This is a genomic window from Asticcacaulis sp. AC402 (assembly GCF_000495835.1).
Lineage (GTDB): Bacteria > Pseudomonadota > Alphaproteobacteria > Caulobacterales > Caulobacteraceae > Asticcacaulis.
On record NZ_AWGC01000004.1, the window covers coordinates 55790 to 170077 of the forward strand.

At 61.3% G+C, this 114288-nt stretch carries 104 protein-coding genes and 1 tRNA gene (1 of these 105 running past the window's edge); 40 read left to right on the forward strand and 65 right to left on the reverse strand.

Translation table 11 applies throughout. The features are described 5' to 3' along the window. Positions 1 to 118: 118 nt before the first annotated feature. A complete protein-coding gene (locus ABAC402_RS22725; RefSeq protein ID WP_023447937.1) occupies positions 119 to 967 on the forward strand; it encodes a hypothetical protein in 849 nt (282 codons plus the stop codon). Positions 968 to 1161: 194 nt separating this feature from the next. On the opposite strand, the gene ABAC402_RS22730 is transcribed toward ABAC402_RS22725, so the two are convergent. Beyond that, complete coding sequence (locus tag ABAC402_RS22730) at positions 1162 to 2214, reverse strand: peptidyl-prolyl cis-trans isomerase (protein ID WP_023447938.1); 1053 nt, start codon at positions 2212 to 2214, stop codon at positions 1162 to 1164. A 386-nt stretch (positions 2215 to 2600) separates the two neighbouring features. Here ABAC402_RS22730 and secA point away from each other — a divergent pair, with 386 nt between their 5' ends. The 6 genes from secA to ABAC402_RS22760 all read left to right on the forward strand — a co-directional run bounded on the left by secA (position 2601) and on the right by ABAC402_RS22760 (position 10191). After that, positions 2601 to 5492 (forward strand): preprotein translocase subunit SecA, encoded by a 2892-nt coding sequence (secA, locus tag ABAC402_RS22735; protein WP_023447939.1) that lies wholly within the window; start codon positions 2601 to 2603, stop codon positions 5490 to 5492. 210 nt (positions 5493 to 5702) lie between these two features. Then, positions 5703 to 6284, forward strand: coding sequence for a hypothetical protein (locus tag ABAC402_RS22740; protein WP_023447940.1), 582 nt, complete (start codon positions 5703 to 5705; stop codon positions 6282 to 6284). Positions 6285 to 6320: 36 nt separating this feature from the next. Beyond that, positions 6321 to 7205 (forward strand): hypothetical protein, encoded by an 885-nt coding sequence (locus ABAC402_RS22745; protein WP_155847277.1) that lies wholly within the window; start codon positions 6321 to 6323, stop codon positions 7203 to 7205. A 26-nt stretch (positions 7206 to 7231) separates the two neighbouring features. Then, complete coding sequence (locus ABAC402_RS22750) at positions 7232 to 7822, forward strand: hypothetical protein (protein ID WP_023447942.1); 591 nt, start codon at positions 7232 to 7234, stop codon at positions 7820 to 7822. A 26-nt stretch (positions 7823 to 7848) separates the two neighbouring features. Next, positions 7849 to 8442 carry a hypothetical protein gene (locus ABAC402_RS22755; RefSeq protein ID WP_023447943.1) on the forward strand — a complete coding sequence of 198 codons (594 nt, stop codon included), beginning with the start codon at positions 7849 to 7851 and terminating at the stop codon, positions 8440 to 8442. Between the two features lie 621 nt (positions 8443 to 9063). Next, positions 9064 to 10191, forward strand: a complete 1128-nt coding sequence (locus tag ABAC402_RS22760) for a succinylglutamate desuccinylase/aspartoacylase family protein (protein WP_031235074.1) — start codon at positions 9064 to 9066, stop codon at positions 10189 to 10191. A 93-nt stretch (positions 10192 to 10284) separates the two neighbouring features. On the opposite strand, the gene ABAC402_RS22765 is transcribed toward ABAC402_RS22760, so the two are convergent. From ABAC402_RS22765 to ABAC402_RS22790, 7 genes are all read right to left on the reverse strand, one after another. After that, the gene (locus ABAC402_RS22765) at positions 10285 to 10653 is read right to left on the reverse strand and encodes a hypothetical protein (protein ID WP_023447946.1); all 369 of its coding nucleotides are present in this window, start codon (positions 10651 to 10653) and stop codon (positions 10285 to 10287) included. Between the two features lie 122 nt (positions 10654 to 10775). Then, a complete protein-coding gene (locus tag ABAC402_RS39075; protein ID WP_023447947.1) occupies positions 10776 to 11924 on the reverse strand; it encodes a hypothetical protein in 1149 nt (382 codons plus the stop codon). Further along, on the reverse strand, positions 11921 to 12265 hold the full coding sequence (locus ABAC402_RS22770; protein WP_023447948.1) for a PadR family transcriptional regulator: 345 nt from the start codon (positions 12263 to 12265) through the stop codon (positions 11921 to 11923). The genes ABAC402_RS39075 and ABAC402_RS22770 overlap by 4 nt, the downstream gene beginning before the upstream one ends. A gap of 165 nt (positions 12266 to 12430) precedes the next feature. Continuing rightward, complete coding sequence (locus ABAC402_RS22775; RefSeq protein ID WP_023447949.1) at positions 12431 to 13153, reverse strand: 1-acyl-sn-glycerol-3-phosphate acyltransferase; 723 nt, start codon at positions 13151 to 13153, stop codon at positions 12431 to 12433. A gap of 77 nt (positions 13154 to 13230) precedes the next feature. After that, on the reverse strand, positions 13231 to 13893 hold the full coding sequence (locus ABAC402_RS22780) for a YdcF family protein (RefSeq protein WP_023447950.1): 663 nt from the start codon (positions 13891 to 13893) through the stop codon (positions 13231 to 13233). Next, on the reverse strand, positions 13894 to 14784 hold the full coding sequence (locus tag ABAC402_RS22785) for an ABC transporter permease (protein ID WP_023447951.1): 891 nt from the start codon (positions 14782 to 14784) through the stop codon (positions 13894 to 13896). Continuing rightward, a complete protein-coding gene (locus ABAC402_RS22790) occupies positions 14781 to 15566 on the reverse strand; it encodes a cell division ATP-binding protein FtsE (RefSeq protein ID WP_023447952.1) in 786 nt (261 codons plus the stop codon). Before ABAC402_RS22790 ends, ABAC402_RS22785 begins: the two co-directional genes overlap by 4 nt. Positions 15567 to 15775: 209 nt before the next feature. On the opposite strand from ABAC402_RS22790, the gene ABAC402_RS39080 reads away from it, so the two are divergent. Together ABAC402_RS39080 and ABAC402_RS22795 are read left to right on the forward strand one after the other, a co-directional pair. Then, positions 15776 to 16777: a zinc-ribbon domain-containing protein gene (locus tag ABAC402_RS39080; protein ID WP_023447953.1), complete on the forward strand. Its 1002-nt coding sequence runs from the start codon at positions 15776 to 15778 to the stop codon at positions 16775 to 16777. Further along, positions 16743 to 17312 carry a phosphoribosyltransferase gene (locus ABAC402_RS22795; RefSeq protein WP_031235080.1) on the forward strand — a complete coding sequence of 190 codons (570 nt, stop codon included), beginning with the start codon at positions 16743 to 16745 and terminating at the stop codon, positions 17310 to 17312. The genes ABAC402_RS39080 and ABAC402_RS22795 overlap by 35 nt, the downstream gene beginning before the upstream one ends. A 384-nt stretch (positions 17313 to 17696) precedes the next feature. Here the strand turns inward: ABAC402_RS22795 and ABAC402_RS22805 are convergent, their stop codons facing one another. From ABAC402_RS22805 to argH, 4 genes are read right to left on the reverse strand one after another with little or no spacing between them, the layout of a single operon-like run. Next, the gene (locus ABAC402_RS22805) at positions 17697 to 18230 is read right to left on the reverse strand and encodes a DUF4175 family protein (protein ID WP_023447956.1); all 534 of its coding nucleotides are present in this window, start codon (positions 18228 to 18230) and stop codon (positions 17697 to 17699) included. 31 nt (positions 18231 to 18261) lie between these two features. Further along, entirely contained in the window at positions 18262 to 19590 is a 1329-nt protein-coding gene (gene lysA / locus ABAC402_RS22810; RefSeq protein WP_023447957.1) for a diaminopimelate decarboxylase, read from the reverse strand. A 20-nt stretch (positions 19591 to 19610) separates the two neighbouring features. Beyond that, positions 19611 to 19964 (reverse strand): hypothetical protein, encoded by a 354-nt coding sequence (locus ABAC402_RS22815; RefSeq protein WP_023447958.1) that lies wholly within the window; start codon positions 19962 to 19964, stop codon positions 19611 to 19613. After that, a complete protein-coding gene (gene argH, locus ABAC402_RS22820) occupies positions 19961 to 21328 on the reverse strand; it encodes an argininosuccinate lyase (RefSeq protein ID WP_052025249.1) in 1368 nt (455 codons plus the stop codon). Before argH ends, ABAC402_RS22815 begins: the two co-directional genes overlap by 4 nt. A gap of 49 nt (positions 21329 to 21377) precedes the next feature. Here argH and ABAC402_RS0119655 point away from each other — a divergent pair, with 49 nt between their 5' ends. Next, entirely contained in the window at positions 21378 to 22142 is a 765-nt protein-coding gene (locus ABAC402_RS0119655) for a TlpA disulfide reductase family protein (RefSeq protein WP_023447960.1), read from the forward strand. A gap of 69 nt (positions 22143 to 22211) precedes the next feature. After that, a complete protein-coding gene (locus ABAC402_RS0119660; protein ID WP_023447961.1) occupies positions 22212 to 22847 on the forward strand; it encodes a Fe2+-dependent dioxygenase in 636 nt (211 codons plus the stop codon). A 107-nt stretch (positions 22848 to 22954) separates the two neighbouring features. Here ABAC402_RS0119660 and ABAC402_RS22825 read toward each other — a convergent pair whose 3' ends face one another. The 5 genes from ABAC402_RS22825 to ABAC402_RS22845 all read right to left on the reverse strand — a co-directional run bounded on the left by ABAC402_RS22825 (position 22955) and on the right by ABAC402_RS22845 (position 27270). Then, positions 22955 to 24142 carry a DUF418 domain-containing protein gene (locus ABAC402_RS22825; RefSeq protein WP_023447962.1) on the reverse strand — a complete coding sequence of 396 codons (1188 nt, stop codon included), beginning with the start codon at positions 24140 to 24142 and terminating at the stop codon, positions 22955 to 22957. Between the two features lies 1 nt (position 24143). After that, complete coding sequence (locus tag ABAC402_RS22830) at positions 24144 to 24608, reverse strand: hypothetical protein (protein ID WP_023447963.1); 465 nt, start codon at positions 24606 to 24608, stop codon at positions 24144 to 24146. After that, the gene (locus tag ABAC402_RS22835) at positions 24609 to 25484 is read right to left on the reverse strand and encodes a 3-hydroxybutyryl-CoA dehydrogenase (protein ID WP_023447964.1); all 876 of its coding nucleotides are present in this window, start codon (positions 25482 to 25484) and stop codon (positions 24609 to 24611) included. Positions 25485 to 25589: 105 nt separating this feature from the next. Next, entirely contained in the window at positions 25590 to 26522 is a 933-nt protein-coding gene (locus tag ABAC402_RS22840; RefSeq protein WP_023447965.1) for an electron transfer flavoprotein subunit alpha/FixB family protein, read from the reverse strand. Between the two features lies 1 nt (position 26523). Then, positions 26524 to 27270: an electron transfer flavoprotein subunit beta/FixA family protein gene (locus tag ABAC402_RS22845; protein WP_023447966.1), complete on the reverse strand. Its 747-nt coding sequence runs from the start codon at positions 27268 to 27270 to the stop codon at positions 26524 to 26526. 226 nt (positions 27271 to 27496) lie between these two features. Between ABAC402_RS22845 and ABAC402_RS22850 the strand changes: the two genes are divergently transcribed. Continuing rightward, complete coding sequence (locus ABAC402_RS22850; protein WP_023447967.1) at positions 27497 to 27718, forward strand: hypothetical protein; 222 nt, start codon at positions 27497 to 27499, stop codon at positions 27716 to 27718. Here ABAC402_RS22850 and ABAC402_RS22855 read toward each other — a convergent pair whose 3' ends face one another. From ABAC402_RS22855 to ABAC402_RS22865, 3 genes are all read right to left on the reverse strand, one after another. Continuing rightward, positions 27719 to 28219, reverse strand: a complete 501-nt coding sequence (locus tag ABAC402_RS22855) for a hypothetical protein (protein ID WP_155847278.1) — start codon at positions 28217 to 28219, stop codon at positions 27719 to 27721. Between the two features lie 13 nt (positions 28220 to 28232). After that, positions 28233 to 28787, reverse strand: a complete 555-nt coding sequence (locus ABAC402_RS22860) for a cob(I)yrinic acid a,c-diamide adenosyltransferase (RefSeq protein ID WP_023447969.1) — start codon at positions 28785 to 28787, stop codon at positions 28233 to 28235. 116 nt (positions 28788 to 28903) lie between these two features. Beyond that, on the reverse strand, positions 28904 to 29107 hold the full coding sequence (locus tag ABAC402_RS22865; protein ID WP_023447970.1) for a twin transmembrane helix small protein: 204 nt from the start codon (positions 29105 to 29107) through the stop codon (positions 28904 to 28906). Positions 29108 to 29412: 305 nt separating this feature from the next. On the opposite strand from ABAC402_RS22865, the gene ABAC402_RS22870 reads away from it, so the two are divergent. After that, the gene (locus ABAC402_RS22870; protein WP_023447971.1) at positions 29413 to 30042 is read left to right on the forward strand and encodes a TetR/AcrR family transcriptional regulator; all 630 of its coding nucleotides are present in this window, start codon (positions 29413 to 29415) and stop codon (positions 30040 to 30042) included. Positions 30043 to 30294: 252 nt separating this feature from the next. Here the strand turns inward: ABAC402_RS22870 and ABAC402_RS22875 are convergent, their stop codons facing one another. From ABAC402_RS22875 to ABAC402_RS22905, 7 genes are all read right to left on the reverse strand, one after another. Continuing rightward, positions 30295 to 31404, reverse strand: a complete 1110-nt coding sequence (locus ABAC402_RS22875) for an aromatic ring-hydroxylating dioxygenase subunit alpha (protein WP_023447972.1) — start codon at positions 31402 to 31404, stop codon at positions 30295 to 30297. 74 nt (positions 31405 to 31478) lie between these two features. Beyond that, the gene (gene hisC / locus ABAC402_RS22880) at positions 31479 to 32591 is read right to left on the reverse strand and encodes a histidinol-phosphate transaminase (RefSeq protein WP_040409789.1); all 1113 of its coding nucleotides are present in this window, start codon (positions 32589 to 32591) and stop codon (positions 31479 to 31481) included. A 67-nt stretch (positions 32592 to 32658) separates the two neighbouring features. Continuing rightward, complete coding sequence (locus tag ABAC402_RS22885) at positions 32659 to 33447, reverse strand: chorismate mutase (protein WP_023447974.1); 789 nt, start codon at positions 33445 to 33447, stop codon at positions 32659 to 32661. A 190-nt stretch (positions 33448 to 33637) separates the two neighbouring features. Continuing rightward, entirely contained in the window at positions 33638 to 34687 is a 1050-nt protein-coding gene (locus tag ABAC402_RS22890) for a DUF2125 domain-containing protein (RefSeq protein WP_023447975.1), read from the reverse strand. A 94-nt stretch (positions 34688 to 34781) separates the two neighbouring features. Then, positions 34782 to 35174: a hypothetical protein gene (locus ABAC402_RS22895; protein WP_023447976.1), complete on the reverse strand. Its 393-nt coding sequence runs from the start codon at positions 35172 to 35174 to the stop codon at positions 34782 to 34784. A gap of 364 nt (positions 35175 to 35538) precedes the next feature. Next, a complete protein-coding gene (locus ABAC402_RS22900) occupies positions 35539 to 38505 on the reverse strand; it encodes an ATP-dependent DNA helicase (RefSeq protein WP_023447977.1) in 2967 nt (988 codons plus the stop codon). A gap of 64 nt (positions 38506 to 38569) precedes the next feature. Then, complete coding sequence (locus ABAC402_RS22905) at positions 38570 to 42094, reverse strand: SEL1-like repeat protein (RefSeq protein WP_023447978.1); 3525 nt, start codon at positions 42092 to 42094, stop codon at positions 38570 to 38572. Positions 42095 to 42262: 168 nt separating this feature from the next. On the opposite strand from ABAC402_RS22905, the gene ABAC402_RS22910 reads away from it, so the two are divergent. Further along, entirely contained in the window at positions 42263 to 42484 is a 222-nt protein-coding gene (locus tag ABAC402_RS22910) for a hypothetical protein (protein WP_023447979.1), read from the forward strand. A gap of 33 nt (positions 42485 to 42517) precedes the next feature. Here the strand turns inward: ABAC402_RS22910 and argF are convergent, their stop codons facing one another. Beyond that, positions 42518 to 43444: an ornithine carbamoyltransferase gene (gene argF, locus ABAC402_RS22915; protein ID WP_023447980.1), complete on the reverse strand. Its 927-nt coding sequence runs from the start codon at positions 43442 to 43444 to the stop codon at positions 42518 to 42520. Between the two features lie 66 nt (positions 43445 to 43510). Beyond that, positions 43511 to 44719, reverse strand: coding sequence for an aspartate aminotransferase family protein (locus tag ABAC402_RS22920; RefSeq protein WP_023447981.1), 1209 nt, complete (start codon positions 44717 to 44719; stop codon positions 43511 to 43513). Between the two features lie 167 nt (positions 44720 to 44886). Here ABAC402_RS22920 and ABAC402_RS22925 point away from each other — a divergent pair, with 167 nt between their 5' ends. Together ABAC402_RS22925 and ABAC402_RS39620 are read left to right on the forward strand one after the other, a co-directional pair. Beyond that, positions 44887 to 45159 carry a hypothetical protein gene (locus ABAC402_RS22925; protein ID WP_023447982.1) on the forward strand — a complete coding sequence of 91 codons (273 nt, stop codon included), beginning with the start codon at positions 44887 to 44889 and terminating at the stop codon, positions 45157 to 45159. Continuing rightward, on the forward strand, positions 45159 to 45761 hold the full coding sequence (locus ABAC402_RS39620) for a hypothetical protein (RefSeq protein WP_155847280.1): 603 nt from the start codon (positions 45159 to 45161) through the stop codon (positions 45759 to 45761). The genes ABAC402_RS22925 and ABAC402_RS39620 overlap by 1 nt, the downstream gene beginning before the upstream one ends. Here ABAC402_RS39620 and ABAC402_RS22930 read toward each other — a convergent pair. The 3 genes from ABAC402_RS22930 to ABAC402_RS22940 all read right to left on the reverse strand — a co-directional run bounded on the left by ABAC402_RS22930 (position 45731) and on the right by ABAC402_RS22940 (position 47809). Further along, complete coding sequence (locus ABAC402_RS22930) at positions 45731 to 46534, reverse strand: TraB/GumN family protein (protein ID WP_162148497.1); 804 nt, start codon at positions 46532 to 46534, stop codon at positions 45731 to 45733. The genes ABAC402_RS39620 and ABAC402_RS22930 overlap by 31 nt on opposite strands. A 144-nt stretch (positions 46535 to 46678) precedes the next feature. Beyond that, positions 46679 to 47602, reverse strand: a complete 924-nt coding sequence (locus tag ABAC402_RS22935; protein WP_023447984.1) for a TraB/GumN family protein — start codon at positions 47600 to 47602, stop codon at positions 46679 to 46681. A gap of 15 nt (positions 47603 to 47617) precedes the next feature. Beyond that, positions 47618 to 47809: a helix-turn-helix transcriptional regulator gene (locus ABAC402_RS22940; protein ID WP_023447985.1), complete on the reverse strand. Its 192-nt coding sequence runs from the start codon at positions 47807 to 47809 to the stop codon at positions 47618 to 47620. Between the two features lie 339 nt (positions 47810 to 48148). Here ABAC402_RS22940 and ABAC402_RS22945 point away from each other — a divergent pair, with 339 nt between their 5' ends. From ABAC402_RS22945 to kdsA, 7 genes are all read left to right on the forward strand, one after another. Next, positions 48149 to 49294 carry a GNAT family N-acetyltransferase gene (locus ABAC402_RS22945; protein ID WP_023447986.1) on the forward strand — a complete coding sequence of 382 codons (1146 nt, stop codon included), beginning with the start codon at positions 48149 to 48151 and terminating at the stop codon, positions 49292 to 49294. Next, complete coding sequence (locus ABAC402_RS22950; RefSeq protein WP_023447987.1) at positions 49287 to 50252, forward strand: glycosyltransferase family 2 protein; 966 nt, start codon at positions 49287 to 49289, stop codon at positions 50250 to 50252. Before ABAC402_RS22945 ends, ABAC402_RS22950 begins: the two co-directional genes overlap by 8 nt. A gap of 5 nt (positions 50253 to 50257) precedes the next feature. After that, on the forward strand, positions 50258 to 51211 hold the full coding sequence (locus ABAC402_RS22955) for a hypothetical protein (RefSeq protein WP_023447988.1): 954 nt from the start codon (positions 50258 to 50260) through the stop codon (positions 51209 to 51211). 53 nt (positions 51212 to 51264) lie between these two features. Next, positions 51265 to 52362 (forward strand): hypothetical protein, encoded by a 1098-nt coding sequence (locus tag ABAC402_RS22960; RefSeq protein WP_023447989.1) that lies wholly within the window; start codon positions 51265 to 51267, stop codon positions 52360 to 52362. A 173-nt stretch (positions 52363 to 52535) separates the two neighbouring features. Further along, entirely contained in the window at positions 52536 to 53537 is a 1002-nt protein-coding gene (locus tag ABAC402_RS22965) for an SIS domain-containing protein (RefSeq protein WP_023447990.1), read from the forward strand. Next, positions 53534 to 54316, forward strand: coding sequence for a 3-deoxy-manno-octulosonate cytidylyltransferase (locus ABAC402_RS22970; protein ID WP_023447991.1), 783 nt, complete (start codon positions 53534 to 53536; stop codon positions 54314 to 54316). Before ABAC402_RS22965 ends, ABAC402_RS22970 begins: the two co-directional genes overlap by 4 nt. Before the next feature lie 99 nt (positions 54317 to 54415). Then, positions 54416 to 55261 (forward strand): 3-deoxy-8-phosphooctulonate synthase, encoded by an 846-nt coding sequence (gene kdsA / locus ABAC402_RS22975; protein ID WP_023447992.1) that lies wholly within the window; start codon positions 54416 to 54418, stop codon positions 55259 to 55261. Positions 55262 to 55346: 85 nt separating this feature from the next. Here the strand turns inward: kdsA and ABAC402_RS22980 are convergent, their stop codons facing one another. From ABAC402_RS22980 to ABAC402_RS23000, 5 genes are all read right to left on the reverse strand, one after another. Then, complete coding sequence (locus ABAC402_RS22980) at positions 55347 to 56036, reverse strand: DUF1345 domain-containing protein (RefSeq protein WP_023447993.1); 690 nt, start codon at positions 56034 to 56036, stop codon at positions 55347 to 55349. 177 nt (positions 56037 to 56213) lie between these two features. Next, complete coding sequence (locus ABAC402_RS22985) at positions 56214 to 56669, reverse strand: DUF805 domain-containing protein (RefSeq protein WP_023447994.1); 456 nt, start codon at positions 56667 to 56669, stop codon at positions 56214 to 56216. Positions 56670 to 56721: 52 nt separating this feature from the next. Continuing rightward, positions 56722 to 58317 (reverse strand): citramalate synthase, encoded by a 1596-nt coding sequence (cimA, locus tag ABAC402_RS22990; RefSeq protein WP_023447995.1) that lies wholly within the window; start codon positions 58315 to 58317, stop codon positions 56722 to 56724. 76 nt (positions 58318 to 58393) lie between these two features. Next, complete coding sequence (locus ABAC402_RS22995; protein WP_023447996.1) at positions 58394 to 58939, reverse strand: dihydrofolate reductase family protein; 546 nt, start codon at positions 58937 to 58939, stop codon at positions 58394 to 58396. 30 nt (positions 58940 to 58969) lie between these two features. After that, positions 58970 to 59043: transfer RNA gene (locus ABAC402_RS23000), tRNA-Gly, on the reverse strand. Positions 59044 to 59715: 672 nt separating this feature from the next. Here ABAC402_RS23000 and ABAC402_RS23010 point away from each other — a divergent pair. Then, on the forward strand, positions 59716 to 60243 hold the full coding sequence (locus ABAC402_RS23010; RefSeq protein ID WP_023447998.1) for a GcrA family cell cycle regulator: 528 nt from the start codon (positions 59716 to 59718) through the stop codon (positions 60241 to 60243). Positions 60244 to 60327: 84 nt separating this feature from the next. Continuing rightward, positions 60328 to 60960, forward strand: a complete 633-nt coding sequence (locus ABAC402_RS23015) for a hypothetical protein (RefSeq protein ID WP_023447999.1) — start codon at positions 60328 to 60330, stop codon at positions 60958 to 60960. Here the strand turns inward: ABAC402_RS23015 and apaG are convergent. After that, on the reverse strand, positions 60957 to 61352 hold the full coding sequence (apaG, locus tag ABAC402_RS23020) for a Co2+/Mg2+ efflux protein ApaG (protein WP_023448000.1): 396 nt from the start codon (positions 61350 to 61352) through the stop codon (positions 60957 to 60959). The two genes, ABAC402_RS23015 and apaG, sit on opposite strands and share 4 nt — an antisense overlap. A 72-nt stretch (positions 61353 to 61424) precedes the next feature. Here apaG and ABAC402_RS23025 point away from each other — a divergent pair, with 72 nt between their 5' ends. Both ABAC402_RS23025 and ABAC402_RS23030 read left to right on the forward strand, forming a co-directional pair. Continuing rightward, on the forward strand, positions 61425 to 62459 hold the full coding sequence (locus ABAC402_RS23025) for a 2'-deoxycytidine 5'-triphosphate deaminase (protein ID WP_023448001.1): 1035 nt from the start codon (positions 61425 to 61427) through the stop codon (positions 62457 to 62459). A 243-nt stretch (positions 62460 to 62702) separates the two neighbouring features. Next, complete coding sequence (locus ABAC402_RS23030) at positions 62703 to 63551, forward strand: DUF817 domain-containing protein (RefSeq protein WP_023448002.1); 849 nt, start codon at positions 62703 to 62705, stop codon at positions 63549 to 63551. Positions 63552 to 63579: 28 nt separating this feature from the next. On the opposite strand, the gene ABAC402_RS23035 is transcribed toward ABAC402_RS23030, so the two are convergent. The 4 genes from ABAC402_RS23035 to ABAC402_RS23045 form a co-directional block, all read right to left on the reverse strand. Then, positions 63580 to 64260, reverse strand: coding sequence for a hypothetical protein (locus tag ABAC402_RS23035; protein WP_023448003.1), 681 nt, complete (start codon positions 64258 to 64260; stop codon positions 63580 to 63582). Continuing rightward, positions 64261 to 64560: a transcriptional regulator gene (locus ABAC402_RS23040; protein WP_023448004.1), complete on the reverse strand. Its 300-nt coding sequence runs from the start codon at positions 64558 to 64560 to the stop codon at positions 64261 to 64263. A 1-nt stretch (position 64561) separates the two neighbouring features. Continuing rightward, the gene (locus ABAC402_RS40610; protein WP_023448005.1) at positions 64562 to 65824 is read right to left on the reverse strand and encodes a hypothetical protein; all 1263 of its coding nucleotides are present in this window, start codon (positions 65822 to 65824) and stop codon (positions 64562 to 64564) included. A gap of 72 nt (positions 65825 to 65896) precedes the next feature. Then, complete coding sequence (locus tag ABAC402_RS23045; RefSeq protein WP_023448006.1) at positions 65897 to 67120, reverse strand: acyltransferase family protein; 1224 nt, start codon at positions 67118 to 67120, stop codon at positions 65897 to 65899. 160 nt (positions 67121 to 67280) lie between these two features. Here ABAC402_RS23045 and ABAC402_RS40070 point away from each other — a divergent pair, with 160 nt between their 5' ends. Both ABAC402_RS40070 and ABAC402_RS23050 read left to right on the forward strand, forming a co-directional pair. Then, on the forward strand, positions 67281 to 67553 hold the full coding sequence (locus ABAC402_RS40070) for a hypothetical protein (RefSeq protein ID WP_023448007.1): 273 nt from the start codon (positions 67281 to 67283) through the stop codon (positions 67551 to 67553). Positions 67554 to 67563: 10 nt separating this feature from the next. After that, positions 67564 to 68418: an alpha/beta hydrolase gene (locus ABAC402_RS23050; protein ID WP_023448008.1), complete on the forward strand. Its 855-nt coding sequence runs from the start codon at positions 67564 to 67566 to the stop codon at positions 68416 to 68418. Between the two features lie 59 nt (positions 68419 to 68477). On the opposite strand, the gene ABAC402_RS23055 is transcribed toward ABAC402_RS23050, so the two are convergent. Next, on the reverse strand, positions 68478 to 71138 hold the full coding sequence (locus tag ABAC402_RS23055; protein ID WP_023448009.1) for a M1 family metallopeptidase: 2661 nt from the start codon (positions 71136 to 71138) through the stop codon (positions 68478 to 68480). Between the two features lie 433 nt (positions 71139 to 71571). Here ABAC402_RS23055 and ABAC402_RS23060 point away from each other — a divergent pair, with 433 nt between their 5' ends. Both ABAC402_RS23060 and ABAC402_RS23065 read left to right on the forward strand, forming a co-directional pair. After that, positions 71572 to 72450, forward strand: coding sequence for a DUF3034 family protein (locus ABAC402_RS23060; RefSeq protein WP_023448010.1), 879 nt, complete (start codon positions 71572 to 71574; stop codon positions 72448 to 72450). 3 nt (positions 72451 to 72453) lie between these two features. Continuing rightward, the gene (locus ABAC402_RS23065; protein WP_023448011.1) at positions 72454 to 72915 is read left to right on the forward strand and encodes a group 1 truncated hemoglobin; all 462 of its coding nucleotides are present in this window, start codon (positions 72454 to 72456) and stop codon (positions 72913 to 72915) included. Between the two features lie 332 nt (positions 72916 to 73247). Here the strand turns inward: ABAC402_RS23065 and ABAC402_RS23070 are convergent, their stop codons facing one another. The 5 genes from ABAC402_RS23070 to moaA all read right to left on the reverse strand — a co-directional run bounded on the left by ABAC402_RS23070 (position 73248) and on the right by moaA (position 79584). Beyond that, positions 73248 to 73673, reverse strand: a complete 426-nt coding sequence (locus ABAC402_RS23070) for a GxxExxY protein (protein ID WP_023448012.1) — start codon at positions 73671 to 73673, stop codon at positions 73248 to 73250. A gap of 1358 nt (positions 73674 to 75031) precedes the next feature. After that, positions 75032 to 76732, reverse strand: a complete 1701-nt coding sequence (locus ABAC402_RS23075; RefSeq protein WP_023448013.1) for a bifunctional protein-serine/threonine kinase/phosphatase — start codon at positions 76730 to 76732, stop codon at positions 75032 to 75034. Beyond that, positions 76732 to 77991, reverse strand: a complete 1260-nt coding sequence (glp, locus tag ABAC402_RS23080; protein ID WP_023448014.1) for a gephyrin-like molybdotransferase Glp — start codon at positions 77989 to 77991, stop codon at positions 76732 to 76734. The genes ABAC402_RS23075 and glp overlap by 1 nt, the downstream gene beginning before the upstream one ends. 2 nt (positions 77992 to 77993) lie before the next feature. Further along, positions 77994 to 78563: a molybdenum cofactor biosynthesis protein B gene (gene moaB / locus ABAC402_RS23085; RefSeq protein ID WP_023448015.1), complete on the reverse strand. Its 570-nt coding sequence runs from the start codon at positions 78561 to 78563 to the stop codon at positions 77994 to 77996. A 1-nt stretch (position 78564) separates the two neighbouring features. Further along, positions 78565 to 79584 (reverse strand): GTP 3',8-cyclase MoaA, encoded by a 1020-nt coding sequence (moaA, locus tag ABAC402_RS23090; protein WP_023448016.1) that lies wholly within the window; start codon positions 79582 to 79584, stop codon positions 78565 to 78567. 93 nt (positions 79585 to 79677) lie between these two features. On the opposite strand from moaA, the gene ABAC402_RS23095 reads away from it, so the two are divergent. Further along, complete coding sequence (locus ABAC402_RS23095) at positions 79678 to 81264, forward strand: carboxylesterase/lipase family protein (protein ID WP_023448017.1); 1587 nt, start codon at positions 79678 to 79680, stop codon at positions 81262 to 81264. A gap of 367 nt (positions 81265 to 81631) precedes the next feature. Further along, positions 81632 to 81781 (forward strand): hypothetical protein, encoded by a 150-nt coding sequence (locus ABAC402_RS40075; RefSeq protein ID WP_023448018.1) that lies wholly within the window; start codon positions 81632 to 81634, stop codon positions 81779 to 81781. Between the two features lie 183 nt (positions 81782 to 81964). Here the strand turns inward: ABAC402_RS40075 and ABAC402_RS23100 are convergent, their stop codons facing one another. Next, positions 81965 to 82867 (reverse strand): Hsp33 family molecular chaperone HslO, encoded by a 903-nt coding sequence (locus ABAC402_RS23100; RefSeq protein WP_023448019.1) that lies wholly within the window; start codon positions 82865 to 82867, stop codon positions 81965 to 81967. A gap of 211 nt (positions 82868 to 83078) precedes the next feature. Between ABAC402_RS23100 and serA the strand changes: the two genes are divergently transcribed. Next, the gene (serA, locus tag ABAC402_RS41070; RefSeq protein ID WP_031235091.1) at positions 83079 to 85001 is read left to right on the forward strand and encodes a phosphoglycerate dehydrogenase; all 1923 of its coding nucleotides are present in this window, start codon (positions 83079 to 83081) and stop codon (positions 84999 to 85001) included. 311 nt (positions 85002 to 85312) lie between these two features. Here serA and ABAC402_RS23110 read toward each other — a convergent pair whose 3' ends face one another. After that, complete coding sequence (locus tag ABAC402_RS23110) at positions 85313 to 85744, reverse strand: hypothetical protein (protein WP_023448021.1); 432 nt, start codon at positions 85742 to 85744, stop codon at positions 85313 to 85315. A gap of 465 nt (positions 85745 to 86209) precedes the next feature. Here ABAC402_RS23110 and ABAC402_RS23115 point away from each other — a divergent pair, with 465 nt between their 5' ends. Both ABAC402_RS23115 and ABAC402_RS23120 read left to right on the forward strand, forming a co-directional pair. Continuing rightward, on the forward strand, positions 86210 to 88000 hold the full coding sequence (locus tag ABAC402_RS23115; RefSeq protein ID WP_023448022.1) for a DEAD/DEAH box helicase: 1791 nt from the start codon (positions 86210 to 86212) through the stop codon (positions 87998 to 88000). A 153-nt stretch (positions 88001 to 88153) separates the two neighbouring features. Then, entirely contained in the window at positions 88154 to 90097 is a 1944-nt protein-coding gene (locus ABAC402_RS23120; protein WP_023448023.1) for a M1 family metallopeptidase, read from the forward strand. Between the two features lie 187 nt (positions 90098 to 90284). On the opposite strand, the gene ABAC402_RS23125 is transcribed toward ABAC402_RS23120, so the two are convergent. The 8 genes from ABAC402_RS23125 to ABAC402_RS23160 form a co-directional block, all read right to left on the reverse strand. After that, the gene (locus ABAC402_RS23125) at positions 90285 to 90764 is read right to left on the reverse strand and encodes a VOC family protein (RefSeq protein ID WP_023448024.1); all 480 of its coding nucleotides are present in this window, start codon (positions 90762 to 90764) and stop codon (positions 90285 to 90287) included. Between the two features lie 146 nt (positions 90765 to 90910). Continuing rightward, positions 90911 to 91918, reverse strand: coding sequence for a sugar kinase (locus ABAC402_RS23130; RefSeq protein WP_023448025.1), 1008 nt, complete (start codon positions 91916 to 91918; stop codon positions 90911 to 90913). Positions 91919 to 92058: 140 nt separating this feature from the next. Continuing rightward, complete coding sequence (locus tag ABAC402_RS23135; protein WP_023448026.1) at positions 92059 to 94935, reverse strand: TonB-dependent receptor; 2877 nt, start codon at positions 94933 to 94935, stop codon at positions 92059 to 92061. 370 nt (positions 94936 to 95305) lie between these two features. Then, positions 95306 to 96148: a 2-keto-4-pentenoate hydratase gene (locus tag ABAC402_RS23140; RefSeq protein ID WP_023448027.1), complete on the reverse strand. Its 843-nt coding sequence runs from the start codon at positions 96146 to 96148 to the stop codon at positions 95306 to 95308. A gap of 183 nt (positions 96149 to 96331) precedes the next feature. After that, the gene (gene kduD, locus ABAC402_RS23145) at positions 96332 to 97090 is read right to left on the reverse strand and encodes a 2-dehydro-3-deoxy-D-gluconate 5-dehydrogenase KduD (RefSeq protein ID WP_023448028.1); all 759 of its coding nucleotides are present in this window, start codon (positions 97088 to 97090) and stop codon (positions 96332 to 96334) included. 30 nt (positions 97091 to 97120) lie between these two features. Continuing rightward, the gene (gene kduI, locus ABAC402_RS23150; RefSeq protein ID WP_031235094.1) at positions 97121 to 97984 is read right to left on the reverse strand and encodes a 5-dehydro-4-deoxy-D-glucuronate isomerase; all 864 of its coding nucleotides are present in this window, start codon (positions 97982 to 97984) and stop codon (positions 97121 to 97123) included. Between the two features lie 65 nt (positions 97985 to 98049). Continuing rightward, positions 98050 to 99462: a glucuronate isomerase gene (gene uxaC / locus ABAC402_RS23155; RefSeq protein ID WP_023448030.1), complete on the reverse strand. Its 1413-nt coding sequence runs from the start codon at positions 99460 to 99462 to the stop codon at positions 98050 to 98052. A 171-nt stretch (positions 99463 to 99633) separates the two neighbouring features. Next, positions 99634 to 100794, reverse strand: coding sequence for a LacI family DNA-binding transcriptional regulator (locus tag ABAC402_RS23160; RefSeq protein WP_023448031.1), 1161 nt, complete (start codon positions 100792 to 100794; stop codon positions 99634 to 99636). A gap of 173 nt (positions 100795 to 100967) precedes the next feature. Between ABAC402_RS23160 and ABAC402_RS23165 the strand changes: the two genes are divergently transcribed. Then, a complete protein-coding gene (locus ABAC402_RS23165) occupies positions 100968 to 102524 on the forward strand; it encodes a UxaA family hydrolase (protein WP_023448032.1) in 1557 nt (518 codons plus the stop codon). Beyond that, on the forward strand, positions 102521 to 103948 hold the full coding sequence (locus tag ABAC402_RS23170; RefSeq protein WP_023448033.1) for a mannitol dehydrogenase family protein: 1428 nt from the start codon (positions 102521 to 102523) through the stop codon (positions 103946 to 103948). Before ABAC402_RS23165 ends, ABAC402_RS23170 begins: the two co-directional genes overlap by 4 nt. A 244-nt stretch (positions 103949 to 104192) precedes the next feature. Here the strand turns inward: ABAC402_RS23170 and phoB are convergent, their stop codons facing one another. From phoB to proB, 6 genes are all read right to left on the reverse strand, one after another. Then, complete coding sequence (gene phoB / locus ABAC402_RS23175) at positions 104193 to 104882, reverse strand: phosphate regulon transcriptional regulator PhoB (RefSeq protein ID WP_031235099.1); 690 nt, start codon at positions 104880 to 104882, stop codon at positions 104193 to 104195. Positions 104883 to 104884: 2 nt separating this feature from the next. Beyond that, on the reverse strand, positions 104885 to 105583 hold the full coding sequence (gene phoU / locus ABAC402_RS23180) for a phosphate signaling complex protein PhoU (protein WP_023448035.1): 699 nt from the start codon (positions 105581 to 105583) through the stop codon (positions 104885 to 104887). A gap of 397 nt (positions 105584 to 105980) precedes the next feature. Beyond that, on the reverse strand, positions 105981 to 107486 hold the full coding sequence (locus ABAC402_RS23185) for a histidine kinase dimerization/phospho-acceptor domain-containing protein (RefSeq protein WP_023448036.1): 1506 nt from the start codon (positions 107484 to 107486) through the stop codon (positions 105981 to 105983). Positions 107487 to 107669: 183 nt separating this feature from the next. Further along, positions 107670 to 108959, reverse strand: a complete 1290-nt coding sequence (locus tag ABAC402_RS23190; protein ID WP_023448037.1) for a glutamate-5-semialdehyde dehydrogenase — start codon at positions 108957 to 108959, stop codon at positions 107670 to 107672. Between the two features lie 81 nt (positions 108960 to 109040). After that, positions 109041 to 109649 (reverse strand): hypothetical protein, encoded by a 609-nt coding sequence (locus ABAC402_RS23195; RefSeq protein ID WP_023448038.1) that lies wholly within the window; start codon positions 109647 to 109649, stop codon positions 109041 to 109043. Positions 109650 to 109666: 17 nt separating this feature from the next. Then, on the reverse strand, positions 109667 to 110821 hold the full coding sequence (gene proB / locus ABAC402_RS23200; protein WP_023448039.1) for a glutamate 5-kinase: 1155 nt from the start codon (positions 110819 to 110821) through the stop codon (positions 109667 to 109669). A gap of 141 nt (positions 110822 to 110962) precedes the next feature. Here proB and thrC point away from each other — a divergent pair, with 141 nt between their 5' ends. Next, entirely contained in the window at positions 110963 to 112339 is a 1377-nt protein-coding gene (gene thrC / locus ABAC402_RS23205) for a threonine synthase (protein ID WP_023448040.1), read from the forward strand. Between the two features lie 389 nt (positions 112340 to 112728). On the opposite strand, the gene thrB is transcribed toward thrC, so the two are convergent. Further along, positions 112729 to 113694 (reverse strand): homoserine kinase, encoded by a 966-nt coding sequence (gene thrB, locus ABAC402_RS23210; RefSeq protein ID WP_023448041.1) that lies wholly within the window; start codon positions 113692 to 113694, stop codon positions 112729 to 112731. 300 nt (positions 113695 to 113994) lie between these two features. Between thrB and ABAC402_RS23215 the strand changes: the two genes are divergently transcribed. Further along, positions 113995 to 114288 carry the 5' end (the start) of a cysteine synthase A gene (locus ABAC402_RS23215; RefSeq protein WP_023448042.1) on the forward strand. Its footprint extends 711 nt past the window's final position, so only the first 294 of its 1005 coding nucleotides appear in the window; it begins with the start codon at positions 113995 to 113997; the stop codon falls past the right edge of the window.

Genomic DNA, 114288 nt, shown 5'->3' on the forward strand with positions numbered 1-114288 from the left:
GGCTCCTGGAAAACTTTGGCTGGCCTTATCAGACAGTGTCTTCTTCGCCAACGCTTTTCGGCAGCTTACCTCGCCGGGAAAAACGCGCTAGGCTACGCTACTGCTATGGGGCTGAAAAATGAAAGCAATTCTCCTGTTCGCGACCTTGGGCCTGATCGCCGCCGCACCGTGCGCCCATGCCGACGACAAGGCCAAGGACAACAGCAACCCACCGCCCGCCAAGACCGCCAAGGCTGGAAAATTGCGTCAGGCACCCGCCCAGACCCGCGACGCCAGCCCCGTTGCGACTGAAGGCGCGCCGCAAAGCCGCGGCGCGCCGGAGCGGCCCGGCGGGCGTCAAGGTACACCTGGTCCCGGCAGCCGCCAGGGCGAGGCTGGCAGTGTCCAGGTCGACAGCATCGACATTCAGGTGGGGAGCGGTAGCCCGGCTCAGGGTAGCGGCCAGGGTGGCATTATCATCAACGACTTTCAGGTCACGACGGGTGGCAATGGCGGCGTCAAGGAAACCGGCCGCACCGGCGGTGTCCACGTCGACGAGTTCGAGGTTGTCGCCGATGTGCCCGAAGACCGCAGTTCGGTGCAGGTCGATGAGGTCAAGGTTGTGGTTGAGCCCGTCAAGGGCGGCACCACCCCGTCATCGGGCGAGGACGACAGCGGCGGTGACGATATCAACGATGACAAGGGCGGCAGTTCCTACGGCGGTGACCAGGAAGAAGGTGGCCGCCGCCCGGTCAGGCTGCCGACCGACGGCCGTCCGGTTTTGAGCGGCAAGATCTTGAACACTGCCCCGGTTTCGCAGGGCGGCAACGCTGATCCCTCCAATCCGGCTGCGACTCCGGACGAAGATGGCAATGAAGGCAACGCGGGCAAGACCAAGAGCGACGCCGGTAGCGGCGCCAAACACAAAACCGGCAAGGGTCAGGTCAAAACGAGCAATCCAGCCCGGCGTCGTAGCGGGGCGAACTAGAGCGCAATCCGATACAGCGAACGCCACCGCACGGGCGCCTCGTTTTGGGATAAATTGCGCGACAAAACAAGACGCCTGAAGCGAGGTTTTGATGCCATCAAAACCTCGCTTCAGGCGCCATTCGGTTCAAAAACAGCTTGTCATACGCTGTATTGCCTTGCGGCAAAACCGGTGGAGGAAAGCTTGCTGAGGGCCTACCCGCCCCTGGCCATCCCGATCAGCTTCGACGAGCCCGGCTTGGCCTCCCCCATAGGCACCGACAGGGCCACCGGCTTGCCCTTGCCGGACGTGGCAGGTGCTGCCGACGCACTGGCCGCTTCACTGGCGGCGACCGAGTCATCGGCCGCGTGCGCGGGCGCATTCGCCGGTTCCTGGCCCGCCTGGTCGCTCAGTGCCGACTTCTCTATCAGCATCTCGACCTTGGCACCCTTGCGCAGGCTGTCCAACAAACCGGCGACCTGGTTGTAGATCAGGTAGCGCATAATGATCGGCCGCTCTTCTTCCAGGGTCGGTAACTGTTCCGGCCGGCGGTCCTCGATACGAAGAATGGCCCAGCCGCCGTCGGTCTGGACCGGTCCAACCGTATCGCCGACCTTGGCGGTCGACAGGACGCTCTTGTAGGCCTGGGGCATAATGTCGGTGGTGAAATAGCCCATGTCACCGCCGGAAAACCGTGTCGCCTGGTCAATGGAACGTTCCATGGCCATGGCCTCGAACAGCGACCCGCCCTGGACAGCCTTCATCACGTTATCTGCCTCGTCCTTGCTTTTCAGGAGGATGACGCGCGTACGGATTTCCTCGGACTGTTTCGACAGCTTAACCTGCTCGTCGTAATGTTCCTTGATCGTCTTTTCGTCGATGTCGCGGTCTATGGTGTTTTTGACCAGCATGTCGCCGAGGATACGGTCTTCCGCCGCCTGTAGCCGGCGCTGGGCAGCGACTGACTTGTCCAGCTCCTTGGCGCGGGCCGCCTTGGCCAGCAGACGCTGATCGATGACTTCTTCGAGTGTGCGCGCAAACATGTCCGAGGTTGGATCCAGCGGCTCGCCCGGGCCTATGGCGCCCTGGGCTACCGCTTCGGCACGGACATCGGAGGCCCAGACGGTTTCGCCGTCGATTTTCGCCACCGCAATATCGCCCGGCTCGGGCGGGCGCTGGGTGACGGTTGGCTTGTCGCATGCGGCCAGAGTGAGGGTTGCGGCAGCGAGCAAGGTCAAGGCAAGGCGAAAGCCGTGGCGTCCGATCATAAACTGTCCCCTAGAGCGCAATCCGATAAAGTGTGCAGCACTTTTCGGCCAAATTGCGCGCCAATAACGAAAACCTGGAGCGGGATGACGATTCTAGCCAAAGCCATCCCCCCAAAACCCCAAAAACATCCTTCCCCAAAACTTCAACAGTTTCGGTGGCCGCGTTGACATACACCATTCCGCCGCTTAAGTCAGTGCCCGTGCTTGAAAAGCGCTTTTTCCGGCTTATTTGACCCTGAACACGTTTCATTCCGGTGAATTTTCGGGTGAACATCAGGTCACATACAAGAAACTTCGCGCCGCTCGACTCAACCCTCTACATCCCACAGGCTAATTTGGCGCGCACGTGCCGGGAAAGCCTGAGATATCAAGTATCAAGGTCTACCATGCTGGCCATCGCCAAAATGCTTTTCGGCTCTTCCAACGATCGCAAGGTTCGCGGCTATATGACGCGCGTTCAAAAGATCAACGCCCTCGAGCCCAGGATGAAGGCGATGAGCGACGAACAACTGGCCCACCAGACAGTATTGTTCCGCGAACGCCTGGCACAAAAAGGTCAGGGGGGGGGCGCCTCACTCGACAGCCTGATGGACGAAGCCTTTGCCACCGTCCGCGAAGCGGCCTGGCGTTCCATAGGTCAGCGTCACTACGACGTCCAGCTGGTCGGTGGCATGATCCTGCATAAGGGCGGCATCGCCGAAATGCGCACTGGTGAAGGCAAGACCCTGGTCGCTACGGCGCCGGTCTACCTCAACGCCCTGACCGGCAAGGGCGTCCACCTGATCACGGTGAACGACTACCTGGCCAAGCGTGACGCCGAATGGATGGGTCGCGTTTACCGCTTCCTGGGTCTTTCCACCGGAGTCATCGTCCAGGGCTTATCCCAGGCCCAGCGCAAGCAGGCCTACGGTTCCGACGTCACATATGGCACCAATAATGAGTTCGGCTTCGACTACCTGCGCGACAACCTGGCCTATAGCCGCGGTGAGATGGTTCAGCGCGGCCACAACTTCGTCATCGTCGACGAGGTCGACTCCATCCTGATCGACGAAGCCCGCACGCCCCTGATTATCTCCGGCCCGACGGAAGACCGGTCGGAGCTTTACAAGATTCTCAATACGACCATTCTGGAGATGATCCAGGATCCCGACACCTACGAACTGGACGAAAAGCAACGCCAGGTACTTCTGTCGGAAGTCGGATCCGAGCGGCTCGAAGAAATGCTCGAAGCGGGCGGCCACCTTGCTGAAGACTCAGCCGGCCTTTACGACCCGATCAATATTTCGCTGGTCCACCACGCCAACCAGGCCCTGCGCGCCAACACCCTTTACACGATCAACAAGGACTATATCGTCAAGGACGGCGAAATCATCCTGATCGATGAGTTCACGGGCCGCATGATGACCGGGCGCCGTCTTTCAGAAGGCCTTCACCAGGCGATCGAAGCCAAGGAGCGGGTCGAGATTCAGCCGGAAAACCAGACCCTGGCGTCCGTCACAATCCAGAACTATTTCCGCATGTACGAAAAGCTTTCGGGCATGACCGGCACGGCGGCGACCGAAGCTCAGGAATTTGGCGACATCTACAAGATGGATGTTCTGGAAATCCCGACCAACCGCCCGATCAAACGTATCGACGACGACGACGAGGTCTACCGCAGCGAAGCGGAAAAGTTCAACGCCATCGCCGCCCAGGTCGCCTATTGTTACGTCAAGGGCCAGCCCATTCTGGTCGGCACCGCCTCGATCGAGAAGTCGGAAGGGCTGTCGAAGTTCCTCAACGACTACAGCTACCGCGTTGAGCAATCGCGGACGCTGAAACCGCAGTTCGCGAAGGCTGAAAAGAAGGAACTCCTGAAGGCCGGTGAAGACGCCTATGACATCGTGTGGAAGTCCGGCAAGGGTATACCGCACAACGTGCTGAATGCCCGCTTCCATGAACAGGAAGCCGAGATTGTCGCTGACGCCGGCGTTCCAGGTTCGGTTACCATCGCTACCAACATGGCGGGCCGTGGTACCGACATCCAGCTGGGCGGCAATGTTGACATGCGCGTCCAGAAATGGCTGTCCGAGCAGGACGCGGCCGGCGCCGAGGTCCATCAGGAGCAGCTGCTGGCCAAGCGCCGCGAGATCGAAACCCAGGTCGCGGACTTGAAAGAAAGAGCGCTGGCCGCAGGCGGCCTGTTCGTGCTGGGCACCGAACGTCACGAAAGCCGCCGCATCGACAACCAGCTTCGCGGTCGGACCGGCCGTCAGGGGGACCCTGGTCAGTCCAAGTTCTTCCTGTCTTGCGAAGACGACCTGATGCGCATCTTCGCCGGCGACCGCCTCAACGCCATGATGAAGACTTTGGGCGTCGAAGAAGGCGAAGCCATTACGCACAAGCTTCTGAATGGCGCCATCGCCACGGCCCAAAAGCGCGTGGAAGCCCGCAACTACGAAATCCGCAAAAACCTGCTGAAGTACGACGATGTCGTCAACGATCAGCGCAAGGCAGTGTTTGAGCAGCGCCAGGAGTTTATGGACTCCGACGACCTCAGCGAACTGATCAACGAGTTTCGCCAGGACACCCTCCACGACCTCGTGGAAGTCCACTTGCCGCCCAAGGCCTATGCCGAGCAATGGGACATTGCCGGCCTGAAGGAGCGCGTCATTGCTCTGACCGGCCTTGACCTGCCGCTGGAGGTATGGGCGGCAGAGGAAGGCATAGCCAACGAAGAGATCGAGGAACGGCTTCAGTCGTTTGCGGCGCGCAAGATGGAAGAGCGCCTGCAGATGCTGGGCTCTGACCAGATGAAATCGCTGGAAAAGCAGTTCCTGCTGCAGATGATCGACATGCACTGGCGAGAGCACCTGATGCACCTCGACCATCTGCGCGCCGTCATCGGCCTGCGCGGCTACGGCCAGCGCGACCCGCTGAACGAATACAAGACCGAAGCCTTCACCATGTTCGAAGCTCTTCTGGTCAATCTGCGCCAGTCGGTCACTCGCTGGCTGATGACGATGGAGATCCGCTTCCAGCCGCCCGAGCCTGAGCCGGAACCCGCCTTTTCTCAGCAGCTCGAACATGCCCGCCGCCAGTTCCAGGAAGTCCATCTTGACCCGCTGACCGGCCGCAACGAACGGGCTGCGAAGCTGAGTGACGACCTGACGCCCGACCAGCGCGAAGCCCTGCCCGTCTCGGCCCTGCCGGCCGGCTGGGAGCGTACCTCGCGCAATGGCGAATGCCCGTGCGCCTCCGGCAAGAAGTTCAAGCACTGTCATGGCGCTCTGATTTAGAACGCAATCCGCTAAAGTGTGACGTGCTTTTTCGGATTGCGCTCTAAAGTCCAACCGCTCCAGCGTAGGGAATCGGTGCCTGAAAAGGGAATCTGCGTTATCCGGCCACAGTCGTGGCGGGAATGCGTTGGATTAGCCGATTCAAGCCTTGCCACCTCGCATCCCCCGGTTTATCGTCTGTTTACTTTTGGCTTTCTGGGGATGTTCGTCATGAAGACGATCCACGTCGCTGCCGCCGCCCTTGTCTTTGCACTGAGTACTACGACCGTCCTGGCACAGGAAATCGTGGACGCGGCACCGTCCAATCGCTACGCCGTCGCAGCGGGCGATGTCGCCAGTCCTGCTCTGGCCCAGCTGAACGACGCCGCCGACTCGGCCAATGCCGCCAGGAAGGTGGATCTGTACAAGCAACTGATGGAGATGAACGGCCAGGCCCGCAACATCCGCAACGTCATCGGCAATACCAAGGCAGCGACCCGCCTGATCGTTGTCGAACGGACCGGCAGGCCGGCCCTGTCGGCCGAAGACAACGCTCGCTACGACGTCATTGCCACCTCCGTTTTGGGCCAAACCGAAGCCGCATTGATCAACGACATTGCCGTCACACAGTCGGCCGGATTCAGTGCCGACGAGATCCAGCAGCTGATCGTCGCCAATTCCTCAGTGGCAGCCGCCAAGTACAACGCCGGCAAGTTCAGCCAGAGCGAAGCCAATACCCAGCAAATCCAGTCCTATATGGTCGAGGCCGTCATCAAGATCATCAAGACCTTTCAGGAATCGATGGCCAGTTGATCTGCTTTTTTTGAGTGTTCCCCGGGGGAGTGCGTTTTGCCTGTTTCGTTTCGTTTTATTGCTGCTTCTCTCGCCCTGGCTCTGACGGCCGGGTCCGCCCAGGCACAAGCAACCCAAACAACAACCCTGACGGCCGATCAGTCCAGGCAACTCGGCGCCTACATAAGACAGATGGGTGGGAAAACGCCCAAAACGGATACCAACGCCGATACGGCCCACGCGATTGCCATTCCTGCCACGCCCGGCATGGCTGCCGGCGCTGACGTCGCGACCGCTGTCATGCCCGATACCCGCACCCTCGACAATCTTCTGGCACTGAGCGCCCCTGAGTCCGAACCGGCGGGCCTTGCCTTCGGCGTGGCCAGCGGATTCGGCATACAGCCCGCAGTGCCAGAGGTGGCCATCTGGGACCAACAGGCCGGCAGAGCCATCGTTGCCGCGTTTGAAAACCCTGGCAAGATCACCGCCGATCAGGCTGCCACCTTCGCCGCTGCGCCCGGGCTGAACCCGGCCTTCGAAGAAAGAATGGGACTGGCCCGCACCCTGTTCCGCGTTGACGGTACCGAGGACCTGATCCGCCACTTCGTGTCGACCGAGCACATGAAGCTGATCATCCAGGAAGTGGCACGCCATATCGACTTCAACAAGCTGACCGAGACTGACCGTTACCGCCTCGCGACCATCGCAGCCGTGGCGCAGACCGAACTCGAGGACAAGGTTCTCGACCTCAATGCCCGCACCCAGGCCGGCATTCTGACCGCTCCGGAACTGATGCAACTCATCGCGGCTTTCGACATCGATCCGCAGCGCAAGCTGACCCATTTGCGCCTGAACGACGATGGCAAAATCGATCGTGCCGCTGAGCTGGACCTGCGTCTGGCCCAGTACCAGATCGTCAAACAGTTTGAAACCGGCCAGTAGCGCCGCGACTGGGAAGGAATCGGCCCATGCGCGTTGCGAAGGCCTTTGCGCTTACCGTGGCCCTTTCGGGCGTGGTTCCTTTTTTCCTCGCCCATGTCACCCTAGGTATCCCGACGGCGGCAGCCCACACGGCTCAACCTGTCGCGGCCACTGATCTGGCCAAGGGCCGGCAGATCATCACCAATCTGAAGATGTTCGACTTGCTGATGTTCGGTGGCCGCAAGGGACTGATAGGTACGCCTGAGATCGCCGCCCTGCCGAAGACCGATCAGGCGGGCCTGATAGCGTTGTTCAATGCAGAGATGGAGCTGCGGCGGGCTGGTGTCATCGACGCCTTGGTCGCAGCTAATTTCGAGCGCTTAAGCGCCACCCAACTGGATCAGCTGGTCCAGTTGTCGAACATCAAATACACCCAGGACCTGGTCCTGGCCGGTGGCGACCCCAGTTTGGCCACGCCCAACGCCGCCGGCATGACCGCAGCGGAACGCGACCTGTTCTACGGACTTATTGGTCAGATATGGGTCAGCAAATTCTTCACCACGTTCGACTATTCGAGCGCCGCACCTTTCTTTACAAGCGCCGGCGAATCCGCCTTGGCGAGTTACCATGCCGAGTGACAATGCTTCAACAGGAGGGTCCATACATGACCGTTAAGAAATCCCTCAAGGTTCTGCTTGCCGCCTCTGCCTTGATGGTTGCGCCTCTGGCAGCTGTCATCGTTGCGGCGCCCGCAAGCGCCCAAACAAGCGATCTGGCCAAGCTTCAGATCACCACCCAGGTGATAGGAAATCTCAAGATCGTCGATGTTATGGCGCGCGCCGGCGCCCAGACCCTCCTGGCCGATGAAACCGTAAAGACCTTAACACAGCCGGAGCAGGACCGGCTGGTCAGCTTCTATACGGACGGACTGTACGCACAGGAGTCCGTACTCAATGAGAAGCTGGCGACCAGTTGCACCGAGGCGTTCACCATGGAAGAATTGAAGGTGCTTCTGCGTCTGTCACAGATCAACTACATCCAGCAACTCGTCGCCCAGGGCGGCGACCCCTCCCTGACCGCCGATCCAGCGACCATGACAGCGGCGGATAGGACCTTTTACGATCAGTATGCCGATAGTGACATCGTGATGCGGCTTGCCAGCAAGATCAATTTCGATGTCATCAAACCCGAGTTGGAAGCCATCACCCTGAAGGCGTTTACCGATTTTCTGGCCTGGCGGGCGCACCTGCCGGCCTGACCTTGCCTTGTTGAGCAATTGAGCGCTAAAAAGGGTGGCCGCACGCCCGAGTAACCCGCATGTTTACCGTCAGCCGCCCCGCCACCCCTGTCGAACGCGCTCTCGACGAGGCCATAGCCAATCTCCGCCGCGGTAACCCCGAAGCGGCACGGACAGCCGCCCGCCGGGCTGCCGAACTGGACCCGGCAAGGCTTGATGCCTTGTGGCTGTGGGATTGCTCTGCCAGCGAGCTGTGGGCCTTTGCCGAAGCCGAACGCGTCTTCGCCGAGGGCGCCAGGCGCACGCTTCCGGCCACACCACGTCAGGTGAGCTTTCTGGCCCAGCATGCCCGCGCCCTGGCCTCTCTGGGCCGCAATGCCAAAGCCATCGCTGTCGCGGACCGGGCCCTGGCGGCAGGTGCTTCCGATGGCGGCAACCTCAATATCCTGGGCGCTGTGTTCCAGCAGGCCGGGCAGATACCGCGCGCGCTGGAAGTGCGAAAACGCGCGGTCAATGACGAACCGGGCCTCGGCGCCTGGCGTCGCTACGGCGAGAAGCTCGATCCCCTGAAACGACGCCTGATCGTCATCGGCGCCATTGACGCAGACGCAAAAGCCCTATCATCCACCAAAAGAGAACCGCATGAAACCCTTTCTTTCCCTGCTTGCTGCCGGGCTGCTGGCTGCCACGTCCTGCCCCGCCGCCACCTTGTACACCGGCGACCGCATCGACGGCGCCCGGGTGATCGAACGCCTGGACGTTGCCGACTTGCCGGTGGGCCGGACCAAACTGTGGTTCCGCGCGCTCGATAATCCGACCGGCCAAGCCTGGTACGTCCCGGTGGTGGTGGTCAAGGGCGAGAAGCCTGGCCCGGACTTCTTGCTGACTGCCGGCATCCATGGCGACGAGCTTAACGGCATCGCCGTCATCCAGCGCCTCACCCAGGAGATTGACCCCAGGACCCTGAGCGGTGCCGTGGTGGCCATACCGGGCCTGAACACGCCAGGCCTGCTGCATTCGACGCGCACCTATACGTCCAGCCATGGTGGCGCCGGCGGCAATCTCAACCGGCTGATCCCGTCCGACCCGGAAGCGGTCGCCGGTGATACCGATGCCGCTACGCGCTTTGCTGCCCGGCTGTGGTCGCAGTTGTTCATGGGCAATGCGGATTTCGCCATCGACCTGCATACCCAGTCGCGCGGCGGCACCTATGCCGTCTATGTCTTCGCCCAGACCAAGGCAGCGCGGCACCTCGGCGATCTGCTGCGGCCTGACGTCATTAACATGGACCCCGGCATCGAAGGCGCGGTCGAGAATATGCTGAACGGTGTGGAGATTCCGGCAGTCACCTATGAGCTGGGCACCGCCGAATCGTGGGATGAGGCCTATATCGGGCGCGCCATGGCCGGGATCCGCAATGTCATGATCGATGCCGGTATGCTAACCGGCCAGGTCGCGACCGCCGGCCCGGCGCCCTTTGTCGGCAACGAGACCCGGGACGTCAGCTCGCCGCACGGCGGTTGGGCCCATTCCAAGGTCAGGCTGAACCAGGACGTCAAGGCCGGTGAGGTCATGGCGGTCATCACCAATGCTTTCGGCGACGTCACAGCGACTCTGAAGGCACCTTTCGACGCCCGGGTGATCGTCGTCCCGGTCGACCCGCGCACCGACCCGGGCGAGACGGTGATCCGGCTGCTGCGCTGGAACGACACCCTGCCCTGCAAGCTGGACGGCTGCCCGACCAGTGTCGATATGGTCAAGGATAACTGAGGGCCGCGCAGCGGAACCTTCGAAAAGATGGTCCACAGATTACACAGATTACACAGATCAAGAGGGATTAAGAAAGCATCGGCAACGCTTACTTTAATCCCTCTTGATCTGTGTAATCTGTGGACCCACTTCGCACAGAATCCGCTGCGCGGAAGGATCAGGCTTTCGCTCCGGACATGCGGGGCGGGCCATCAAAAACCACGCCTTCCTGATCCGGCCACCGAGCACCTCGTAGATGCCGACCGCATCGACCTCGCCCTTGCCGTACGGAAAGTTGCGCGTCACCCGTTGGGTATCGACCACCCGGTTGCCCATGACGGTCCGGCTGATCAGCACCGCCTTCAGATCCGGCTCCAGCAAACGCACGACGTGAAGGGCGCGGATATCGCCATAACCCTTGGCCAGAAGCGTGTGCGGATGCTGGTAAATCCCGGCGTCGAGCTCCCAGTACGATATGAACATCTCAATACCACGGACATCGTAGGCGGCCAGCTAACCGGCGACGATTTGCTCCGCACTCAACCCTTCTTCAAGTGTAATCCGCTTCTCCATGCCGCACCGAATCGCCGCTTCGCCCCAATCTGTCAAGCGGACTGACCTGTCAAGCGGCCCCGTTCGGCGTAGCCGCCGGATACGACATCCCACAGGCCACGCAGAGCGCGGAAGAAACCGCCGATCGCCGTGAAGGTGAGGATCAGGGTCACGACCGTTTCCAGCGGTACAGGGACAGGGTGCGCCACAAAGGCCAGGACCCGCTCAATGAGTTGGGCAACGCTGTTGAAACCGACGATGGGCGCAATCGAGGAAGCTGTCCCGATCCATGCGGCTATGAAGATCGCTGACACGCCAATAACGATATCGACCAGTCCCCGCAGCCGAACCCCGCCCGGATGGGTGAGCATCACCACGCCATAGGCGATCAGGGCGGCAAAATAGGCGAGGAACGGCCAGTAGAGCTCTGCCTTGAAACCCGGCCAGTCGACCTGGGTCAGCGCCCCCGGATAAAGGCTCAGGGCCGCGAAATCGATCGAAATCGACGCGAGTCCGAAGCGCAGAAGTCCGACCCACCACAGGATCAGTACCACTCCAACGACGATGATGGCGATCCCGCGCCCCGTCGTCGACTGTCCGATGGCCCGGAAGTCATCACTGAAATCGAAGCCGGCCGTGGCCGTAGCGTGTTTTGACGTCTTCATCTGTTCCATCCATTCCTGGACATCGGTCCAGTCCCAAAAAGCGAAATCGAGAAAGCGGAGATCCTGGACGCGCCAGGTGTTGAGATAGTCGAGATTGATGCCCTTGCGCTCGGCCAGCCAGGCGGCGACCGTGGCAAACCCGATCAGGGTCATGGCACCGGTGACGCCCGAACCGATCGCCGCTCCGAAGGCATCGGCGATATCGCCGCCGCTCAAGGCCTTGACGACAAAGACGATCACCGAGACGCAGACCTGGATGATGACGGCGAATCGCACGGCAAAGGCCCAGTAGGGGTAAAGCGCCGGGCCGACGCCGTATTGCGGCCCATCGCGATAGCGCGCCGCCACCACGATCGGGTGACCGAAATCGCGCAGCAACTGCTCGGTTTCGCCATCGTTCATCGGGCGGCCCAGTTCGGCCTCTTTCGCTTCGATACGTGTCAGGATTTCATCGCGCAGTTCGGCGACGATGTCTTCACGTTTAGAGCGCGGCAAAAGGCGCGATACGGCGCGCAGATAGTCTTCCAGCATGGTCATCGCCCCTGCTCCCCGGTGATTTTCTCTAATGACATATTGATGGTCCGCCATTCCTGGATCAGCCTCTGCAGCATGGCTTCACCGGCGGGCGACAGGACGTAGAACCGCTTCTTGCGTTTCTCCTCCTCGCGCCATTCGCTGTTCAGCAGCCCCTTGCTCTCCAGCCGTCGCAGCAGGGGATAGAGGGTGCTCTCCTCCATCTCGAGCCCGTCATCGGCCAGGGCCTGGCGCAAGGTATAGCCATAGCGCTCGACGCGCAGACGCGCCAGCACGGCCAGTCCCAGGGAACCGCGGCGAAGTTCCGCGCGCAGGCTTTCATACAGGTCGCCATCCTCGTCCATAGACTGTGCCTCATACACTGTATAATACATACTGTGTGATATACAGTGTATGAAATACAGGATGCAGAGTCAAGCGTTTGGTTTTGTGGGTTTCAAGGATTGGGGAGCACCTCGCCTTATCCTCAAACATTCCGCCAACCGGCAAGGCCGGCGTAGGATAAGATATCACCGCGGCGCGGTCTGCTCTGCAATCAGGATGTTCGACGCAGTTTCAAGCCGGTCCTTGACCTGGGCCATGAACTCGGCGCGTTTCAGACCCGCCGGCAGTGGAGGCAGGAATTCGAACACCACCGTGCCCGGCTTGCGATCGATGCCGTGGCCGGGCCAGAATTGACCGGAATTGGTTGCCATCAGGTGACACGGCACCTCCAGGTCGCGGTAAAGTGCCGCGACACCGGGCTTATAGATCGGGTCTTTACCAAGCTCAGACCGTGTCCCTTCGGGAAAGATCAGAATCTGGCGGCCTTCCGTCAGCCGCTCACGGCAGGCTGAGACCATACTCTTGAGAGCCTTGGCGGCTTCGTCGCGGCGCACTGGCACCATCTTGGTGCGCGCCGCAAACCAGCCCAGGAACGGCATGTACAACAGTTCCTGTTTGAGAACAAAAGCCGGCAATTTCAGCACGGTGAACGGCGCGATGGTGTCGAGCATGCTCAGGTGCTTACCAGCCAGAAGAGCAGGGCCATCGGGCATGTGTTCCAGGCCGCGGAACTCGACCCTGATCCCGACGATCCAGCGCGCTCCGAACAGGACGGTGTGTCCCCACCAGCGGACCGGCAGCATGGCATAACGCAGTGGCAGGAGCATGAAAGGCGAGCAGACGATGCCGTAGAAGGCCATCGAGCCGTAGAGCCACAGTATGAAAAGCAGGGAGCGCAGTCGAGTCATGCTTAAGGCGTACCCGCGACCGAACGAATTGGCAAGGATACCATAAGGTCAGGTCTGCTTAAGGTCACATTAGGACCTTAGCCCACACTCATGGCTGAAGCATCCGTTTCCGAACCCGGTGGCGGAATTTCCTTCTTGCCCTCGTCGCCCATCGACCGCGAAACGCTTAACACCGCATCGCGGCCAAGGATCGCCAGGTACTTGCAGTATTCCAGCACGATGAGGCGTGCGCCTTTCGGCGATTTCCACCAGTCGCGGGCATTGAGGTCGGCGGTCGGAACCGGATAGGCGACAAAGTGGGCGTCGGGCATGTCGGCCTTAAGCTCCAGAAGCGACCGCGGCATGTGATAGTCCGAGGTCACAACGATCAAGGTATCGAAGTCGTGACCGCGCGCCCATTCGGCGATTTCGCGGGCGTTCTGGACGGTGTTTTCTGCCTGATAGCCCAGGTCGACGCAACATTCATACAACCGCTTGGAGCCTTCGGTAACGTCCATCAGTTCGGGGCGCTTGACGTCACGATTGACGCCGGAAATGAACAGGCGCTCTCCCTTGCGCCGTTCCAGCAGTCGCATGCCTTCCTTGAGCCGCATGTCTGAAGCGCCCGTCAGGACAACAATGGCGTCAGCAGGCTCCTCGGGCTCGATCGCCGGAGTAGAGTCGATGACGCGGTCGGCAAAGACCAGAAGGCCCGCGCCCCACAGCAACACCACAACCAGGAATGCGATAAGACTACGCACCTACCCCTTACCTCCCAGCAACCGCAAGGTGACAATCCTCGCCGTGACGGCGGCAATAACGGCCACCACGAACGGACATGGAAGTAATACTAACAGGTCTAACCATGAAAAGGGAAGAGCCACTGCGAAGCTTTGTGAGGAACCTGTGGCTTTTATGACCGCCATCACGCCGGCAGCGATGGCCGCGCCCAGTAAACCGGACTCGAACGCCATGCGGGCAAAGCGGTACTGAAAACGTTGCGCGATAAACAGATCGCTGGCGCCGCACAGCGACAAAACCTCGACGATATTGGCCCGCGCTGTCAGCCCCGCCCGGGTGGCGAAGCCGACCACCGCCGCGGTCGCGGTAAAAATGATGAAGAAAATACCAAACGAAATCAAACGTATAGTCAAAGCGCTTTGCTCGACATCCTTCATCCACACCGAATGGTCGTCGATTGAGGCGTCGATATCGTGGGCAATCAGGGCTTCGGTCAGCGCCTTGGGCGTCGCCGGCGTCTTGGGATCGAGTCGCACGGTGACCAGGTTGGGAATCGGCAGGTCATCGAGGATGGCCTCGCCCAGCCACGGCTTGATCAGTTCCTTGGCTTTTTCCGGCTCAATGGCCGTCACCTGCCCGACTCCCTTGACCCCGGCCAGGACCTCGGCGGCCTTGGCTGCGGCGACTGAACCACTTTCGAGACCGGTCGGCCGCACCTGGACCGTCATCTCGGCCCGGATCTCGCGCGCCCAGCCGCGTGCCGCACGGTCCGACGCCATAACGATCAGCGCCGCCAGGCAGGCCAGAACGCATAGCACGCCAATGACATAATGCAGGGCGATCTCGCGCTGATCCTGGTCGGGCAGGAGGTGGCGCGCTTTCATCGACGCCAGGCGGGAAACGACGGTCATGACGGTACCGTGGCGTTGAGGTCGCGGCGGAAGATATGACCATCCTTCAGTTCCAGCACCGGCATACCCGAGGCGCGGACCAGGCTTTCGTCATGGGTGGCGATGAGCACGGTGGCGCCCAGCCGGTTCAGTTCGACAAACAGCCGCATGATGCGCAGACCCATGGCGTAGTCGATGTTACCGGTCGGCTCATCGGCCAGGATCAGGGTCGGTCGCGTGACGACGGCACGGGCAATGGCCAGGCGCTGTTTTTCTCCGCCCGACAGGACATGTGGCATGGCCTGGAGCTGGTTCTTCAGTCCGACCCAGCTGAGCAATTCGGAGACATCGTCGCGGTACTGACGGAAGGGTTGGCCGTGGACGAACAAAGGCAGGGCGGCATTATCGAAAACGTTAAGATGTTCGAGGAGACGAAATTCCTGGAAAACGATGCCCAGTTTCGAACGCAGGCGTGCGATCTGCGCGCGGTCGGAGCTGTTGACGGTCTCACCGAAAAGGGAGATCCGGCCGGCTGACGGTGGTTGCGCCAGGTAGATCATTTTCAACAGGGAGGTTTTGCCGGCGCCCGACGGCCCGGTCAAAAAGTGGAACGACCCGGCCGGAAGCTGAAACGACAAGGATTTGAGGATGTAGTTGGCGTCGGACAGGTGGGCTTCGCGGCTGCCGCCATAGCCCAGGCTGACATTGTCGAAGGCCACGACGGCGTCGTCACCGGGCAAAAAGCCCGGGACCGCGTTGGTCACCACGTTTTTCTGGCGATTTTTTTCGATAGACTGAGCCATGGTGCCACGAAGCGGTCAGGCTTGACCGGTTGTTAAGACTTTTTAGCGACATATGGTTAAGAAACTTCGTCATTTGTCGGGCGAAGACTAGTCTTATACCAAAAAGTGCCCCGCCTTCCTGTGCCCCGTATACCTGTGCCCCGTCTACCTGTGCATCATTTACGTCCTGTGCAGGATTTGGAGCGGGGCGTTCCAGATCCGTTCCGGTTATGATTCTCACCTGTCCCAACTGCGCGACGCGCTATACATTGCAGGACTCGCAACTGCCCTCCGGCGGGCGGACGGTGCGATGCGCAGCGTGCAAGTCGACCTGGCATGCCGAGCGCCAGGAAGACCCGATTGAGCTGCCGCTGCCATCGCCATCGGCACCGTCCCGTGCCGAAGACCTGCAGGACGTCAAGCCGCGCAAACTGCCCGGCCAGTATCGCGCCATGGTCGAGGACAAGAAGCGGCTGAAGGAACTGACCGCCCAGGGCATCGTCTGGGGCGTGATGGGGGCGACCGTTATCGCCTTTCTGGTCATCGGCTTCTTTTTCCGCGTTGACATCGTCCGCGCCTTCCCGCGCGTCGCCGGCGCCTATGCCATGGTCAACATCCCGGTCAATGCCTCCAATCTGAGCATAGATGAGTACACTGCCGACGCTGCCTTCAAGGACGGCCGCTTCGTGGTGACAGTCAATGCCAAGATCACCAACCTGGTCGATCGGCCGACGCGGGTGCCGCCGGTCAAGATCAAGCTGTATGACGCTACGGGTGAGCCGTTCGACACCGTTCTTATTCCCTCAGGCGGCCTGATGGTCGAACCAGAAGCGACCCGCACCCTGACTTTCGACGTCAAGGATCCGAAGAACCTGACGGCGGGCGGGTCCATACAACTCGGCTTCGATCTTGAGGCCATGAACAAGCCAAACCTGGCCCTGCGCAACGAAAGCCCGAAACAACACGATGGCGGCGATCACGGTACGACACCTGCGTCCAGGGATAAAAATCATGGCGATGCCGGGCCAAATGACGCCGGTCATGGTAAGCCTGCAAACGATTCGACTGGACACGGCCCGGAAGAGTCCTTAACCGGGGGCATCGCGCCGGACCACGGCGCGGCAGATCATGCTATGGCCGGTGACGGTCATACTCCCACGGCACCGGCTCTCCGGTCCGAACTGCCGGCCAATGCTCATGACGACCACACCCCAGAAAAGTCCGGCCACTGACGTGGCTCTCGTGCCGACCGTCCTTATTGACGAGGCAGAGGTCCAGCAGCGCGTCCAGGTCCTGGCCGACCTCCTGGTCAGCTATATTCGTCCGGACTGTGTCGGCATCTGTTTGCTGACCGGGGGTATCTGGTTCGCCGCCGACCTGACGCGGGCCCTGAACCGTTCCGGCCGCGACATCGCCTTCGACGCCCTTTGGCTGTCGTCGTATGGTGACGACCATCACAGCGGCGCCATGCTGATCCGCGCACCATTGCAGCGTCCGGTCGAGGGCCGGCAAGTGCTGATCATGGACGATGTGCTCGATACCGGTGCGTCACTGAAGATTGCCGTCGAGATCGTCCGGGAGGCCGGCGCTGCCGAGGTCCTGACAGCAGTGTTTGCGCGAAAGCCCGATCCGTTGAAGGACGGCAACCGGCGCGAGATAGATGCGGACTTCACCGCCTGGGAAGCCCCGGCGCGTTATCTGGTCGGCTATGGCCTGGACGACGGCGGCAAGTACCGTGGCCTGCCCTACGTCGGGGCGATGGATTAGGGCCTCACGATAATCTGGAAACAGGCGAAGGCAGCCCATGGTGAGCCGGCCACCCAGATTGTATAATAAACCATGCTGACCCAAAAACCGAAGGGCTGAGATGTTCGATGCTTGGACGGGAACATCGTCCAAGGGGCTATAACCCTACCTCTCCTAATGCCGCCAACAAGCTGAAAGATGGCGAACGACGTGGTTACGATGATAAAGGCCGCCAAGAAGTAGCCTAATACCAATCCATGATGACCTTGACTCATCGTGGATTGGCAAGGGCGACTGCCCGCCCGAGCTTACGCGAGGAGCCATGCGGCGCTTGAGCTGAAAAAATGCGAATACCAAGCGTCATTCTTTATGAGGCTTGGTATAAGCCGTTTTCCTCGAAATCCACTATTTCCGCGCCAGATGCATATCCGCCGAAGCTTCCAGTTGGGCGAAGGGCATAAAGCCGTGCTGTACCCGGCTCCAAGGTACCGGTCCAAGGACCAGGAAACCCAGGACCGCCGCCACCAGGGCCACAAAGCGAAGGGCAAACGGATCGGACTGGGCGATGCCGGCCTTGGCCTTGCCGACCCTCAAAGGCGGCTGGTCGACCTGATGGCGCATGGCCAGGATGCGCTCGGGCTTCAGCCCGTTGTCTACCGCCACACGCGTGTTCAACTCGGTAAAGGTCGGCATGCGGAAGTTGAAAACCGCCCGGAACGAGGCGAAGATCGCCACCAGCAAACCCAGCGACAGCATCGCAGCATGAAGCCAGCTCGGCAGGTAGAGGAACAGTCCCCACTGGGCCGCAACCGCAATCAGCGCCACCAGCAGGACATAGGGAAAGAGGGCCGGAAGCAGACGCTCCCAGATCATCACCAACCGCGTCCAGAACAGGGCGCGGTTCAAAGGTGACAAGGCTGACGGCTTGCTTACCGACATAACTCCCCCAGGGACACTCATCTTCATCAATCTATGCCAAGGCTACCCGCGGCCGCAAACCCTTAGGTTCCAACCACTGGGGCAAGGGTTCGCGCGCAATCATCTCATCATAGCTGGGGCGAGGACGCACGACGGCGAAGCGACCGTCACGCACCAACACCTCAGGGGCGAGCGGACGCGAATTATATTCGCTCCCCATGACAGCGCCATAGGCCCCTGCCGTCATGAAGGCGACCAGTTCACCCGCCCGCAGCCGGGGCAATTGCCGGTCGCGGGTAAACGTATCGCCGGTTTCGCACACCGGACCGACCACGTCATAGATCTCGGCATCGTCATTGGCCGGTTGCACCACCGGCCGGATGTCATGATAGGCGTCGTACAGAGCCGGGCGCAACAGATCGTTCATCGCTGCGTCCAGGACCAGAAACTTTTGGCCGCTGTCGCTGCGCTCATGGACATGGACGACTCGCGACACCAAAACCCCGGCATTAGCCGCGATCAGTCGGCCGGGCTCGAAGGTATAGCGAACCCCCAGATTGCCGACCGTCAGGGCCGCCATTTCGGCGAAATCGGCCGGGTTCGGCGGTGTCGGCTGGTTGAAATAGGGCACGCCCAAGCCACCACCCAGATCCAGCCGCTCGACGCTTAGGCCTTCGGCACGGAGAGCCTCGACCCAGCCCCTCATGCGCGAAAAAGCCGCCTGCATCGGCGTCAGGTCGGTGATTTGCGAACCGATATGACAGGCAATGCCGACCGGCGCCAGGTTGCGGTGCGCGGACGCCTCGGCATAGAGTTTCAGCGCCTCTTCAGCAGAAATGCCGAACTTATCCTTGGCGCCGCCGGTGGTGATCTTGGCATGGCCGCCGGCGCCGACACCTGGATTGATCCGGATGACGAAGGGGGCGATCATGTTCAGCGATGCCGCCACCCGGGCCAGGCGGTCGAGTTCGGGCCTTGATTCGACGTTCAGCTGATAGATGCCGGCCTTTAGCGCAAAGGCCATTTCGCCGTCGGTCTTGCCAACGCCAGAAAAGACGATGCGCTCGGCCGGAATGCCGGCGGCCATCGCCTTGCGGATCTCGCCCTCACTGACCGTATCGGCACCACAGCCGGCAAGCGCCAGGGTGCGCACGACGGCAAGGTTGGAATTGGCCTTCATGGCATAGGCCACCAGCGGCGCCTCTTCCTTGGGGGAGCGCAAGGCCGGCATGGTGCTCAACGCGCCGGCGAAGACAGTATAGTGCCGTTCGAGCGTCGCCGATGAGTAGACATAGACCGGGGTCCCGACCTCGCGGGCGATCTCCGTAAGGGAAACGCCTTCGCAATGCAGTTCACCGTCCTGGTAGTCGAAATGGTTCACACGAAACCCGATCGGTAAGTCTATTTGGGAGTGTTATTGTTGAAGATGGTGGCGTTGCCGAAGCCTTCGAGCGGCGCGTCCTGCACCTTCTTGTTGCCGCGGTAGGGGTCGTCCATCCTGTTGTCGTCGTCGGCTTGCGGCAGGGCGCGTTCAGTCTCGTTCGGCGCGGCGCTGTCGTCCAGCGTGGCGGTCGAGCCCCCGCCGGCGTTCTTCGACGCCGACCACGATGCCTTGGCGTCATCACCATACACGGGCGGCGCCTGTTCGAGCGTACCCAGCTTGCCGCAGGCCGACAGCAGCAGCGCTCCGCCCAGCAGGGCCATGCCCGTCAGGGCGGCCGAGGTAATTAGGCGGGTCTTGTTGACGGTCATCATAGGCGGCGATCCTTCCAACTCTGGATTTGTTTACGAACCTGATCCGGCGCCGTGCCGCCATAGGACTGGCGGGACGCGGCGGAAGCTTCAGGCGTTAAGACCTTATACACATCCTCCGTGATCCTGGCTTCCAGATTTTGCAGATCAGCGAGGTCTAGTTGCGCCAAATCCACACCCTTGTCGTCAGCCAGGCGAACGGCGGCACCGGTAATGTGGTGGGCATCGCGGAACGGGATGTCCAGGGCTCGAACCAGCCAGTCGGCCAGGTCCGTCGCCGTCGAGAAGCCGGCGCCGGCAGCTGCGCGCATCCTGGCCGTGTCAGCGTCAAGATCCAGTACCATTCCGGTCATGGCGCGAAGGCCCAGATCGAGGGCATCGAAGGCCTCAAACACGGGCGGCTTGTCCTCCTGCATATCTTTGGAATAGGCGAGCGGCAGTCCCTTCATCACCGTGGTCAGGGCGATCAGCGAACCTGTGATCCGGCCGGTCTTGGCGCGCACCAGCTCGGCGGCGTCAGGATTGCGTTTCTGTGGCATGATCGACGAACCGGTCGAGAAGGCGTCCGACAGTTTGACAAAGCCAAACATCGGCGTCGTCCAGATGACGATTTCCTCGGCCAGGCGCGACAGGTGGCCGGCGCAGATGGCGGCATGACCAAGGGCTTCAAGGGCGAAGTCGCGCGCCGATACCCCGTCCAGCGAATTGGCCATCGGCCGGTCGAAACCCAGCTCGGTGCTGGTAGCAAAGCGATCAATCGGGAACGGCGATCCGGCCAGGGCGGCGCAGCCCAGCGGGTTCTCGTTCATCCGCGTGCGCGCATCGGTAAAGCGCGAGTGGTCGCGGCTGAACATTTCGACATAGGCCATCAGGTGGTGGCCAAACGTCACCGGCTGGGCCGGCTGCAGGTGGGTAAAGCCTGGCATCAGGGCGTCGGCATATTGCTCGGCGCGTTGCAGCAGTGCCCCTTGCAGGGCCAACAGTTGATCCAGCGTCACGTCAATCTGATCGCGTACCCACAGGCGAAAATCAGTCGCCACCTGATCGTTGCGCGAACGCGCCGTATGCAGCCGCCCGGCAACCGGCCCGATCAGCTCGCGCAGGCGCGCCTCGATATTCATATGAATATCTTCGAATTCGTGGCGGAAAGGAAACACGCCCGCGTGAATCTCATCCTTTATCTTCGCCAGTCCGTCGTCGATCGTTTTGGCATCGCCAAAACTTATGATACCTTGTTTTGCCAACATGGCGGCGTGGGCGCGCGAGCCGCGCAAGTCCTGCTGCCAAAGGCGTTTGTCGACATCGATGGAAACATTGATGGCTTGCATAATTTCATCGGGTCGGGCACTAAATCGTCCGCCCCACATCTTTTGCCCCTGTTGGGGTTTGGGGGACGCGTCGTCGGTATGATCGCTCATGGATAACCCTTTGGACAGTGACGAACTGAAGACGGCGCAACCCGCGCCGCGGCCCGATCAGACTGCGCAGCCTATAGCCGAGGACGGTGGCGAACCCAAGTGGCGCGACACTGGGAAAGCACAGAAAAAGCGCCGGCCAAGCGGCCTGGTGATTGCCGTCGTGATCGCTGCTATTGTCGCTATCGGCGTTCTGGGTTTTGCCGCCTGGAAGCTGGCGCCGCAACTGTTCGGCGGTGCACCGCTGACCGGTGCTGAATCCGCGGTCAAGGCGGAAGCCGAAGGGCCTTTGGCGCCCTATGTCAAGGGTTCGATCGCGAGCATGGTCACCTTTGCGTCGCCCCAGAAGATTGACAACCTCGCTTTTCTCGACCGCAACCGCAAGACCCTGCACCTGGCCGATTTCAAGGGCCAGGTGGTGGTGCTGAACCTGTGGGCGACTTGGTGCGCACCGTGCCGCTATGAGATGCCAACCCTGGCTAACCTGCAAAAACACTATGCCGGCAAGGGTGTTGCGGTGGTGGCCCTGAGTGGCGACACGGATGACAAGTTTGCCGACGTCAAGTCCTTCATCGACGTCCAGCAGCCACTGGAGGTCTATGTCGATCCAGATCTGGTTGCCAAGACCTCGAAACTGAATGTCGCCGGCCTGCCCTCGACCCTGATCCTCAACAAGAACGGGGACATGGTTGCCCGTCTCGATGGCGAAGCTTCGTGGGATACGCCTGAGGTCATTGCCCTGCTGGACAAGCTCAACGCCGAGTAATCGCCGTTTACAACAGAGCGGGCGGGAGGCAAGGTCCGCCTCCCTTTTCGTTTTCTCTGGCGATTCTTTATGCTCTTCATTCAATCTGCCCTCGACAAGGAAGAACTCGCCGAGGTCGCGATCCGGCTGAAGGCCCTGCCGGCCGGTGCCGTCCGCCGCGGCAAGGCTGGCGAGCCGCAACACAACGATTCCAAAGCGCGTGCGGTCATGGGCTGGGTCAAGTCACTCGTCACCCGCCACCCGCTGGTCCAGGCCTATGCCCAGCCGGCGCGGTTTTCGACCTTTATCCTGACCAGACACATGGAGGGTGAACGCTTCGGCCTGCATCCGATCGATCCGCTGATGAAGGACGAGAACGGCAATCCGATGCGGACGGACCTGACCTTTACGCTCTTCCTGACACCGAAGCTGGACTATGATGGCGGAGCGCTGACGCTGGAAGCCAATGACGGCACGCGTGATATCCGTCTGGAGGCCGGAGATATGGTGATCCACAAGACCAGCCAGCTTCACCAGGTGGCGCCGGTCATACGCGGCGAGCGGTTGGCCTGTGTCGGCTGGATTCACAGCCTGACCAAGCGCGAGGACGAACGTGATATCCTTTTCGACCTGCAACGCATGCTGCTCGTGGCGACCGACCGCGACCAGGTGCTGATGCTGCGCAAGACGATCGGCAATCTGGTGCGGATGTGGGGCGAGGTCTAGAGCGCAATCCGATAAAGTGTGCAGCACTTTTCGGAAAAATTGCGCGACAAAACAAAAACTTAGAGAGGGGTTTTGATTCTACCTAAAGCATCGAACTCCAGTCCTCGTCACTTCAGGATTGGCATCCAGCGCTGATAGGTCAGACAGCGCCACACCCACTCGAACGGCCCGTATCGGAAGACCTGCAGCCACAGTATACTGAAGAGCAGTTGCCCGATCCAGATCGCCGCCACGATCGGCACCAGGCCTGAATGATTGATCGTTCCGAACAGCGGCAATTCGTAGCCAAGGATCACCGTCCCCGCGGGAGCGCGGCCGCCATAGAATAAAGCCGTCATGATCAGCGACTGCGTCAGGTAGTTGGTAAAGGCCATCCGCCCGACGCAGGCCAGGGGATACAACAGCCAGCCGCCGCGGGACCGCGCCACCAGGACCAGGACCGACGCATAGCCCAGCGAAATCACCAGCGGCAGCAAGGTCTGCACCGCCTCTTCCAGGAGCCATAACTCCGACGCCCTGTCACCGTCGGCAACGAAGGGAAAAAGCAGGCCCGCGGTCAGGACCACACTCGCAGCCCCGGCCGCGATCGCCAAAACGTACCAGACAGCCCGGCTTTCGCCCTTCAGAAAGCCGGCCTTGAACAGGCCAAGCCCGAGCATCATCAGACCCAGGGTATGGGGGCCATAGAAGATCACCACCGGAAGAACATCCTTGAGCCACTGCCAGGCATTCCCCGTCAATGAACTCCAGAAGCCGGAGCGCATCTGGTCGACAAGACCGGGGTCGCGCGGCGGCATCTCCATCGCCGACGGCATGATCTGCGCCAGGATGTTAAGGCCCAGTATGGCGCCGCTGGTGACAAGGTAGACGATGACACCCATCAGGATCAGCCAGCGCGCCGGCCGGTTGCGCCATTGCATGAAGACCAGTCCGGTCACAGCGTAGAGCAAAAGAATGTCACCGTGCCAGATGAGAGCACCATGGATCAGGCCGAAGACGAGCAGCCAGATCAGCCTTCGCTGCAGTGGGTTTTCACGACTTTCCCCGACCAGAAAAACGCTGACACCGAACAGCAGCGAAAACAGGGTTATGAATTTTTCGCGGGCAAAGCTTTCGATCGCCCAGTGGGCCAGAGCATCCGCTTCGCTCATCGGCACCGGTGACAGCGTCGGATCGACATAGACGTCGAAGGGTTGGGCGAAGGCGATGGCGTTGACGATCAGAATGCCCAGAATCGACAGGCCTCGAATGTGATCGAGCGTCGCGAACCGTTCCCCTTCGCGCCCACCCGTCATATCAGATGATCTTGCGGCTAAGGGCCAGCCCCTGCAGCGCAATGGCCGTAGGTATCGACAGGGCCAACTCGCCCAGACCTTTCAAGCCGCGATAGATGGTAAAGGCAGAGATCAACTCCTGGGTCAGCGTCGCGCCCTTGATCATGTAGTTGAGCAGAGCGGCGATGTTTCCAGCCAGGGTTATGAACAGGGCACCGCACAGCACAATTACCAGAGCATGCAAGCGCGAAGGCGGCAAGGTTATCTTCCACAGGACCAGCGACGCCACGACCCAGAAAGCTGCCAGCACCATCTGACGCTGGACCTCTCCCAGGACTTCCGCCAGGGTGCCGCCAGGCGTTTTTGTGTCGGTTACGAGCCATGCTGCGACCAGCCACAGAAGCCCATGCAGACAAAGGGCCGCCACGGCGGACAGGATCATCCACGTCCGTTCAGGTGTGCGAAACTGCAGGGCACCTGATGTCATTTAGCGCGTCGGGACCGGCTTTTCGCCGCGATAGTCGTAGAAGCCGCGGCCGACCTTGCGGCCCAGCCAGCCAGCTTCGACATATTTGACCAGCAATGGACATGGGCGGTACTTGGAATCTGACAGGCCGTCATACAGGACGTTCATCACCGCCAGAACTGTATCCAGCCCGATAAAGTCGGCCAGTTCGAGCGGCCCCATGGGATGATTGGCACCCAACTTCAGGCCGGTATCGATGGCATCGACGGTACCCACACCTTCATACAGGGTATAGATCGCCTCGTTGATCATCGGGATCAGGATGCGGTTGACGATAAAGGCCGGGAAGTCCTCTGCGACGGCCGTCGTCTTTCCCAGCGAGCGGGCAAAGTCGATAGCGATTTCATAGGTCGAACTCTCGGTGGCGATACCGCGGATGATCTCGACCAGCTTCATGACCGGGACCGGATTCATGAAGTGCAGGCCAATGAACTTGCCCGGCCGGTCGGTCGCCGCCGCCAGACGGGTGATCGAGATTGACGAGGTGTTCGACGCGAGAAAAGCCTCGGGCTTCAGGTGCTCACACACCGACTTGAAGATGGCATTCTTGACCTGCTCGTTTTCTGTCGCCGCCTCAATGACCAGATCGCAGTCCTTCAGGTCCTGAACCGAGGCCGCCGGCATCAGGCGAGACTGGGCACCTTGCGCATCCTCAGCCGTGATCGTTTCCTTTTCGACCAACCGGTTCAGTCCGCGTTCGATCCGGGCGAGGCTGGCCTTCACTGCATCCGCAGATTGATCATAGAGGAAAACGTCGTAGCCCGACTGGGCACACACCTGAGCGATACCGGCCCCCATCTGGCCTGCGCCGATAATACCGACTGTCTTGATGATCATGCCCGGGTCCTTATAGATACTGTATCTTCCATATAGCGCTGCTGGCCGGCGTAAAACAACGCGGCCCGCCATATTTTTTGCGATGTGAACGCGTTTGGGGCCGGATCAGCCCAGCGCCGTCATCAGGTCTGGCAAAACGGTCTTGTAATCACCGACCAGGCCGTAGTCGGCGACACTGAAGATCGGCGCCTCCGGGTCCTTGTTGATGGCAACGATGACCTTGGAATCCTTCATCCCGGCCAGGTGCTGGATAGCGCCCGAAATGCCGATGGCGATGTAGAGATCCGGCGCCACCACCTTGCCGGTCTGGCCGACCTGATAGTCGTTCGGGGCATAGCCGGCATCGACGGCGGCACGGGACGCACCAACGGCGGCGCCAAGACGTGCAGCCAGAGGATCGAGAACGGCTTGGAACTCCTCGGCCGAACCGAGCGCACGGCCGCCGGAGACGATGATTTTGGCGGCACCCAGTTCCGGGCGATCCGACACAACCTTCTCTTCCGAGATGTAGCGCACCTTGGACGAAGCCGCAGGCGCCGCTGTGCTTTCGATGGCCGCGTTGCCGCCGTCACCGGCTGCTTTGAAGGCCGTCGTGCGCACAGTCATGACTTTTTTGGCTTCTGCGGTCTGGACGGTTTCCAGGGCGTTGCCAGCATAGATCGGGCGGACGAAGGTGTTGGCGTCGACCACTTCGATAACGTCCGACAGCAATGAGACGTCAAGCAGAGCCGCAACGCGCGGCGCGAAGTTCTTGCCGGCCGACGAGGCCGGCACGGCGACAACGTCATAACCGGCAGCCAGGCCGGTGACCAAGGCGGAGACGGCCTCGGCCAGTTCTTGTTTCAGTTCGGCAGATTCCGCCGTGAGGACCTTGCGCACACCGGCAATTTTCGCGGCCTGGGCGGCGACGGCGGCAAGACCTTCACCATAGACAAGGACGTCGATGTCGCCACCGAGCCTTTGGGCTGCGGTGACGGTCTTGTTGGTGGTGTCGCGGAGGTGGGCGCCGTCGTGATCGGCAATGACGAGGACGGACATGTTACAGCACTCCCGCAGTCTTGAGGTTGGCAACCAGATCGGCGGCGTCGGCGACCTTGATCCCGGCCTGGCGCTTGGCCGGTTCAGTGACCTTGACCACCTTCAGGCGCGGCGTGATGTCGACGCCGTAATCGGCGATCGACTTGACGTCGAGCGGCTTCTTCTTAGCCTTCATGATGTTCGGCAGCGAGGCGTAACGCGGCTCGTTCAGGCGCAGGTCGGTGGTGATGACCGCCGGGAGCTTGACGCCGATCGTCTGCAGTCCGCCGTCGACTTCGCGGGTCACCTGGGCTTCACCGTCGGCGATGACCACCTTCGAGGCGAAGGTTGCCTGCGGCCAGTCAAGCAGGGTGGCCAACATCTGGCCGGTGGCATTGTTGTCGCCGTCGATGGCCTGCTTGCCCATGATGACGATGTCGGGTTTTTCCTGTTCGATGACGGCCTTGAGCAGCTTGGCGACGGCCAGGGGCTCGACGTCCTGATCGGTCTGGATCAGGATGCCGCGGTCGGCCCCAATGGTCAGGGCGGTGATAAGGGTGTCTCGCGCCTGGGCCGGCCCGATGGAGACGGCGACCACCTCGGTGGCGATGCCCTTTTCCTTGAGACGGGTGGCCTCTTCGACCGCGATTTCATCGAAGGGGTTCATCGACATCTTGACGTTCGCCAGGTCGACACCCGACTGGTCCGCCTTGACGCGCACCTTGACGTTGTAGTCCAGAACCCGCTTTACGGGCACCAAAAGCTTCATGGCCTTGTCACCTCTCGCCGGGCGCAGACCCTGTTTTTGTCTGCGCCATCTTTTGACGCGATCTCTACGACGTGCGCCGCCAAAGTCAATCAGTCACGCTACGGCAAGTGGCGAATTTAGAGTAAAAAAGGCTGTTTTTTCATTGCCCTCGCGGAAGGTTTGGCGCATAAATCGCCAGAATTTCTTCCCTTCCCTATAGTTTTCGCCCCGACAGCTCCTGCACGCCATGAAAAGTAAAATCCCTCACCTGAAATTCTACTTTGTCGGGCTTTTCGCTGCCGCCAGCCTGGCCGTAACGGGTTGGCAGTTGCTGTACGAGTTTCCGCGTAAAAAATGTGAGGATGCCGGAAACTGGTGGTCTTACAAATACCGCGAATGCGCCGTCCCGCTGAGCATTGTCAATATTACCGGCCGACCTGTCGCGTCCGAAGCCTCCGCGAGCCAGTAATCAGGGCGCCTTCAAGGCACACTTCATCACCCTTGGTGTTACTTGCGGTTTGGTCAGGACGCCGCGGGCGATGCTGCAGTCGACAATGTCATGGTAAAAATTGGCCTGGGTAACACCGATGGCGTTGGTCTTGTACTGAACCTGGCCATCGGCCGTGTCGGCCAGAAGCGTAACATCCAGCCCCTCCCCCGTCACCTTGATGCTCCTGGTGCTACGGTCAACGACAAAGGTCTGGCTGCCCATCGGCAGTTCGTGTCGATCATTAGCCTTGGCGGCCGACGCACTTGTTGGCAAACCGTAGTAGATGGTGGTGACGCGCAGTTTGTCGTTGGCCTCGGTCAACGCCGCCATCCCCTTGTCATCGATTTCGATGGTGATTTCATGTACCGGCAGCGGCGCACCGGACCAGGGCGTACCCGTTTGCCTGGCGGCATCCCCGTCGTCGCAGCCCGTCAGCACCACGAGCGCGATGGCAGCGACAAGGCTGATGACGGTTTTCAAGCTGTTGGCCTCTTTATTGACCCGGAACCCATAGCACATCGGCCCGCCCTTTGTCATTGGCATGCCGCGCCAGTACGAACAGCAAGTCCGACAAACGGTTTAGATACTTCAGAGCCTCCGGATTAACGGGTTCGGTACGGTTCAGGGTCACCGCATCGCGCTCCGCCCGCCGCACCACAGTACGCGCCAGGTGCAGGTGGGCGCTCAGGGCATTGCCAGCGGGCAGAATGAATGAGGTCAGCGGGTTCAGTTCATCATTGTGCCGGTCGAGCGCCGCCTCCAGAGCCGTCACCTGGGGGCTACGGATGCGAACTGGCGTCCAGGCAATGTCATCGCTGGGCGTCGCCAGGTCGGCGCCGAGATCGAACAGGTCGTTCTGCACCACGCAGAGCAGGTCGTCGAAGTCGCCGTGGCTTTGCAACCGGACCAGGCCCAGAGCGGCATTGGCTTCGTCGACGCTGCCGATGGCGGCCAGGCGCGAATCGTCCTTGGACCGGCGCGATCCGTCGGCCAGTCCGGTCTTACCGTCGTCGCCCGTCCGGGTATAGATCTTGTTCAGCTTGACCATTCAGACATCCTCTGGCGGCAAACGGCTGTCTTCCCGCTCTAAATTTTTGCTTTGCAAGCAATTTTTCCGAAAACGGGGACGCCAGTGCGGTGGCTTCCACTTTATCGGATTGCGCTCTAGCGGCCCTGCTGGACGAACCAGACGGTGATGATTAACAGGACAATGGCGATCGCCTGGAACAGTACGCGCAAGCGCATCAATTTGTTGGACCATTTGCGGCCGAAATCACCGCCTTTGAACAGACTGTAAAGGCCGAAACCCAGCACGACCACTACCGCGAACATCGCCAGAAGCGACAAAATAAGGAGAAACAGGCTCATGAGCGCTTCATCGCGCTTTTGACGGCAAATGTCGAGGGGCTTGCATGCAATCGATATTACCCCATATGAGAACATTTCCCTTATGATACAAGGTCGTTCGTCGTTTTTTTCGATCGATAAAAATAACCGCCTTTCCCGTTGAAACCGCGGAGTCGCCATACTATTAGGAAGGGCCGGACCACGGAAAATTTTCCGTAGCGTCAACTTTAGTGTGTGTAACCCGTCCAATGTACGAAGTCAGTAGCTTGCCCCAAACCTCCCGCGCTCCCTCCCCGCCCTCCTCCCTCGACTCCCAGGACACGCCGTTGCCCGTTGTCAGCCGCGCGCGTTCCAAGGAACGCAATCGCCAGAAGATTCTCGATTCCGCTATGGCGCTGTTTCGTGAACGTGGTTTCGAAGCCGCCACCCTGCGCGATATGGCCAAGGCCGCCGGCTTGTCAACCGGCGCCCTGTTCGCCAATTTCGCCGATAAGAACGAGATTTTCCTGATCGTCGTCGAGCAGGAAAACGCCCGTGTCATCACCGTCATGCGCGAAGCCTATGACGAAAACCTGGACCTTACCGCCCGGCTCCATCAGCAGTTGATGCGCGGCTACGAATATGCTCAGGTTAATGCCCGTCTGATCCTATCGGCCTTCGTGATGAAATGGAGCGCCGGCCAGACGGCTCAGACAGGGTTGAACGAAATCGCCCGCATGAGCGATATGGTGCGCTACGCCCTTCTGGATACGTTGAAAGCGGCGGTCGAGCGCAAGGAACTGCCAGCCCATGCAGCCATCGAGGCCGCGGCGGAAATCCTGGAAGACCTGTGTTTCGCCAATATGCGGCGCGCCTTCCAGCATAGCCGCGAACCGGCCACTTTCGACGTCAAGCAATTGTCGGACAGTGTCACCTTGCAGGTCAAGCTGGTGATTGCGGGCCTGCGGAACGCTTAAAGACTAACAGCGCCAGAGTCTTACCTTATACCAAGCCTCATAAAGAATGACGCTTGGTATTCGTTTTTTTCAGCTCAAGCGCCGGACCAGGCGCCCCCCATGGCTCCTCGCAAAAGCTCGGGCGCCCGAAGTACGTTCTCTGGCGCGCTTGCCAACCCACGATGAGTCAAGATTTTCGCGGGTTGACATTATACTCCCCCGCATAGTGGGGGCGTATAAGCTTTTATTGATTTTTCAAGATATTGGGACTTTCTATGACGTCCATTTGAGAGTCGTTGGCTTCACTGGGTTCACGAACGCCCGGCCTTCGCCGCGCGCCGACATCCATTCCTTCTTGAGCTGCTGATACCACTTGGCCTGGGTATCGGCGTCGTCGATCCACAACAGGCTGGGGTCGTACTTCAGCCCCTCGTTCTGCAGATTAACCATGTCACCGTCCTGCTGCAGGAAGGCCTTGGCCCCCAGCCGGAATAACGGCGAGATGAAGCGGAACAGGCCGTGGTCGCTCCAGAAAATCTGGGTAATACGGGTGGTCGTGTCATCGATCGGCGTCAGGCAGGTCAGGCCCAGCACCTGCTTTGCACCGACCTCGATATGTTCGTATCGGATACCCGGAAGGCGGAAGGTGATCTCGGTGGCCGGCGCGCCGCCCAGAATCTTGTAGGCGCGGGAATTTTTCGACGGCGCATGCCGGACCATGGCGAAACCATGCTCACGCGGCTCGAATGCCTTGATCTTGGATAGTTGCGACTTGGCCGAGCGCCACCACCATTGCTGATGGACATAGGGGCCATGAGCCGGATCCATCAGACCGACCACGGCGTGATCAATATGCGACTCGAAATCCATGGTCTCGACGATGATTGGCGTACCACCGACCACGCCCGGAAGCTCTGGCGGTTCATGGTCGGGCTCGGTCGGACGGCGGGCGTCAGCGGTAATAAAGATCCAGACAATGCCCTGCTGTTCACGGATGGCGTAGCTTCGTACCCGGACGCGATCGACATCCATCTCCTGGTCCGGCGTCAGGGACGGGACCTTGGTGCAGGTGCCTTCGGTATTGAAGGTCCAGCCATGATAGGGGCATTGCACAACACAGGACGCGCCATCGCGCACCATCTGGCCAGCCGACAGAGGCGCTGCACGGTGGGGACAAATGTCACGGATGCCGTAGACCTTGCCATCGAGATCGCGGCCCAGCAGAACCGGTTCGCCGAGAAAAACATAGCGTTGCAGCTTGCCGGGCTTGAGATCGCCGGACAGGGCGGCGAACCACCAGCAGTCTTTCAGGAACCCCTGGCCGAAAGCAATGCGTTCCGTTTTTTCGGCGCGCGAGGCGGATGTGGTGGTTTGATCAGGCATGGAATCTCAGGGGGTCGTGCGGCAATCGCAATAACATAGCGTCTAATCGCCGCCAGTGCGACCCCTTGCCTCGCCTATCGCTCTGAAACGCGCGCAAACCGGCCCAGCGCCTCCAGAAAAGCCTCGTTTTCGGCATCCTTGCCGACCGTGACGCGCAGGCACTGTGGCAAGCCGTAATTGACAACATGACGCACGATCAGCCCCTGTTCCATCAGGAATTCATTGGCACGCGCGGCTTCGGCGGCGTCGCGGAACCGGATCAATACGAAGTTGCCCGCCGAATTGCCGACCTCCAGGCCGAAGCTGCGGATCGCCTGGATCAGGCGCGGGCGCCACAACGTCACCTGGGCCCTGGACGCATCGATATGGGCCCTATCCGACAGGGCGGCGACCGCCGCAGCCTGGGCAGGCAGGTTGATGTTGAACGGCATGCGGATGCGGTCCATGGCGTCGATCAACGGCTTCGGGCAGTAGCCGAAACCGACGCGCAATCCAGCCAGGCCGTGGATCTTCGAAAAGGTCCGTGTAACCACGATATTGTCGTGGCCGCGCGCCATCTCCAGTGCCGATTCCCAGGTCGGCTCGTCGACGAATTCGGCATAGGCCTCGTCGATCACCAGAATGATGTCCGACGCCAGGCGCGACCGCAGGTCGGAGATTTCCTCCGGCGTATTCCACGTCCCGGTCGGATTGGCCGGGTTGGAGATATAGACCAGCTTTGTGCGGGCATCGACCAGTTCCAAGAGGTTATCGATATCGACGCGCAGGTCGGGTTCGGGCGCCAGGCGGACCTGCGCCTGGCAGGCCAGGGCACTGATGCGGTAGGCCAGAAAGCCGTGCTCGCCCGTGACGATGTTATCACCGGCTTCGAGATAGGTCTGGTTCAGCAGGCCAAAGACCTCGTCCGAACCGTTGCCGAAGATCAGCCGCTCGGGTTCCAGGTCGTGATAGGCGGCAACCGCTGCGCGCAGCGGGTTGGCGTGACCGTCGGGATAGCGGAACAGTTTGGACTGAGCTTCGGAAAAGGCTGCCGCGGCCATAGCCGAACAGCCGAGGGCGTTTTCGTTCGACGACAGTTTGATCGGTTCGGCGACGCCGTCGATCTTCGACTTGCCGCCAACATAGGGGGCGATATCGAGAATACCGGCTTTGGGCGCGGGGGCGTCGTAGGTCACAGGCTTGTCCATCACATCCATCTTTTCGTTACGACAGCGACTTATTGCGCCCGGCACAGATTTTCAACTCCCGGCGCCGTTAAATCCGCGGGGCGGCCCCGATGATACCGGTCAGGCTGCCCAGGGCGCCTTTCAGCCGGATATCGTCCTCCTGGACAAAACCCAACAGCGAGAACAGCTTAAGCCCCTGCGCCGAACAGACCCAGTCAGCCGCAAAGCCGCGTTCGGCCAGGTCGTCGATGATGAGATTTTCGCGCTCGGCCGAGTCGCTGACCCAGAAGGTGATGTCGTCGCCGGTCGGCTCCGGCGTGATCGCCGCGACAGCAACAGCATGTGGGCGCGTCCGAGATATCTCAGGCAAGGCGGCAATGATCCGTACCGATTTTTCCGCCAGCAGCCGCGCCCACCACGCACCACCGCGCGGGTCCAGGCTGAGTACCGAGATGTGGCATATGTCGCGCGCCGCGGCGATCGCCGCCGTCGCATCGTCGACATAGCCAAACGACGGCGCAAAACCGAAGCGCTCACGCGCCCACACCAGGACTTCGCGGCTGTGTTCCCTGGCGCTGAGGTTCAGGTGCAGGCCGCCGCGCGCCTGGCCCTGGATGCGCAGGTTTTCGGAAATCAACTCACGCCAGATGCGCACCACCACCGAGTCCGAAGCCGCCTCACGCGGCATGGCCAGCAGCTTGCGGATCAGGATGGCTTCGCGGTCGGGTCGCAGCAGGGAGACGGTATCGTTGCCGGCACCCTCGCGCGCTTTCGCTTCGCCGATGGCGCGGCCCAGGGCAGCGCGCGCATCGACCAGGCGCAAAAGTTCTGCATCCAGAGCGTCGATCTGCGCTCTTAAATCTGTCAGGGTCGTCACGGTCGCACTCGTCTTTTCAGTAGGCGCTGAAAAGGCAAGACCTTACGTCCTCACGCCGGCGTGAACAAGCCGGCTTTACGCCCATACCGCCGCCATGGTCAGTCTATCGCGCAGATTTCAAAAAAATTGCACGCAATCGTAACCAGTTACGGCAAGTTCAGGCCAGATCTAAGCCAAATCTAAGCCAAGTCTAAGGTAGAACCGGTGCATCTGAAACCTTCAGCGGCCCGATATAGGCGCCGCCGTCATGGAAATCGAGCGCGAACTTCTGGGTCCCCTGTGTGGCCAGGGTCAGGTTGAGCAGCGGCTTGGCGATGGTCATATTCTCCGGCGAGATCAGCCGCAGCGCTCCCAGGACGTCAATCGGATTGAAGGTCCCCTTCATTTCGATATTGGCCTTGCCCGTCAGATGGCCGTCAGGGTCCGCGGTGAGGCGGTCGCTGGTCAGCATAAGCTCGAGATCGCCGGCCGTCACCTGCGACGTGACACCGGTCGCCGTTCCGCCAGCCGCCGCCCATGCGCGCACCCCGCCGTTGAAGGCGGCATAGTGATTCAACCTGCCTTCGAGATGCAGGTTCATTGGTTTTTCGGGTGAAAAGTCGCCGATCAGGCTTTTTGGCTGGCCATGGGCGCCGCTCACTGTGACCAGAAAGTCGGCCGAGTCTGCCACGTCGAGCGTCGGACGAAGATAGGCATCGAACTTATCGGCTGTGGTAAAGGCGAAGGGCCGCGTCGGGTCGGACGGAGTCAATTTAACGTCGATGCCGACGATGGCGACATTGTAAATGGGCTTGAGCAGTCCTGAAACGCTGGCGCGCAGAGACCGACCGGTAACCTCGACCTTGCCATAATCGACGCCATCCAGACGGCCGCGATAGAGGGTCAGGCCCTGCGGCGCTACCATCACCCATTTGTCAAGCGCATAGGCATTGGCCTGGGCCTTAAGTTCCCTGGCACTGAAACCCTTGCCACTGGGCGCGATGACGGTGATGTTGTCAAAGGCGACATACATCTGGAAAGGATATCCGGTGACCTGACGGCGGTCGACCGTCGCCTGATAGCCCTGGGCGACCAATTGCGCCTGGTGGGCGGTAATGCGCTTGTCGACATCGTTGGCGACATAGAACCAGTAGCCAGTCCATCCCAGGGCCAGCAGGACAACGATAACGATCGGCGCGAACAAACCGATGCGGCTGCGTCTTTTGGCGGGCCGGTTCAAGCTGATGTCGTCGTGTGCCATGGCGATCTCCTGTTAACCTTTGTCATGCCAGACGCGGAGGCGCTTGGGAACCGGTGACGGCGCAAAAAAGCGATGCGGAATTACCGGACAGACATTACCTTCTATAAGGCCAGTGCTCCGGATGAGCGGCCAGAAACTCCAGAAAGCGTTGCGCCGCCGCCTTTACGCCGGGCCCGATGACACCATCGTCCATCCCCCGCTTCAGGTAGTCCGCAAACTCAGACGTCCTTATTCGGTCAAGGTCATATTGGACCAGTTCGCCAACAAGAATACGCTGGCAAAGCGTTTCGAACTTCAGGAAGAAGCTCTCTGTGTCTTCTCCAAGAAACAGGCCGTCCAACTGCACGAACGTCCACACGTTATCGAGATCATCTTCATTTAGCGGCGAATAGTGCTCGATCATCAACGCGACTACCGGGTTCACATCCGATGGCATGATTTCCAGTTTGGGCGCGTCCAACGGTCCGAGTTTAAGGTACGGAATCATGTGTCGCCTTTACCGAACGGCTGGCAAACCCGCCTTGCCATACCAGACTTATACCAAGCCTCATAAAGAATGGCGCTTGGTATTCGTTTTTTTCAGCTCAAGCGCCGGACTAGGCGCCCCCCATGGCTCCTCGCAAAAGCTCGGGCGCCCAAAGAACGTTCTCTGGCGCGCTTGCCAACCCACGATGAGTCAAGATTTTCGCGGGTTGGTATTAAAGCAAAATTCCCGAAGAAAGTCGCCCCACCACCACATCTCACGCGCTGGTGGCCTTCGGTCTGGCTCGCTCGTGCGGTCCTTCGCTTGCAGGAGCCGTACTCCGGCGACGCTCACCCCACGCGAAGAGCGCGGGGAGGTATAGGGAAAGCTATTCCGCTTCCGCCGATGCAGGTACACCGGGTTCGCCGTGCAGGAATTTCCCCACCGACTCGAGCGCTTCGGCGAGCGTACAGCGCTGCACCACCACCCCTTCCGGCAAGCTCGAAAACAACCGCGTTGGCGCCGCCGAATCCAGCATCACAAACACGCCCCGGTCATCCGCCTTGCGGATCAAACGCCCGAAGGCTTGCGCCAGCTTGGCCCGGGTCAAAGCATCGTCGTACAGCTTATTGCCGAAATGCTTGCGCCGGGCACGGTGCAGGCAATCCGGTCGCGGCCACGGAATCCGGTCGAAGGCAATCAGCCGCAGCGCCTGGCCAGGGACATCGACGCCATCGCGCACCGCATCCGTGCCCAGCAAACACGAATGGTGCTCGCTGCGGAAGACGCTGATCAGGTCCGACACGTCCAGAGGATCAACATGCTGGGCATACAGCGAAATCCCCGCCTCGCTGAGCGGCCGGTTGATCTGCTCATACACAAGTTTCAGCCGGCGAATGGCCGTGAACAGGCCCAGACCGCCGCCCTTCGACGCCTTGAACAAAGCCTCCATCGCCGCACCGACAGCGCGTGGATCTTCGCGACTCAGGTCGGTAATGACGAACAGTCTCGCCTGGCGGGCATAGTCGAAAGGCGAGGCGATCCGTGCCGTCTTTGCGCCCATCACGAGGTGATTGGCGCCGGTGCGCTGTTTGGCCAGGGCAAAGCGGTCGGTATCGCTGTCGCCCATGCCCTGGCCTACGCCGTCACTAAGGGTCGCCGAAGCGACCAGCACGCCATGGGCCGGCTTGAGGACGAACTCCGCCAGCGGCAGACTAGGGTCGACATAGTGGCGGTTCAAGGTGACATCGACCACCTTGCCGCGCAGGACCTCTGTCGAGAACCAGTCGATGGTGTGTGCCGTACCGTCGTCGTCGACGATATCGCCAGCCTCGAGCGCCAGGTGCTGCAGCAGAGAACGCCACGCCGGCAACACCAGCCGCGCCCGCCGTTCGAGCCCACGCAGGGCGCCTTCGATACGTATCCGATCGGCCTGTTCCAATTCGGCGCCCTCTCCCAGCCTATCCTCCAGGGCCCGCACAAGCGCCAGCAGCGGGGCCTCGATCCCGGCCAGGGCGCGCGCCGCCAGCTTGGCCGCCACCGCAACGCCTTCGATACAGGGATGGGCCTCGCATTCGCCACTCTGATCGGCATCGGGCGAGAATCGCGACCGCAACCGCGCCTCGCCCTGGCGGATGTCGATTTGACTATAGACCTGGACCAGCAGAGCCTCGATCGGGCCGATCGGATCCAACCCGCCGCCCGACTGGGTGCGAACACCGAGGCGTTGGGAGAAACCGTCGGCTGGCAGGACATGGGCCGCGCGGATCAGTTCCTTCATTGCCGTCTGGGCTGTCTCCTGACCGGCGATCAGGTCGCCCAACCGCGCCTCCAGGCCACGTCCGCGCCGCGATCGCCCCTCATTGCCGCGGATCCACCGCCGCAGCTCATAGGCTTCCAACCCCGACAGCCGCGTGGCAAAGGCGCTGTCGGCAGCCTCAAAAACGTGGTGGCCTTCGTCGAAGACCAGGCGCGCCAGGGCCGGCGCGTCGGCGTCGGCCGGCACATCCTCGCCGTTCATTTCCGCCTTAAGTTGCGCCCGAGCCGTGTCGCGCATGTCATAGGCCGCCTGGGCCATGACCAGGGCGTGGTTGGCGATGACCAGAGACGCCGACTTGGCCTTGCGCACCGACTTTTCAATGAAGCAGACGCGGTAGTGCGGGCAGGCGGCATAGGTGCATTCGCCACGGCGGTCGACCAGGCTGTGCGGTGTCAGGGTCTGGAACACCTGGGCCGGTGTGCCGGGCGGCAGCAGCGACGGCAACCAGGTCGGAAAATCGCCACTCAGGATATCGCCATCGCGCGAATACATCGCCCAGCGCGCCATCAGCACCGCCATGATCAGCTCCGGGGCGCTATGCAGGCCAGCCAGCCGCTCCTGGAAATTCAGCAGGCAGAGATAGTTTTCGCGCCCCTTGCGCACGACCACCTTATCGGCGCGTTCGGCGGCGCTGTCGAACAAGGCCCGCGTATCATGATGGATCTGTTTCTGCAGTGCCTTGGTATAGGTCGAAATCCACACCTGGCCCTGGGCCTTTTCCGCCCAGGCATGGGCTGGCGCCAGGTAGCCGAGGGTCTTGCCGACGCCGGTTCCGGCCTCCAGCAGCCACATATTGGGCTGATCCTTCATCCATTTTGGCGCGAAGATTTCCCGCGCCTTAAGCGCGAAGTCGAGCTGCTCCGGTCTTCGTTCATCGAGGCCGGCGCGCTGCAGGCCACGGCCGAGATGCTGGGCAACCTCCTCTTCCGACATGGCGACGGCGCGCGCCTGGCCTTCCGGCGGCTGGTCCTCCCATTCCTCCAGCAGAGACCAGATGTCGAGCGCCGGCGGCGCCACATAGTCGGCCGGCATGGAGGTATGGTCCAGTACCGCCTGGACCAGCGGCGCCCATACCCAGCCCTGGCGGTCCATCAACTTGACCCCCGACTGGGCGGCCAGGCGGAAGCCGAGCGGCGACGCCCGCAACTCTTCGCACAGATCGAGAATGACCTGGACCAGGATGCGCGCCTGATCTTCAGGTGTTTCGGGTTCGATGTGACCACAGGCCAGGGCCAGGCCCGCCGCCGACGGGGCGCAGAACTGGGCCGGGCGGATAAAGGCGTATAGCTCCAACACGTCGAAATGGCGGGCTTCGCGTGACTGGCGGTTGCCGAACAGGCGGGTGCGCACCAGCGGCGCATTGGCGATGATCAGAGCTTCGCGGCCCCACAGTTCGCGCAGCTCCGGCAGGGCAATCACCCGGCCGCCTTCCGGGCCAACGACGAAGGCGCGCGCCGGCGTCAGCCCCAGGGCATGGGACGGAGTCAGGTCACGCCATGGCGGCGCGGCAACGGGATCGGATGGCAGGTCACTCACTGTGTTAACCTACGCCATGGCGTCTGCCACGACAACGGCTTTCCGATGAGGCTAGCTCTGGGGGCTAGCTCTGGGGGCCAGCGCTGGCCGGGAGAGGCGGAGCGTCGTCGGTAATCGGCGTGAAGCTGGCTATCGCCGTCTCTGCGCGTTGCAACTGGGATTCGCTCAGTTGCGCCCGCAAGCGGTCAGCAGCGGTGCGCGCCTCCGCCGCATTGCGCGGATTGCTGTCATCCCGCGCTGCCAGGGCATACCACTTGTAGGACTCGGTGGGATTCAGGGCAACACCGACGCCATTTTCATGCAAAATGCCGAGATTGAACTGGCTGTCCGGCTGGCCGCGCAACGCTGCCTGGCGGAACCACATGGCCGCCGTGCTGCGGTCCTGGGCCCCGCCCTCACCGTTATAATACTGCAGACCCAGAGAATACATGGCCTCGCTGATTCCGCCTTCGGCGGCACGGCGCATCCACTTGCGCTTCTCAGCCTTGTCCGGTTTGACGAAGCCAGCATATTCCTTCTCGCCGCCATAGATCTGGCCCAGGCGATATTGCGCCGGGGCGTAGCCCTGGCCGGCGACCTCTTTCAAAACCTCAACAGCACCGGGTTTGCGGGCTTCGACTTGCTGAATGGCCAGATCGTAGCGTGTCGCCAGGTTCCGCTGGTTCTGGGTATCCTCAGCTTCGGTCTCAGGTGTCAGGACGGCCGCGACAATGGGCGTATCCTCGACATTCTTGTCCTGCGGGCTATCCTGGTCGACCTGCTCCCACACCAAGGCCGTTCCGCCGATGCCACCGGCGACCAGCAGTACGGCGCCGATCGCGACTGATGACGCCTTGAAGGCCTTCATCAGCGTGCTCTCGCCACCCGTCTTGGGCTTTGGGGCACGCGATTGCGCTGCGCTGATCCGCGAGGCGCCGGCACGCAGACCGCCCAACGGCTTATCGTCGGCTTCAATGCTGGCGCGAACGGCAGCCCGGGCCGCCGCCAGGGCGTCGCGAGTCGACACCGATACAGCGGCATCGTCGTCGTCATGGTCGAATGCCGAGGCCTGAACCTGAGGCGTCTGAACCTGATGCGCCTGAACCTTAGACGTCTGGGCGGCATAGGACTGCCCACGTGGCGCCGTCTTGCGAGCGGTATCGATGTCGGCAAAGGGATCGTGGTCGTCCCCTTCGGTCAAAGGATCGCCGCTCGGGCGGACTTCGACCGGATGCGCATCCAGCGCCTGCGCGCGCAGGGCGGCCTGCGGCGGCTGGTTGCGCTGGCGCAGGGGCGAATTCATGAGTTCGGCGCTGAAGTCCTCTTCATCACCGTCTTCGAACGGATCGAACTCCGGCGTAAAGTCCGTCACCGAGCTGAGCAGCCGGCCGGTGAGGTCCACCTTGTCTTCGCTGATCGCTGCCCGGACGGACCCAAGCCCCGAGGTCCGAGCCGAATCCAGCTTTTCGTCCTCGAAACCGCCGGAAAACTGGGCGAACGGCCTGGTTTCGATGTCGACCGCCGGGGCGGCCACCGGGCTCACTGCGGGAGCAGGCGCGGCGAAAGGACTGGTAGAGAAAGGACTGGCCGGGAAAGGACTGGGTAGGTCTTCACGCGCCGGAGTCGGCGCTGGCTTGGCGACGGCCTCATTGAGCAGGGTTTGCTTCTGGACATGGGCCAGCTTCTGGTCGATGCGGCCGCGCGCCTCTTCCAGCAGCTTGGCCGTGCGTTCTTCACTCTGGCGGATACGCTCGGCCAGGTCGTTGCGCGACAGGTCGCGCTGCTGCTCGAACTCCTGGCCGATGCCCGTCAGCACCTGGGTGGTCCGGCGCTCGGTGTCCTGGAGCTTGGCAGTCAGCCGTTCGGAAATACGGGCAATCTCTCCACCCAGGCGTTCCAAAGCCTGGGCGTGACTGGATTCGGTGCGGGAGGCGCGAGTCTCGACGGTTTCAGCAACGCGCGTCACCTCGGCACCAAGACGGGTCAGGCCCGAGGAATTGGCTTCCTCGACGCTCTTGACGCGGCGGTCAAAAGTTCCGGCCATGCGGACGATTTCCTGGCCCATACGCTCCAGCGCAGCGGCCTGGCGGCGTTCGACCTGTTCCAAACGGGCTTCGAACCGGCCGACGGCCGCCTCGATGCCGTCCTTGCCCGCCGTGTTGAGGACGCCCAGCAGTTCCTGACGGTTTTCCTCGACGCGGCGCGACAGTTCGGAGGCCAGTTGGGTCAGCGAGCGGGCGGCTTCCGGATCGGAAACATCGCCGCGTTCTTCGGCACGCGACAGCCGGCCTTCGAGATTGCGGAAAGCGTTCTCCAGCGTCTTGATGGCACCGGAGGTCTGGGCCTCAGCGGCTTCCAGCCGTTCGGCCATACGCGAGACAACCTTGTCGATCGCGCCCTGGGCGGCGCGTTCGGGGTCGCGGGTCTCCATCTGGGCCAGGCGGTGCGACAGGGTGACCATGTCGGTGCGGATGTCCTTGACCGTCTCGCGGGTCCGAACGTCGCCTTCATAGAGCTGGTTCGCGAGCTTGCCCAGCGCACCCTCAACGGCCTTGACCGTCTCAATGGTCTGGTTGCTTTTCAGCCCGGCCTCGATCCTGGCCATCCGTTCGCGCTCTTCGCGGACATGGCCAGAGAGACCCTCCAACCGCTCGGCCTGGGCGCCGATCAGGCGCTCGGCCTGGCCGAGACGTTCAGCGAACAGGTCATGGTCCTGCTCCGTGCGGCGGCGGTCTTCTTCCAGGCGCAGACGGTCTTCCTCGATCCGGCGGCGATCTTCCTCGCTGCGGCGACGATCTTCTTCACTACGACGCGCCAACTGTTCGAATGAGGACAGCACCTCCTGCGACTGCTCATCCAGGCGGCCGTGCAGTTCTTCACGCGTCTGACTGGTGACCGCTTCAAGGGCCGCTTCAGAGCGTTCGAGTCGGCCCAGCAAGGACTCGACCGCGTTCGACACGCTGCGCACAGCACTGGCCGAACGGGTTTCGGACGATTCGATGCGCGAACCCAGACCTTCCAGAGCGCGGGCGACGCGGCCGAGATCGTCGGATGCGGCAGCGTAGTTCTGATCTTCGTAAGGGTCGGCGCGCGGACGATCGGTAAAGATCGAGTTGCGGCGCAGGTCGCGTGACGACAGAGGTGGGGCGCTTTGGGGTGGCGCGCTTTGGAGTGGGGCGGCTTTAGGTTGGGCAGATTGGTATCGGGGCGCCGCCGAATAGGACCCGGGACGCGCCTCTGGTCGCGATTCGGGCCGCAACTCGGGGCGTTTCATCCGAGGCGCTTCGTCGGCATAAACGGCTTCGCGATAGACATGAGCCGGGCGGCGGCTGCGCGGCGCAAACCGCGCCTCTTCCTCGTAATCGTCGTCGGCCTCTTCCTCGTCATAGGCGGCTTCGGGAATCCGGCGCTGGAGGGGGCGGGCCGCTGGAGCGGGACGTTCGTGACGCTCACGTTCCTGACTGATCAGGGCACCGACATCCTCGCCCTGGAGGATCATCTGGTTGAGCCACTCCCCAAGCGTCATGCCGGATCGGCGCGCCAAGTCCTTGGCGACTTCTCGCGCCTTGGCGTCGATGCCTTTAACACTCCAAGGTGCGTTCGCGCTCATGCGACTCCCCAATTTCGTCCAGTACGCGAGCGTAGACCGCATAATCTGGGGTGTAAACCCATTGATAACCACAACATATGGCGTCCGGTCAGGTTTCTGTGGACACAATGTCCTGGCCGCCTGCCGTCCGCCCCTTGCCTGAAGCGCTGTTTCCAGTCATGAGACGCCATGGACATGGACCCAGCCCTTAACGTGATTCTCCTGATTGCGGGAGTATTGTTCACTGTTCTTGCGGGCTGGCTTGGCGCCCGGCCGCCCGACCTGCGCCGGCCCGGCCCGCGCATGGTGCCGTGGCGCTTCGTGATGCTGCTTTCGGCTGCCTTTACCGCGGTGATGTTCTCGATTCTGATGCACCACTACGGCCTGGGCCAACCGCCCCGGCAGTATTAATTTATACCTTCCCACACGTGGGGAGGTATAAGGTTATTGAGCGCCAAAGCACCAGGCGAGGATAGCTTTTTGCGCATGTATCCGGTTTTCGGCCTCATCCCAGATCAGCGATTGCGGGCCATCGATGACGTCGTCACTGACCTCTTCGCCCCGGTGGGCTGGCAGGCAGTGAAGGAACACGGCATCGGGCTTGGCCAGCTTCATCAGGGCGGTATCGACCTGATAGGCGTGAAACGCCATCAAGCGCTCGTCGTGATCGAGATCACCCATCGAAACCCAGGTATCGGCCAGCACCACATCGGCGCCGTCAACAGCGGCACGGGGGTCGGACGCGACCGTGACCCGGGCGCCGTGCTGGGCGGCAAACGCCATGGCGTCCATCGACGGCTTATAGCCTTCGGGACAGGCAATGCGCAGCTCGAAGTCAAAGCGCGCCGCTGCATGGATAAGACTGTTGCAGACATTGTTACCGTCGCTGACCCAGGCCAGGACCTTGCCAGCAATGGGACCTCGATGTTCTTCGATGGTCTGGATATCGGCGAGAATCTGGCACGGGTGCGACAGGTTGGTCAGGCCGTTGATCACCGGGATCGCCGACACCGCCGCCAGGCGCAGGACGTCGTCATGGCGGTTGGCGCGGATCATGATGGCATCGACCATGCGCGAGAGCACCTTCGACGTATCCTCAATCGGCTCGCCGCGGCCCAGTTGCATGTCCGACGCAGTCGAAATGATGGCGCTGCCGCCCAGCTGGCGGATGGCAGCATCAAACGAGAAACGCGTCCGCGTTGAGTTCTTCTCGAAAATCATGGCCAGAACGCGATCCCTGGCCGGGGCGTCGGCGTCGACGCGGCCCTGGGTCCAACCCTTGCGGGCGGCCTTGCGGCGGTGGGCGTCGTCGACGATGGCGCGCAGGGCGGCAGCGTCGAGGTCGCAAATATCGAGAAAATGGCGGGTCATGAGACGTCTCCCCTACTCCCGTCACCTGGACAGGAGGCGGAGGGGCAACGACCCCTCCGTCAGATTTCAGGCCTGTTCGTTTTGCTTGGCGGCGGCGCGCGCGCCCTCGAACGTCTTTTCCAACAAACCGATAGCCTCCCGGCACTCGTCCTCGGTGACATTCAGCGGCGGCAGCAAGCGCACGCAGTTGTCCGAGCCGCCGGCGATAAGGAGGCCGTTGTCGCGGGCCCGGGTCATGATCTCGCGGTTATTCGGCTTGAGCTTGATGCCGATCAGCAGGCCGCGGCCGCGGATCTCGTCGATCATGTCGGGCCAGGTCTGTTTCAGGCCTTCCAGCTGCTGCCTGAGATAGCCGGACTGCTTACGGACATTGTCGAGCAGGTCAGGACTGGAAACTTCGCCAAAGGCAGCAAGACCGACGGCCATGGCCAGCGGATTGCCGCCAAAGGTCGAGCCGTGGGCGCCGACGGTCATGCCGGAGGCCGCGTCCTCGGTGGCAAGGCAGGCACCGATGGGAAACCCGCCGCCCAGCGCCTTGGCGATGCACATCACGTCGGGAATGACGCCGGAATACTCATGGGCCCACAGCTTGCCTGAACGGCCCATGCCGCACTGGATCTCGTCGAAGATCAGCAGCAGGCCGTTGGCGTCACACAGGTCCCGCAGCAGTATCAGTTCTGCGTCGGTAAGGGCGCGCGCCCCGCCTTCGCCCTGGACCGGCTCGACGAGGATGGCGGCCGCGGTCGGGGCTTCTGCGGCAGCGCGGATGGCGTCGTGGTCGTCCAGCGGCAGATGGACGAAGCCCGGCAGGCGCGGACCGAAGCCCTTCAGGTAGGTTTCGTTGCCGGCAGCAGTGACGGCGGCATAGGTGCGGCCGTGGAAGGCGCCTTCGAAGCCGATGATGTCGATGCGCTCTTCGTTGCCGCGCGCGGCATGGTACTTACGCACCAGCTTGAGCGCGCACTCGACGGCTTCGGTGCCGGAATTGGTGAAGAACACACGGTCGGCAAACGAGGCAGCGCAGAGCTTGCCGGCCAGTTCGACCTGCTCCGGGATGGTGAAGATGTTCGACACGTGCCACAGCTTTTGCGTCTGTTTGCGCACGGCCTCGACCAGGACCGGGGCCGCGTGGCCCAGCCCGTTGGTGGCGATACCCTGGACGAAATCGAGCCATGAGCGGCCGTGTCGGTCATACAGTCGGACGCCCTCGCCGCGCTCCACCTCGATGGGGGCACGGGCATAGACACCAAACAAATGATCGTTGGACGCGGTCATGGACTCCTCCAAAAGATAAAATCCCCTCCGCGGGTCGCGAAGAGGATATGGTTCCAGGCACGAACTTGCCCGGCTGATTATCACATGGAAATCAGGCGTGCGTTTTGTAGACATATGCCAGAAATGTCAATATTATTCCGGGTGTCGGAACGGGACGGGGTAAACCAATGGACGCGCCATCGACACCGGTTATCGAAGTTGTTCCAGGCGTGGGATTTCGGGTCATGACCAATGGGGTCAGCGCGACCGGCGCCACGCTGACCGATGCCATGCAGGCCTTGTCTGCGGCGATTGCGGGGCGCTACGAGACTGAAAAGGGTGATGAGACGGCGGCGACACGCGACGCCACACGTCAGACCGACCTGGTCAACAATGACCGCTTCATCCAGGGCAATGTCCTGCAGAACCAGATCTTGCTGGGTGTGGCGCTGGGGCTTTGATGCCGACCAAACGTCCACCCGAAAGGACATTACTTCCGGTGCTTACGGAAGACCATCCGCTGATGCCCATCGTCCAGGGCCTTTGTCCCGGATCCTTATTTCAGTGGATCGCGGACACGCCCGGCCAATGTGAATCCTATTTGGGCTTTCTCGTCGATGACAGGTATGTCCTTTACTTCGAACTGCCGTATCGCGGGCCCAGAATTCCGCAGGAGGTCGAAATCTTCACTTGGCGAGCCTTTCGTGGCGAGATAGGCCAAGGTTATAAAGGCAGACACCAACTCGACCCGGCGATCGCTGCCGCACGGGATTGGCTGCGCTCACGGCACCTCCCGACAGGGAGCCAAGGCTTCAAGGCGTCCGCGAGGTTTGCGCTCCGCTACCGACAGGATGAAATACCGTTCGCACCGACGACCGCAGTTGCCAGTCCGGGTGAGTACCGGCTGCTTACTCACAGACGCCTGTTTGGCTTTCATGTGGTCAAATGTGCACTGTCCGAGCACTCGAAAAAGGTTTTCAACCCGCGCCACAAAGCGAATTCTGGATCGCCGGCACGCCACATCAAAACCGGCTACCGCACGTCCATCCGCGTCACGTCATAGCCACGCTGACGTAGTTGGGCGACGATACCTTCCGGACCGACCATATGAGAGGCACCCAGCGTCACAAACGACGTCCCCGGCTCATTCATCATGCCCTCGATCCTTGGCAGCCAAGCCTTGTGGCGGTCGCTCAGCAGCCAGCGATAGATATCCGGATCGGACTTGGCCAGCGCCATAACATGCTGCGTCATCGCCTTCTGGTCGCCGCGACGCCAGGCCTCCAGCGAGACATTGACTCCGTCGTCCGAAAAGCCCGTGCCAGCCTTGCCGCGCGGCGAACGGTCGGCCTCGAAGCCACCCACGGACTTGTCCAGTAGCCTGGCGCGACGAAACAGCGAGACATCGGCGCCCGCGGTCAGCCGGCTGTCATTCACCGGCGGCAGCCGATCGAGATTGCGCGTCTCGAACCAGACCTGGTCGGCGCTGTCGAAGGCAACGAATAAGCGCTGGTCGGCCCAGACTGTGCCCGGTGGCAGCAGATGCACGCTGCCGAACAGATAGACCGTGGCATCGCCCTTTTTGGCCACCCACAGCAGCGGCGCGCCCATAGGCCCGGCCCGCGCTTCGGCCACATCCGGATCCTGGCCGGCCGTGACGTTCAGCACCACACCCGGCGCCTCACGTGACCGGTTCAACCACAGACCCCCAGCCACCGTGGTAACAACGACGCAAGCCGCCGCCGCCGACAAAAGGCTTACGTCGAGCGCCCAGCTCAACTGGCCGGTCTTTTCCACCGGCGCCTGGCATTCCCGAAAGTTGATGAGCTTGGTCATCACGACCCCTTGCTTGACAGGACGAATGTCCATGTCCTGCAAGTCGCAGGCCGCGTTTTTACCCCTTGTTAAGGATCATTTTGAAACAGGGTTAGCCAAAGATTAAGGCTGGTCTGCTCCCAAAGTACTACTCTGCTACGTCACTCAGGAACCCGTTTTGATGGGCTTTGCCGAGATGCCAGCCTGGTCAAGCAGGGCAATCACGCTATCATCGCCAATCAGGTGGGCGGTACCAACGGCAATGAACACGGTCCCCTCGCCGTCCAGAATAGCTTTGATCCTGGGCACCCAGCTGCGGTTGCGCTGGACGATCATTCGCTCATACCCGTCCCGGTCTTCGTCGGCGATTCTGGTGACCAGGGGCTTTTCCATTGCCTCGATATCACCGGCCAGCCAGGCGCTGATCAGGGGATCGATAATCTCCGGCGTTTTGTCGATCTCTGACAGGGTCATCCGCAGCGTCTTGAGGTCTTCGTCGGGTGTATCGGGCGCCAGGATATCCATCTGTTCCTCGATGGTTTCCAGCCCGTGAATGGTCTTTGCGGCCGCGCGCGCCTCCCTCAGCAGGGTCAGGTCGATGCCGTGCTCCGGATTCAGGCCCATTGCCTTGAACTGGCACTGCACCAGAAAAAGGCCGACCGCCCATTTACGCATGATCGACAGCTGCTGGGTACTGGCGCCGCAGGCCTGCAGGCGCCGGCCCAGATCAGAGGCTTCATCGGCCGTCAGCCTTTCGGTCAGCTTGCCGGCCGGATCGAACATGTATTTCATGGCGACCGCCTGAAGCTTGGCGGTATCGTCCATGTCGGCGATTTCCAGCCACAGATCCGTGCTCTGGTCGAAGCGTTCCTGAATCGCTGGTGTCATCCAGGTCACACCTTCGCGCATGGCGTGGATGGTGCCGAAGACATAGAGGGTCGAGTCTTCGTCACGGATAACCCACATCGGCGGCCTGGGCGACGCCAGAGCTGCCTGCCCCGCGGGGATCTTCGGCGCCTCGGCCCAGACCGGAGCGGCAAACCCGACAAATATGGCCGCAAAGGCCGCCAGTATCGTTGTCTTCACCATAACTCCCCCCAAAACTCATTCCGGCGTGAAGATATCTTCTATCCGCATGTCGAACAGACGGGCAAGCTGAAACGCCAGAGGCAGGGACGGATCATACTTGCCGGTTTCAATGGCGTTGACGGTCTGGCGCGAAACGCCCAGCTGGCCGGCAAGGTCGGCCTGGGACCAGTTGCGTTCGGCGCGCAGAACCTTGAGACGGTTGTTCATCTTTTTCCCTGTTCGGCGAGAACAAGACCGGTCTGGGCGGCGAAGCGTTTCCGGGTCACCGCGAATTCATCGGTCGACGCCGTCTTCAGCCGCCAAGTAGCCAGGGAAATTGTTTCATTGTGAAAACCCCTTTGACATGCAGCTTCCAGGGAAACCTATCACATCCCCAAAAATTGTCAAGTAACCTTGTCATAATGACGTGTATGCTTGTCATGTAATCCATAAGTTAATGCCGGTTAAATACGTTTCAAAACCTTATATTTACTAGGTTTGCGGTAGTTTCCGGCATGGGGCTTGCAGGTGCCGTCGGGACCGTAAGTTTTTGTTCCGAAGGCGATCATGCTCACCTGTACACTTTACGAGGCCAACGACCTGCCGCAGCGCGAAATCGCCTATTGGCGTGACCTGGCCGCCGCAACGCCCGACTTCGCCTCCCCCCTGCTGTCGCCTGACTTCGTCCGCACCGTCGCCCAGGTTCGCGACGACGTCCATGTCTGCGTTTATCGCCGCAATGGCCATACCATCGGCTTTCTGCCGCACCACCGCCGCCCGGGCCGCTTCGCGCGCCCCGTCGGTGCGCCCTTTTCCGACTACAGCGCGGTGATCACGGCGCATGAGCCCGGCTTCACGATCGAACAGGCGCTGCAACTGGCCGGCATTGACCGCATGCACGTCTCCGGCATCGTTGATCCCTACGGTGTTTTCGGCCAGGAGGTAATGCGAAGCGCCACGCCCGATGACGCCTATGCCCTGGACCTGCGCGGCGACGCCCCCGGCAATAATGTCGTCAAGAAGCTGGCCAAGAACATCAGCCGCCTGCGCCGTCAGTTGACCGAAGCGGTCGGTGAGCCGCACTTTATCATTGGCGACGACAACCCGCACCACTTCGAGGCCATGCTGGAACTGAAGCGCACCCAGGTCCGCCACAACGGCATGCACGATTTCCTGGCCGCACCCTGGGTCCAGCGCCTGATGCGCAACCTGTTCGAAGCCCCCAAGGACGGCCTGCACGGCTGCCTGGTTACCCTTGTGGCCGGCGATGTACCGCTGATGTATCAGTTCGGACCGCGCATTGGCGAAAACGCCCACCCGTGGGTATCGAGCTTCGATCCGGCGTTTGGCGCCTATTCGCCCGGCCAGATATTCCTTAACGACTGCCGCATGCCTTTGAAAGACGCCGGCATCAATTGGTACGACCTGTCGACCGGCCAGCAGCACTACAAGCCCGCCTTCTGCAACCACCACAGCGTCGTCCACAACGCCATGGTGTTCAGCTCATCGCCGGCCGGCCGCTTCAAACAAGGTTTCCTGAAGGCTGGCCGCCGCCTCCAGCGCGCCATTCGTCCGGTCGATCACCTCCTGAACCGGATCGACCGCCGCATGGACGTGATCGCCAGTCTGGAACTGGACACGGTCGCCCGCCTGCGCGGCTTCACCCACGCCGTCGTCACGTCCCCCAAACGCAAGGGTTCCTCCGATGCCTGATACGCGCCCGCCTGTTGCCTTGAAATCCGTCAGCGTCATCATTCCGACCTTCCGCCGCCCGGAAGGCCTGGACCGCGCCATGGCGTCCATCACGGCCCAGACCGGCCTTTCCGGAACCGCGCTTGACCTCATCGTCTGTGACAACAGCCCCGAAGGTTCGGCTCGCCCCCAGGTCGAGGCCTTCGCCCTGACCGCGACCTTCCCGGTGCTGTTCGTCCATGAACCGAAAACCGGCGTCGCCAATGCCCGTAACTCGGCGGTGGCCACCACCCAGGCCGACTTCATCGCCTTTCTGGACGACGACGAAGAAGCGCCGGCCGACTGGCTATGGCGCATGCTGGCTAACCAGACTCACTTCAAGGCCGATGTCGTCTTCGGCCCCGTCACTGCACGCATCCCTGACGATGTGGCGCAATACCGGCCCTATTTCGAAGCCTTCTTTTCACGCTTCGGGCCAGAAGAGTCGGGCGTGCTTCCCCACTATTACGGTTGCGGCAATTCGCTGATCCGCCGCGCCGTCCTGCCGAAAGACGAACTGCCCTTCGCCACCAGCCAGAACGAGATGGGCGGCGAGGACGACATCCTGTTCACGGCGCTCAAAGCCCAGGGCAAGGTCATGAGTTGGGCCGCCGATGCTCCCGTATGGGAAGATGTCCCCCCCAAACGCGCCACCCTGGACTACACGCTGAAACGCGGCTTCGCCTATGGTCAGGGGCCATCCCATTCGACCGGTGTCAACGGCAAGTACCTGAAATGCGCGGCATGGATGATGCAGGGCCTGATCCAGGCGGCGGTGTTTGGTGTCATGGCGGGCGCGGCCTTCGCCACGAAATCCCCCAAGGCCGCCTACCTGATCGACAAGGCGGCGCGGGGCTTAGGGAAAACCCTGTGGTTCCCGCCCTTCAAGATGAAATTCTACGGCCAGGCACTGCTGAAGCCGGCTAAACGCAAAGGATAAGACGCATGACCCTCCTGCACTGGAATGACGACAAGACCCGCAAATTCGGCAAGGAAAACCTGCTGTTCAACCACGACCTCGCCAACAGCGAGCTATTCACGGAAGAAGCGCTCATCGCGTTGATCGACCGCTACCCGCGCGAAAGCCTGGAAGTCTTCACCATGGGCTATGACCCGACAGTCTTCGGCGAATGGTATCTGGGGCGCAGCGACAATATGGACGGCCGCGCCCTGATGGAAGGCGTCAAGGCCGGGCGCTTTTGGCTGAACCTGCGCCGCGTCAACCACGCCGACACCGCCGTTAAGCTCCTGTGCGATCGCATCTTCGCCGAGGTCAAGGACCAGACCGGCCAGACCAACCTGAAAACCGACTTAGGCCTGCTGATCTCGTCGCCCAACGCCCACGTCGTCTACCACCTCGACATCCCGATGGTCATGCTGTGGCAGATCCGCGGCGTGAAGAAGGTCTATCTCTATCCGGTCGATGCCGGCTTCTTCACTGACGCCCAGATCGAAGGCATCGCGTTGCGCGAGTCCGATGAGAACCTGCCCTACGCCACCGAGTTCGATGCCAAGGCGATGATCCATGACTTAAAGCCTGGCGAGATGCTGACCTGGGCCCAGAATGCGCCGCATCGCATCGTCAATGGCGACATGGTCAATGTGTCGCTATCGATCGAGTTCATGACGCCCAAGTCGCTGTGGCACGCCAATGTGCTGTACGCCAACGGGCTTCTGCGGCGCTGGTTCGGCCTGAACCCGTCGGTGGCGAAATCACCCAAAATACTGGAGCCGTTCAAGATCGTGCTGGCGCGTATCGCCAAGGCCTTTGGCGGCTTCAAGGGCAACAAGACGCCTTTGGTCGAGCGTTTCTCGCTGGACCCGGCCCGCCCGGGCGAGATCGTCTACGACGACGGCGTGAAGCCGTTTGTCGCGCCGGAGACCAAAAAGGCGGCGTGATTTTGACAAGCCGTCAAGGAACGGGCAGGATCGGGCATCCCGAGGGGGGAGCCATGTCCGATCCATCCAACTATCCGCGTAGCTATGAGTACCGAGCCGGCACCAAGGTTGCCTGGCTCATTGGCGGCATCCTCTTCCTCCTCGCCCTCTGTGCAGGCGTTTATTTTGCCGGGCGGCTGAATGAGGCTTCGATCTTGCCTACGGTCTTTACCGCAGTCGTTGCTGCGCCTTTCGCCGGATTGGCTCTGGCTTGCCTGGTGTCAGCCTTTAACGGCCGTCTGGTTCTATTTGCTGACCGGTTAGAATTTCGCAGCTATTTCAAAACCCGCCATCTGGGCTTCGAAGATATCGAACGCACTCAGAACGCTCAGAATTTGTTTGGCGTCTTTGTCATCGTTCTGGTTACACGCGCTGGCAAAAGGTTTACCATCAGTGACTTCGGCCGCATGGATGACATATTTAAAGACTTTATCGACCGCTTTCCGAATAAGGAAGAGGTCGCCGAGTTAGAAGCGGAGTCGGCTCATTATGATGCCGTCGTAACTAACCAAGCTTTCGGTGGGACGGCCGAAGAGCGTGCGGCAAACTTCAATCGCAATGCCATCAGGGTCAATCGCATCGGCTGGCTCTGTCTAGGGATCGGCTTTTGGGCAATCTTCTACCCGCGTCCATACCTGCTGTGCGTTGCTCTGACCATGTCTATTCCGCCGGCAGCGATAGCGGTCGCTGTTCTGGCGCCTGGGCGCTGGACAGTCCATGAAAATTTTCCGGGAAGACTTAACCTAGGCGCGTTGGCGCTGATACCAATTCTAGCTCTCGTTATAAGGGCTTTATCCGGGGTTCAGCAGGTCGACTGGACAGCCCCGCTGGCCACGGTCGCCATACTGACCTTGGCCATCTTTCTGCTAATTTTGAAGGTCGAAGGCGGGCTTAAACCCACGAAGGTCTGGGCGCCCCTGCTTATGACCTGCCTTTACGCCTGGGCCGCTACGCTGCTGTTGAACCAGATGCTCGATGCGGCCGATCCAAGCGTGGTGCCTCTGGAAGTCGTCGGAAAACGCGTCTTGGATGGCGACCATTACCTGAACCTGTCACCTTGGGCAGGACGCACGCGGGAGGACGACTACGAGGTCGTCCGCCAAATTGTATGACAGGGTCAATGTCAAAGATACGGCCTGTGTAAAGGTCTATCCAGGCCGTTTCGGTTGGGAATACTACGATGTGATTGTCTGTCCGGCGCCGGCGCGCTGATGGGCCCAATACGGTCATTGTTCCATAAGAACAAGCTTGCTAAGAGGGGCGCGCTTCCCATATGCGAGCCAGAATGTCCGACACCGCGCCCGTTTCCGATATCCCATCCTTCGACATTAATGGCCAGACCGCTGTCCTGGCCACCGGTGCGCGCGTCCTGCGCACCGAAGGCGAGGCGCTGCTGCTGTTCGCGGGGTCTCTGGATGAGAACTTCGTCCGCGCTGTCGAACTGATCCACGCCTGCACCGGCCGGGTCATCCTGTCCGGCATGGGCAAGTCCGGCCATATCGCGCGCAAGATCGCGGCCACCCTGGCCTCCACCGGCACACCGTCCTTCTTCGTTCATCCCGCCGAAGCGTCGCATGGCGATCTCGGCATGATCACCCCGGACGATATCTGCATCGTGCTCAGCAATTCCGGCGAAACCTCGGAGCTGAGCGACATTCTGGGCCACACCCGCCGCTTCGGCATCCCGCTGATCGGTGTGGCGTCGCGGCCGGGCTCGACCCTGCTGACCACGGCCGATGTCCCGCTTCTGCTGCCCAATGCGCCGGAAGCCTGCGCTATCGGCATGGCGCCGACCACCTCGACCACCATGACCCTGGCCCTGGGAGATGCCCTGGCCGTAGCCGTGATGGAAAAGAAGGGCTTTCAGCCGACCGATTTCAAGGTCTTCCACCCCGGCGGCAAGCTGGGGGCGCAACTGCTGACCGTGTCAGCCCTGATGCACAAGGGCGACGACCTGCCGCTGATCGGCGAAGGCGCCCCGATGAGCGAGGCCCTGCTGGTCATGACCGCCAAGAGCTTCGGTGTCGTCGGCGTCTGCAATGGCGGCGTCCTGACCGGGATCATCACCGACGGCGATTTGCGCCGGCATATGGACGGGCTGATGACCAAGCGGGCGGCCGATGTCATGCACCGCCGGCCGCGCACCATTGCTGCCGGTCATCTGGCGGTCGAAGCCCTGGGCGTGATGAACGATCGCAAGATCACCTGCCTGTTCGTCGTCGATGAGACGAAAACGCCGGTCGGCCTGATCCATATCCATGACTGTCTGCGCGCGGGTGTAGCATGAAAACTGTCGTCATCATTCCGGCGCGCTACGCCTCCAGCCGTTATCCCGGCAAACCCCTGGTCATGCTGAAGGGCAAGGACGGCGTTGCCAAGTCGCTGATCCAGCGCTCGTGGGAAGCCGCCAAAGCCGTGAAGGGCGTCGACGCTGTCTTTGTCGCCACCGACGACGACCGCATCAGGGACGCCGCCGAAGCCTTCGGCGCCGAGGTAATCATGACCTCGGAACTGTGCGCCAATGGCACCGAGCGTGTGGCAGATGCCCTGCCGGGCTTGCCGCACGCCTACGACCTCTATGTCAATCTGCAGGGCGATGCGCCGCTGACCCCGGCCTGGTTCGTCGAGGACCTGATCGCCGAGATGAAGAAGCACCCTGAGGTCCAGATGGCGACGCCCGTGCTGCGTTGCGACGCCGTGACCCATGCCAACTTCGTCGAGGACCGCCTGCATGGCCGCGTCGGTGGCACGACGGCGGTGTTCGATTCCACCATGAACGCACTGTACTTCTCGAAAGAAGTCATTCCCTATACGGGCAAAACCTTTGCTGAGGGCGATCTGATCCCGGTCTTCCACCATGTCGGCGTCTATGCCTACCGCGCCGAGGCGCTGGAGGCCTATGTTGGCTGGAGCACCGGGCCGCTGGAAAAGTATGAGGGGCTGGAGCAACTGCGGTTCCTGGAGAACGGCGTGCTCATCCGCTGCGTCGAGGTCGATGGCCGCGGCCGCGTATTCTGGGAGCTGAACAATCCGGTCGATGTGGCCCGGATTGAAAGTGTAATTTGAGGGAATAGGCAGCACCTTGGTTCCCTCTCCCCACTCGAGGGGAGAGGGTTAGGGTGAGGGGTTGTCAGCCCCAAACGCCACCGGTTCGGAGTGACAAAGATGATCAATGCGCAACATGTGAAAACAAAGGTGATCGAGGTCGGCGGCATCAAGATCGGCGGGGACGAACCGTTCGCCCTGATCGCCGGCCCGTGCCAGATCGAAAGCCGCGACCACGCGCTGATGATGGCCGAAAAGATCGCCGAGGCCTGTCAGCCGACGGGCACGAAATTCATCTATAAATCCAGCTACGACAAAGCCAACCGCTCCTCGATCGGTACGGCGCGCGGTATCGGCATGGACGAGGGCCTGCAGATCCTGGCCGATGTCCGGGCGCAATTCGGCTGTCCGGTACTGACCGACGTCCACGATGCCCATCAGTGCGCCCCGGTCGGCGAGGTGGTCGATGTCATCCAGATCCCGGCGTTTTTGTGCCGCCAAACGGACCTGCTGCTGGCGGCCGGCGAAACCGGCAAGGCGATCAATGTCAAGAAGGGTCAGTTCCTGGCGCCGTGGGACATGGCCAATGTCGCCAGGAAGATCGCTTCGACCGGCAATGAACGGGTGATGCTGTGCGATCGCGGCACGTCGTTCGGGTACAATACCCTGGTGACCGATTTCCGCGGCTTGCCGATCATGGCCCAGACCGGCTATCCGATCGTGTTTGATGCCACCCATTCGGTGCAGCAGCCGGGCGGCCAGGGCACGACCTCGGGCGGTCAGCGTGAGTTCGCGCCGGTTCTGGCGCGGGCAGCCTGCGCGATCGGGGTGTCGGCGGTGTTTATCGAGACCCACCAGGATCCGGACCATGCGCCGTCGGATGGTCCGAACATGATCCGCATCGAGGAGATGCGGGAGCTGATTGGGGTCCTTCGCGCGTTTGATGACCTCGCCAAGGGCAAGTGATGGGGTGTGGGACCTGCGACCCCATGTCTTGAATATCTTTGGCCACGAACGCCGACAGCGCCTCGCCATACTTCTGACGCCGCCGCTACTTCGCGATCAGCGACGCGGCAATATTGATGGTCAGGGCCAAAACCGTGGCGTTGAACAGAAAGGCCGCCACGCAATGCACCGTGCCGATGCGGCGCATTTCCCGCGTGGCGAAGGCGACATCCGCCGTCTGACCCGACGTCCCGATGACGAAGGCGAAATAGAGGAAGTCGCTGTAATGCGGCTGCTCCTTGCCGGGAAAGATCAGGCCCGCGACAGGCTTCGGCCGCGCCAGCCCGCTGTAGTAGCCGTGGGCGTAATGAAAGGCGAAGGCCAGATGGATAAAGGTCCAAGAACTCAACAGAGTCACGCCCGACAGCGCGATATGCCACGCCTTTACCGCCGGTGGCAAACCTGCCGACGTGGCCAACTCACCGGCGATGGCGGCAAAACTCAAGCCCGCCGCCACGAGCGACAGGATCAGGATCACACCCTCGCCATCATCATAGAGATGGGCACGGCTTTCCAGGGTGGCATAGCTGGCGCGGAGCATGTGGACCAGGGCGATGGCGATATACAGGCAGGTAAAACTGTTCCACGCGACCAGAGCCGCAGTCAGATCGTTGACGGGCGTAAAGACGTGACACGCGGCCAGCACCGTCAAGGCAGCGGCCAGCGACAGCAAAAGCTGCGGCTTTTGGCGCAGATAGCGGATGACGTGGAGGTCCAGAAAGTCTTTGGAAGACATGCTTTGTTGTAACCCTTGCCGTGCGATTTAGAGCGCAATCCGATAAAGTGGACGCCACCGCACGGGCGCTCCCGTTTTCGGAAAAATTGCGCGACAAACCAAAACCTTAGAGCGGGGTTTTGATTCCATCAAAACTCATCCCGCTCTAGGCGCCGGCCACCGCGGATTGTCAACGCATCAAACCGCGCGCGGCTGCCACGGGATGCCAAACCTGTTGGCGCCCAGACTGCCCGGGACCATGCCGATCAGGGCCAAAAACAGGATCGGCATCAAGAAGAGAACATACCCGGCATTGTGCGCCAAGGCACGTCCGATGCGCCCGTTCTCCGGCGAGCCGCCACTGAAATTACCGCCGCCACCCATTGTAATCAGGGCGTACCAAAACAGCGTCAAGATGTAGCCAGTGATAACAACATACGGCGCGATCATCCAGAAACCTGACCGATTCCAGTCATGCAACCGCTTTACGGCCAGACACAGGCCCGGATAGTTCAGGAGGGGAAAAATAAGCAGGCCCACGACCGGAAGCGCTAGACTGAAGACCTGGACCACGATGACGCCAACCATGGCAGCGGCGTAGATACGCATGCCGATACGCCCATGCGGTGACAGAAACAGCTTGACCCAGCCCATGGCAACCCCCGGCTGCCGCCAGAGTGGCACCAAACCCTTGATGTCCGGTGAATCATGCCACTTTCGGCGCCCGCGCCTTCATCAGGTGATAGGTAATGGCGTCGAACAGGGCGTGATAGGAGGCATCGATCACGTTGTGGCTGACCCCCAGCGTGTTCCACTTGTGGCCATTATCGTCGCGGCTTTCGATCATCACGCGCGTCAGGGCGGCGGTGGCTTCTGACGGCGTCAGGATGCGCACCTTGTAGTCATTCAGATGCATGGCCGCCAGTTCCGGATAGTGCGGCAACAAGGCCTTGCGCAGGGCCGCATCCAAAGCATTAACAGGGCCATTGCCCTCCGCGACCGTCATGACGGATTCGCCACGGATCTTCAGCTTTACCGTTGCTTCGGCAACGGTAAAGCGCTGGCCACGGGAGTCGATGCGGCACTCATCCAGCGCGCGGTAACTCTGCAGTTCGTACCAGGACGGCAAGGCGCCCAGGCGCTGCAACGCCATCAGTTCGAAACTGGCGCTGGCATCCTCATAGGCATAGCCCAGGGCCTCACGTTCCTTCACGGCCTTGACCAGGTCGCCGATCCGGTCGTCGTCGGCCTTGACCACAATCCCCATTTGTTCGAGACGCGTGAGGATGTTGGCGCGCCCGGCCTTGTCCGATACCAGGATCAGCCGGCTGGCCCCGACAAGGGCCGGGTCGATATGTTCGTAGGAGCGCGAATCCTTGGTCATGGCGCTGACATGCAGCCCGCCCTTGTGGGCAAAGGCGCTGGCGCCGACGTAGGCGGCATGGCGGTTGGGCGCCCGGTTCAGCCGATCATCGACCAGACGCGACAACTGGCCGATACGCGTCAGTTGCTCATCGCTCAGGCCGGTATCGAAACCCATCTTCAGCATCAGGGTCGGGATCAGGGCGATCAGGTTGGCATTACCGCAGCGCTCACCGATGCCGTTGATCGTGCCCTGAATCTGGCGGACGCCGGCCTCGACCGCAGCGATCGAATTGGCCACCGCCTGTTCGGTATCGTTGTGACAATGGATGCCCAGGCGCGCCTGAGGCAGACGTTCCTTCACCGCACCGACGATGGTGCGGACCTGCGACGGCAGCGAACCGCCATTGGTGTCGCACAGCACCAGCCATTCGGCGCCGGCGCCATGGGCGGCCGCCAGAACCTCAAGTGCATAGGCCGGATTGGCCTTGTAGCCGTCGAAGAAATGTTCGGCGTCAAACACGGCTTCGCGGCCGCTGGCGACGACATGAGCAATAGACTCCGCGATCATGCGCAGGTTTTCGGCCTTCGAGACCTTGAGCGCGGTTTCGACCTGCCAGTCCCAACTCTTGCCGACCAGGCAAATGGTCGGGGTATTGACGGCCAGCAGATCCTGGAGTCCGGGATCGTTGGAGGCCGAGCGGCCGGCGCGGCGGGTCATACCAAAGGCCGATATGCGGGAGCGTTTCGTTGCCGGCAGTGCGGCGAAAAAGGCGTCGTCAGTCGGATTGGCGCCGGGCCATCCGCCTTCGATATAGTCGATGCCAAAGGCATCGAGTGCCTCGGCAATGGCCTGTTTGTCGGCCACCGAAAAATCGATGCCCTGCGCCTGCGCTCCGTCGCGCAGGGTCGAGTCATAAAGATAGATCCGATCACCCATGGCCCCATCTATAAGGGAAGCCGAAACAGATCAACGAATTTAAACGGTTGCGATGGAAACAGAAAGATCGCCGCGTTCAGGCAGGTTCATAGACGAGGTGAACCGTCGCATCGTCGACCTGCGCCGTCGACATCAGCCGCAGGGGTGGCCTGCCCTCATGGAAAAACGGTTTGCCTTGTCCGAGCACGAAGGGGCGCAGCAGCATGTGGTATTCATCGATCAGGCCCAGCCGGGTCATCAGGCCAGCCAGTTGCGGACCCGAAACGCTAAGCGTGCCTTGGGTGCGGGCTTTAAGGTCGCGCACCCGCGCCGCGATATCGCCGGTGACAAGCGTCGCGTTCGGACCCACGGCCGATAGTGTGCCAGAGACCACCCATTTGGGGAGGTTTCGCCAGGCGACGGCAAATTCCTGTAGCGGCGCGGTCCATTCCGGATGGTCGTCGTCCCAGTAGCGCATGACCTCATACATGCGGCGGCCATAGAAGACGCCGCTATGGCTGCGGACCGTTTCAATCCAGTAGCGGAAAAGGTCCGGACTGGGCGGACCCATGACCAGATTGCCGGCCAGGTCGTCGACATAACCGTCGAGAGAGATGTTCATCGCGAGGATAAGTTTGGCCATGACAGGTCCTCATGAGGACGGCGCCGTACCTGGAGCGGGTGAAGGGAATCGAACCCTCGTTGTCAGCTTGGGAAGCTGCTGCTCTACCATTGAGCTACACCCGCATGCCTGAGCACAGCCGTCAGATGCCACAGGCCGGCTTCAATCGTCAAGCACGATCCAGACCGGCGCATGGTCGCTGGTCTTTTCCCAGCTTCGGACATGGCGATCTACCTGGGCTTTGTGCAACCCCGTCCCAGAGTGTCTGGCCATGCCAGATGGTGCCATAGCCTGCGGCCTCCTGAGCTTTCGCCGGAAAATTCCCGTCCGGCGCCTCCCGTTCCTGCCGCCAGACGACATCGGGTTGGGCCCCGCCGGCAGCCAGCGCTACGATCTTCGATTTCCGCTTGCTCGCCATGGCACCGGCCACCCCGCTGCCCATCGCCCTGGGGAGGAGAAGTAGCTGAACATTCAGATTTTTGTTCTTGCGGTCATATCTGTGCGGCCTGAGCGCGGGGATATTCATGGTCGCACTTTGCGAGTCCCAGCAGGGGATTGCACCACGGGCCAGTTATCCACACATGTGGATTGTCCGAACACTACATATAGATATATGTGGACAGTCGCAATTTCCCTTCACACCATATATTGCGGTTTTTAACTCTTCGTTTACTATCTATAGGTGGCTGGGGAGCAGGTCCATACGGACATGTCTACATATTGTGGTGTGATGCCTTGCGATCCGCAAGTGATTTCGCCGCTGTGATGGCCCGGAAGTGGCTATGGGAGAGTGAAACATGAGTTGGACTGACGAACGCGTCGAAACCCTGAAGAAGCTCTGGCAAGAAGGCCATTCGGCCAGCCAGATCGCCAAGCAGCTGGGTGGCGTCACCCGTAATGCCGTGATCGGCAAGGTGCATCGTCTTGGTTTGTCGGGGCGCGCCGCGCCGTCGCAGCCGACCCGCCCGCTGTACAAACCGTCGCGGCCAGCCCGTCCGGCGATCTCGCATGCGGCCAGCCCGACCCATGCCGCGCCGCAGCCGCGCCGCACCGAACCGGTGATTTCGCGCCCGGTCATATCGACTCCGGTCGTGCCCTATGTCGAAGCGCCCGGCACGGCAACCGTGCTCACGCTCGGCGCCAAGATGTGCAAGTGGCCTATCGGCGACCCGTCCTCGGACAGCTTCTCGTTCTGCGGCCGCCGAGCCGATGACGGCACCCCGTACTGCGTCGAGCACGCCCGGGTCGCCTATCAGCCGTCGCAAAAGACCAAGAAGCGCGACACAGGCGCGGATCTGTCGCGCAACCTGCGCCGCTATCTGTAAGAGACTCGGTCTCGCAGCTTTTCGCCAAAGCTGATATGATGCCCCGCCGTTCCTGACGGCGGGGTCTCTTTTTGGGGGGAAAGCATGTCACCGGCGGTCTATGCCGCGCTCGAACGTCTTTACGACGAATTCGCCGCGCCCCGGCCACGGTACATCGACGCCTGCCCGTGCTGCAAGGACCCGGAGCATTACCGTAAAATCCTGTCTAAGCCTTTGCGGGACATTATGGCTGGCGATATCGACGCCTATGTCGGCTCGGCCTTCTACACCGCCGGTGAGGTGGCCGACTGGCGCTACTACCTGCCACGGCTGCTTGAACTGTCGGTCGATTATGGCCAGGAAGACCGTTATTTCGGCCCCGAGACAACCCTGGGCAAACTGCCACTGGCGGGCTGGGGCAAATGGCACAAGAGCGAACGCGCCGCCATAATCGCGTTCGTCGAAGCCTGGTATGATCTGGTCATCGAAGAAGTGCCAGCCGATGGCATGAAAATCGACGATCTGTTGTGCGGAATCGCCCGCGCCGACATCCCACTCAAACCCTATCTCGACAAACTGGCCGGAAAACTCGAAGCTTTGGTTGCCTATTGCGAACACCAAAGCGTCTATCTCGACAAGAAGGATCGCCTTTGCAATGCCTTCTGGAATAACGCGCACGAGGGTGAGGCCCAGGTCATCGCCTTTCTGCGCGCCGAACCAGTGGCGGGGCTTCTTTAGTTCAGCACACGCCGGATATCGGGCAAATCCAGCGAGAAATCCGGAATCTTCACCCGCAGCGCCACGCCGTCGTCGCGTTCGAACATGTAATAGCCGCCCATCGAGCCCGATGGCGTCGGCAGCGGACAGCCGGACGAATAGGTATAGGCCTGCCCGGGCCGCAGAATCGGCACCTCACCGACGACACCCGGACCTTCGACCACCTGGACCCGGCCCAGCCCGTCCATAATGTCCCAGTGGCGCGTCTTTAGCTGCACCACCTCATCCGATCCATTGATCAGCGTGATGTGATAGGCCCACAGATAGCGGTCATCGTGACCGCTTTCCTCCTGGGGGACATAATCGACCTCGACGCTGACGGTGATACCGTGACTGGTGTGCTGATAGGGCATGCTTATCTTCTTGCTGAGACCGGCGACCTCTCTTAAAGATTGATCCTCCTAAAGAAAAGAGACAAGCCTTACATGAGTTCTCATTCCGCCGTCGCCAACCTTCCCCTTCCGCAAGGCATTCTGCCGATGCAGCATCTGGCGGCCCTGGTCGAGGCGGGTGTGGTGGCGAGCGACACGCCGCTCGAGTCCGACCAGATCCAGCCGGCGAGCATAGACCTGCGGCTGGGTGCGCGGGCGTGGCGGGTGCGGGCCTCGTATCTGCCGCGTGGCCGAACGGTAGCGGATCGGCTGAAGGACGTGGTGATGCACGAGATGGACCTGAGCAAGGGCGCCGTCTTCGAGTCCGGGTGCGTCTATATCGCGGAATTGCAGGAACGTCTCAACCTGCCGCGCGGCATCACCGCGCGCGCCAACCCGAAATCCTCGACCGGCCGGGTTGATGTTTTCGTGCGCCTGCTGTCGGACCGCGGCGACCTGTTCGATGACGTCGTCGAAGGTTATTGCGGTCCGATCTATGTTGAGATCGCTCCCCAGACCTTTTCCGTCCTGGCGCGGACCGGGACGCGGCTGAACCAGTTGCGCCTGAAACGCGGCCACTCGCCCAAGCTCTACACCTTCGACTGCGGCGTCGACCTGACCGGCGAGCTGGTCGGCTTTCGGGCGCGGCGCCATGCCGGCATTATCGACCTGGACCATATCGAAGGCCATGATCCGCGCAAATACTGGGAACCCCTTTATCAGAGCGCCGGCCAGCTTCTGCTCGATCCGGGTGAGTTCTATATCCTGGCCTCCAAAGGCAATGTCGAGATTCCGGTTCTGGAAGCCGCCGAGATGCTGCCGATCGACCCCAGCGTCGGCGAGTTCCGCGTCCACTATGCCGGCTTCTTCGATCCGGGCTTCGGCACCAAAGAGGCTGATGCCCTGGGCTCCAAGGGCGTGCTGGAAGTGCGCTGTCACGAGACGCCCTTCCTGCTGGAAGACGGTCAGACCGTGGCGCGGCTGGTCTATGAACCGCTGACGGAACGGCCGATCAAGCTGTACGGTGAGACGGGTTCGACCTACCAGCGCCAGGGGTTGAAACTGTCCAAGCACTTCAAGCCGTGGTAAAAGTCATACCTCCCCGCGCTCTTCGCGTCGGGTGAGCGTAGCCGGAGTACTGCTCCGGCAAGAGAAGGACCGCACGAGGACGAAGCGCAGCGAAGGACGAGGTGTGGTGGTGGGGCGACTTCCTTTCGGAAACACTGTAATCGGCTACTCCGACAGCAAGTCGCCCCACCACCATTTCGCTGCGCTTCACTGCGTTTCGCTTCACTCATGGTCCCCCTCCCCACCTATGGCGGGGAGGTATAGGTGAATACCCACCCCCTCGCCCCCTTCCTGCAACCCGCCCGACGGTGGATCCGATCGACCCTGCGCCGGCTACCGGAACCCCTGGCCGAGTTCGTCCTGTTCGGGCTGAAGATGGCGTGGTCGTGCCTGTTCGGCGCCGCCATGCTATTCCTGATCATAATTACCGCGCTGGTCTGGCCCGATAATGCCCCCGTCCATCGCTATGATTTTCTGCTGATCTGCGCCGTCCTGATCCAGGCCGCGCTGGTCTGGACGCGGCTCGAAACCCTGGACGAGGTCAAGGTCATCTTCCTCTACCATGTCACTGGCACGGTCATGGAGATCTTCAAGACACATATGGGCTCGTGGTCCTATCCCGAAGACGCCATCTTACGCATCGCCGGTGTGCCACTGTTCACCGGCTTCATGTACGGCAGCGTCGGCAGCTTCATCGCCCGCGCCATCCGCGTCTTCGACATGCGGTTTTCGAACTACCCCAAGGCCTGGATGACCTGGCTGCTGGCGGTGGCCATCTACATCAACTTCTTCAGTCACCACTATGTCTACGACATCCGCTACCTGCTCTTTGCGGTGGCGGCCGTGATGTTCCTGCGCTGCTTCGTCTTTTTCCGCATCGATCAGCGCGTCCATGCCATGCCATTTCTGCTGGCCGGCACGCTGACCGCATTTTTTCTGTGGCTGGCCGAAAACATCGGCACTTTCACCCGCACCTGGCAGTACTATGGCGCCGGCGACGCCTGGAAGCCGGTCAGCCTGCACAAGATGGGGTCATGGGGCCTGCTGCTGATCATCAGCTTCGTGACGGTTTCTCTTGTCTTCCGGCCGAAAGCGCCGGACCGAGAAGCGTAAAGCGCGAGGGGTTAAGAGGCGGACGTCTTTATGTCGCCGCTGGATGTGACTCACAAATTCGGACCTCATACCACCGAAATCCTAGTCCCCCGGGATGTGAAATGATGCAGACCCGATCGTCGATCTGCACATTGTCGTACAGGTCGATATTGACTTTCTGCCAATCGCTCTCAGGCTTCAGGGACCAGGCTGAGAGCATAAAGTAAGGGGTAGCATAGCGGCCACTGGTCTTTTTTGCCGACACTACGACCGATTCCACACGCCCGCGCTTATCCAGAAGCGCGTTGCCATGAACCAGCACAGCGTAAACATAGGGCACGCTACCCAGAATGATAAAACCAACAGCGCGCACCTGCAACGGCCTTTTTGACCAGCTCCACAAGGTCAGAGCCAAAGCGACAAAACACGCTGCTAGCAATGGCATTAGCCAGTCGATAAGGTTGTAGGCTGCAGTTGCTGCACCCAAGGCGCAGCCAGGGAGTGTCGCCAGATAATAAAGCGTTGTTCGACGCATCGGATCATCTGGATCGAGCGTCAACTCGCGCCGTGAAGCCAGAACGAGACCGCATGCAACCACAGGCGCCAGCGCACACGCGGCAACGCTCCAGACCGCCGCCCGCGTCACCAGGCACGTCCCGGCCAGCAAAAGTCCAGCGAAGTTTAACCAGACCAATCTGTCCCAATCGAAACGCTTCCCCATGCCCGCCATCTAACGCTTCTCGACCAGCTTGGACAAGGCCTCCAGATAGCCGGCGAAGGCCTGGCGGCCGGCCGGCGTGATATGCGCCCGCGTCAGGGGTTTACGCCCCTGGAAGCTCTTGACGATCTCGATATAGCCGGCCTCTTCGAGCTTGCGCAGGTGGACCGACAGGTTACCCTGCGTCGCGTCCAGAAGCGCCTTAAGCTCGTTGAAGTCGGCGGCCTCGGCATCCATCAGATAGGCCATAATGCCCAGCCTGAGGCGGCCGTGGATCGCGTCGTCCAGCCGGTTGACGTCGAAACCCGACACGCTATCCGCCCTTTCCGGCACGCGACATGACATAGCCGGGCGCCGCCATCAGCACGAACAACGCGAAACCGAATACAAACAGATAGTTGCCGAGATCACGGATCAAAAAGCCCATGGTGACGGCGGTCAGGAACCAGCCCGCCGAAACCGCGCTCAGCCACAACTTGCGCCGGACGACGAAGGCGACGTACCAGCACGCGCCCTGAAAGGCCGACACCACGGCGGGGTACAGCATCCAGATCAGCTGGTTCTTCTCGCTGGCCGAGACATAGCCAAGCGCGACGCACATCGACAGGTTCGCCAGGCCGGCGCTGGCGAAGGCGCCGTTGATGGCGCGCGTGGCGGCACCGTGCATGCTGTCCTTTCGGTCGCGCCACATCATCCAGAACATGGCGCCCAGGAAGAGGGCGGTCGGCGCGAATCCGACAAACATGAAGGCCACTTCCGGCCACGTCAGCCTAAACGCGATCGGCACCCAAAAGCCGAAACACTGGAGGCCGTAGAGCACCCCCGCAATGAAAAAGAGCTGACCCGCCCCCCTTTGAGCCTTGGGGCCTTCGGTGACCAACGCCTTCAGGAAGGCCAGATCCTTGTGCGCGCCGTCGGCCGAAGGTTCACCGACCTCGTCGGCCTTGCCCGACCGCGCCATGATCAGGCCGGGCACCACCATCAGCACCAGCAGGGCGACACTCAGCAGCAGGAGATAACCGCCCATGTTGCGGATCAGGAAGCCCAGCGCCATGGCCGTCGCCCACCAGCCGAACGCCACACCCAGCAGCCACAACTTGCGCCGCACCATGAAGGCAACATACCAGCACGCCCCCAGGGCAGCGCAGGACACCGGCGGATACAGCAGCCAGATCAGGAAGTTCTGCTGCGTCGCCGAGACGTAGCCGAAGACCACGCACAGGGCCAGATTGGCCAGGCCGGCGCTGGCGAAGGCCGAGTTCAGCGCCCGCGTGGCGACGCCCTGGCTAGCCTCGTTGCGATCCCGCCAGAACACCCAGCCGATGAACCCCACCAGGATCGCGATCGGCGTAACGGCGACCATCACGTTCAACCAGCCCGGCCATTGCCAGCCAAACACGATCTGCAGCCAGTACAGGAAACACTGCGCGCTGTAAGCGGCGCCGGCGACGGCAAACACCTGGCCCGCCGTGACCTGCGCTTTCGGAGCCTGGGACACGAGGGTCTTGAGAAAGGCCAGATCTCCATGTGCCTCGTCCCTGTGGGCGTCTTCCTTTTGCAGGTCCGGGGCTTCCATGCGCTTTTCCTGTGACGAAGCCCCCGGATGGCAAACCACCCGGGGGCCGTTGAGTGGGGGCTTCCAGACCACTTACGCTTCCTGGAGGACGGGGTCAGCGCCTTTTTGGACCTTGCTGCGGCGGCCGTTAAGAATCGTGCCGATGAAAGTGTACCGCACGAAGAGTGCATAGCTCAACAGGCCGACAAACAGCGTACCGAAGATCACGATGCCGGCCTTGAATTCGACGCTCAAAGCGATGTCCTTGATCAGGTACTGGAACAGCATGACCAACGGGATGTGGACAATATAGACCCAGTAGGACGAGTCGGCGGCGTAGCGGATCATTGGCACTTCCTTTGTCTTGAGCAGGACCCGCGCCAGGCCGATCAGGAAGAAGGTCCATGCCCAGGTCGTCAACGGATAGACCAGGCAGTAGATCGGATGGTCCGCACCGTTGACGGTGGCAAATGTCGGGGCCGGGCCGACCAGGGTCAGGCAGAGCCAGGTGCCGCCGACGGCGGCAAGGCCGTAGAGCCAGCACCGGCTGGCGAGGTGGTCCAGCAGGTCAGCCCGGCGGTGCAGCCACCAGCCAAAGGTGAAGGCCGTGGTGAAGCCGGCCACCGCCATCGCGTTCGGGATTATGCCGGTATCGGGCGTCCGGATGCCCATCCACATCATCCATTCGCTGTTGAAGTAAAAGGTCGCAGCCAAAGGCAGGGCCAGGACCAGCGTGATCAGGTCGCTCTTGGTCAGCAGTCCAACGACCTTGTCCAGCGCACGGCCCAGCGGGGCACCGATGCGGGTGACATCGGTGATGACCTTGATGACGGCCATGCCGACATAGAACAGCAGCAAAACGTACAGGAACCACAGGTGGGTAAACGGGAAGGTGTCGGCCGTCAGGGCGGGCGGCGGTGGCGGCGGGGCGGCCGCAGCGGCGGAACCTGCCGCCGGCATATTGGCAACGATCACGAGGGTGATGATGGCAGCGAGAACCACCGGCCAGAAGGCGACCAGCGGTAGGCCGACGCGCTTCAGGCGGTTTCCAAGGAAGGCGGTCAAGGTTCCGCGCTTTTCAAGCAGCAGGCGGGCGAAGAAACCAGCCAGGACGAAGAAGGTCGTCATGCGGAAAATGTGGATGACGTAAAAGGCGATATTGGCCCCGGTCGAGGTTTCGACATCGGCGATGACCCAAAACCGCGGCTCCATGAACGACATGACGCCATGCAAGACGATGCCCAGGAACAGGGCCAGGGCGCGGACGGCGTCAAGGTCGTTCCAACGCTCCCCGCTGGTTTGAACTGAAGTGGTCATGATGGGTCTCCCTACCCGTTAAAACGCGCTGTAAGCGTCGGACCCGCGTCCGATGGCGTCGATGTATATGCCAACTAGTTTGTTTTGTAAACTGGTTTGATGAAATTGCAGTTGCGCACCTTCCGCGGTCGCGGTTAAGTGGCGTGCGAGGGAGCGGAAAATGCAGAAACTGCAAGGCTCTAAAAAGCGGCCAAGGCTTGATGATTGCCTTGCTGATCCTCGCCGGACTGGATGTGATGATCGGGTCGATTGGCGCCACCGCGATGGCCGTGGCACCGCCGTCGTCGGCGCGTTCAGTGACCGCTTTTCGGGACAGTGGATGGAGACAATCGTACTGGGTGGCCTCCTCGCCCGCGCCCTGGAAATTGCGGTGATTGCCCTGACCCAGGTTCACCAGCCGAGAGCAGAGGTTGTCGCCGCCACCGTCTTCTGAAAGAACCGCTATGAACCGCTACTGGCTTATCCTGCGCCGCTTCCTGATCAGCATGGTGGTCGTCGTCGCCACCGCCTATGCCGGCGTTGTCGGCTACCTCTATTTCGCCCAGCGCAGTATCCTCTATTCCATCCAGCCCGAATCCAACCAGCCGATTCAAGGCCTGAAGATCCAGGACCTGCGGCTCAAAACCCCCGACGGCGAGACGCTTCAGGCCTGGTACGAGCCGCCGCAACCGGGGCAACCGGTCATTCTCTTCTTCCACGGCCAGGGCAGCACCCTGACCATGGGCAAGTGGCGCTATGTCCGGATGCACAAACAAGGGGTTGGCTACCTGGCCCTGGCCTATCGCGGCTATTCGCATTCGACCGGCAAGCCCACCGAGACCGGCCTGTTCACCGACGGCCTGACCGCCTATGACTGGCTGCGCCAACAGGGGTTCAGGGACGAAGACATCGTCATCCATGGCCATTCGCTGGGATCAGGCGTTGCGACCTATGTCGCTTCGAAACGCCCGGCGCGTGCCCTGGTGCTGGAAGCGCCCTTCACCGCCGTTTCCGATGTCGCCCAGGAACGCTATCCCTTTGCGCCGGTATCGTTGCTGATGAAGGATCAGTTTCGCAGCCGGACCTATATCAAGGACGTCCATATGCCGTTGCTAATTGCGCATGGCGACCGCGACAGCGTCGTACCCTTCCACCAGGGTCAGAAGCTGTTCACCCTCGCCAACGATCCCAAGACTTTCGTCCACATGCCGGGCTCGGAACACAACACCCTGGCTCGCGACGGGCTCTACCCACATATCTGGACGTTCCTGAACCTCCCATTGGCTGATTACGATCCGGCCATGGAGAGCGCGCCGTAAAAAAGAGGCGGCAAGGCCCGAAGCCTTGCCGCCTGATTTTTTGCGTCTTCCGACTGGTATTATGAGGCGGCCCTGAACGCTGCGGCGACCTCGCCAGCCTTGGCGTCCTTGAGCACGCCGCAGCTACGGACCCTCTCGAGGGTACGGTCGAAGGACAGGGTACCACGGCCGGCCGCAACGACTTTCGACCGCAGGGCGGCATCCAGTTCGTCAGCCCGCGCGGCAGAGCAGTAGCCACCAGCCAGGGTCTGCAGGCGCGAGGCCGAGAAGATGCCGATGCCCTTGGAGAGCGCGTCATAATTGGCCTTGTACCAGTCGAAGGTGACGTCGCGGGCCTTGGGCTGCCCCATCAGGCCGGACAGCAGACGCAGGCGTTCGGTGGCACGCAGGCGGGTATCGCTGAGCAGCACGCCGAACAGCCAGTTGGCCGTCTCGGTCGTGGCGCCGTGGGTTACCGCCACCGTCGCCGACTGACGGAACAGTTCGTCCGTCGAGGTAACGGTCATCTCGTACAGTGCCTTGGCGGCAGGCAGGCCGCCATCTTCGACATGGACGGCCAGGGCCAGGGCCAGAACCGACTGGTCGACAGCTGTCTTGTCGCCCCCCAGATAGGCCACGGCAGCGGCCGTCAGTTTGCTGCGGATACCGGCATCATCGGCGTCATCGGCCATCAGGTTGACCAGGTTGGTGCGCAGGCTCTGGGCATCGGGGGTATCCGACGCGTGGGCGCCCGCCTTCGGATCGAAGCCCAGGGCCGCCAGGCGCGGGCCGTAGATTCCGGCCATGACGCGACGGTAGTCGACTTCGGCTTCGTCGCCGATAATGCCGGCCGTGCGCAGTCCGGCCAGTCGCTGGCCGCCGTCAACGGCGACGCGCGAGTCGGGATTGCCGGCCATGACACGGGCTGAGTCGATCAGCTTGGCCGGGGCCAGCTTGCCGGCGGCGAACTGAGCCCACAGGCTGTCGCTGGCGGCCAGGCCTTCGCCGCCCTTGATAGTGGCGCCAGTGGCAATCAGCTTGTCCCAGTCTTCCGGCGTCAGGGCGAAGCGATAATAACCCGTGCCGCCAGCATTGGGCATGATCTCACCCGGGATATTGTCGACGCCGAGATTGCCTTCCGGCAGATCCAGCATGAAACAGCTCTCGTTCGTGCCGCGACGGACGCATAACGGAATGGTCCAGGTTTGCGGCGCCTGATCGGAGCCCAGGCGCGTGTAGCGCGACTGCGTGGCAACCAGATAGCCGCCGACATGGCTGAACTCGACCACGGGAACGCCCTGCTGGTAGATGAAGCTCTTCATCGCTTCCAGAACCTTGGGATTCTGCGCCGAATCGGCCAGGTTGCCGAAGAACTGGTCGGTCGTGGCACTGCCGTGGGGATGGCGCGACATGTGCAGTCGCACGCCTTCGCGGAACTGCTGGTCACCCAGATAGGCGGCGACCATGGCGACGACCTGGCCACCCTTGCCATAGGTTATGCTGTCGAAGGCCTGGTCGATATCAGCGCTGTTGATGATGGGCTGGCGGATCGGCCGGCCGACCTTCAGGGAGTCGGTGTTCATGGCGGCGAAGGCTTCGTCGATAGCACCTGCGCCGATATTCAGTTCCGGACGCCATTCGTTGCCGATGCGATAACCCATCCAGTTGGCGAAGCTCTCGTTCAGCCAAATGTCGTCCCACCAGGCCGGTGTGACATAGTCCCCGAACCACTGGTGCGACAGCTCGTGCGCCACAATCATGCCGAAGTCACGCTTTTGGTTGGTGTCCGCGCCGGCATCCAGCAGAAGGATGTTGTCGCCGTAAATGTCGAGGCCGGCGTTTTCCATGGCGCCCGGCATGATCGGGGAAGCGACCTGATCCAGCTTGGGATAGGGGAAGCCCTGGTTGAAATAGGCCTCCAGGTGGGCAACGATCGGACCGGTTTCCTGCAAGGCATATTGCAGCTTGTCCTTATTGGGCTGGGTAGCCATGATGCGAATATTGAGCGGCTGGCTGCGCTGGGGCGTCGGCGCGACAACACCTTCGGCGACCGCAAACGGACCGACGGCAAAAGCGATCAGATAGGTCGGCAGAGGCGAGGTCTGGTAGAAGTCGCTGCGCACCAGCTTGCCTTCAGTCAGCGTGTTGTTGCGCGGAAAGTTGCTGGCCACGACCATTTTTTCATCGGCGATGATCGATATCTTGAACGGTGTCTTGTAGCCCGGCTCATCAAACGACGGAAAGGCGGAGCGGGCATCGATCGACTGGAACTGCGACCAGACGTACCACTCGCCGTCGACCTGAACGCGGTAAAGCCCGGCGGCCGTGTCGCCGAAAGCAGCGTCATAATCGAACACCAGGGTCGCTTTTCCGGCGGCGACGGGCTTGGCGAAGTCGAGCCGGACCACGCCCAGCGGATCCACCTGGGTGTATTTCGCTTTGATGGTCTTGTCGTTCTGCAGCACCGTGGCGCTGGAGACCTTAAGGTCGCGGCCATGAATGAACAGGGATGAGGTCTGTTCCTTGACCACGACATCGATTTCGACATGGCCGGTGAAGCGCGGCTTGGAAGGGATGATGGTCAGGGCCAGCCGGTAAGCCGTCGGTTTGGCGGTGTCGGGCAGCTTGCCCTGCGGATAGGCGGCGGCAGGCGCCGCGGGCTTGGAGCTGGTCTGGGCGGCCGCAGTCGTCGCCACTACGGGCGAGGTCAACAGACAAAAAGCGAGGAAAAGAGCGCGCATGGGCCTACCGGTACATGTGAAACAATCTTCCAGCGATAGCACAGGCTCCGCGCGCTTCACATTAAGTTTTTGTAAGGCGACTTCCGGGGCGGATTTTCCTGCCGTCGGTTTTGTCGTGCAACAGGTTAGAGCGGGATGAGTTTTCGTTTTGTCGCGCAATTTATCCGAAAACGGGAGCGCCCGTGCGGTGGCGTCACACTTTATCGGATTGCGCTCTCATACCAAGCCTCATAAGGAATGACTCTTGGTATTCGCATTTTTCCAGCTCAAGCGCCGGACTAGGCGCCCCCCATGGCTCCTCGCAAAAGCTCGGGCGGCCAGTCGGCCTTGCCAACCCTCGGTGTGTCAAGAATTACGCGGGTTGGTATAAGCAAGCTTTAAGGAAATTACAGCAGGATTGGTTTTCACTGACACTGCACCCGCGGGAGCCCCTATGAAGCCCTTGATCCGCCTGATGGGCCTGATGGCAGCTTTCATGCCCGTCGTCAGCGCGGCGCACGCCGAATCTGTCTTCGACTATACCAGCGGCAAGCTGCTGCTGACCGGCGGCGTCAATACGGTCGAAGGCACGGCCGGCGGCGGATTGACGCCTTGGGCGGTCATCGGTTCCTACGGCGAACAGGGCCAGTTCGGTGCCAATGTCTATGCCACCGATATCAACACCACCGACTACGATATCCGGTCCTATGGTGGCCTGGTCGGGCTCGACGACCGGCTGGAAATCTCGTGGTCGCACCAGGATTTCGACACCGAAGCCGTCGGCGCGGCCCTGGGCCTGGGCTACGGCTATACCATCGGCCAGGACGTTCTGGGCGTTAAGGTCAAGGTCCTGGGCGACGCCGTTCTGGAACAGGACACCTGGCTGCCCCAGGTGGCGGTCGGAATCCAGTTCAAGAAGAACCAGAATGGCGCCCTGGTCAAGGCCTTGGGTGCTCGCGACGACGAAGGCACCGACTATTACGTGTCAGCCACCAAGCTGTTCCTGGCCAAGGGTCTGCTGGTCAACGGCACGATCCGCGCCACCAAGGCCAACCAGTTCGGCATTCTCGGTTTCGGCGGCATTGATGACGACTATCATTACCAGTTTGAAGGCTCGGCCGCGTATCTGCTGACCCGCAAACTCGCCATCGGCGCCGAGGTCCGCACCAAGCCCGACAACCTGGCTGTGGCGAAGGAAGACGCAGCGTTCGACGTCTTTGTTGCCTATGCGCCGGTCAAGCACATCTCGGTCACCCTGGCCTATGCCGACCTCGGCAACATCGTCACCCGCCGCCAGACCGGCCTTTACGCCTCGCTGCAAGTCGGATTCTAAACTATGAAAACCGTTCTGATCGCCCTCGCCCTGGCCGTTGTCGCAACCCCCGCCCTGGCGGCTGAACCCGTCAAGGACAGCGCCGCCGTAGCGCCCGTCATCGCGGCCGACGACAGCTTGTATCGCGAATTCGGCGGCCATGACGGCCTGGTCAGGCTGGTCGACGATTTTATGCTCATCCTGCTGGACGATCCGCGCACGCGCGACTTCTTCGTTGCCGCCAAGCAGGACCATATCAAGACAATGCTGGTGGAGCAGTTCTGCGTCGTTCTGAACGGTGGCTGCACCTACACAGGTAAAGGGATGAAAGAATCCCACGCTCAGCTGGGTATTGACCGCGCCAGCTTTAACGCCCTGGTCGAGGATCTGCAAAAGGCGATGGACAAGAACGACATCCCCTTCCACGCCCAGAACAAGCTCCTGGCCGCCCTGGCGCCCCAGCACCGCGATATCGTGACGAATTAAGGATCCGCCCCTCCAAAAAGTCGCGACCAATCAATAAATGACCCCGCTATCTCTCTCTGGTGCGCCGCCGCGTCAAGGCTACCCTCTTGTGATCCATCGGATTACCTTCAAGAATAAATAGAGTAAAAAAAGACCAAGCATCATTCCATGCACGACTAATAAATGCCACCACTGATATCCCCAGCCCACGGCAAAGATCTTATCAACAATAATTAGAATTGAAATGAGACCGAGAAAGACAAAAAAGAGAGCGAAATGTACTTTCGACCGCCGCTCTATTGCATTTTTCTTATGTGTTTTAACTGATTTTCCATCCATCTGCCAGATTCCGGTTAGGGGAAGGGTTGGTGCAGGCGAAGGCGCGAAGACTCGAAATTCATGTGGTTGTTGACCACCCTCTGCAATCCGTCCTTGAAGACGGCGGTCCCGAAGTTCATCAAGAGGCCGAGCGGTTGGTTAGTCAGCCGCAGATAAGTCAGTAGTTGCTTGCCATGCACGGGTGCCAGGCGTTCAACGGATTTCAGTTCGATAATTAGTTTGCCTTCGATCATAAGGTCAGCGCGGAAGCCTTCGCGGAACAAGGTGCCGGCATAGGTAAAATCGATAGGTTTTTGTCGTTCGGCGAGCAGATTGTGACGCGTCAGAGCGTCGGCCATCACGGCTTCGTAAACGGATTCCAGCAGTCCGGGTCCCAGGTCGCGATGAATATGGAAGGCGCAGTCTACGGCTATGCGGGCAATCTCTTCTACGTCCGCCATGTTGCCCTCCGCACGTCCAATCAAGGACAGTAAGTCTGATCATCTGGCGTTGCAACTGGCGAAAAAGGGTGTGCTCACGCGAAGACGCGAAGAACGCGAAACGACGTCATTCTTTTCGGACCTGCCAACGGCGTCGCCGCACTATCCATCTTAACATCTGCGCGCAGCGCGTAACCCGCCCTCCTGAGCTACCACCGGCCACGCCGAAGAGGATGACGTCGTTTCGCGTTTTTCGCGTCTTCGCGTGAGACATAATACCCATGCACGGTGTTGGAGACAGTGGGTGTCTTTTCCCGCGGCAACTGAAGAAAGCTCTGGGTCACGCGAAGACGCGAAGACCGCGAAACGACGTCATTCCTTCCGGACCGGCCAACGGCGTCGCCGCACTATCCATCTTAACATCTGCGCGCAGCGCGTAACCCGCCCTCCTGAGCTACCACCGGCCACGCCGAAGAGGGTGACGTAGCTTCGCGTTCTTCGCGTGAGACATAATACCCATGCCCGGTGTTGGAGACAGTGGGTATCATTCCCCGTGGCAACTGAAGAAAAGCTACGAGTCACGCGAAGACGCGAAGAACACCAAACGACGTCATTCTTTTCGGACCTGCCAACGGCATCGCCGCACTATCCATCTTTACAGCTGCGCGCAGCGCGTAACCCGCCCTCCTGAGCTACCGCCGGCCACGCCGAAGAGGATGACGTCGTTTCGCGTTCTTCGCGTCTTCGCGTGAGACATAATACCCATGCATGGTGTTGGAGACAGTGGGTGTCATTTCCCGCGGCAACTGAAGAAAGCTCTGGGTCACGCGAAGACGCGAAGAACGCGAAACGACGTCATTCCTTCCGGACCGGCCAACGGCATCGATGCACTAACCATCTTTAACGCTTCGCCCGGCGCGTTGCCCGCCCTTCGGAGCTGCTACCGGCCACGCCGAAGAGGGTGACGTAGCTTCGCGTTCTTCGCGTGAGACATAATACCCATGCCCGGTGTTGGAGACAGTGGGTATCATTCCCCGTGGCAACTGAAGAAGAGCTACGAGTCACGCGAAGACGCGAAGAACACCAAACGACGTCATTCCTTTCGGACCGGCCAACGGCATCGCCGCACTAACCATCTTGAACGCTTCGCCCAGCGCGTTGCCCGCCCTTCGGAGCTGCTACAGGCCACGCCGAAGAGGATAACGTCGTTTCGCGTTCTTCGCGTCTTCGCGTGAGACACAAACCGGCGAAGATAAGGGTCCGCACTCGCTAGAGCGGAATGGCGTTAGGTAGAATCGCCAACTCGCTCTAACTTTTTGTTTTGTCGCGCAATTTTTCCGAAAAGTGCTGCACGCTTTATCGGATTGCGCTCTAAAACCTCACAACCGCCCCAGCCCAACCACCAGCAATAGCAGAAACAGCAAGAGCGCCAGAGCCTGCCACAGCTTTTCCGGATGGCGCTGGGCCCAGGTCTGGGTTCGTGCTGGCGCCTGGGCAGTGCTCAGCGCCCCGTTCTCCAACTGATAGGCCAGTTCGAACCCGTCCTGGAACCGTTCGTCGCGGTCGGGGGTAATCGCCGTGCAGATCAGGTTCTCCAGCCAGGCGGGCACGTCCTGGCGTTTGGCGGTCAAGGGCTCGGCCTTGCCGAGGCGCGGCCGCACGAACGGTTCGATTTCGCCATAGGGATAGCTGCCGCCGCTGAACATCCGGTACAGGGTCACGCCCAGGGCGAAGATATCCGTCTGCTCGTCGCCCGAATTACCGTCGAACATTTCCGGCGCGCGGTAGCTGGCCGTGCCCGGTACGTGGTCCGTCACACGTGCCGTATCCAGGTGCGGCAACCGCGCCACGCCGAGATCGATCACCTTCAAACCGCCATCGTTGGTGAGGATGATGTTTTCGGGCTTGATATCGCGATGGATGATTCCGGCCCGGTGCAGGGCGGCGATGGCCTTGGTCAGTTTCAGGGCGATGTCGAGCCCTTCGGCCAGCGCCACCGGCCCATGCAGCAATCGCTTTTCGAGGGTCTCACCCTCATAAAACGGCTGGGCGATATACAGACGGGTCTGGCGCTGCGGCGCCAGGGTCAGGACCCCGCCGACAAAGACGTGATGAACGCGCGACGCCACCCAGGCCTCGCGCGCAAAGGCCGCCCGCGCCGTCGCCTCGCTGCCGATCGTGTCCTGACGCGGAAATTTCAGCAGGGCGGTGCAGTGTTCGATCGTGTCACGCGCCCGAAACACCCGGCTGTAGTCGCTGTCCGCCAGGATGGCTTCCAGCTTGAAACCATCGACCGTATCACCGACCCGGGGCGGGTCCTGGATCGGCAGGCTCGCGAAGACGGCATCGAGGTCCTCCAGGGTGGTGGGTGGCAGGTCGACAATATCGATCACCAGGGCGGTGGCATTGTCCGTCCCGCCGGCGGCCAGGGCGTCGGCGACCAGCCGGCGTGCTGTCTCGTCAGGTGCTGCCCGGGCATTGAGGGTCTCGGTCATCTGGGCCAGTTTCAACGGCCCGTGGACGCCGTCGCTGCTCAGCAGGATGCGGTCGTGGATGGCGACGTCATGGACGCGATAGTCGATCCGGACCGACTCCTCCATGCCGATGGCGCGGGTGATGTAATGGCTGTCCTCGGCGCCTTCGGGTTTGTGATCCCTGGTCAGCAGGCTCAACTGGCCGTCACGCAGTCGGTAGAGCCGGGTATCGCCGACATGGAAGCTGTGCATGCGATGGCCCTTGACTACGATGCCGGTGACGACCGCCGACATGCCCTTCAGCTTTTCGTCCTTCTGGCCCTGGATATGGAGCCAGTGGTTGATGCTTTCGAGTGCGCGGGCCGCCGTCTTGCGCGGTGGCAAGGCATCGCTCTGGCTGAGATAGTCGTCGATAAAGGACCGGACCGTCAGTTCCGCGGCAACGCGCCCACCCTTCGCTCCGCCCACCCCGTCGGCAACGGCAGCGACCAGACCGTGGTGACGCGGCAGGTCTTCAAGACAGGCAGCAGCAAAGTCCTGGTTTTCGTCGCGGCTGCCGATCTCGCTGGCAAATCCGGAAGCGACGCGAAGCCGGGGGGCAGCCATCACAGGCGATCCAGCGGCAGGATGTCGACCAGATCGCCGGGCGACTTCGCCTCCGACCCTGAAGGCAGATGAATCAGGGCGTCGGTACGGGAAAAGACAGTGATCAGCGACGAATCCTGATCGGCGAAGGGCGTCACCTGCATGCGGCCGTCTGACGACAGGCTGCATGTACCGCGCAGGAAGGCTTCGCGAGGGCCATTGGCGCCAATCGCCGCGGTCGTCGTGGCATGGGCGTAATCCTGGCGCGGCGGCATGCCGAGACTGGTCTCCAGCCAGGCTTTCAGCAGGACCTGGGCCATGACAAAGGCTGAGGCCGGATTGCCCGGCAGGCTGAGCACGCGGCGGCCATCCTTGAGGTTGCCGAACGCCGTTGGCTTGCCCGGACGGACCTTGATGCCGTCGAAGCTGAGCTCAAGGCCCAGCTTGGCCAGGGCGGGCTTGACGAGATCATGGTCGCCGACACTGGCGCCGCCAATCGTGACGATCAACTCAGCATCGGCCGTCTTCAGCGCGCGCAGGAGCGATTTTTTGGTGTCTTTGCCGACGCCGAGACTGACCGGCTTGCCGCCCCATTGCTTGATAAGGGCCATGACAGCGTGGGAGGCGGATTCGAAAATCTGGTCGCCCGACGGGATTTCACCCGGCGCCACCAGTTCGTCACCGGTCGACAGCACCGCGATCACCGGCCGTCGGGCGACGGTCACACGATCCAGCCCGGCTGCCGCCACCAGGGACAACCGCCATGGATCCAGCCGTTCCCCCGACTTCAGCAGAACGTCACCGCAGTTGAAGTCCTGACCCGTCGGGCGGACATGGCGCCGGGTCAGTTTCAGACCGTCACTGAGAATGGTCACTGTGCCCTCACCGGCCAACGTGTTTTCCTGCACCACCACCGCATCGCAACCGGCCGGAACCGCCGCGCCGGTAAAGATACGCACAGCCTGGCCCCGGCTCACCCTCCCCGTAAAGGCGCGACCGGCCTGGCTTTCGCCGACCAGCTTCAAGGTCGCCGGGTTGACCCGCCGCGCCAGGTCCTGGCTGCGAACGGCATAACCGTCCATGGCCGAGGCCTTGAACGGCGGCTGGTCGCGCGTGGCGGTCACATCCTGGGCCAGAACGCGGCCCAGGGCCTTGGTCAGGGCGACCGTCTCCGTCACCACAGACAGGGCACCGGCGCGCACCCGGTACTGGGCGTGGGCGACCGTGACAAGATTGGGTCTCAGGGGCCCATCTTCCTGCAAAATGGCATCGGGGACCATGGTCAGCGCTCGTCGAGGCGCGACATCAACTCGACCATGTTGCAGGGACCATGGCGGGAATCGAGCTGCCAGCGGATGACCTTGTCCCAGCCGTCCTTGACCGCGCCGTTCGAGCCCGGCAGGCAGAAGACGAAGACGCCATCGACGATGCCGGCGGTCGCCCGCGATTGCAGGGTCGACAGGCCGACCGTCTGGTAGCTGAGCATATGGAAGATGGTCGAAAAGCCGTCGATGCGTTTGGACATCAGCGGCTCAATGGCTTCGGGCGTGACGTCGCGGCCAGTGATGCCGGTGCCGCCGGTCGAGATGATGGCGTCGACCTCGCCGGAGCTTGTCCAGTTTTTTACGACCGTGCGGATCTTGTCGATATCGTCGCGAACGATCTCGCGTGCGGCGACCCGATGGCCGGCGGCTTCGATGCGCCTGGCCAGAATATCGCCGGAGGTGTCGCTTTCCTCGTCGCGGGTATCGGACACGGTCAGGACGGCGATGCTGACCTGTTTGAACGGCCGCTCGGCGTTGATCCGCCCGCCGCCCAGCCACTTCAGATCTTCTTGTGCTATCTCGGACATGTTATCCCCCGGTCACGGACATGGTGCGCGCCGGCCGGTGGCTTCGTTCAACCGGCGGCAAGGCGTTGGAATTGATGAAAAAATCATGGGCGCGCGGCTTCTGCGCCAGGGCCTGCTGCAGGGCCTGCGCCAATCCGGCATCGCTCGGGTCGTCACGCAACGGTTCGCGCAGGTCGACACGGTCATCCTGGCCCAGGCACATGTAAAGCTGACCGGTGCAGGTGATGCGTACCCGATTGCAGGTGTCGCAGAAATTATGTGACAGCGGCGTGATCAAGCCCAGGCGGCCACCTGTTTCGGCGATGCGATAGTAACGCGACGGCCCGGCCGTCGTTTCCGCCGTACTATCGACCGTCCAGAAGCTGCGTAAGGTTTCGAGCACCTCGCCCAGCGATACGAACTGGGCCTCACGGCCTTCGATCTCGCCCAGCGGCATGGTCTCAATCAGCGACACATCCATGCCGCGCTCATGGGCAAAGGCGATGATGTCAGGGATATCCGCGAGATTGTCCTGGGCGAGGGCGACGACGTTCAGCTTGACCTTGATACCGTGGGCTTGCGCCGCTTCGATGCCGTTCAGGACTTTCGCCAGGTCGCCGCCGCGGGTGATACGACGGAACACCTCAGGCCTCAGGCTGTCACACGAGACATTGATCCGCCTGATCCCCGCCGCCGCCAGAGTCGATGCGGCGCCGGCCAGCAGGGTGCCGTTGGTGGTCAGGGTCAATTCCTTGAGCCGGCCGGCATGAACCTCCTCGCCCAGTCGCGCGATAAAGTCGAGCACGCCCTTGCGTACCAGGGGTTCGCCGCCGGTAATGCGCAGCTTGTCGACACCGCTCCTGATCAGGAAACGGCTCAGCCGTTCCGTCTCTTCCCAGGTCAGCAAATCCTTCCGCGGGAGGAAGGTCTGAGTCTCGCTCATGCAATAGGTGCAGCGCAGGTCGCAGCGGTCGGTCACCGACAGCCGGACATAGCTGATGCGACGGCCAAAACCGTCGATAAGAGGCGCAGGCGAGGTCATCGGCGAAACCTAGTCGCGTGACGCGATTATCTCAAGACAAAACCCTGATTTGGTTCTAGTTTGCGGCAAATAATCCGCCACAGGGACAACACCATGAACCGCCGCCACGCCCTTGCCGGCCTGACCGCAATCGCCGCTGGCCCGGCAGTGACACCGGTGTCGGCCAGGTCGGCAGTGTCGCGTGTCGCAACCACCGCCGGACCGGTGACGGGGCAAATCAAGGACGGGGTCGGCGTCTATCTCGGCCTGCGCTACGGCGTCGCCAAACGCTTCCAGCCACCGGTCAAACCCGAGCCCTGGGCCAAACCCTTTGCTGCGGTTGCCTACGGTCCTGCCTCGCCCCAGGGCAGTATGCCTGACCCCTACGGCCAAAGCGAAGACTGTCTGTTCCTCAACATCTGGACTCCGGAAGCCGGTACAAAAAAAACGCGGCCGGTTATGGTCTACATCCACGGCGGCGCCTATGCCAACGGTTCGGGCGGCAGCCCGCTCTATGACGGCACCAACCTGACCCTTCGGGGCGATGTCGTCGTGGTCACCGTCAATCACCGCCTCAACGCCTTCGGTTACCTCTATCTGGCACGGATGGAACGCCAGCTCGGACTGGGCGAAACCCTGAAATACTCGGGTAACTGCGGCCAGCTCGATCTGCATCTGGCGCTGGAATGGGTGCGCGACAATATCCGTAACTTTGGCGGCGATCCCAACCGGGTCTTGGTCTTCGGCCAGTCGGGTGGCGGCGCCAAGATCGCCACCATGATGGCGACGCCCTCGGCCAGGGGCCTGTTCCATCGCGCCGCCACCATGAGCGGCCAGCAGGTCACCGCATCGGGCCCCGGCAATGCCACCCTTCGCGCTGCCGCGTTCCTGGACTTCCTGGGATTGAAGCCCGACGACGACGGCCTGGCCAAGGTCCAGACCCTGCCGGTGGCCGACCTTGTCGCTGCGCTGAAAGCCAAGGACCCGGTCATTGGCTCGGGCGGCGTATACATGGGGCCGGTGCTGGACGAGACGGTGCTGTTTCGCCATCCCTTCTGGCCCGACGCGCCGGCGCAGTCGCACGACATTCCGATGATGATCGGCAATACCCGCGACGAGACGCGGGCCTTCCTTGGGGGCGATCCGCACAATTTCGAACTGACCTGGGACGAGCTGGCGGCCAAGCTGCCGCCCCAGTACCGCGTCGATATTGACCCCTATCTCGTCATCGACACCTATCGCCGGCTCTATCCCCATATGTCGCCATCGGACGTTTTCTTTGCTGCCACAACGGCCGGGCGGTCGTGGCGCGGGGCGGTCGAGGAACTGGAGGCACGCGCGAAGGCAGGCGCCGTCACCTATGCCTACCAGGCCGACTGGAAATCGCCCAAGGACGGCGGCAAGCACGGCGCGCCGCACACCATCGACATTCCGCTGGTCTTTCGCACCACGGCTGTTCCCGACAGCATTTCCACGGATAGTCCGGATGCGCGCCGGATGGCCGACCTGTTCAGCGATGCGTTCATCGCCTTTGCCAGGACGGGCTCACCTCAGACCCCCGCCCTGCCGCAATGGCGGCCCTATACGATGGAGGGGCGCGAAACCTTGCTGATGGATCTGAAGCCCAGCCTGGCCCTGGACCCGCGCGGCGAAGAACGCAAGCTGTTCGCCAAGGTACCGTTCGTGCAGCAAGGCACGTGAGATAGGTTTCCCTAACGTAATTTTTATGTAAACAGGGTGAAAACCTGCGACTTCATTACGCGGATTTGGGTATCCAGAGCGCAATCCGATAAAGTGTGCAGCACTTTTCGGATAAATTGCGCGACAAAACAAAAACTTATACCAAGCCTCATAAAGAATGACGCTTGGTATTCGCTTTTTTTCAGCTCAAGCGCCGCATGGCTCCTCGCAAAAGCTCGGGCGCGCGGTCGCGCTTGCCAACCCACGATGAGTCAAGATTTTCGCGGGTTGGTATTAGAGCGAGATGGCGATTCAAACTAAAGCCATCCCGCTCTAAGTCGCGCCGCGAAAGCGCGCATCGGCCGCGCTGGGCGATGTCAACAAGGCCGTGACCGACGTCTACGGCAAGACGCTGTCCGACTACGTCCCAGTGTCGAAACAGACCTTGTCGGTCAAGACCCTGCAGGACTTCGTCGCCTTCCAGACCGCCCTGATAGAGAAAACCGAGGACAATTTCACCACGGTGGCGCACCTCTAAAGCCTTTACATCAACGCCTTCGCAACGTCGGTCCAGCCGATCGCAGACCAGGTTCGCCAGGCACCGGAAAAACTTCAACGGGCGGCGTAGGTCCTCATCGGTATAAAGCCCCCGGCGTTGGGTTTATCCTGGCGCCGGGCGTTTCTTATTTGTTCTCCACCGCTTGCCGGGGAGGATAAGCTGCTAAAGCTCGACCAAAAACGTTTTCGAGCAATATTCGCACGTGATATGCACCATGCCATCGGCTTCAAGCATTTCACTTTGCTCTTCGGGGGTAAAGGATTGAACCAAACCCTCGACCCTTTCCTGCGAGCAGCGGCACTGCTTATGGACCAGCTTGAGCGCACTCAGCCGCACCCCGTCCTCATGGAAGAGCCGGTACAGCAGCCGGTCGGCCGTCAGGTCGAAATCAGTCAGTTCCTCCTCGCCCAGGGTCTCGAACAGGGCGCGGATATGCTGGAACGATTCACGGGTTTCGCCGCGCGTTTCGTCGCCGGCAATCGCCTGGATCATGGCGCCGGCAGCGCGCCAGCTGCGCCCGCCCAGGCCTTGCGTTTCCGTGACGGCCAGCTTGATCTGGGTCGGCACCTGCTCTGACTGGGCGAAATAGTGTTCGGCGCACAGGGACAGGCTCTCGCCCTCAATCGGGGTGATGCCCTGATAGCGCTCGGCGTGGTCTTCCGGGTCGAGCGTCATGATGAAGGTGCCCTTGCCCAGCATGCGCTCGGCGCCCAGGCTCTGGAACTTGCCCTGGTTTTCCAGGATCAAGGCGTTCAACTCCTCCGGATCGTAGCGGCAAAACCCGCGCAGGCCGCCCTTGGTGTCGTAATCGGCAACGACATAGCGCACCGCGCCAGACCCTTGCGCCTGAAGGATCAGCCGCCCCTCGAACTTCAGCGAGGCGCCGACCAGGGTGGCCAGCACGCAGGCCTCGCCCAGCAGGTTGGCGATGACCTCCGGATAATCGTGACTCTTGAGGATCTGGTCGATGGTTGTGCCCAGCCGGACCAGACGCCCGTGAACCGGGTGCGTTTCGATGACGAAACGGGCGGAATAGTCAGAGGTCGGTTCGGAAGTGTCGGGCATGAATGCAGAAGGTTTTGGTTGCACGGAATACGACTTTGTCAGGGTCGCCGTCGCTTTTAAAGACAATATGCCACCGTCGCCATAAGAAATAACGAATACGCCGATAATAGCGTTGTCTGGAGGACATATTTATCTTATCTGCGGCGCAATTGTTGCTGGCAGGGCTGCGGCTAAGCTGTGTGCCCCTGCCCACCCCATGGGCGCGTACGTCATGAATGCAAGCTTCTCCCCGCCGAACCTCGCCACCCTGATCCTCGACTTCGATTCGACCTTCACCTGCGTCGAAGCCCTGGATATCCTGGCCGAACAGCTGGCCCTGGCTGATCCGTCACGCACGGACCTCGCGCTTATCAAGCCGCTGACCGACCAGGCCATGGCGGGGGAGATCAGCTTTTCGGAAGCCCTGCAACGCCGTATCCAGATTCTGAAACCAACGCGCGACGATATCGCGGCCCTCGCACAGGCCCTGAAGGCCAAGGTCTCGGCCTCGGTCTTGCGCAACCGGGCGGTGTTCCTTGAACATCCCGGCAAGTTCCGCATCATCTCGGGCGGTTTCCACGACTTTATCGATCCGGTGGTCGCCGACTACGGTATCCACTCGCAATATGTCCTGGCCAACCGGCTGATCTGGGGCGTCGACGGTGTCGCCATCGGCGTCGACCTGACCAATCCGCTGTCCCAGGACGGCGGCAAGATCGTCGCGGTCAACATGCTCGGCCTGGCCGGCGATATCGTCATGATCGGCGATGGCTGGACGGACTACGAAGTCTATAAGGGCGGCGCCGCCGAGCGCTTCTATGCCTTTGTCGAAAACGTCGCCCGACCCAAGGTAGTGGCCGCCACGCAAGGCTGCGAGTGGACCCAAATCGCAGCCTCGTTCGACGAAGTGCTGCATGCCGAAGGCTACCAGGGACGCTATTCCTTTCCGCGCTCGAAGATGAAGGTGCTGCTGCTGGAAAACGTCCACCCGGAAGCCGTGCGCCTGTTCCGCGAGGAAGGCTATGATGTGTCGACCGTCAAGGGCGCTCTTGACGAGGACGCTCTGATTCAGGCGATCCAGGGCGTTCACATCCTGGGTCTGCGCTCCAAGACCAATGTGACAGCGAAGGTGCTGGAACATGCCGACAAGCTGATGGCCGTCGGCGCGTTTTGCATTGGCACCAACCAGATCGACCTGAAGGCCTGCTCGCAGAAGGGGGTCGCTGTCTTCAATGCGCCTTATTCCAACACGCGGTCGGTGGTGGAGATGGTGCTGGGATTGTTGGTCGTCCTGACGCGCAACATCCCCGACAAGTCGGTCGGCATGCACCAGGGCCGGTGGGACAAGTCGGCGACCGGTTCGCACGAAGTCCGCGGCAAGACGCTGGGCATTATCGGCTATGGCGCCATCGGCTCGCAGCTCAGCATCCTGGCCGAGGCCTTCGGCATGCGAGTCATCTATTTCGACCTGGCCGAAAAGCTGTCGCTGGGCAATGCCAAACGCTACCGCTCGTTCGACGCCGTGCTGGCCGAGGCCGATGTCATTTCGCTGCATGTCGACGGCCGGCGCGAGAACGAAAACCTGATCGGCGCGGCGCAGTTCGCCCGCATGAAGGACGGCGTGATCTTCGTCAACCTGTCGCGCGGCCACATCGTCGATATCGATGCCCTGGCCGCCGCGATGACGTCCGGAAAAGTCTATGGCGCTGCCGTCGACGTCTTCCCGGAAGAGCCGCGTACCAATGATGATCCGTTCACGTCACCGCTGATGGGGCTCAAGAATCTGGTCCTGACACCGCATATCGGTGGCTCGACCGAGGAAGCCCAGGAGGCCATCGCCGAGTTCGCCTCGGAAAGGCTGCTGAACTTCCTGAACCGGGGTGACACCACCTTCTCGGTCAACATGCCGAACGTTCAACTGTCAGAGGTCGAGGGCCGCCATCGCTTCCTGCACCTGCACCAGAATGTGCCGGGTGTTCTGGCCGCGATCAACGCCACCATGGCCAGGTACAATCTCAATGTTCTGGCCCAGCATCTGAAGACGACCGAGACCCTTGGCTATGTTATTGTCGATGTCGACAAGGGTTATCCTAAAGAAGCGCTGGAAGACCTGAAACAGGTACATGGAACACTGAAGTTCCGCTCGCTGACGTAACGTCAAATACCAAGCCTCATAAAGAATGACGCTTGGTATTCGTTTTTTTCAGCTCAAGCGCCGCATGGCTCCTCGCAAAAGCTCGGGCGCGCAGTCGCGCTTGCCAACCCACGATGAGTCAAGGTCATCGAAGGTTGGTATGATACCAAGCCTCATAAAGAATGACGCTTGGTATTCGTTTTTTTCAGCTCAAACGCCGGACCAGGCGCCTCCCATGGCGCCTCGCAAAAGCTCGGGCGCCCCAGAAACGTACGCTGGCGCGCTTGCCAACCCACGATGAGTCAAGATTTTCGCGGGTTGGTATAAAAACACTAGTCAAAATAGACAACGTCGTCGTCGGCCTGGTCGGGAGGATCTTTCTGGTCGGTCAGTCGCTTCCAGGCGTCGTAAACCTCCTGCGGCACCTTGGCGGGCCGGGCCTCGCCCGGTTTCAGGCTGGCGACGAAGGAAAACTTCAAGCCCATGCGGTTCGGCATGGCCCAGGCCGCCGTACCACAGCGCACAGTGTTCTGATCCAGGTCGATCAGCCACATCTGCGCCGGCAGGTCGCCGATAGCCGCCAGCGAGACGCGCGCACCGGACGCCGACTGGTCCATGATGCGGCACGGCACGATCTGGCGCGTCGACAGGAACAGCAAGGCGCCGCGGTCATCGCAGGCAAAGCGTGGCTCGGCACGCCGGTCGGCGTACTGATCGGGCATAATGATCTCGGCCTTTTGCGACCGATTGGGGCGTTCAGTCATGACGAGGCCCTCGGTGAAGCGTTTTGAAGTTCAGACGAATGGCGGCCGGAATTCAGACGCGGTACGCACAACACTCGTGCACCGGTTACGCGAAGACGGCTCAAGGCCCAAATTCATACGCCGCCATGGTTTATAAAGCGTTTGCAAAAGCGAAGACAACGAGGATTTTTGAAACGGGTATTTTCGCAGTTTCTCAAGTCTGTCCTTGACATTGGAGTCTTTTCCCGTCATTTGGCACGCTTCGCAACTGCGAAGTCTACTTGCAGCGCCGATTTTGGCGCCCGCTGGCCGCGTGAGGTATGGTCGTTTACGACTACATATCGCCAGCTTTCCAAGGCCGTTCCACGACGCGCCTGCCCCACATTCGAAGTCCGTACACGCACTTGCTTCGTCCCCTCCCGTCCTGAGCCTCAGGACCGGGCATGGACGGTTGTTGCATGCCCGCTTTGTTTGAAAGCACGTTACGTGACCAAATTTTCTGATCTGGGCCTGTCGCCCACCCTCCTCATGACCCTCGAACGCGAAGGCTACGAAAAGCCAACCCCCGTTCAGGCCCAGGCCATTCCTCACCTGCTTAAGGGCCACGACCTGCTGGGTATCGCCCAGACCGGCACTGGCAAGACGGCGGCCTTTGCCCTGCCGATCCTGCAGCACATCCTGTCCAATCGCAAGATGCCGATGCCGAAGACGACGCGCGTCCTGGTCCTGTCGCCGACGCGTGAACTGGCCTCGCAGATCGCCGAGAGCTTCAAGACCTATTCCAAGGGCCTGGGCCTGCAAGTCGCGACCATCTACGGCGGCGTCAAGTACGGCCCGCAGTACAAGGCACTTCTGGGCGGTCTCGATATCCTGGTTGCTACCCCGGGCCGTTTGATCGACCATATCGAGCAGAAGACGATCGACCTTAGCCAGGTCGAATGCTTCGTCCTCGACGAAGCCGATCAGATGCTGGACCTGGGTTTCGTCAAGCCTATTCGCCAGGTCGCCTCGCGCCTGCCGAAGAAGCGCCAGAACCTGTTCTTCTCAGCCACCATGCCGAAGGAAATCGGCGTCCTGGCGTCGGAACTTCTGACCGATCCCAAGCGCGTCGAAGTCACACCGGAAGCCACCACGGCTGAACGTGTGTCGCAGCAGGTGCTGTTCATCGAAGCCCAGCGCAAGCGTGCGCTGCTGTCGGAAATGTACGCCGACGCCGTGCTGGAACGCACCCTGGTCTTCACCCGCACCAAGCGTTCGGCCGACCGCGTTGCCGCCTATCTCCAGGCCGGCGGCGTCGAAGCGGCCGCCATTCACGGCGACAAGAACCAGTCGCAGCGTGAACGCGCCCTGCAGGCCTTCCGCGCCGGCAAGGTCCGTGCCCTGGTGGCCACTGATATCGCTGCCCGCGGCATCGACGTCGATAACGTTTCGCACGTTATCAACTACGAGCTGCCGAACGTCGCCGAAGCCTATGTTCACCGCATCGGCCGCACCGCGCGCGCCGGAAAGTCGGGCGTGTCGATCACGCTCTGTGCCGACGATGAGCGCAAGCTTTTGAAGGACATCGAGCGCGTCACGCGTCAGCGCATCCCGTCGTTCGATCGCCGCAAGGACCAGGCGCTGAAACTGCTGGACGAAGCCATCCTGGCTTCAGGCCAGACCGAAAAGCCATCGACCCCGGATCGCCTGCCCGAACACCGCAAGAAGGGCGACCCGAAGCCTGGCCAGAAGTCGCGCCGCGACGACGGCCCGCGTCACGTCGATCCGAACGCCGAGTTCGTTCACAAGCGCAGCCGCAACCGTTCCGGGTCCGGCGGCCCCGGTGGTCGTGGCGATCGCCCGCTCGCCGACACCAAGCCGTTCACCCGGGCCGAACCGCGCGTCGAACGTTACGACCCGATGACCGCCGAACGCGGCCACATCGCCGTGACCTCAAATGGCGCCGCCAAGCCGGCTCAGGTCAAGAAGCCTTTCAAGAAGGATTGGTCCAAGGACGCGCCGCGTGGTGATCGCCGTGAACATGCGCCCAGAGATCATGCGCCCAGAGAACATGCGACCAGAGAACATGCGACCAGAGAACATGCTTCGCGCGAACATGCGTCGCGTGAACATGCTCCGCGCGCCGAAAGCCGTGGTCCCAAGCCCGGCAATCGCGGTCCCAAGACCGGAAGCTACAAGACCGGAGGCTTCAAGGGTAACACCAACCCGGCCCACTACTCCGAAGCCCCCAAGCCGCGCAGCGAGGGCGCCCAGTTCAAGCGCCGTAAAAGCAGCTAAGCTGTAGGGTTAAACAACAAAAGGAGCCTCCGGCGGCTAGGATCCGAAAGGTCCTGGTCCCGGGGGCTTTTTTGCGCGTGGAATTTCACAGTTGTGTGAAGCGTGCTTTATCCGTTACAAGGTCTTTTCGGGTCTGGAGTTACGGGAACCCTTATGAAACTCAAGGCGAGCGGGAGCATTCTCAAACGCGCCGGCGTCGTGGTCGCTACCCTGTGCGCCACAGTCGCCTTCTGCCTCGTTATCCCCCTCACCGCTTGTCAGCCAAAGACCGCAGGCGAGTCCGGCCCCGAAGCCATCGTCAAGACCACCGTCGATGACCATTCCTATGCCCGGCCCCAGGTAGCGCGCGTCAATCATGTCGATATCGACCTGACCGCTGACTTCACGAAAAAACTGTTCAAGGGTACCGCGACCCTGACTCTGACCACCGAGGCCAACGCCAAACAGGTCATTCTCGACGTCAAGGCACTGACCATCGAAAAGGTCACCGATGCTTCCGGCGCGCCGCTGAAATACACGGTTGGCAAGGACGATGCGATGATGGGCTCAGCCCTGACCATCGAACTGCCCCAGGGCGCCCAAAAGATCATTGTCCATTACCAGACGACCGCCAGGAGTGCAGCACTGCAATGGCTGGACCCGTCCCAGACCGCCGGGAAGTCCAAGCCGTTCCTGTTCAGCCAGGGCCAGGAAATCCGTACCCGGACCTGGATTCCGACCCAGGACTCGCCGGCCATCCGCCAGACCTATTCGGCCCGCATCGTCGTACCGGCCGACCTCACCGTCGTTATGGCGGCCAAGGCCCTGACGCCCGAGGGCGAAGCCGTTCCCGGCCGCCCGGCCCAGCGCGCCTACCGCTTTGAGATGGACCAGCCGATCGCTCCCTACCTGATCGCCGTCGCCATCGGCGATATCGGCTTCAAGTCCTTAGGCCCGCGCACCGGCGTCTATGCCGAGACGTCCATGCTGGACAAGTCGGCCTATGAGCTGGAAGAGATGGAGGCCCTGATGACGGCCGCCGAAAAGCTGTACGGTCCCTATCGCTGGGGCCGCTATGACGTGCTGGTCCTGCCGCCCAGCTTCCCGTATGGCGGTATGGAAAACCCCATGGTCACCTTCGCCACCCCGACCATCCTGGCCGGCGATCGCTCGTTGGTTTCGCTGATTGCTCACGAACTGGCCCATTCCTGGTCGGGCAATCTGGTGACCAATGCCACCTGGTCAGACTTCTGGCTCAATGAGGGTTTCACCGTCTATTTCGAGAACCGCATCATGGAGCAGGTCTATGGCAAGGACCGCGCCGACATGCTCAAGGTGCTGGGCTATCAGGACCTTCAGGCCACGCTGAAGGCGACGAAACCGGATTTCACGCGTCTTCATCCCAACCTGAAGGGCATCGATCCGGCGGACTATTTCTCGGATATCCCCTATGAAAAAGGTGCCGCCTTCCTGCGCATGCTCGAGGGTCATTTCGGCCGCAAGAAGCTGGACGCCTATCTGAAAAGCTACTTCGAGCGCTATGCCTTCGAGAGCATGACCACCGACGCCTTCGTGGTCGACCTGCGCACCCATCTCCTCAAAAACGACGCCGACCTGGAAAAGCAGCTCAAGATCCAGCAATGGCTGTATGAACCGGGCCTGCCGGACAATGTCGTGGTGCCGAAATCGTCCCTCCTGGATAAGGTCACGGCCGACGCCGAGGGTTTTGCGACCAGCGGCGATGCCGCGGCTTTGAACGTGGCCGACTACGGCACCTTGCAGTGGGTCAATTTTCTGCGCAAGCTGCCAACGACACTCACTCTGGAGCAGATGGCGGCGCTGGATGCGCGTTTCGACTTCAGCCAGTCGAAGAACTCTGAAATCCTGTTCGAATGGCTGCAACTATCGATCAAGCACCGCTACGAACCGGCCTTGCCAATGGTTGAGGCGTTCCTTCTCAGCCAGGGCCGTAACAAGTTTTGCAAGCCGCTGTACCAAAGCCTGATGGAACAACCGGGCTGGGGCGTCGAGATGGCCAAGCGTGTCTACGTCAAGGCCCGACCGGGCTATCACGAGATGACGCGGACTAATGTCGACAAGGTTGTCGGAACGTCCTGATCGGCCGGTGGCGCGGCGCCTATGGTAAGGTTTAAACCACGAACCTCACCAACAGACACGAACAATATACGCGGCAGGCTATTCGCAACGACATCACCTGCTTAAGCGGTTTGAACGCTATAGGTTTGTGTCTGTTCGTGTGGTTCGTGGTCAAAAGGCCTTACATTAGATCCGCTGCGCGACCGCTTCAGGCATCACCACGGACGGCCGCTTCGATCTTGGCGACATCGATCTTGCCCATCTCCATCATCGCTTCGAAGGCGCGTTTGGCGATGTCACCGCCCTGGGCCATGGCTTCGGTGAGGACGCGCGGCGTGATCTGCCACGACAGGCCCCATTTGTCCTTGCACCAGCCGCAGGCACTTTCCTGACCTCCGTTGCCGACGATGGCGTTCCAGTAACGGTCGGTCTCTTCCTGATTTTCGGTCGAGATCGCGAAGGAGAAGGCTTCGGTCTGGCGGAAAACATCGCCACCATTGAGGCCCAGGCAGGGTATGCCGACAACGGTGAACTCCACGGTCAGGACATCACCCTTTTTGCCGCCGGGAAAGTCGGACGGAGCCGTGTTGACCGCGCCGACGGACGTGTCTGGAAAAACCTCGGCATAGAAGCGTGCGGCTTCTTCGGCCTCGCGGTTGTACCACAGGCAGATGGTGTTCTTGTTCATGGTCGGCTCCGGTCCAGGCGTCTCTGAGGCGACCACCAATAGCACCGGCTATCCTGGCGACAAAGGCGCCGGCGAACAGGGAGATGGCCAAAGCCGTCGACAAGCCGACGCCGACACAAGGTCAGACTCGCATTTTTTCGGTAAGCTCAGCGTTTCACGTCGAAACTGCCGCCGCTGACGAAGCCTTGGAGATCTGCCGCCGTAGCCAGGCTGGCATCGCCTGGCTGGGCATGCTTGAGACAGGCGCAGGCAATACCGTAGTCCAGGGCCTCACGGTCAGACACGGCGTTCAGGATGCCGTGGAAGACACCTGCTGCAAAGGCGTCACCGCCGCCGATACGGTCGACGATGCGTTCGATGTCGTAGGTCTCGGTCTCCAGTACCTTGCCCGGCGTGAACATCAGACCGGCCAGGCGGTTGTGGTCGACACTGACCTGGGTGCGCCGCGTACCGACCAGGCGTTTCAGATTCGGGAACAGGCCAAAGGCGTGCTCGGCGGCGTCGCGTTCGCGGCCGTTAAAGTCCTTGTCCGTGATCAGCTCGATATCACGGATGCCGCCGAACACGAGGTCGGCCTCGGCGATCAGTTCGCGGATCAGTCTAGGGGCGTCACCGCCCCAGGCCTCCCACAGCTTGGGCCGGAAGTTACAGTCGTAGGAGACCTGGATGCCCAGTTCACGAGCGGTCTGCATGGCTTTCAGTGCGGCGGCGACGCAGTTGGCACCCAACGCGGCCGTGACACCCGAGACGTGCAGCCAGCCGGCGTTCTTGAGCAGGCGGCGCCAGTTCAGGCGGTTGAATTTGGCGGTAGCAAAGGCAGACCCCGCGCGGTCGTAGAGAATGTCGGACGGACGATGAATAGCGCCGGGCGTCAGGAAATAGAGCCCCATGCGGCCGGCGCCGGTTGTGACGTCGGCAACCTCGACGCCCCAACGGCGCAGTTCCTGTTTGGCGCCCACCCCTAGCGCATTGTCGGGCACGACACTGACCATGCGGGTAACGTGGCCCAACCGCGCCAAACCGATGGCGACATTAGCCTCGGCGCCGCCGACGAAAGGCTGGAGGTTGGGGAGGGCTTCGAGCAGCTGGCCCCCTGTCGCCGTCAGCCGGATCAGCAATTCGCCAAAGCAGACAAAGGGTTGGGTATTGGCCATATGAGTTCTCCTGCACCGGCTATAGCCAGCCGGATCGCATCGAAAAAGCAAAAAATTCCGAGCCGGAAAAAAAAGACGCCGGAGAAAAACTCCGGCGTCCAGTACTCGGGAGGAAACAGGTACGCTTACTAATCGGACTATCAGTACTTATAACGAACGCCGAATATGAATTGCCGGCCCGACTGAGTGTACTCCAGCATGGCGTTGCCGGTGTTGCCGGTGGCGGCCTGGGCGTAGCTGACGTAGCGGTCGTCAGCTTCGTCGGTCAGGTTGATGGCTTCGAAACTGAGCGTCAGATTGTCGGTCAGAACATAGCTGGCCGAAGCATCGATATTCAGAGTTTCATTCTTGCCGAAGAAGTCCGCGCCCGAACCCGGCAGCAGCGAAACCAGGTATCCATCGCGGTAAGCGGCAGACACGCGTCCCGACAGCTTGCTGTCTTCGTAGTAGAGCGTGGCATTCCAAGACGTCGGCGACAGGCCCAGCAGGTTTTCCGTCCGTGTCGCGGCTGTTGTTGGCGAGGTGTAGTATTCGATCTTCGACTCGACCGAGGTGTAGTTGACGATACCACCCGTGTTGCCCAGGAAGCCTGGCAGGAAGGTGAACGGCTTTTGAAGGCTGATTTCATAACCCTTCAGCGTACCGCCTGGCGTCGAAATCGGATTGGTGACGGTGTAAAGCGTATCGCCCGTCTGGCCAGTCGCGTCGGCGATGAGATCCATATCCAGGCCCAGGTTCTTATAGGCCGTGGTGTATTGGCGGTTCTGGATGTAGGAGTCGATATCTTTCTGGAAGAAACCGATCGAGAACAGTGTGTCCTTGTCGGCGTACCATTCGACATTCAGGTCGTAGTTGGTGGACCGGATGGGATCCAGCATCGGGTTGCCGCCGGTATAGGTCAGGCCGAAGGTAGAGAGCGTGCCGCCCGGAGTCAGGTTGGCCAGCAGTGGGCGCGCCATCACCTTGGCCGCGGCGAACCGCACCAAGACGTCATTGATGGGCTCGACCGTGACGTTGAGCGAGGGCAGGGTGTCGTCGTATTCTCGCACCGACGTGGCATAGGTCGTGGCCGATAGGTAGCCACTCGTGGTCTGCTCGGTCTTGACGTGACGCAGGCCGACGTCGCCGCGGACCGGCAGGCTACCGATCTCGGTCTTGAAGTCGAGTTGGACATAGGCGCCCGTATCGGTTTCGGCCGCCTCGCGGTTGAGGCCGCGCGCCCCGCCAACCGACGAAGTGCCGGTGGTATAGAAGCCGCAATTGCACTCATAGTTCAGCTTGTCGCGGATGGCGTTGATGTCGGGAACCAGCCAGGTTTCACCGAAGCCGGTGACCGATTGGGTGTAGCCGGCCAGATTGGCGTTAAGTGTCGCCAGATCGGCGGCGTCGATGGCTTCGCTGGCGCGACGGGCCTGCATGGTCACCAGTTCGAAATCCTTCACAGAGGCTCCGAAGCGCAGGGTGAAGACGTCGTTGATGTCGTAGGTGAAGTCTGCCGACAGCGTGTTGAACGAATTTGTGGTCCTGTTCGGCCGGATACGGATGAGAGAGGCGTCACCGCGCGCGCCCCCGGTCGGGCCGCCGTTGCCGAAAGTCCAGTAGCAGGCCTGCGACACGGTGCAGCCATTATGGGTGCCGTAGTTGAACACCGGCGCGGTCTGGTCGGTAAAGTCATAGCTGTAACCATCAACATCGTAGGCTTCGATCGACAAGGTCGTCTGACGCGGGTTGTCCTGGATCGACTCGGACGAACCGATGCGGAACGAGCCGCGGAAACGGTCCGTGAAGTTCTGGTCCCAGGTCAGGCTGAGCTGCGAGAAAGTGGAGGACTGGTCGTCGAAGCGGTGTTCCGAGCGGACATCGACATCGTTGAACGCAGCCTTAGTGATCACGCCCTGGTCGGAGATCGTGTAGTTGTAGATATCCGTGGCCGGGTTGCCGATTCCGGCGCCGCCGCGGCTAAACGAAATCACTTCGAGGTATTGCTCGGTCCGGTCGGCGCGGAACTTCGAGTAAAGGCCCTCGATCGAGATCAGAGTGTTGGGGTTTGGACGCATCTGAAAGGCGCCGGTGATGCCCAGTCGCTTCTGGTCGTAGCTGAGGCGACCGTAGCGCGGAATACGTGGGTGCAGAGCGTTCGAGACCTTCAGCGCCTCACCCGTCAGGGTGCCGGATGCTGGGATGCCGGTGAAGGTGGCGCCGCCGTCGGTCGAGTAGTTCTGGAAGCGACCACCATTGCTTTGGTTGAAGGCGTTTTCCCAACGGACGGTGGAGGGTCCTTCTTCGAACAAGGTTCGTTCCGAGTAGGCCACCGACAGTAGGGCGCCCAGCTTTCCGTCAGCCCAGCGATTGGACACCAGGAAGGTATAGCGCGGGCTCGTGTCCTCGGACCGGTCATTGTAGGCAACCTGGGCGCCACCCGCCAGGGTGAAGCCCTTATAGTCGAAGGGACGCGAGGTCTGCAGATCGACCGTGGCGCCCAGCGAACCTTCATCGACGTTGGCGCTTTGCGACTTGCGTACTGTCAGAGATTTGAACAGTTCCGAAGCGAAAACGTTGAAGTCGAAACCGCGGTCCAGATTGGCGCCCGTGGAATCCTTGCCGCCCGCAGTGGCCAGGGCTTCCAGGCCGTTGATACGAACGCGGGTGAATTGCGAACCCAGGCCGCGCACTGTGATGGTACGCCCTTCGCCGCCGTCACGGTCGATGGCGATACCCGGTATACGCTGCAGGCTTTCAGCCAAGTTGTTATCTGGGAAGTCGGCGATGTCTTCAGCGGTGATAACGTCGACAATGCTCGACTCGCGCTTCTTCGCATTTATCGAGCTCTGCAGCGACCCGCGGAAGCCGGTGACGACGACGACGACGGTGTCATCCTCGGCAGCAGCGGCGGGCGCTGCGTCCTGGGCCAGGGCCGGCAGGGCAAGGGTCCCGGCGGCGAGCGCCACGGCGGTCATGGAGACCCCAAAGCGCAGGAATTTCTTGGACGCAAAGGTTGCGTTGGTTGGCTTGGTCATAAGGTTTTACTCCCCGTTTGTGCCACCGCTTAAGCGCGGCTGATCATTTGGCGACATTGATGACACCGGTGTCACACCTTTCCATAATGTGAACTGCCGGACGTTGTTCGAACTAAGACATAGATTTTTTACAGAGACAACCCGCCGCCTTAGCTAAAATGACACCGGTGGCACAACCTTCTCAGGATTACATAGCACCTGCGCTATTTTTGCCATAGCTACGACATGCACAACATTTATCTGTAAAAATTTCGGCTCCTGCTTCGAACTTGCCTTAACCATAAATGTAAACGTTTAAGCTTGTCTTACTGGCAAAGAAACTGGCCCCGCAGGTCTGCGGGGCCAGCTTACGACTCTGCTGAGAACGCGATCAGCTCAGTTCGGCGATGTCCGGATTGACAGTGACGGTGCGCAGTTTGAGGACAACCGTCTCGTGAGGGCCACTGAAGGTGACGACGGAACTCTGGCCGGCGCCGATGTCATGGATGCCGGTGGTGGCGCCTGACGAAATCAGTTGGCCGCGGGTCAGTGGCAGGCCACGGGCAGCCAGGTGACCGGCCAGCCAGGCAATGGCCTTCAACGGGCCGCCCGGCATGGTGAAAAGGCCACCTTCGCCGACGACGGTGCCGTCCATCTCAGTGCGGGCCGAAAAGCTTTTCACGTGCTCGGCATCGAGTTGCGAGACGGTCGAGTCGGAGTCGAATTCGGCCAGGCGCGCCCCCAGGATCAGGCCGAAATTGTTGCCGAAGTCCGAGGCGGTGACGACAGGCCCCAGGGTGTTGATCGTAGGCAGGGGTGATCCCGCCATTTCGATGCCCGCAAAAACACCGTCGATCAGGCGTATGGCGTCCTCTTCGCTGTATGCGGTCTTTTGCGGGTCAGCATCGTGGTCAATGCGGAAGATATATTCGGCTTCGACGGCGGCGAACCCGCCTTCATAAACGGCAACCGTGACCTCTTCGCCCTGATAGTCCTTGAAGGCGGGGGCAAAGATCGGGCCCGCCAGGCGTTCGGTGCCGTGCAGCGGCTGGAATTCGGGCTTCAGGCGGCCGATCTTCCAGCCAACGATGGGCCGGCCCCACAGCTTGATGGCGCGATCCTGGATGGCGTAGGATTGTTCCATGTGCTGGGGCACGACGCCGGGATAGTCAGGCAGGGCCGTGCCGGTACGGCGGGCCGTGACAAATTTTTGGGCAATTTCGTCGAAGTTCATGGTCGGTCTCCATATCCGGAAACTGCCGCGGAGCGGCATGATAGAAAAGCGGGTCCACAGATTTCACTGATTACACAGATGAGAGTCTTAATCTGTGTAATCTGTGAAATCTGTGGATTCCCTTGGGGAATATGCCACTACGCGGTGAGTTCCGAATTTACGGAGTTGGAGAGTAAGTTCGGCTTACCGCGCCAGCCAGCCGCCGTCGACCGGGATGACCGCGCCGTTGACATAGTCCGAAGCCGAGGCCGCCAGGAAGATGGCCGTGCCGGCCAGATCCGACGGCAAACCCCAGCGCCCGGCCGGAATGCGGTCCAGGATGGCCTTTTCGCGGACTTCGTCGGCGCGGATCTGAGCGGTGTTGTCGGTCGCCATATAACCCGGCGCAATGGCGTTGATGTTGAGGCCCTTGGCGCCCCATTCGTTGGCCAGCAGACGGGTGATGCCGGCAATGCCCGACTTTGACGCCGTATAGCTGGGGACGCGGATGCCGCCCTGGAAGCTGAGCATTGAGGCGATGTTGATGATCTTGCCGCTGCCCTGGGCGATCATGTGGCGGCCGGCCGCCTGAGCCATGAAGAAGGCGCCCTTGATGTTGACGTTCATGACGTCGTCCCAGTCTTTTTCCGAGAAGTCGACGGCGTCCTGACGGCGGATCAGGCCGGCATTGTTGACCAGGATGTCGAGACCGCCGAGACCAGCAATCGTTTCAGCGGCGATCCGCTCGACCGGCTCGATGGTGATCAGGTTGGCGTCGATATTGAGGAACCTACGGCCCAGGGCGCGGACCTTGTCGCCGGTTTCCTCGGCCGGCACGATGCCGGCGGCGGCGATGTCGGCGCCGGCTTGCGCCAGAGCCAGGGCAATGCCCTGACCGAGGCCGGTATTGGCACCGGTGACAAGGGCCACCTTGCCCGTCAGATCGAACATGTTGATCGCCATGTGAAGTTTCTTTCCCGCTTTATTTTGTTTTTAGGCCAGTTGGCAGATGTCGAGGACCTTCATGTCGGTATAGTCGAGGTTTTCCCCGCCCATGGCCCAGATGAAGGCGTAGTTGGAGGTGCCGGCACCCATGTGGATCGACCACGGCGGCGAAACGACGGCTTCGTTGTTGGCCATGACGATGTGACGCGCCGCATCCGGTTCGCCCATGAAGTGGAAGACGCGGTCGTTGGCGCCCAGGCCGAAGTAGAAATAGACTTCCGAGCGACGATCGTGCAGGTGCGGCGGCATGGTGTTCCACACCGAACCAGGCGCCAGGATGGTCAGGCCGAGCAGCAACTGGCACGACTTGGCCGTTGTCGGCACGATGTACTGGTAGATGACGCGCTGGTTCGAGGTTTCCAGGGCACCGCGTTCCAACGGCACCGCTTGGTCGATCGAAATCTTGACCGTCTCGTAGCGGGCGTGGGCCGGGGTCGAGGTCAGGTAGAACAGGGCCGGATTGGCAGCGTCCGTCGAGGCGAACAGCACTTCGGCCGTGCCCATCGGGATGTAGAGACCGTCCTTCAGACCAAGGTCATACACCGTACCGTCGACTGTGACCGTACCGGCGCCACCGCCGACATTGATCACGCCCAGTTCGCGGCGTTCCAGGAAGGGATGACCGGCAGCCGAGGCCGGTTCGGTCTGGTCGGGCAGTTTCAGGGTCTGTCCCACCGGGGCGGCACCGCCGACGACGAAGCGTTCGAAGTGGGTGTAGTTGAGGACGATCGCATCGGCCTCGAACAACCCGCCGATATGGTACTTTTCGCGCAGGTCCTGCGTGCCGGCACCTTCCATCATGTCGGGGTGGGTGGCGTGGTAGATTTTTCGGTAGAGTGAGGTCTGGCACATAGGTCTGGCGGGCTCCGTTTTTTCCGATCATTTACGATCAAAATTATTCAAACGCAATCGAGTTCTCAAAGCTTGTAAGCGGCTTTGGGTAGATTGTAGGTGAGGTCCTTGATGAGATCGGCGGCATCTTCGAGCCCAAGTCGGTGTTCGGCTACGAGACGGGCCAGGAACCTGGCGTCGATTCGACGGGCGACATCGTGGCGCGCCGGGATCGACAGGAAGGCGCGGGTGTCATCATTGAATCCGACGGTATTGTAGAAACCGGCCGTCTCGGTAACCTGCTCCCGGAAACGCGTCATGCCTTCGGGGCTGTCGTGGAACCACCAGGACGGGCCCAGCTTCAGGATGGGATAGTGGCCGGCCAGGGGGGCCAGTTCGCGGCTGTAATTGGTCTCGTCCAGAGTGAACAGGATGACGGTCAGGTTCTTCTCGTTGCCGAAGACGTCGAGCAGCGGCTTTAGAGCATGGACATAGTTGGTCGGCAGGGGGATGTCGCAACCCTTGTCCCGGCCATACTTTTCGAAAACCTTGAGATTGTGGTTGCGAAATGAACCCGGATGGATCTGCAGGGTCAGGCCGTCGTCCAGGCTCATGCGGGCCATTTCCGTCAGCATCTGGGCGCGGAACAATTCGGCGTCTTCGGCGGTCACAGCCTTGCCGGTGACACGCTTGAACAGCGCCTTGGCGTCGGCCGGCGACAGGTTGGCCGTCTGGGCGGTGGGATGGCCATGGTCAGTCGAGGTGGCACCATGGGCCTTGAAAACATCGCGCTGCGTGCGGTGCGCGCGCAGATACCCCTTCCAGCTATAGACGTCTTCGCCGGTCAGTTCGGCAAACAGCTTCAGCTTGTCGTGAAAATCCTCGTGCTCCGGGTCGATCACCGGGTCAGGGCGATAGGCGGTGACGACCCGGCCTTTCCAGCCCGACGCTGCTATGGTGCGGTGGTGTTCCAGGGTGTCGGTCGGGCCTTCGGTCGTGGCCAGCAGTTCGATGTTGAAGCGGTCGAACAGGGCGCGCGGGCGATAGGCGTCGGACGCCAGCATTTCACCGATGCGGTCGAAGTAAAAATCGGCGGTTTCTTCGCTGAGCTGGGCCTCGAAGCCCATGATTTCGCTGAAGACATAACCCATCCACATCGAGGTCGGGGTGCCACGGAACAGGTGCTGGTTCTGGGCGAAGATGCGCCAGGCGGCGCGCGGATCGGCGCCCGACGGACCGGCCCTGGAGCCAACGCCGACCTCGTCCAGATCGATGCCCTGCGAATACAGCATGCGGTAGATATAGTGGTCGGGGCTGAGGAACAGAGCCGTGGCGTTCTCGAACGGTTCGTTCAGGGCAAACCATGACGGGTCGGTATGGCCGTGCGGCGACAGGATCGGAAAATCCTTGACCACGGCATACAGATCTCGGGCGATGCCGCGTTGTATGGGGTCGGACGAGAAGAGGCGGTCTTCGTTCAGGGAGAGTGGCTTTGTCATATCAATAGCACCAGTGGATTCAATAATTTCAGGCTGCTTGTGATATGTCTGCCTGTGCTCCCGTGGCAACATAGGTAACCGGTGTCATTCCTTTTGGCAATGGATTTTTTGAGGTTCGTCTCAAAAAGTGGGACGCCACTTGATGCGTTCAAAATCATATTTCCAAAGAACTTATTTGGGTACCGGGCCTGAGGAACCGCGGACGATCAGGACCGAGTCGAAAACCACGCTGGCACCGGGCTTGGCATCGCTGCCGATCAGCTTTTCTGATGCCGTGCGTGCCATGTCGCGTGTCGGCAGGCGCACGGTGGTCAGGGCTGGGTTGAGGCGCGCGGCGATCGGCGCATCATCGAACCCGACAATGGTCAGGTCGTCAGGCACCCGCAGCCCCAATTCGTAGGCGACCTTATAGGCGCCGGCAGCCATGTCGTCGTTACAGCAGATGATCGCTGTGGGGCGGTCCACCCGGCTCAGGATTTTGGACGCAGCAACAAAGCCGGAATCGAAGCTGTAATCACCCTGTTCGATCAGGTCCGGGGCGAAGCCGAGGCCGTGCTTCGCCAGGCCCTGCTCGAAGCCTGCACGGCGCGCGTGGGCCGACGGATAGAGGCTGTTGCCGGCGATAAAGGCGATGCGACGATGGCCCAGTTCGACCAGGTGTTCGCCGGCCTGTTCGCAGCCGACCCGGTCGACCGAAACGATTTGCAAGCCGGCGATCGGCGGGTCGTTGACGTCGCCGCTGCGCGCCGTGACGCGGATGAAGGGTACATCCAGTTCATCCAGCAGGGCCAGCAGGTTGCGGTCCTCGGCGACCGGCGGAAGGATGATAACGCCCGACAGGCGTTGCAGTTCAACGAAATCGCGGATCTCGTCGAGGAAGTCCTCGCCCTTCCAGTCGCACGGGTGCACGACGAGTTCGTTGCCGGAACCACGCAGCCCGTCCAACGCGCCCATCTGCATGTTGACGATATACTGGGCGTTGGGGTTGTCGTAGATCAGTCCGATGAGGAACGACTTGCGGAACGCCAGGCCGCGCGCTTGAGGGTCGGGCCGGAAGCCGATACGGGCGATGATATCATTGACCAGATCGCGGGTCTCACCGCGCACACTGGGGGAGTTGTTGATCACCCGCGAGACAGTCTTCTTCGACACCTGGGCCAGGCTGGCAACATCATTGATCGTCGCTTTCTTGCGACGTTTCATGAATTCTTCGACGGGGTCTCCGCTCATGCGGTCACCGTTCATGCGGTCGCCAGAAACGTGGTCGGTCATCAGGTCGCCGGGTTCACGGCCGGTGGTTACGGGCGTGCGGGGTTGCGAAGGTCGGGTCATGTGTAGCGTAACGTGCTATCGAGATTTGCAGGATTCGCAAAGAGGTGGATAACCGCTTTTGCCCCGTTTATTTTCCCCGGCATATTGCCTGAATCCCCGGCTTTACTTAATGACACCGGTTACCATATAAGCAATGCCCGCGGTTTGCACGCGTTTTTGCAATGGAGTGAATTATGCCCGATGATCAGGCGGCCAACAGCAAGACTGGGTGCGCCGGTTTGGGCGGCAAGGACGTCGCGCGCCCCGGCATCCTGCGTATCCACGAAAACGACCATGTTGCCGTCGCGCTGGAGGAAGTGTTCGCCGGCGAAACGGTCACCACTTGCGGGCTGACCCTTACCCTGACGAACGATATCCCCAAGGGCCACAAGATCGCCCTGTATGACATTCCGGCCGGCCAGGCGGTGAGGAAGTTCGGCTTCGTCATTGGCAAGGCGACCCAGGCGATCGCCGCCGGAGCGCACATTCACAGTCATAACCTGGCCACCGCCCTGTCGGGGGTCGAGGATTACAGCTACCAACCTGTGCCGGTAGAAACCCCGGCCGCAACTGCCGGCCAGTTCACGACGGGGCAGTTTTGGGGATATCGCAGGTCGGACGGTCGGGTCGGCATCCGCAACGAAATCTGGATTCTGTGCACGGTCGGTTGCGTCGCCCGCACCTCTGAGCGGCTCGCTCGCTCGGCATCGGAGCGCTTCAAGGGCCGTGTCGACGGCGTCCATGCCCTGACCCATCCGCTGGGCTGCTCCCAACTCGGCGACGACCTCGACCATACCCGCAAGCTGATCGCGGCCCTGGCCATGCATCCCAATGCAGGCGGCGTGCTGATCGTCGGCCTGGGCTGCGAGAACAATCAGTTGTCCGCTCTGCTGAAAGACATCGAGCGCCCGGCGGACCGGTTGAAGTATTTCGCCGCCCAGATGGTCGAGGACGAGACCGAAACCGGGCTCGAAGCCTTGGAAGAGCTGGTTGCCGTTATCGAAAAGGACCAGCGCGAACCCTGCGACCTGTCGGACCTGGCCATCGGCGTCAAGTGCGGTGGCTCGGACGGTTTCTCCGGCCTGACGGCCAATCCGCTGGTGGGCAAGGTCGCTGACCGGGTGGCCTTCGCCGGCGGCCAGGCGATCATGACCGAGATTCCCGAAATCTTCGGCGCCGAGCGCATCCTGATGGGCCGTGCGAAGAACCAAGCTGTGTTCGACGGCGTGGTGTCAGTGGTCAACGACTTCAAACAGTATTTCCTCAACCACAATCAGCCGGTGTTCGAAAACCCGTCGCCCGGCAACAAGGCCGGCGGTATCACCACCCTGGAGGAAAAATCCCTGGGCGCGGTGCAAAAGGGCGGGACCTCGCCGCTCAACGAAGTCATGCGTTACGGCGAACGTGCCCACGAAAAGGGCCTCAGCCTGCTGGAAGCGCCAGGCAACGACGCCGTGTCGTCGACGGCCCTGACGGCCGCGGGGGCGGTGATCGTCCTGTTCACGACGGGACGCGGTACGCCGCTGGGATTCCCTGCCCCAACCCTGAAAATCGCCTCAAATTCGGCCTTGGCGCAAAAGAAGCCGCACTGGATCGACTTCGACGCCGGCCGTGTGCTGAACGACGGTCTCGACGCGACTACCGACTCCCTGATGGAGTTGATCTTGCAAACGGCTTCTGGCCAGCCTAGCTGCAACGAGAAAAATGACGAGCGCGAAATCGCCATCTGGAAGAACGGAGTCACCCTGTGAAGCTTTCCCTTGCCTATTTTGAACAGGCTGACGCTGAAACGCCGGCCTATGATCCCACCACCCTGGAACTGGGTGTCGTCCATTTCGGTCCCGGCGCCTTCCACCGCGCCCACCAGGCAGCCTATCTCGACGCCCTGGCGGCTACCGACCCGCGCTGGGGGATCTGCGGTGTTTCCCTGCATTCGACCGGCGTACGTGATGCACTTAACCCACAGGACGGCCTCTACACCCTGGCGACCCTGGACGAGGAGATCGGTTACAGGATCATCGCCTCGATCCGTGAGGTCCTGGTCGGACCGGAAAACCCCGAGGCCGTGTTCGAACGCCTGCTGGGCTGTGGCATCGTTACATCGACCGTGACGGAGAAAGGCTATTGCCTGCTGGCCGACGGGGCGCTCGATTTCGGCCATGCCGATATCGCCCACGATCTGGCCAACCCCCGGGCGCCAAAATCCTTTGTCGGCTATGTCGTCGAAGGCCTGCGCCAGCGACGTGATTGCGGCAAGGCACCGTTCGTGCTGATTCCATGCGACAACCTGCCCAATAATGGCAAACGTTTAAAGGCGGCAGTCGTTGCCCTGGCCGCACGGTTAGATGCTGAACTGGCCGCCTGGATCGAGTCCGGCCTGGCGTGTCCGTGCACCATGGTCGATTCCATCACCCCGGCGACCGACGACGCCCTGCGCGCCCGCGTGGCGGACGCCATCGGTCTGCACGACGCCTGGCCGATCCAGCGCGAAGCCTTCACCCAGTGGGTGATCGAAGACCATGTCCATGACAGCGGCCCCGACTGGGCTTCAGTCGGTGTCATCTTGACCGACAACGTCCCGGCCTATGAACGCGCCAAGCTGCGCCTGCTGAACGGCCCGCATTCCACCCTGGCCTATGCCGGCCTGCACAAGGGCTATGAAACCGTGTCGCAGGCGATGAACGATCCGGAACTGTCGGGACTGGTACGCGACCTGATGCTGAAGGATGTCGTGCCGCTGCTGGAGACGCCAAAGGGCATGGACCTGCCGGGCTATTGCGAGGCCATCCTGAAGCGCTTTCGCAACCCGGCCATCCGCCATTTGCTGTCCCAGATCGCCTGGGACGGTTCTCAGAAACTGCCGATCCGGATTTTGAGTTCGCTGTCCGAAGCCTTGGCCCAGGGCCATGATGTTTCGCGCCTGGCCGTGCCTCTGGCGGCGTGGATGCGCTTCGTGCGCAACAAGGCCGTGTCGGGTGAACCACTTGCCGATCCTATGGCAGCCGACCTGATCGCCCTTGGCAAGGGATTGACGGACACGCGCGCCGATGTGGCGGCTTTCCTGGCCGTGCGAGCGGTTTTCCCGGAGAGCCTGGCAGGGAATCCCGTCTTCATCGCCGCGGTCGAGAGCGCGTATGATGCACTTTTGGCCACCGAAAGTCCCGTGGCGGCTTAGCAGGAAGACTGTAGAGCGGGATGAGTTTTAATGGACTCAAAATCCCGCTCTAGGTTTTTGTTGTGTCGCGCAATCTATCCGAAAACGGGAGCGCCCGTGCGGGTGCGGCACACTTTATCGGATTGCGCTTTAGGACTGAGACGTCCAATGGCAGGCCGGCCAAGGTGGGCGCGTCAACGAAAGCGAGCAAAAGAAGAGCGTGTTTCGTGGCGCGCAAGTTAACACTGCCAGAAACGCCGTCAAATCACCCCTGAATGTCCAGCGAATATCCGGCCGAGCGCACTGTGCGGATCGGATCGAACTCGTCATCCCGGTTCAGCGCCTTGCGCAAACGGCCGATGTGGACGTCGACGGTGCGCGCCTCAACATAGACGTCATTGCCCCACACGGCGTCCAGCAGTTGCTCACGCGAGAACACGCGCTTGGGATACTGCATGAAATGGTCGAGCAGCTTGTATTCCGTCGGCCCGAGGTGGATGTCACGGCCGCCGCGCTGGACACGGTGCGACAGGCGGTCGACGCTGATTTCGCCGAATTCCACGCGATCCTCGCTCAGGCCCGGCCGGATGCGGCGAAGGACGGCGCGGATACGGGCCATGAATTCGACCATCGAAAACGGCTTGACGACATAGTCATCGGCCCCGGTATCGAGACCGCGGATGCGGTCGCTTTCTTCCGAACGAGCCGTCAGCATAACGATCGGCAGGTTGCGCGTCGGCGCCGCCGAACGCAGCCGCCGGCAGACCTCGATCCCCGACACCTTGGGCATCATCCAGTCGCACACCAGCAGGTCAGGCTGACGCTCCTTGATCATCACCAGCGCCTCGTCGCCGTCGGCCGCCATGGCGGTCTCGTAGCCTTCTTTTTCAAGGTTGTAGTGGAGGAGCGTCGACAGGGCGTCCTCGTCTTCGGCGATGATGATGTAAGGTCGCATGCTCACTCTATGGAACTTAAGGTGTTGCCCTTGGGACGGTCTTCGACATAGTCTTCGCCCGTCAGCTCATAATGGATATGTTCGGCCATGTTGGTGGCATGGTCACCGATACGTTCCAGATTCTTGGCCATGAACAGCAGATGCGTGCAGGCCGAAATGGTGCGCGGATCGCCCATCATGTAGGTCAGAAGCTCGCGGAACAGGGCGTTGTAGTGTTCGTCGACCTCTGTGTCTGAAGACCAGACATTCTGCGCCAGGTCCAGTTTGCCCGCCTTGTAAGCGTCCAGCACGTCGCGCAGGCGTGACGATACCAGCTTGCCCATGCGCTCGATCGACCGGGTCAGCGGCGTCATGGGTTCGACTTCGGCGATGACCAGAGCGCGTTTGGCGATGTTCTTGGCCAGGTCGCCGGTACGTTCCAGCGAAGTCGCCAGTTTCATGGCGGCAACCGTCCGGCGCAGGTCGTCGGCCATGGGTTGGCGCAGGGCGATCAGGCGGATGCATTTGCGCTCGATGTCCTTTTCCAGTTCATCGAGTTTGTGATCACGCAGGACCACGCTGTGGGCCAGGGCGACATCCCGCCGCGCAACGGCTTCGACAGCATCGGCGACCTGGGCTTCGGCAAGCCCTCCCATCAGAACTACCTCGGCACTGAGCTGATCCAGCTCTTCCTGGTAGGTCTTGACGATGTGCGCGCCCATCTTGAACTGTGCCAACTGCGATACCCTTCATCCTGATCCGGCTATCAAGGTCGTAGGCCGGGCAATGATTCGCCAGTCTAAACCCGAAGTGTAACCAAGATTTTACAGGGGCTTTAGGGGAATTTTGTGACAGTTTTATTATGTCATCCCGCACGCGCGAAAGAAACAAGGGTTAACGCGCAAGTCCTCGCAATTTAAGCCCACCGGCGAATGCTCTCGACTCTTGACCCGTTGGCAGGGGGCGCCCCAGAAACGTACGCTGGCGCGTTTGCCAACCCGCGCTGTATCAAGAATTTCGCGGGTTGGTATAAGTTTTTGTTTTGTCGCGCAATTTATCCGAAAACGGGAGCGCCCGTGCGGGTGCGTCACACTTTATCGGATTGCGCTCTAAACAACCTCAGACCGCGTCTTTGAGGTTGCGTGGCAAACCGTCCGAGATCACCAGCCGCGGCGTGTCGGCGCCGATGCCGTGGGCCCGGGCTTGCGGGAAACAGGCGCTGAAGGCAGTGAAGGTGACAGGCTCAGTTGCATGCAGGCTGGCGACCTTTTCGGTCGGCGTGCGCTCCAGTACGTCTGTGGCGCTGGCGACCGACACACTCTGGCTCTCAACCACCAGGCCGCCGCGGTGCCGGTTGATGATATGCTTGACGATGGCCAGGCCGAGGCCTGTCCCCAGCTTGTCGCCGCTCTTTTGGCCTTCGACGCGATAGAAGCGTTCGGCCAGGCGCGGCAAGAATTCGCGCCGGATGCCCGAACCGGCGTCGCGCACCGTTACCTGGGCGTAAAAGTCGTGGACATTGCGGTCCGGACGCAACAGGACCAGCCGTGCCGCGCCGCTGTTGCTGCCGGCCACCGCCTGCTCCAGGGTCAGGTCGTAGCGAATATCGACCAGAATCTCCGACCCGGCCGGTGCGTATTTCAGGGCATTGTCGACCAGGTTCTGCATCACCTGCAGGATCTGGTCGCGATCTCCGATGATGGGATACAGGCCGGGCTTGGGGGCACGGATGACGATATTGACGCGCTTGTCACGCGCCATCAACGACAATCCGTCGGCGACGTCGCGCGCCGCCAGGGTCAGATCGGCTTCGCCCGACGGCGGCACGTGCTCATTCAGCTCGATGCGTGACAGCGACAGCAGGTCCTGAATCAGCCGGCGCATGCGCTCGGCCTGGGTGGCCATGATGTCGAGGAACTTTTCGCGCGCCTTTTCGTCTTCCCTGGCCGAGCCGCGGAGGGTCTCGATAAATCCGGTCAACGACGCCAGGGGTGTACGCAGTTCGTGCGAGGCATTGGCCAAAAAGTCGGCACGCATGCGCTCCATGCGACGGGCATCGGTCTCGTCGCGCAGGGTCAGCAGGGCCAGGCGCTGGGGTCCCGTTACGGGTAAAGGGCTGGAATAGGCGCGCCAGATCTGGTCGCGGGCGCCACCGGCCAGGTCGTAAACGGTCGAGGCGCTGATGCCGCCGAACAGGGCTTCATCGACGCATTCCAGTACTTCGGGGTTACGAATGGTGCTGACCAGCAGCCCGCCCTCGCCGTCCATGCGGAACATGGTCTGGGCCGCCGTATTGGCGAAGACGATCCAGCGGCCGGCGATATCGTCGGGCTCGATGCCGGAAACGATCATCACCGGATCAGGGATGGCGCGCAGGACCTCCTGGAAGCTGGGCCCCTGGGGCTGGACCTTGATCTGCTTTTCCGGGGCCTTAAGCGACTTGATCCGGCTCTCGGCGTCACCGACGACCACCAGGTACTTGTACAGGGTAAAGGCAACGACCAACAGGGCAGCATAGATCAAAAAGGGCCGCAATACCGGCAACATGGCAATGCCGACCAACGCGAGCATACCGATCACGCTGCCGGCCGGAACCACGTTCCAAACTGATTTCCGCTTGTCCATACACCCACTACATCTGAAGTCCGTTAGAACTTCCATAATCCAAAAGAACGGCGCTCTTAAATCGATTTGACGACAGTCCCGTGACAACTCGCCTGGAAGACATGAAACATAAGGAAACTGTGGAGTTTTTTCGCTGTTTGCGCGAGGTTCAGAACGGTTATCTGGACGGTTCTGGGGTCCAGTCTAGGGACGGGTCTGGCCTTCACCCCGGACGACATATTTAAACGTGGTTAATTGCTCCGCACCCACCGGACCTCGGGCATGCAGCCGATCGGTTGAAATCCCGATTTCGGCACCCAGCCCGAACTCACCGCCGTCGGCATATTGCGTCGAGGCATTCCAGATCACAATGGCCGAATCGACCTCATTGAGGAATGCCTCGGCGGCCTTGGCATCCTCGGTGATGATGGCCTCGGTATGGCCCGATCCGTAGGTTCTGATATGGGCGATAGCGTCATCGAGACCGTCGACCACTTTCACCGCCAGGATCGGCAGGAGGTATTCGGTCTTCCAGTCGTCCTGCGTCGCTGCTGTCATCGGATAGATGGCTTGCGCCGCGTCATCGCCGCGCAACTCGCAACCCCTGGCGACCAGGGCGTCAGCGATTTTCGGCAGCAGGTCGGCGGCGACAGCTTGGTCGATCAGCAAAGTCTCGGTCGCGCCGCACACCGACACCCGGCGCATCTTGGCGTTCACGGTCACCGCCACGGCTTTGTCGGGATCGGCAGCGCTGTGGACATAGGTGTGATTCAGCCCCTCCAGATGCGCCAGCACGGGGGCGCGGGCCTCGGCCTGAACACGGGCGACCAGCGACTTGCCGCCGCGCGGAATGATCAGGTTGATGGCTCCACCCAGTCCGCCGAGGATCAGGCCGACGGCGTCGCGGTCGGAGGTCGGCACCAGTTGCACGCAGCAATCGGGCAAACCGGCGGCGCGCAAACCGTCTTCGAAAGCGGCATAGATGGCCAGGGCTGAGTTAAGCGCTTCAGAACCCGTACGCAGAATGGCGGCATTGGACGAACGGATGCACAGGGCGGCCGCATCGGCTGTCACATTGGGGCGCGATTCATAGATGATGGCGATGACGCCGATGGGGGTCGAGACCCGGGCGATATCCAGCCCATTGGGCCGCGTCCATCGCGCCAGTTCGCGACCGACAGGATCGGGCAGGTTGGCAACCTCTTCCAGCCCCCTGGCCATGGCTTCGACACGGGCGGGATTGAGGATCAGCCGCTCGATCATGGCGTCGGTCAGACCCTTGTCGCGCGCCGACGCCTGATCGGCGTCATTGGCGGACAGTATCTCGGTCGCACGGGCCCGGATGGCCTTTGCCGATTCCAGAATGGCCTGTGTGCGCACCTCTTGTCCGGCCAGGCGCAGGGCCTCTGCGCCCATTTTGGCCCTGTCGGCCATGGCGAACATCAGGTCCGTTAAAGTCTTGGGCAGCGTTTGGGTGCGGGATTGGTCGGCCATCGGATGATCCTTGTCTCGCCCGCCTTATAGCGCAAACGCGAAAAAAGGCGACGGTTTCATGGGATATGATCGATTCGGCGCTCAATCCGCCAGGATGGAATGACGGGCGAACTGCTTCATCAGCTGCGGCAGTTCATAGCTTTTGGTCACTTTGAACACGGCCATCCGGCCCGACATTTCGAACAGCGGACAGAAATCCTCGACCACCTTGTAGTGGTCGCGGCCGACATAGTCGTCCAGGATCATTGTCGCCCCTTCCGGCGCGCAGACCAGGCTGTACAGAAAACAGGCAACGCGGAAACGGCCGTCCACCATGATCAGATCGGGCATCACGCCCAGGCGCCAGGCGATCTCCCACGGCTGGGTGGCGTAGTTGTGATAGGTGTCGATGCCGCCGCGATCGCGCGGCCGTCCCCAGTCGACCACCGGACCAACATCGGCGTGTTCGAGGTGAACCTTGTGCGCGACCTCGCCCAGATTATGGCGAACATGCCCGATCCATTGCGGATCGCTTTCTACCGAAATGACGGTGGAGATGTTGATTGTGTGCGCGGCGCAGACCGTGCTGCCGCCGCTGCCATATTCCAGATAGACCGACGCCTGTTCCAGCAGGTCGAAAAAATAGCTTTGCGCCGGTTCGTCCATGTGCGGACGCAGAAGTTCGATAAAGGGGCCCGCAGCGTCCGTCATATCAGACCTTTTCTTCTCTAAACCAAAACCATATCGTCGCGGTGGATGACCTCGTCTCCGCTGGTGTACCCCAGGATCGCCTCAATGTCCCTGCTGGTCCGACCACGAATATGCCGAATATCGTCGGCGCCATAGCTGACAATGCCGCGTGCGACCTCGACCCCGGCCGGTGAGGTAATCGATACCGTGTCGCCCTTGTCGAACTGGCCGATGACCTCGACAATGCCTGACGGCAACAGCGATTTGCCATTATGCAGGGCGCGCACCGCCCCTTCGTCCAGCATCACCTTGCCCGCCGGCACGACCGTCCCGGCGATCCACGCCTTATAGGCCGCCGAAAGCGAGGCCTGCGGCTTGAACAGAGTAAAGCGCGCGCCGGCCGGGCCGCCCAGGCTCGACAACGGCCGATGAACCGAGCCGAGCGCGATCAGGGTGGCGCAACCGGCCGACCCGGCGATCTTGGCCGCGGCGATCTTGGTGGCCATGCCGCCGGTACCGACTCCGGCCAGGACATTGGCGCCGCCGGCCATGGCCTCGATGCGGGCATCCAGCTTTTCGACCACGGCGATATGTTCGGCGTTCGGATCCTTGCGCGGGTCACTGGTGTACAGACCGTCGATGTCCGACAGCAGAATTAAGGCTTCCGACCGCACCAGTTGCGCCGCCCGCGCCGCCAGACGGTCATTGTCGCCATAGCGGATCTCCTCGGTCACCACCGTGTCGTTCTCATTGACGATGGGAACGCAGCCGAGATCGAACAGGGTATCGACCGTTGCCCGGGCATTCAGCCAGCGCCGGCGCTTTTCGGTATCTTCGCGCGTCAGAAGCACCTGGGCGGTCTTGATGCCAACCGCCGAAAACGCCACCTCCCAGGCGCTCATGAGCAGGGGTTGCCCGGCGGCGGCGGCGGCCTGTTTCTCGTCCAGCTTCAGCTTGGTCCGCGACAGGCCGAGATAGCGCCGTCCCAGCGCCACCGCCCCCGAAGATACCAGCATCACTGATCGCCCTTGCGCCTTAAGGGCGGCGATATCGTCCGCCAGGCCGGCCATCCAGGCTGCGTTGGCCTTTCCGGACGCCGCGTCGATGACCAGGGACGAGCCGACCTTGATCGTGATACGCTTCGCCTGCGCCAGAATATCCGGCAGGACAGGATTTGTGGCGGTCGCGGACATGAAGGCTCTTTTCTCGCCTGCCTGAAAATGATAGGCCGCCCCAGGGCTTGACATGTGTAAAGCGGGGTGATCGGGGGCGGCTTGTAGCATAAGCGCAACGGGCCGCAAGTTGTAACTCTGCCAAGGAAATTTGGTAACAAAATGAACTATATAGGTACGCGCGGATTCACCGGCCCCAAGACCTTTGCCGGAGCTCTGCTTGACGGCCTTGCACCAGATGGCGGTTTGTACGTACCCGCGGTTTACCCGACCCCGGAATTCGATCTTAATGCCGCGGCCAGCGGCCCCTATGCCGACCTGACCGAAAAGCTGCTCAACCTGTTCGGCGTCGACGTCCTGGGCGCCCCCGCCGTCCGCGTAGCCGCCGAGCGGACCGCAGCGGCCTTCCTGCGCGACGGCGAAACGCCGCTGACCCGGCTGGAGGACAATCTCTGGCTGCTGGAGCTCTATCATGGTCCGACGCTCGCCTTCAAAGACATGGCCATGCAGATGATCGCCCCGCTGACCGACGCCGCCCTGGCCCAGACCGGTGACAACCTGACCCTGGTCACCGCCACCTCGGGCGATACCGGCGCCGCTGCCGTGCGGGCCTTTGCCGGTTCGGCGCGCGTTCGCCTGATCGTCTTCCATCCCCTTGGCCGGGTCTCGGCAGTGCAGCGCCTGCAGATGACCACGGTCACGGCTGATAATGTCCTTAACATCGGTGTAGAAGGTGATTTCGACGACTGCCAACGTATCGTCAAAAGCTTGCTGGGCGACGATAGCCTGAAAGCGCGCGGCCTGATCTCCAGCGTCAATTCCATCAACTGGGGCCGGCTGCTGGGCCAGGTGCCCTATTATCTCGCCGCCAGTGCGGCGTCGGGCGCCGATCGGCCAAACTTTGTGGTGCCGACCGGCAATTTCGGCGACGCCTTCGCCGGTTGGGCCGGGCGCAAAATCGGCGGAAACATCGGCCACCTCCATGCCGCGGTGAACCGCAACGACGCCCTGTCCCAGGCTCTGAACGATGGCAAGTATATCCGCCGCCAGGCTGTTGAATCCGCGTCGGTCAGTATGGATGTCCAGGCGCCGTCCAACTTCGAACGCCTGATCTTCGAAGCCTCGGGCCGCTCGGCCGCCGGCACGCGCGGCTTTTTCGAAACCTTCGCCGCCCGCGGCGAGGTTCGTCTGTCCGGCGAGCTTCAGTCTGCCTGCCTGAAAGAAGTCACCGCCAGCACCATTTCCGAGGCCGAGACCGCCGCTACCATCCAACACGCCTGGAAGACCTGGAACAAGGTGATTTGCCCGCACACCGCCGTGGGAGTCGCCGCAGCGCTCAAGCGCAAGGGTTCGGGCCCGCATATCGCTCTGGCTACCGCCCACCCGGCCAAGTTCCCGGATTTCGTCTCAAACGCCCTGGGCTTCGCACCGGAGGTCCCAGAGGCGATCCAGGCGCTTCATGGCCTGAAGGAAAAGATCACGGCCATCCCCAATGACCAGGCGGAAGCGCTTAGGGCGGTAACAGGTTTTACCGCATAATCAGATGCTTGAACGAATTCGCCGGTGCTGGATAAATAACATCTTTTCCCAAAGTCAAGCCGGTCGCCAGCGCCAAAGCGCTGAGCGCTCGCTTGAGGTCAGCCTGACCGATATTTCTGCTGATCCACCATCCAGACGATGTCTCCAAAACGGGGAGATCTGTTCGCCCTGGATGGATTGCCTCTGGCTTGCGTGCCAGGTATCGCCTTTTGGTACCACGCATTGACGCAAGCTTGTTGAGCGCGTCCGGCGCGACTTCGGCCGTAACGTCTACAACAGCGGAAAACAGCTCGGGTACGCTTGGGCGGGTACGACGGCCAACATCTTTAACGCCAACATGACGAACATTTGTCGAAACATTCTACCCCTCCCCGCGTAATCATCTCCCGTCAGAAATAGGCGTCGCCACCTTGCACGGTACGATGGTAGTCCAGCCGCCGGTAAAAGGCTTCCGGATCCTTGGGCTTCACCACCCACGACGGGTCGTGGTTCAACAGATCATACAGCCGCGTCAGGGTAAAGCGCATGGCCGAGCCGCGGGCAAATAGCGGCAGGGCAGCGACCTCGGCTTCGGACAACGGTCGAAGGACGTTATAGGCGGCGGCAAAGGCGTGGATCATCTCCGGCATCGGCTGGCCACCCGGCGTAAAGCCCCAGGCGTTCAGCGCCACCGCGAGATCGTAGGCATAGAAATCGGTGCAGGCATAATAATAGTCGATGACGCCCGTCACCTGACCGTCTTCGTTCATCAGCACATTGTCGGTGAAATAGTCGGCATGGATGGCACCTTTCGGCAGGTCCTGCGGCCATTCTTGCTGCAGCAAGGCCAGTTCCTGGCGGAAATCCTCCAGTATAGCCAGAGCGCGCGGCGACCCGGCCGCCGCCGGGTCGCACCGGGCGATCAGGTTTGGCCACATGTCAATGCCCATGCTGTTGCCGCGGATCTGCGGGAAATCCCCCCCGACCAGATGCAACCGAGCCAGGTATTCGCCCGCCGACGCCGCGTGGCGGACATCCGGATTGCGCGGCCAACGGCCGGGCAGCCACCGGATCAGGGCGCACGGCTTGCCGTTGATTTCCCCCAGGCTGGAGCCATCGCGCTTCAGCGCCGGCCCCGGCGCCGGATAGCCCTTGCGATCAAGATAGAGGGTATAGTCCATGAACCACGGCAGGTCGTCCCACGGCGTGGCGGACTCGAACAGCGTCAGCGCGTAGAGACCAGACGTGGTCTCGACCTTGAAATTGGTGTTGGAAACGCCTTCCTCGATGCCTTCGAGGTGGATCAGGTCGCCGATGTCGTAGGCGCGCAGATAGGCCCGGGCATCGTCATCGGAAACGTGCGTAAAGACAGCCATTGACAATCCTGAGCAGGGGCGAACGTCCCGCTATTACGGACCCGAAGTCGGAAAGACAAGAGTTAGAGCGTGTCCCGGAAACTGTTACGCACGTTTCGGGTAAAGATGCACCTTTAGACAAAAGCTTAAAGTGCCATTGCACAGGCCTCCTCGAAACACCGGTCATCCTGTGCCCGACAGGTAAAAAAGGCGGTAGGGTAGGTTTCGCAGGGAGGTTCACTAAATCAGGCGATTAGAATCCATCGCTTGGGTTGCGCCCTCAGATTTGATAGCAAGCGCAACCTTTCCCGGAGCCCCGCTATGGCCAAGACCGTCTCTTCCGTCATCGACCTGATCGGCAATACGCCGCTGATCCGCCTTAAAGCGGCATCGGACGCCACGGGTTGCGACATCTACGGCAAGGCAGAATTTTTGAACCCGGGCCAGTCGGTCAAGGACCGCGCCGCCCTATGGATCATCCGCGACCATGAGGCGAAGGGCAACCTGAAGCCCGGCGGCACCATTGTTGAAGGCACGGCCGGCAATACCGGCATCGGCCTGGCCATGGTCGCCAATGCCTTGGGCTACAAGTGCGTTATCGTGATCCCGCGCACC

What these genes read in the sequence shown, in the direction of transcription:
- cimA (WP_023447995.1), bottom strand. Translation starts at nt 58,317, where the DNA reads ATGGGTGATCGGATCTATCTTTATGACTCGACCCTGCGCGACGGAGCG.
- ABAC402_RS22755 (WP_023447943.1), top strand. Translation starts at nt 7,849, where the DNA reads ATGACCGTTAAGAAATCCCTCAAGGTTCTGCTTGCCGCCTCTGCCTTG.
- ABAC402_RS22835 (WP_023447964.1), bottom strand. Translation starts at nt 25,484, where the DNA reads ATGATCATCAAGACAGTCGGTATTATCGGCGCAGGCCAGATGGGGGCC.
- ABAC402_RS23065 (WP_023448011.1), top strand. Translation starts at nt 72,454, where the DNA reads ATGAAAACCGTTCTGATCGCCCTCGCCCTGGCCGTTGTCGCAACCCCC.
- ABAC402_RS22940 (WP_023447985.1), bottom strand. Translation starts at nt 47,809, where the DNA reads ATGAACAACCGTCTCAAGGTTCTGCGCGCCGAACGCAACTGGTCCCAG.
- glp (WP_023448014.1), bottom strand. Translation starts at nt 77,991, where the DNA reads ATGGTCCCCGATGCCATTTTGCAGGAAGATGGGCCCCTGAGACCCAAT.
- ABAC402_RS23160 (WP_023448031.1), bottom strand. Translation starts at nt 100,794, where the DNA reads ATGACCCGACCTTCGCAACCCCGCACGCCCGTAACCACCGGCCGTGAA.
- ABAC402_RS22895 (WP_023447976.1), bottom strand. Translation starts at nt 35,174, where the DNA reads ATGATTCCGTACCTTAAACTCGGACCGTTGGACGCGCCCAAACTGGAA.
- ABAC402_RS22840 (WP_023447965.1), bottom strand. Translation starts at nt 26,522, where the DNA reads ATGTCCGTCCTCGTCATTGCCGATCACGACGGCGCCCACCTCCGCGAC.
- ABAC402_RS22765 (WP_023447946.1), bottom strand. Translation starts at nt 10,653, where the DNA reads ATGTTCATATCGTACTGGGAGCTCGACGCCGGGATTTACCAGCATCCG.
- ABAC402_RS22775 (WP_023447949.1), bottom strand. Translation starts at nt 13,153, where the DNA reads ATGACTCGACTGCGCTCCCTGCTTTTCATACTGTGGCTCTACGGCTCG.
- ABAC402_RS22845 (WP_023447966.1), bottom strand. Translation starts at nt 27,270, where the DNA reads ATGAAGCTTTTGGTGCCCGTAAAGCGGGTTCTGGACTACAACGTCAAG.
- argH (WP_052025249.1), bottom strand. Translation starts at nt 21,328, where the DNA reads ATGTGGGGCGGACGATTTAGTGCCCGACCCGATGAAATTATGCAAGCC.
- ABAC402_RS23100 (WP_023448019.1), bottom strand. Translation starts at nt 82,867, where the DNA reads ATGCCCGACACTTCCGAACCGACCTCTGACTATTCCGCCCGTTTCGTC.
- ABAC402_RS22825 (WP_023447962.1), bottom strand. Translation starts at nt 24,142, where the DNA reads ATGACGGGTGGGCGCGAAGGGGAACGGTTCGCGACGCTCGATCACATT.
- ABAC402_RS23095 (WP_023448017.1), top strand. Translation starts at nt 79,678, where the DNA reads ATGAACCGCCGCCACGCCCTTGCCGGCCTGACCGCAATCGCCGCTGGC.
- ABAC402_RS39620 (WP_155847280.1), top strand. Translation starts at nt 45,159, where the DNA reads ATGCCGACCAAACGTCCACCCGAAAGGACATTACTTCCGGTGCTTACG.
- ABAC402_RS22890 (WP_023447975.1), bottom strand. Translation starts at nt 34,687, where the DNA reads ATGGCACACGACGACATCAGCTTGAACCGGCCCGCCAAAAGACGCAGC.
- kduI (WP_031235094.1), bottom strand. Translation starts at nt 97,984, where the DNA reads ATGTGCCAGACCTCACTCTACCGAAAAATCTACCACGCCACCCACCCC.
- secA (WP_023447939.1), top strand. Translation starts at nt 2,601, where the DNA reads ATGCTGGCCATCGCCAAAATGCTTTTCGGCTCTTCCAACGATCGCAAG.
- ABAC402_RS22960 (WP_023447989.1), top strand. Translation starts at nt 51,265, where the DNA reads ATGTCCGATCCATCCAACTATCCGCGTAGCTATGAGTACCGAGCCGGC.
- ABAC402_RS23075 (WP_023448013.1), bottom strand. Translation starts at nt 76,732, where the DNA reads ATGGCTGCCCCCCGGCTTCGCGTCGCTTCCGGATTTGCCAGCGAGATC.
- kdsA (WP_023447992.1), top strand. Translation starts at nt 54,416, where the DNA reads ATGATCAATGCGCAACATGTGAAAACAAAGGTGATCGAGGTCGGCGGC.
- ABAC402_RS22850 (WP_023447967.1), top strand. Translation starts at nt 27,497, where the DNA reads ATGAAAAGTAAAATCCCTCACCTGAAATTCTACTTTGTCGGGCTTTTC.
- ABAC402_RS23190 (WP_023448037.1), bottom strand. Translation starts at nt 108,959, where the DNA reads ATGGCCGACCAATCCCGCACCCAAACGCTGCCCAAGACTTTAACGGAC.
- ABAC402_RS22945 (WP_023447986.1), top strand. Translation starts at nt 48,149, where the DNA reads ATGCTCACCTGTACACTTTACGAGGCCAACGACCTGCCGCAGCGCGAA.
- moaA (WP_023448016.1), bottom strand. Translation starts at nt 79,584, where the DNA reads ATGACCTCGCCTGCGCCTCTTATCGACGGTTTTGGCCGTCGCATCAGC.
- ABAC402_RS22875 (WP_023447972.1), bottom strand. Translation starts at nt 31,404, where the DNA reads ATGCCTGATCAAACCACCACATCCGCCTCGCGCGCCGAAAAAACGGAA.
- ABAC402_RS22920 (WP_023447981.1), bottom strand. Translation starts at nt 44,719, where the DNA reads ATGACCGCGTCCAACGATCATTTGTTTGGTGTCTATGCCCGTGCCCCC.
- ABAC402_RS22750 (WP_023447942.1), top strand. Translation starts at nt 7,232, where the DNA reads ATGCGCGTTGCGAAGGCCTTTGCGCTTACCGTGGCCCTTTCGGGCGTG.
- ABAC402_RS22925 (WP_023447982.1), top strand. Translation starts at nt 44,887, where the DNA reads ATGGACGCGCCATCGACACCGGTTATCGAAGTTGTTCCAGGCGTGGGA.
- ABAC402_RS23110 (WP_023448021.1), bottom strand. Translation starts at nt 85,744, where the DNA reads ATGACTGAACGCCCCAATCGGTCGCAAAAGGCCGAGATCATTATGCCC.
- uxaC (WP_023448030.1), bottom strand. Translation starts at nt 99,462, where the DNA reads ATGACAAAGCCACTCTCCCTGAACGAAGACCGCCTCTTCTCGTCCGAC.
- ABAC402_RS40070 (WP_023448007.1), top strand. Translation starts at nt 67,281, where the DNA reads ATGCAGAAACTGCAAGGCTCTAAAAAGCGGCCAAGGCTTGATGATTGC.
- ABAC402_RS22805 (WP_023447956.1), bottom strand. Translation starts at nt 18,230, where the DNA reads ATGTCGGTAAGCAAGCCGTCAGCCTTGTCACCTTTGAACCGCGCCCTG.
- ABAC402_RS22865 (WP_023447970.1), bottom strand. Translation starts at nt 29,107, where the DNA reads ATGAGCCTGTTTCTCCTTATTTTGTCGCTTCTGGCGATGTTCGCGGTA.
- ABAC402_RS22730 (WP_023447938.1), bottom strand. Translation starts at nt 2,214, where the DNA reads ATGATCGGACGCCACGGCTTTCGCCTTGCCTTGACCTTGCTCGCTGCC.
- ABAC402_RS22905 (WP_023447978.1), bottom strand. Translation starts at nt 42,094, where the DNA reads ATGAGCGCGAACGCACCTTGGAGTGTTAAAGGCATCGACGCCAAGGCG.
- ABAC402_RS40610 (WP_023448005.1), bottom strand. Translation starts at nt 65,824, where the DNA reads ATGGAAGCCCCGGACCTGCAAAAGGAAGACGCCCACAGGGACGAGGCA.
- ABAC402_RS23120 (WP_023448023.1), top strand. Translation starts at nt 88,154, where the DNA reads ATGAAACTCAAGGCGAGCGGGAGCATTCTCAAACGCGCCGGCGTCGTG.
- ABAC402_RS22970 (WP_023447991.1), top strand. Translation starts at nt 53,534, where the DNA reads ATGAAAACTGTCGTCATCATTCCGGCGCGCTACGCCTCCAGCCGTTAT.
- ABAC402_RS22965 (WP_023447990.1), top strand. Translation starts at nt 52,536, where the DNA reads ATGTCCGACACCGCGCCCGTTTCCGATATCCCATCCTTCGACATTAAT.
- ABAC402_RS23060 (WP_023448010.1), top strand. Translation starts at nt 71,572, where the DNA reads ATGAAGCCCTTGATCCGCCTGATGGGCCTGATGGCAGCTTTCATGCCC.
- ABAC402_RS23010 (WP_023447998.1), top strand. Translation starts at nt 59,716, where the DNA reads ATGAGTTGGACTGACGAACGCGTCGAAACCCTGAAGAAGCTCTGGCAA.
- phoB (WP_031235099.1), bottom strand. Translation starts at nt 104,882, where the DNA reads ATGCGACCTTACATCATCATCGCCGAAGACGAGGACGCCCTGTCGACG.
- ABAC402_RS22910 (WP_023447979.1), top strand. Translation starts at nt 42,263, where the DNA reads ATGGACATGGACCCAGCCCTTAACGTGATTCTCCTGATTGCGGGAGTA.
- ABAC402_RS23035 (WP_023448003.1), bottom strand. Translation starts at nt 64,260, where the DNA reads ATGGCGGGCATGGGGAAGCGTTTCGATTGGGACAGATTGGTCTGGTTA.
- ABAC402_RS22770 (WP_023447948.1), bottom strand. Translation starts at nt 12,265, where the DNA reads ATGGACGAGGATGGCGACCTGTATGAAAGCCTGCGCGCGGAACTTCGC.
- ABAC402_RS22830 (WP_023447963.1), bottom strand. Translation starts at nt 24,608, where the DNA reads ATGACATCAGGTGCCCTGCAGTTTCGCACACCTGAACGGACGTGGATG.
- ABAC402_RS22740 (WP_023447940.1), top strand. Translation starts at nt 5,703, where the DNA reads ATGAAGACGATCCACGTCGCTGCCGCCGCCCTTGTCTTTGCACTGAGT.
- ABAC402_RS22725 (WP_023447937.1), top strand. Translation starts at nt 119, where the DNA reads ATGAAAGCAATTCTCCTGTTCGCGACCTTGGGCCTGATCGCCGCCGCA.
- ABAC402_RS23165 (WP_023448032.1), top strand. Translation starts at nt 100,968, where the DNA reads ATGCCCGATGATCAGGCGGCCAACAGCAAGACTGGGTGCGCCGGTTTG.
- ABAC402_RS23015 (WP_023447999.1), top strand. Translation starts at nt 60,328, where the DNA reads ATGTCACCGGCGGTCTATGCCGCGCTCGAACGTCTTTACGACGAATTC.
- ABAC402_RS22950 (WP_023447987.1), top strand. Translation starts at nt 49,287, where the DNA reads ATGCCTGATACGCGCCCGCCTGTTGCCTTGAAATCCGTCAGCGTCATC.
- ABAC402_RS22860 (WP_023447969.1), bottom strand. Translation starts at nt 28,787, where the DNA reads ATGGTCAAGCTGAACAAGATCTATACCCGGACGGGCGACGACGGTAAG.
- thrC (WP_023448040.1), top strand. Translation starts at nt 110,963, where the DNA reads ATGAACTATATAGGTACGCGCGGATTCACCGGCCCCAAGACCTTTGCC.
- ABAC402_RS23045 (WP_023448006.1), bottom strand. Translation starts at nt 67,120, where the DNA reads ATGACCACTTCAGTTCAAACCAGCGGGGAGCGTTGGAACGACCTTGAC.
- ABAC402_RS22930 (WP_162148497.1), bottom strand. Translation starts at nt 46,534, where the DNA reads ATGACCAAGCTCATCAACTTTCGGGAATGCCAGGCGCCGGTGGAAAAG.
- ABAC402_RS22795 (WP_031235080.1), top strand. Translation starts at nt 16,743, where the DNA reads ATGACGACCACACCCCAGAAAAGTCCGGCCACTGACGTGGCTCTCGTG.
- ABAC402_RS22785 (WP_023447951.1), bottom strand. Translation starts at nt 14,784, where the DNA reads ATGACCGTCGTTTCCCGCCTGGCGTCGATGAAAGCGCGCCACCTCCTG.
- ABAC402_RS23055 (WP_023448009.1), bottom strand. Translation starts at nt 71,138, where the DNA reads ATGCGCGCTCTTTTCCTCGCTTTTTGTCTGTTGACCTCGCCCGTAGTG.
- ABAC402_RS23195 (WP_023448038.1), bottom strand. Translation starts at nt 109,649, where the DNA reads ATGACGGACGCTGCGGGCCCCTTTATCGAACTTCTGCGTCCGCACATG.
- ABAC402_RS22980 (WP_023447993.1), bottom strand. Translation starts at nt 56,036, where the DNA reads ATGTCTTCCAAAGACTTTCTGGACCTCCACGTCATCCGCTATCTGCGC.
- ABAC402_RS0119655 (WP_023447960.1), top strand. Translation starts at nt 21,378, where the DNA reads ATGGATAACCCTTTGGACAGTGACGAACTGAAGACGGCGCAACCCGCG.
- ABAC402_RS39075 (WP_023447947.1), bottom strand. Translation starts at nt 11,924, where the DNA reads ATGACCATGCTGGAAGACTATCTGCGCGCCGTATCGCGCCTTTTGCCG.
- proB (WP_023448039.1), bottom strand. Translation starts at nt 110,821, where the DNA reads ATGTCCGCGACCGCCACAAATCCTGTCCTGCCGGATATTCTGGCGCAG.
- ABAC402_RS22935 (WP_023447984.1), bottom strand. Translation starts at nt 47,602, where the DNA reads ATGGTGAAGACAACGATACTGGCGGCCTTTGCGGCCATATTTGTCGGG.
- hisC (WP_040409789.1), bottom strand. Translation starts at nt 32,591, where the DNA reads ATGGACAAGCCTGTGACCTACGACGCCCCCGCGCCCAAAGCCGGTATT.
- ABAC402_RS39080 (WP_023447953.1), top strand. Translation starts at nt 15,776, where the DNA reads ATGATTCTCACCTGTCCCAACTGCGCGACGCGCTATACATTGCAGGAC.
- ABAC402_RS23125 (WP_023448024.1), bottom strand. Translation starts at nt 90,764, where the DNA reads ATGAACAAGAACACCATCTGCCTGTGGTACAACCGCGAGGCCGAAGAA.
- ABAC402_RS0119660 (WP_023447961.1), top strand. Translation starts at nt 22,212, where the DNA reads ATGCTCTTCATTCAATCTGCCCTCGACAAGGAAGAACTCGCCGAGGTC.
- kduD (WP_023448028.1), bottom strand. Translation starts at nt 97,090, where the DNA reads ATGGCGATCAACATGTTCGATCTGACGGGCAAGGTGGCCCTTGTCACC.
- phoU (WP_023448035.1), bottom strand. Translation starts at nt 105,583, where the DNA reads ATGGGCGCGCACATCGTCAAGACCTACCAGGAAGAGCTGGATCAGCTC.
- argF (WP_023447980.1), bottom strand. Translation starts at nt 43,444, where the DNA reads ATGACCCGCCATTTTCTCGATATTTGCGACCTCGACGCTGCCGCCCTG.
- ABAC402_RS22760 (WP_031235074.1), top strand. Translation starts at nt 9,064, where the DNA reads ATGAAACCCTTTCTTTCCCTGCTTGCTGCCGGGCTGCTGGCTGCCACG.
- ABAC402_RS22985 (WP_023447994.1), bottom strand. Translation starts at nt 56,669, where the DNA reads ATGGGCTGGGTCAAGCTGTTTCTGTCACCGCATGGGCGTATCGGCATG.
- ABAC402_RS23130 (WP_023448025.1), bottom strand. Translation starts at nt 91,918, where the DNA reads ATGGCCAATACCCAACCCTTTGTCTGCTTTGGCGAATTGCTGATCCGG.
- ABAC402_RS23185 (WP_023448036.1), bottom strand. Translation starts at nt 107,486, where the DNA reads ATGGACAAGCGGAAATCAGTTTGGAACGTGGTTCCGGCCGGCAGCGTG.
- apaG (WP_023448000.1), bottom strand. Translation starts at nt 61,352, where the DNA reads ATGCCCTATCAGCACACCAGTCACGGTATCACCGTCAGCGTCGAGGTC.
- ABAC402_RS23070 (WP_023448012.1), bottom strand. Translation starts at nt 73,673, where the DNA reads ATGGCGGACGTAGAAGAGATTGCCCGCATAGCCGTAGACTGCGCCTTC.
- ABAC402_RS22955 (WP_023447988.1), top strand. Translation starts at nt 50,258, where the DNA reads ATGACCCTCCTGCACTGGAATGACGACAAGACCCGCAAATTCGGCAAG.
- ABAC402_RS23135 (WP_023448026.1), bottom strand. Translation starts at nt 94,935, where the DNA reads ATGACCAAGCCAACCAACGCAACCTTTGCGTCCAAGAAATTCCTGCGC.
- thrB (WP_023448041.1), bottom strand. Translation starts at nt 113,694, where the DNA reads ATGGCTGTCTTTACGCACGTTTCCGATGACGATGCCCGGGCCTATCTG.
- ABAC402_RS22995 (WP_023447996.1), bottom strand. Translation starts at nt 58,939, where the DNA reads ATGGCCAAACTTATCCTCGCGATGAACATCTCTCTCGACGGTTATGTC.
- serA (WP_031235091.1), top strand. Translation starts at nt 83,079, where the DNA reads ATGAATGCAAGCTTCTCCCCGCCGAACCTCGCCACCCTGATCCTCGAC.
- ABAC402_RS23050 (WP_023448008.1), top strand. Translation starts at nt 67,564, where the DNA reads ATGAACCGCTACTGGCTTATCCTGCGCCGCTTCCTGATCAGCATGGTG.
- ABAC402_RS22790 (WP_023447952.1), bottom strand. Translation starts at nt 15,566, where the DNA reads ATGGCTCAGTCTATCGAAAAAAATCGCCAGAAAAACGTGGTGACCAAC.
- ABAC402_RS23140 (WP_023448027.1), bottom strand. Translation starts at nt 96,148, where the DNA reads ATGAACTTCGACGAAATTGCCCAAAAATTTGTCACGGCCCGCCGTACC.
- moaB (WP_023448015.1), bottom strand. Translation starts at nt 78,563, where the DNA reads ATGTCCGAGATAGCACAAGAAGATCTGAAGTGGCTGGGCGGCGGGCGG.
- ABAC402_RS23025 (WP_023448001.1), top strand. Translation starts at nt 61,425, where the DNA reads ATGAGTTCTCATTCCGCCGTCGCCAACCTTCCCCTTCCGCAAGGCATT.
- ABAC402_RS22815 (WP_023447958.1), bottom strand. Translation starts at nt 19,964, where the DNA reads ATGATGACCGTCAACAAGACCCGCCTAATTACCTCGGCCGCCCTGACG.